Below are 115343 nucleotides of genomic sequence, written 5' to 3' on the forward strand. Positions count from 1 at the left end.
CCGCGGCGGCAAGATCCCAAGCCCTCCCAAGGAAGATTTCGATCGCCGGGGACGCCAGGGTGCGCCCAGACGGCGCCCTTCCAGGGGCGACGCGCCGGACTATGAGAACCTTGGGCCGGAAGACTCGTTGAAATCCGACCGCCCCAAACGCGGACCAAAGCGTGATTTCGATGGCCCTCGCGGTAATAAACGCCGGAAGTTCGGCGACGACGATGCCGCGCCACATCACCCGGCATACGAACCGCTGGACATGAAGGCACTGGCCCGGGACCTTGACGGCGACGATCGCAAACCTTCGCGTAAACCTCGTGGAGCCGATCACCCAGAGGGAGACGAGCGACGCAGAGCCAAACCTCGGTCAGCATCAAAGTCCTTTTCACCGAAAAAGAAGGCACCTAAGAAAAACAAGCCTTCACGGTCAGAGCGAAAGGCCGCAAAGGCCAAGAAGTAAACCGATTTCGGGTTGAACAAACCCGGATTGGACACTTGCTTCAAACGAAGCCAGTAAACAAGCAAAGTCCGGACAGATTTTGTCTGGAATTCAGGCCGCGAGCTCAAGAGCTTGCGGCCTTTTTCATTTCTTCGTGCTCATGACGGACCGACAGCGCAGGTTGCTCCCTGGGAGATGTCCGGACTGCCGGCGTTCTGCTGCTCAATGACCGTGCCGGTGTGTTCTCCTTCTGCCAGGAAGCTGTTTTCAAGAAATGAACGACCGGATGGCGAGTACGCTCGATTGTTTGCGATCACGGTGTCCTTGATCGGGCGTTCCAGGAACTTCGTTCGGAACGGGCTGCCAAGATAAAGATATTCGAAGTCGCCGATGAAGCGATTGCCGATTACGGCGTTGCCGTCGTCCTCGATGCGAATTCCCGTTTCAAGCCATTCAAAGCAATTGTCTTCATAGACGTTGTCCTTGGCGAAGTCCTCATAGAGATGCAGCTTGGTCGGGAAAGGCCAACGCGGTGAAAGTGCACGTTTGTCGACAAAGCCGGCAATCAGCTCCGGGTTGAAATGGTAACCCTGGAACTCATCGGACAGCCCCCATTCGCGCTCGCCCATCATCATCTCAAGAGAGACCGGGTTTTCGTAAGGGCTCTTGTCGCCGCAATCCCACATTACCAGGTCGCGAGACTGGCGCGATGCGACCCAGATGCCGATGTCCATATTGCGAAAGACATTGCCGCGGATGACATTGCCATCCGAACCCTGCAGTCGTGGACGGCTTTCCGGGTTGGTGGTGTGGAATTCCCAGCAGTTCTTGTAGTGAAAGATGCCGCCGAAGGCATTGCCGTCAAAGACGTTGTTTTCAATGAGGTTGAAAGCAGATCCGTCGACCGACAGTCCTTCCCGGCGTGTTGGGCCAACTCGCCTGATACCGAAGTTCGTGAACAGGCCATTGTTGCGGATCAGATTTCCTGAGACGGTATTTTTCCGAGATCCGTGTTCCAGATAGATCCCGACATGATGCCCGTCGGCGACGATCGAATTGCGAATGACCGCGCCCACGACGTAATGATCGACAAATATGCCGGTCATGTAGGAGCTGGTGATGGTGAGGTGTTCCAGCACCACCCCTTCCGAAGATCCGGCACGTGCAGCCTCCCGGGACGGCAGGTCGTCTTCGGGCGTCTGCCCCTCGATCAGAATTCCACCGGTGTCGTGAAGACGGCAATCCCTCACCGAAACGTTCTTCAGACCCGGGCGGATAACAATGCCGCGCCGGTGCATGCCGGTAATTGTGGCTCCCTGGCAGTCGAGTACCACGTCACTGGTGGCTATGGTGATGCTGCGCGTGTAACGACACCCTGACTCAAGCCGTATTGTGCCCTGCGTGATTTCCGGGAGCTCACAATTTCGCAGATCTTGCGGCGCTTCCGTCAGCGCACCGTATTCAGAAACGGCGACCGCATCGGTAACGACAGGCGAGAATGCAAAAGCAAGGAAAAGGGAGGCAATCCAAACCGAATGCATGCGCTTCCAGCGTTTAGTCATTGATGATGCAGGCAATGACCCAGTCGGAGCCGTCATGAATCAGCTGGTAATGACAGGTGAACTCGAAGATCGCCTCTCCGTCATCCGTCTCCTGACTCCAGTCGAGCGTCACCAATGCGGTCGTTCCGCTTACATGGCTTGAACTGACGTGGAAATCGGAATGGGTCACCCCTTCCTTTTCCAGAGCCCTCAAAAGCGCCTCGATGTTCTCAAGCAGCTCTTCATCATCATTGAAGACATGGCCCTTTTCGTGCTGCCAGATGATTGCCGGCAGCGCAAAACAATCACAGATCCTGTCTGCGTCGTAGTCGTTGAACCCGGCCTGATAGTCATCAAACAGCTGCGCGATCGCTTCTTCAGCGTCGCCGTTCAGGCTCGCAGCTCCATCGCTGGCCTGATCCTCGTCAGAATTCGTGATTTTGTCGTCATCCGCCATGACTGCCTCCCCAAGAGATCGGACGAACGGTCCGCCTGTTCATATTGAACCTTGGGCCTCCTGGGCTGGCGGATTACCGGCGTCTTCACCGTCGTCATACCCTATCATATTGAGTGGCCGGGCACGCCGTCCATTCAATTCACACCAGTGGACAAGTGCCTCTTCAGCGCCGTGGGTGACCCAGACCTGTTCCGCCCCGGTCTCGACGATCGTTCGGCAAAGATCGTACCAGTCCGCATGATCTGAAATGATCAACGGCAGTTCCGCGCCGCGCTGCCGGGCACGGGCGCGCACACGCATCCATCCGGACGCCATGGCCGCAACAGGGTCGCCAAAGCGCCGGGCCCATCGATCGCTGAGCTGCCCAGGCGGGCAGACAACAATCTCGCCCTGAAGCTCTTTTCCGCGCTTGCCAACGGGTTCCAGATCGCCCAGTTCGACGCCCTGGCTCTGGTAGTACGACGTCAGCTTTTCCTGCGCCCCGTGCAGAAAGATCGTCTTTTGATAACCGGCGGCCCGCAGTTCCGCGATCACACGCTGAGCTTTCCCAAGCGCATAAGCTCCGACCAGATGTGTCTGATCGGGAAAGAGTTCGAGCGACGACAGAAGTTTGGCAATTTCCTGACGAGCGGGGGGGTGCCTGAAAACCGGCAGGCCGAACGTCGCCTCGGTCACGAAAGTATCACAGGGCACCAACTCGAAGGGAACACAGGTCGGGTCTTCCTGACGCTTATAGTCTCCCGAAACCACGGTGCGTTGCCCGCCGGCGGCAAATAGAACCTGAGCCGAACCCAACACGTGCCCGGCAGGATGAAGCGAGACAGAGACACCTCCAACATCAAGTGGTTCGCCATAGTCAACTGACTGCGGACGGCTGCAGAAGTTTGGACCATATCGGATCGCCATGATGTCAAGCGTCTGCTGCGTTGCCAGAACCGCACCATGTCCAGCGCGTGCGTGATCGGCATGCCCATGCGTGATAATCGCTTTCTTCACCGGCCGCACGGGGTCGATATGGGCGTCGGCCAGCGAACAAAACAGTCCTGCAGGTGTGAGCGTCAGAAGCTCGGACATCAGATAACCGTCATCCTTCCCGCCAGCATGCCTCAAGGTTCTTGCCTTGGCTCTCGCCAGGTTACATTAATATATAGGGCAGAACACAATAAGAACATTGATAATCCGAAATGCTCGCCTTTTCAAAATTCGTGTCTTAAAACAATCTCATGGATGCAGTGCTTCTACCCAATCGATTTCAAAGCTGGTTCGCGTCGCGGGGCTGGTCTCCGAGAGCGCATCAGCTGCAACTGATCGATCATCTTGGACAAGGCCACTCCACGCTGCTGATCGCACCGACGGGTGCCGGCAAGACGCTCGCCGGCTTCCTGCCCAGTCTTGTGGAGCTTGAGGCAAGGGGCAAAAGAACGCCGGGTCGGGCAGGCAACGGCATCCATACGCTTTATATTTCCCCCTTGAAGGCTCTTGCCGTCGACATTGCGCGGAACCTGGAAGCACCGGTTTCAGAAATGGGTCTTGCGGTACGGCTCGAGACGCGGACCGGCGACACGCCGTCTCACAAACGGCAGCGCCAAAAGCTCAATCCGCCCGATATTCTGCTGACGACGCCGGAACAGATTGCCCTGCTTCTGTCGGACCCAGCATCCGCAAAGCTGTTCGCATCGTTGAAGACAGTCATTCTGGACGAACTCCACGCCATGGTAACGTCCAAGCGCGGAGACCTGCTCGCCCTTGGGCTTGCAAGGCTTCGACGACTTTCACCGGGTCTACGTACGGTCGGCCTGTCGGCGACGGTTGCCGAGCCGGATGACCTGCGCGCTTATCTGGTCGAGCAAACCGACACGGCAGCAAGGTCCCTGTCGCATCTCGTGGAAGTCAGCGGCGGTGCACAGCCTGATGTTTCGATCCTGAACTCAGAAGAACGCCTGCCGTGGTCAGGTCATTCCTCCCGCTATGCCATTGGCGACATGTACCAGCTGATCAAGGAGCATAACGTTTCGCTGCTCTTCGTGAACACACGCAGCCAGGCGGAAATGGTCTTTCAGGAGCTCTGGCGCATCAACGATGAAACGTTGCCAATTGCACTTCATCACGGCTCCCTGGATGTCGGCCAGCGGCGAAAGGTTGAGGCTGCAATGGTGGCAGGATCTCTCAGAGCTGTCGTCGCCACTTCCTCTCTCGACATGGGTATCGACTGGGGAGACATCGACCTTGTCATCAATATCGGCGCGCCAAAGGGAGCCAGTCGTCTGGCTCAAAGAATCGGTCGGGCAAATCACCGGATGGATGAACCTTCGAAAGCCATCTTAGTTCCGGCAAACCGATTTGAAGTCCTTGAGTGTCAGGCAGCTCTGGCGGCATCGAAACGTGGAGACCAGGACACTCCCCCCTTGCGCAAGGGGGCTCTAGACGTGCTTGCCCAGCACATTCTCGGCCTTGCCTGCTCCGACCCGCTCGATGCACTTGCCACTTTCGACGAAGTCAGGTCTTCCGAGACCTATCGGCACCTGGATTGGGAAACGTTCGAGAGGGTTCTGGATTTCGTCGCGACCGGCGGCTATGCGCTCAAGAGTTACGATCAATACGCCAAGTTGCGGAAAGGCAAGGACGGCCTCTGGCGCATTGCCCATCCCAAGATTGCCCAGCAATACCGGTTGAATGTCGGCACGATTGTCGAAGCCCCGATGCTGAAAGTGCGCCTGGTCCGGTCCAAGGCAGACGGTCGGCGTACACCTGTCGGACGCGGTGGCCGCCTGTTGGGGGAAATAGAGGAGTATTTCATCGAGCAGATGTCGCAGGGAGATACGTTTCTCTTTGGAGGCGAGGTGCTGCGGTTCGAAGGCATTCGCGAAAATGAAGCCTATGTTTCGCGCGCGAAGACCGACAATCCGATGATCCCGTCCTACATGGGTGGGAAATTTCCGCTTTCCACCTATCTTGCGGAAAGCGTGCGGACCATGCTTGCGACACCCTCCTCCTGGCCGGCCTTGCCGGATCAGGTGCGCGACTGGCTGGAAATCCAGAAAGACAAGTCGGTTCTGCCGGCAAAGGACGGCCTGCTGGTGGAAACCTTTCCGAGGGCCAACAAGCACTACATGGTCTGTTATCCATTCGAAGGCCGCCTGGCGCACCAGACGCTCGGCATGCTCCTGACCAAGCGGCTTGAGCGCATGGGGGCCAGGCCGATGGGGTTTGTCGCCAATGACTACGCTTTGTCGGTGTGGGGTCTGGGTGACCTTTCGCTGCTGTTTTCCTCCGGCCGCATTCCCTTGGATCAGGTTTTCGAAGAGGACATTCTGGGTGACGACCTCGACGCCTGGCTCGCCGAATCCAGCCTCATGAAACGTACGTTTCGTAATTGTGCAGTGATTGCCGGTCTGATCGAACGCCGCCATCCGGGGCAGGAGAAAACAGGCCGGCAGGTAACTGTATCCTCGGATCTGATCTACGATGTCTTACGTGCCCACGAACCTGACCATATCCTGCTCAAGGCGACCTGGAACGACGCTGCAGAAGGACTTTTGGATATCTCGCGCCTCGGGGAACTTCTTGCCCGAATTCGCGGACGAATCACTCATACTGCCCTTCCGCACGTCTCTCCCCTCGCTGTACCTATCCTTCTGGAAATAGGAAAAGAACCGGTCTACGGAGAAGCCATGGACACGCTATTGGAAGAGGCTGCCGAGGAGTTGGTTCTGGAGGCAATGGAATGACTGCCCTGACGTCCCATCTGCGCAAGTATTCAGCTGCGCCGGTGTGTCATGACATTCAGGTCAACGGTCAACTGGTCGGTCTGCACGACAGCGGTGTTCTGTGGTGGCCGGACGAGTCGACCTTGATCGTCGCTGACCTGCATCTTGAAAAAGGTTCCAGTTTTGCACGCCGCGGTATCATGTTGCCGCCTTACGATACCGGCGCAACGCTTGAAAAACTGGCTGGTGTGATGGATGCGTTCGATCCTGCCAGAGTAATCTGCCTGGGCGACAGTTTCCATGATGCGGATGGTTCCGACAGACTGCCTGCCCCCTACCGCGCCATGCTGACAACCTTGCAGCTCGGACGGGAATGGATCTGGGTGACAGGTAACCACGATCCGGTTGCGCCAGTGCGCCTGTGCGGTGAAACCGTTGACGAGACCACAATCGGTCCCCTCACCTTCCGCCACGAGCCGATCGAAAAGATCGGATCGGAGGAGACTGCCGGAGAAGTCTGCGGTCACCTGCATCCGGCAGCGCGTGTGCGTCGCTTCGGCCGGTCCATCCGCCGTGCCTGTTTCATTACTGACGGCACACGTCTGGTGCTCCCCGCGTTCGGTGCTCTTACCGGTGGTCTGAACGTCACGCACGACGCATACAGCCTTATTTTTCGACGCCGCCAGTATTCGGTCTTCATGCTCGGCAACGACCGTCTGTTTCCCTTTACAGCAAGCCGGTTGGTCGGAGATTGAGCCACACTGCTCGACAAGAGTTGCACAGGCGGGAGAAAACTCAATCTTCCGAAGCGGCGTTGGTTTTGCCTTGGAAAAAGGCAAGACGGCTTTTTGCTTGATCTGTCTTCGATTGTTTCCCGGCCAGTTGACGGAAGAAATCAGAGCTCCTCGTCAGTCTCTTCCCGCACCTTCACCCAGGCGATCACGAGTTCGTAGAAGACTGACAGGATGACGGGGCCGAGGAACAGGCCAAGCAGTCCGTAAGCGATGGTCCCACCGAAAACACCGATCAATATGACAAGCATCGGCACATCCAGGCCGCGGGACATCAGCAGCGGCCTCAGCACATTGTCGATCAGCATCACCGGTATCATCAGTGCCGTGAAAATGATCGCGGGAACGACCGCCCAGGAACTCCAAGCCCAGATGATTGCCGGAATGATAACAAGCGCCGGCCCGATCTGAATGATGCAGAGGATCAAGGTCACGAAAGTCAGCACGCCGGCAAACGGTACGGCGAACAGTACAAGCAGGATACCGGTCAACAGGCCCTGGATCACAGCAACACCAATCACGCCGCGAGACACGTTTCGAATGGTGGCTCCGGAAAGGTCAACAAACTCGGCGCCACGCGGAGCGATGATCCGATCGGCAAACCGCTTGGCTCCTGATGCAAGCGCGGGACCTGGAACGAACAGAAAACCGGCGACAATGATGGAAACCATGAAAAAGAGCACACTGCCGCTCAAGCTGGCGAGTGCGGACAGAACCTTTTCACCGGCGGGCACCAGCGTCGGACCGACCTTGACCACAAATTGTTCCAGACTGCGGCTGGCAAGATCCCACATTTCCACGATTTTGGAACCGACCACCGGAAGATTGGCCAGGTTTTCGGGCAACGTCGGCAACTTGAAACTGCCGCCAGCGATGGCGTGATACCAGGTTTGCAGAGTTTCCACGAGATTGACTACGAGGACAGCCACGGGACCAACAACAATCCCAAGGCATACCAGCGTGACAAGAGTGGCAGACAGGCCTTTACGTCCACCCAGCCTGTTCGCAAGCCAGCTGTAAACCGGATAAAGCGCAACGGTCAGAACAACTGCCCATAACAGAAACAGGAAAAACGGCGCGACCAATTGCAATGAAAAATAGGCAAACAGGCCGAGGACGCCCAACCGGATGGCAATGTCTATCACCTTGGCATCGACGGATGGCTCCGCTTTGACCAGCGTGTTCTTCGAAGTATCGGAGTTGGATTGGTCGGCCATGCTGCCCCTGCCTGAACGTTTTAAAATATACGTTACGCAGCATAGCGGCGGCATCACCGAGTTCCAGGCAAAAGTGTCGATTTTTCAATTGGCGGAATGTGCCAAATGATCGACAGTCGGCAAAATATGTTTTGCCGGCCCGACCTTTCAGCGAAGAAAGAAAGTCAGTCCTTTCGGAAGATAACCCCGGCAAGCCAACCGGTGAATATCGCCAAGGTTACCGCAAGCAGTCCGTAGACCAGCGAATAATGTTGGGCGAGTTCAAAGGTAATCTGCTCGAAGCCGATTTTCGCGACAGCGAGTGTCTGCTCGGTCTGCGATACCAGATTGCCCTGGTTGAACAAGAAACTTTTGACCTTGTAGTCACCGACGGGGATGTTGGCCGGAAGGGGAATGTTGGTGCGGAACATCGTATCGGTCAGGAACTGGATGGAGGTTTCCTGTTCGGAATAGAGGCCCATGTCCTGACGCAGGCGGATGAATGCCCTCCTGAAGTCGTCGCGATCCGACAACGGCACGTTGGAAACCCCTGACACTGCCAGATTGATGTGATTGAGCCCAATGCCGTACTCGTCCAGAATGTTTCTGTGTGCAATCTCACCGATATCCGTCGTGCTCGCAACAGCATAGAAAGACGGGACATTCTGAAATTTTTCCGCTGCGCGGTTCACCCAGACGCCAAGAAATCGGCCTTTGCGCCGGGTGGTAATGTCTTGCGGCGGACCTTCAACGATGATGGCAAGCTCAAAGCTGCCCGGCGCGTTGGGCTGCCTCTCGATATGACTGGCCTGCCCGAAAATGACGATTTCCGTGCCGGTGAAATTGGACTGTATGGAAACCATGTCCGACGACAGGGCCGTCACCAGATCCCGGTTTTTCTCCTGGCCCAGGACCGATCCGCCGACAAAGGACATTGCGACCGCGAGCAACAGCATGATCCGGATCATGCGCCCGCTCCCTTGCGAACCGCAATGGAGTACAGGTCGTCCGGTACCAACAACAGATCGACCGCGAAACGCATCCCGACCCCAAGCACCAGGAGAGCCAGCAACAGGCGCAGCTGATCACCGCGAAGGTTCTGTCCCATGCGGGCCCCGAATTGAGCCCCGATCACACCGCCGATCATGAGTGTCATGGCAAGAACGATGTCGACGGTCTTGGTTCCCATCGAGTGAAAGACGGTTGCGGCGGCCATTGTGAACAGGATCTGGAACAGGGATGTTCCAATCACGATGTTGGTCGGAACGCGCAGCAGATAGATCAGCGCCGGAACCATCATGAAGCCGCCACCGATACCTAAAACGGTTCCCAGGAAACCGATCGTTGCCCCAAGACCGACGACCGGAATAACGCTCACGTAAAGCTTTGACCTGCGGAACCGGACTTTCAGAGGCAGTCCGTGGATCCAGTTGTGCTGTCCCGGTCTGCGTGCCTTTGGCGCCGCTCCGGACTTTCTCCGCCGGATTGCCCGGACCGATTCAAACAGCATCAGCCCGCCGATGGCCCCGAGGAATGTCACGTAGGAAAGCGAAATGACCACATCGAGTTGACCGACCGCTTGCAGCACATCAAACAGCACCACGCCGATCAGCGACCCGAACACACCTCCAGCAAGAAGAATTGTCGCCAGTTTGAAATCAATCGCTTTCCGCCGCCAATAGGTCATGACCGCAGAAGCCGACGACGCGACGACCTGCGTCGTCACGGTCGCGACGGAAACCGCTGGCGGGATCCCGGAAAAGATCAGCAGCGGCGTCAGCAGAAAGCCGCCCCCGATCCCGAACAGACCGGAAAGAAATCCCACAGCGCCACCCATGCCGAATATCACGAAGATATTGACCGGTATTTCGGCTATGGGCAGATATAATTGCACAGGGTCACGCCGGTTTTCAGTGCAGCTGAACTGCTTTGGGATTGGTTTGTGAACTCGGAAGTTAGATCAAATTGGTTAAAGACCCGTGCCGACCACTATGTCAACCAGTCGACCATGCAGTTTCGTTCCACAAGGCCAGTCAAACCGGTAACTGGTGCTATATTTTTTATCGATTTGGCATTACCGAAGCCAGCTTGGTCTCAGAGGACGCGGCGATCGATCATCCCGCTTTGCGGCCGGATGCCCACAACGTTTCCAGAACCGGTTCGCTCGTTTTGCTACACGTGCTTTGAAAAAACGACAGCCCCCGTTTGACAGGGGCTGTGGGAAAATTCCAAGGGAATGTCCTTGGATCCGGGGGCAGACCGGACTTCAGATCGCCTGACTGTTCAATTCGTCGACCAACTTCCTGTCCACTTCACCGGTCTCCGTCAGACCGAGGCTGCGCTGGAAGGCACGGATCGCACTTCTGGTCCGCGGTCCCATCTGGCCGTCCGGTGTGCCTGTGTCGAAGCCCAGGTAATTCAGCTTGTCCTGAGCTTCCTTGATCATCGCCGTATTATCGACGGTTGTTACCGATGCCTTGGCAGCAGGTATGGACGCACTGTCAGCCCATGATGGTTCCAACGTAACCTTGTTAGCCGCTGCATCCGGTGTTGTGAGCGTAAAGCCCTCTACGGCCAGCCGCGCATTGGCCAGCGTCTCCTGATCCATCATGTTGGCAACATCGTCACGGCGCTTGGCGGCCTCCGGATCGCCTTGATCGGCTGCGATCGCAAACCACTTGTAGCTGGCGACAAGGTCCTTATCGACCCCTATCCCACCTGCATAGAGAATACCCAGGTTGAAAAGGCTGTCCTTCACACCGTAGTTCGCAGCCGCCTCAAACCATTTGGCCGCCTCTGCATAGTTCGGTTCGCCACCGCCGCCTTCTGCATAGAGGACGGCAAGGTTGTGCATGGCTTTCGCATTTCCGGCTTCCGCGGCCCTTGCGTACCACGCCTTGGCCTTCGGCAAGTCCTTCTCGATACCACGGCCTTTCTCATAAAGGCTTGCAAGGCGATATTGAGCCGGAGGCAGGCCCTTGTCTGCTGCTTTCTGATACCACGCAGCAGCTTTCGCCATATCGGACGGGACACCGTTGCCTTCCGTATATTTGACACCCACCAGGAACTCAGCAGCGGGATTGCCACTTGCTGCAGCACTGCGCAGCGCCATCGGTCCGACGCCTTCCGGCGGCAGGCTCGCAATCAAGGCAGAAGGTGCATCACTCGTTGATGCGGCAGCAGGCTTGGTAGGTGTGAAGCTCGACGGATTGTCGGCTGGTTTCTCACCAAAGCTGCTGGCGACACCGGTGGGCGGCGCAAAGGTCAATTCCGCATCCGACGTTGCCGCGCTGCTGGCTGACGCTGACTGAACCTTGTCAGGCATAGCGATTGGCGCGGAACGTGGCTCTGCAGTCGCCTTCGCAGCTACCTCGGGCCCAACCTTCGGAGCTGCTGCGATTGCTGCCGGTGCCGTATTCGCCTCGATTTCTTCCGCATTCCCAGGGGCAGACCCACTATCTGTCTCAATTGCCGGAGCAACCTCCGTGACGGAAGCAACCGCAACCGCAGTCTCGGCCGAGTTGTCAGATGCCGTAACCGGCTGGGCTTCTTCCTGCGGTGCGGCAGCAAGGTCCTGCCCGCCGTCAGATGACCCCGCCACGAACCGATATGCCTGGAGAGTTCCCATCACCAGAACGACAGCGGCCGCTGCAAACAGAATGGCGCGGCGGCGGCTTCCGGATGCCTGAGAAGCTTCCGGGGCCGGGCGGTCGCCCGGCAGCACCTTGGTGTCTTGCGCTTCGTAAGCCGCGTCTGCGACATCTTCATTGTGAAGCTCCAGATCGTCTTCGTTCTGGATTTCAGCTGTTTCTTTCGGTGCCGCTGGCGGATTGTCCTTCTTGGTATCCTGCTCCTTGGCCTTGTCGCGCTTCAGGACATTGCGCAGCCAACCGATGCGAGCTTTGCCACGCTCTTCGTCCGCATTTTCAGGTTCAACGTTGAGCTTTTGCTTTTTCTCCAATTTCGCTGCCTCGGCAGAAGCGGCTTGCGCAGCACGGCGTGCCGCCGCAATGAAATCGGCCTTGCGATCCCGCGCCCGGTTTTCCTGCCGGTCTGCTTCCGGATCGGGAAGCACGTTCGGCTTCTCGTCAGATTGAGACTGCGACGGCTTGGTGAAAACCGGTGCCGCCTCCTCGAGGTCGAAAGGAGAGAAGCTCGCTGCGGTTGCCGTCTGTGTCTTAAGCGGACCGTCGACACGTTCCAGATTGTCCAATCGCTCGGTCAGCGAACCAAGGACGGACTTGACGCCATCAAAAGTATTGCGAGTTCTCTCTTCACTGCCCTCAGCGGCGTCCAGAAGGCGTTTCAGATCCCCCTGCAAGGCATTGATGTCGTCTTCGTACTGATCGTTCTGAGGAGCCGGTACAGCAGCGACGGCTTCCTGCGCCGCCTTCGTGGCAATTCCGGCAACGTCAGCCCGGGTCTGCTGCAATCCATGCTCGATCCGTTCCAGGACCGGCGAGATCTGCTCGACATCAAGAAATTTCGCCGAGTTGCTTTCAATCTGTTCGGCAAGAGCGGCAACTTTGGCGCCCAGCTGCTCAAAGCGCTCGTCATCCGCCGTATCCCCGCCCTTGGAAACGATCTGAGCGAGGTCAGAGATCCGTTTCTCCAATGCGTCGGTTGACACAGGTGCGGCCACACTCGCCCGCATGGAGCCGATCTCTTCACGCAGCTTGTCCAGGTCGGAGGTGGTAACAGTGTCCTGAGGCTGGTCAAGACGCGCAGTCAGATCATTCAACCGCTCTTGCAGTTGAGCCAGAAACTTGTTGTCCGGTCCAGCTCCTGAACGCATGGCTGCAGCATCGAGCACCGGAACGGGCCGCGATGTTTTCTTTTCAATGGCATCAATTTTGCCGGAAATACCTTCAAGACGCTGTTCCAACGCCTCAAACGCCCCGGCATCCGCGGACGGCATGGGGGCTGCCAGTTCCATCCGGTCCAGACGGTCGACAATCTCGTTCAGCCGCCGATCAACCTGAGACAGATGCTCGAGATCGACCGGATTTGCCCGGTCGTCCGCCATCATGCCGACAATATCTTCCAGGCGTCCCTGCAAACGCGAAATCGTTTCCGGTTCCGGCATACGTTCTTCCATCGCGGACAGACGGCTGTCCAACCCGCGCTGCTCGCGTGCCAGAACTTCCAGATCGTCCAGACGGCTGGAGACGAATTTCATCCGGTCGTCGATACCTTCGACCAGGCCCTTGATGTCGATTTGCTCAACGAAGCCACGTACATCGCGCAATTCAGCCCTGAGCGGTTCGATCTCCGCATGCCCCTTGCGCTGAAGCAACTCTTCCATTCGCTCGGCGATGGTGACTACCCGGTCTTCAAGCACAATCATGTGCTCGGAGCGCGGCAAAGCGGCAAAAGCGTCCTCAATTTCGTTCAACCGGGCAGTGACGCCGTTCAGGATCCTAGGATCGACCGAAGCTCTGGAAAGTTCGTCCAACCGCTGCAGAATGTGGGCGTAACCATGCTCAAGCGTCTGAAGTGCCCCTTCGACATTCGTTCGCCCGACCATGTCCTTGAGGTCTGCAACTTCCCTGCGGACTTCCTTTGCCAGCTGGTCGTTTTTCTTGTCGGCTCTCAAACGCTCGACCATATCGGCCAACCGGCGCAACTCCGCATTCTGCCGGCTCACGGTCTCGTGCGTACCGCGGGAGATGCCCCCGAGAGCGTCCCGCAAGGAGCCGAGTTCCTCGCGAACCTGATTGAGAGCCTGTTCCTGAGGCGCCCTCAGTGCATCGATCCGTCTCCCGAGGTCTTTGTAGACATGCATGGACGCATCGCGGCGCGCACGCGCGTTTCTCGCGCTCACCGGCTGATTGTCAAATTCGTAACCCGTTCCAAATGCGTCTTCGCCGTCTTCTGCCGGGTAGCAGTCTTCAGCATCGGGATATCCCCTATCGGGTGCCGTGCCTTCCGTGGCATACCGGTCCGGCCTGCGCGGCGACCCGCTGGAGGAATTGCGGAAACTTTCTCTCGGCATGTCAGCATTCACCAGACCCTTCACCTGCTCGTCCAGGCGATCCAGTGCTCCCATGACGTCGTCCATTTTCGTTTCACGATGGAACCTGCCTGTGTCGCGAACGGGAGCGCGCCTCTGCGGCTCAGCACGAACGGGCCGTACAGGCTCCACCGTCCGGGACGGAACTGCATCGGAGCGTTCGGACAGCAACCGGTCCAGTTCATCGGCGACAGCGTCCAGATCTTCGTCATGCCGGTTTTCAGTTCGTGGATCGATCCCTCGTCCCAGAGCTGTGGCGGTGCGGGTCAACCGCTCTATCCGGCTGCGCGCCGGTTCCCGGTGCGGCGTTTCGTAGAACCCGTCGCTTTCGTGCGCGTCACGGCCGTGGCGTCCTGCCTCGTGTGTCTTCCAAGCCGGCATATCTTGACCCTGGATTTACGGCCCTCCAGGCCGCTGATTTTGCAGGCTGCCCCTCATTCTCCCCCAAAGACGGAACGAGGCGCAGCGTTTTAATAGACTTTGTCGACTTAGGGTAAACAGGGCGTTAACCGGTCTTGCTAATTGCGAAAATGAACCGTTTTCGAATGAAAACCAGGACTTTACCAGAGCATTTCGAGCGAATCAGCTGACCAGGCGTTAACGAATAACAGGAACCAATGCTTACGCCACTGGACCTTAACGCAAACGTAAGCTAAATAGAGGCCAAGAAACCGGCTAATTACTGTGCGCTCACATACGTCAATGGAAATTCGCTGAAGACAAATTCCTCGGCACCGGTTTCACAGAACCGCAAAATATCAACAATGAGCCGGACAACGGCTGGAAATCGAGTACCAACTGCCATGAGCGAAGCGCTTTCAATTCTGAACGAAGACGATCTTGTGGATGTGGTGTCCGCAAGTGACGACAGCACCAAGAAAACCCAGTTCACGATCGGCGACCTGGCCAAGGAATTCAGCTGCACGCTGAGGACATTGCGTTTTTACGAAGACAAAGGTCTTCTGAACCCCAAACGCGACGGCATGAACCGGATTTACAATCGCCGCGACCGGGCGCGCCTTAAACTTGTCCTGATGGGCAAACGAGTCGGCTTCTCGCTGTCCGAGATCCGCGACATGCTCGACCTTTACGACCTGCGCGACGGACAGGTCACTCAGTTGCGGGTAGCTTTGTCCAAATTCAATGAGCAGATTTCGGTTCTCGAAGATCAGCGCAAGGACATCGAGCAAGCGATAGAGGAGCTCTCCCGGACCGTGGAAATCGTTTCCGGCATGTTGAAGCACAAGGAAGCCGAAGAGCGCTGACAGCTCCAGAAAATCGAATTCATCAGCGAAACGCCGGGCCGAAGGTCCGGCGTTTTTCTTTACTCATCCCGCAGGAATTGCCTTCGCACAGCCTCGCAACCATTTTAGACAACCCAAGCGAAAATCCTCAAAACTTCGTCATCGAAACACGAATCCGGTGCTGCCAACTCCCAAAAACATTCACATATGCATGTTTTGGGCATATTTTTTTGCCATCCCTTCCCTTGGGACACCACTTGCCGGAGCCAATCAAGACGCGTATATAGAGCCCAAGGTGACGTTTACGGAAACGTAAGTTACAGACAAACAGGCAGATCTGGGAGGATTTCCATGCCGAGCTATTCCGCGCCCGTTGAAGACACTCTTTTTCTGCTGAAAGACGTATTTGGCTACGAACGCTATTCCAACCTGCCCGGCTTCTCAGACGCACCGATGGATCTCGTCGAGGCGATCCTGCGCGAAGGTGGCAAGTTTGCTGAAGAGGTTATTCAGCCTCTCAACCAGAGCGGTGATCAGGAAGGCTGTACGCGACACGATGACGGCACGGTAAGCGTCCCCAAAGGTTTTCAGGACGCCTACAAGGCCTTTTGTGAAAACGGCTGGGGAACACTATCCGCACATCCGGACTTTGGCGGTCAGGGCTTGCCGCACACGCTTGCCACCATTTTCAATGAATACGCTTCGTCCGCAAACATGGCTTTTTCCATGTACCCGGGACTGACGGCAGGCGCGGTCGCCGCCCTGACGCTTCACGGTACGGAAGATCAAAAACAACGGTACCTGCCAAACATGATCGCCGGCACGTGGACCGGCACCATGAACCTCACCGAGCCGCATTGCGGAACCGATCTCGGCCTGATCCGCACGAAGGCCGTGCCGCAGGCAGACGGAAGTTACAAAATCTCCGGTACGAAGATCTTCATCTCGGCCGGTGAGCACGACATGGTGGACAACATTATCCATCTGGTGCTTGCGCGCATCGAGGGTGCGCCGGAGGGAACCAAGGGAATTTCGCTCTTCGTCGTGCCTCGGAACGAGATTGGTGACGACGGTTCTGTCGGTGAACGCAACGGCGTTTCCTGTGGCTCCATCGAACACAAGATGGGCATTCACGGCAATGCGACTTGCGTCATGAACTATGACAACGCCAGCGGCTGGCTGGTCGGCGAGGAGAACAAGGGCCTCAGGGCCATGTTCACCATGATGAACGAAGCCCGCCTCGGCGTAGCCGTCCAGGGGCTCTCCCAGTCCGAGGTGGCTTACCAGAATGCGGTAACTTATGCGAAGGACCGTCTTCAGGGACGCTCTCTCACAGGGCCGAAAAACCCGGACAAGCCCGCCGACCCGATCATCGTTCACCCTGATGTCCGTCGCACACTCATGTCGATCCGGGCATTCAACGAAGCAGCGCGCGCGTTCATTATCTGGACCGCGTTGCATGGCGACGTTTCCCACCGGTCCAACGACGAAGGCGCCAAACAGTTTTCCGACGACATGATGGGTCTGATGACCCCGGTGCTGAAGGGTGTCCTGACGGACACTGGATTTGCCAATGCGGTGAATGCACAGCAGATGTATGGCGGACACGGCTACATTGCCGAATGGGGAATGGAGCAGTTTGTGCGCGATGCCCGCATCGCCATGATCTACGAAGGCGCCAACGGCATTCAGGCCCTGGATCTTGTCGGCCGAAAACTGCCTGCCAATGGTGGCCGCGCAGTCATGAGCTTCTTCAACGAGATCAACACCTTCCTCAAGGAAAACAAGGATAACGAAGACCTTGCCGGCTTCACCGGACCGCTGAAGAAGGGGGCAGACGACCTGCAGGCGGCGACCATGTGGTTCATGAACAACGCCATGAAAAACCCGGACAATGCAGGTGCCGGATCGGTCGACTACATGCACCTCTTCGGTCTCGTCGCGCTTGGTTACATGTGGGCGAAAATGGCCAAGACCATCAAGGAACAGTTAGCGCAGGGTGCGGGTGACAGATCAGATTGGCTGGAAAACAAACTCACCTTCGGCACATTCTTCATGGAGCGCACCATGCCGGAAACCGCTGCACATCTGGCCCGGATCTCCTCCGGCTCGGACACGATCATGTCCCTGGACGCAGACGCGTTCTGATCTCGCCCGGCCCGGCTTGTTCCGGGCCGGAAATCAACCCAAGCAAATATGAAACTCCCGGTGTAGGCTCGCTCCGGATTCGATTTGTCAGGGAGATTTTCAAGTTATGGCTGAATACGTTCTTCATTGCATGGCGCAGTCGGGGCACTCCTACAAGGTGGCCCTGATGCTGGAGCTGTGCGGAGCAGACTGGGAGCCGAGGTGGGTCGACTTTTTCAATGGTGAGACCCGCACCGAAGAATTCCGTACTAACTTGAACGAGATGGGAGAAGTTCCTGTTCTCGTGCAGGGCGATAAAATTCTGACGCAGTCGGCCGTGATCATGGACGATCTCTTTGGGACGTTCGGCAAGTTCGGCTGGAACAACGACGACGAACGCCGGGAAGTGCTGCGCTGGACGATCTTCGACAATCAGAAAGTCTCCGGTGTTATCGGCCCGCTCCGCTTCATGCGGACGCTGATCAAAACCGGTGAAAACGATGTCACCGCGTTTCTGGATGGCCGGGCGCAATCCGCACTATCGATCCTGGACAAGCATTTCTCCAAGAACGAGTTCGCCATCGGCTCGAAGCCGACCAGCGCCGACTTCTCATTGTGCAGCTATCTCTACTACGACGGCGAGCTCGGGATCGATTTCGCGCCGTACCCGAATGTCACAGCCTGGCTGGAACGGATCAAGTCCCTGCCCGGCTGGAAACACCCCTACGACCTGATGCCCGGCCATCCGATGCCGGATGCAAAATGACACTGATCTGATCTAGAGGAGGATCTGATGCCTGAAGCCTATATTTATGATCACGTGCGGACCCCGCGTGGCCGTGGCAAGAAGGACGGCGCGTTGCACGAAGTGCCTTCCGTCCGCCTTGCCGCGACAGCACTGGAAGCCATCCGCGACCGCAACAATCTCGACACCGCAAAAGTGGACGACGTTGTGCTGGGTTGCGTGGATCCGGTCGGGGAAGCCGGTGGCGATATCGCCCGAGCTGCTGTTTTCGCCGCTGATTACGATACCTCGGTTCCAGGCATGCAGATCAACCGCTTTTGTGCCTCCGGGCTGGATGCCGTCAACATGGCATCCGCCCAGGTCATGGCAGGTCAGCACAAGCTGGTCGTTGCCGGAGGCGTGGAAAGCATGAGCCGTGTCGGCATCGGCGCTTCGGGCGGCGCCTGGCCGATCGAGCCGCAAGTTGCCATCCCTTCCTATTTCATGCCGCAAGGCGTTTCGGCTGATCTGATCGCAACGAAATACGGCTTCAGCCGCGACGACTGTGATGCTTATGCGGTGGAAAGTCAGAAGCGTGCCGGAAAATCATGGGAAGAAGGCCGTTTTTCCAAATCCGTCGTTCCGGTGAAAGACATCAATGGCATCACGATTCTGGACCGCGACGAACACATGCGGCCCGAAACAGACATGCAGTCCCTCGCCTCGCTCAACCCCTCCTTTGAGCTGATGGGCAGCATGGGAGGCTTTGACGCGGTCGGCATTCAGGCGCATCCGGAGATCGAAGCCCTCAAGCACGTTCACCATGCAGGCAATTCTTCGGGCATTGTCGATGGTGCGGCGGCAGTCCTCATCGGCTCCAGCACCGCCGGCCGTTCCTCCGGCCTGAAAGCGCGTGCACGGATCAAGGCCTTCGCCAATATCGGTTCCGAGCCGGCCCTGATGCTGACCGGCCCCGTGGACGTGACCGAAAAGCTTTTGAAGAATGCCAAGATGGAGATGAAGGACATCGACCTCATCGAAATCAACGAAGCCTTTGCCTCGGTCGTTCTGCGCTATCAGCAGGCCTTTGACCTCGACCCGGCTACAGTCAATGTCAATGGCGGCGCTATTGCCATGGGCCATCCACTCGGAGCAACCGGCGCGATGATCCTTGGAACGGTGCTGGACGAACTGGAACGCCGCAACCTGAACACTGCCCTGGTGACCCTTTGCATCGGAGCAGGCATGGGAACCGCGACGATCATCGAACGGGTCTGAACCATGATCAACAACGTCGACAGGGAATTTGCCCAGATCACCGACTACTGGTCGCCCCGAGTGGTGGCAGACGTCAACGATCAGAGCGTCAAGCTCGCCAAGTTGAAAGGCGAATTCGTCTGGCACGACCATGAGAACGAAGATGAATTGTTCTTCGTCGTCAAGGGTAGCCTGACCATTCAATATCGCGACCGGGACGACGTCGTTCTGGGAGCAGGAGACATGCACGTGGTGCCGAAGGGCGTCGAGCATAACCCGATCGCGAAAGACGAATGCTGGGTGATGTTGTTTGAACCCGCTGAAACCAAACACACGGGCGACGTGGTCGTGGATGGCACGAAGTCGGCAGCGGAGCAGCGCGCCCACTTGCAGCCGAACAGCACACGTTCCACCGGCGCCTGACCCGAGGAGGATTTTCGAATGAGCTACAAGAATTTCACTATTGAAACCGACGACGACGGCATCGCTCTGATCACATGGGACATGCCGGAAAAGTCCATGAATGTGATCGACCTCACAGTCATGGATGAGCTTGACGCGATTATCGACCAGGTTGCAGGAGACGATGCCATCAAGGGCGCGGTCATAGCATCGGGCAAATCGGCTTTCTCCGGCGGCGCTGACCTGACCATGCTGGAAGGTCTCCTGAAGGACTTCCACATGAAGCGCGCTCAGGATCCGGAAGCAGCCGCCAGGGCGCTATTTGACGGTTCGCGCAAGCTGACGCTTGTCTACCGCAAACTGGAAACCTGCGGCAAACCGTTTGTGGCAGCTGTATCCGGCACTTGCATGGGCGGCGGAACCGAACTCGCTCTCGCCTGTCATGGCCGCGTTGTCGATGAAGGCCTGAAGATAGGCCTGCCGGAAGTGAAGGTCGGACTGTTTCCAGGGGCCGGAGGAACGCAGCGCGTGATGCGCATGACCGACGGTCAGCAAGGCATGCAGTTCCTGCTCCAGGGCCGCACCTTGCGGGCACCGCAGGCCAAACAGATGAAACTCGTTGATGAGGTAACCGGCACCAGAAAGCTGGTTACTGCTGCGAAGAAGATGCTGAATGCCGGTGTCGATCCGGTCAAGGACTGGGACAAGAAAGGCTACAAGCTGCCGAACGGCAAGATTTATTCACCCGCCGGCTTCCAGTTCTGGCCCGCTGCAAATGCAATCTATCGCCGCGAGACGTTCGACAATTATCCAGGCGCCCGCTATCTGCTGCATTCGGTCGTTGAAGGTCTGCAGCTGCCGATGGATCTCGCCCTTCAGGTGGAGAGCAGATACTTCGCAAAAGTGCTGCAGACACCGGAAGCTGCCAACATGATCCGCTCGCTGTTCGTTTCCATGCAGGAGCTGAACAAGCTGGCGCGTCGTCCGGTGGACCAGCGCCCGAACAAGATCAAGAAGGTCGGCATTCTGGGCGCAGGCTTCATGGGCGCCGGCATCGCCTATGTCACGGCACAGGCCGGCATAGATGTGGTTCTGATCGACCGCGATCAGGAAGCTGCCGACAAGGGCAAGGCGCACTCCGACGAACTGATCAGCAAGGCGATCAAGCGCGGACGGGCAACAGAGGAGCAGAAGGAAAAACTCCTCTCCAAAATCAACGCGACCGCCGACTATGAGGCTCTTGCCGATTGCGACCTGGTGATCGAAGCGGTGTTTGAAGATCGCGAGATCAAGAAAACCGTGACAGAGCAGGCCGAAGCGGTGATGAAGTCGCGCGCGATCTTTGCCTCCAACACTTCAACATTGCCGATCACTTCACTCGCACAAGCCTCCAAGCGGCCGAAGAACTTCATCGGCATTCACTTCTTCTCGCCTGTCGACAAGATGATGCTGGTGGAAGTGATCCTGGGCAAGCGCACGTCCGATCGGGCCCTGGCCATGGCGCTCGACTACATCAAGGCGATCAAGAAGACGCCGATTGTCGTCAACGACAGCCGCGGCTTCTATACCTCCCGCGTGGTGATGACTTATATCCGTGAAGGCCTGATGATGCTGGCAGACGGCGTTCCGGCTGCAATGATCGAAAACGCAGGCAAGATGGCGGGCATGCCCGTTGGTCCACTTTCCCTTGGGGATGAAGTGGCCCTCGACCTTGCCTGGAAGATCGTTTCCGCCACCCGCAAGGACCTTGGCGTGAAGTATGTCGAAGGGCCGCTCGACAACATTCTGGAAGAGATGGTGGTCAAGCAGGAACGCTTCGGCCGCAAGAACGGCAAGGGCTTTTACGACTACAAGGGCAAGGACAAGAGCCTCTGGCCCGGAATTCCGGATGTCACCGGCCAGCCGAAATCTGCTGACAGCTTCAACATCGAGGAACTGAAGCAGCGCCTTCTGGTCATGCAGGCGCTGGAGACGGCCCGCATCTTCGAGGAAAAGTGCCTAACGGATGTTCGCGAAGCCGATGTCGGTTCCATTCTGGGTTTCGGTTTCGCACCCTATAGCGGGGGGACGCTCAGCTATATCGATACGATGGGCACCCCGGCATTTGTTGAACTTTGCAAGAAGTTCACCCGCAAATGGGGTCCAAGGTTCAAGCCCAACAGGCTGTTGCGCGAGATGGCCAAGGAAAACGCAACCTTCTACGGCAAGTTCCCTCCAAAAGCCGAAAAGCCTGCAAAAGAAGCGGCTTAGGGAAAATACTTACACCGCCTCCCTTGGGAGGCGGTATTTTTATACTTTCGTATATTCAGCAGAATAGATGTTAGCAATTTGTGCTACAACTTGATCCACGCTGACTTGTCATGCAAATTTCCCTAAAGATAGGTGCACGGGCCGGCTGGAGAACTGGATGCCGCTTGAAGGCGAATGGGCGCGCGCGGATGTGTTCCGTGTTCTGCGTGATACTTGTTCAAATCTGGATTTGGACTGGCCGTATATCGCCCAATTGTACAACTTCGAACTCGCCAGCCTGGAAGACCCCGAGGGTATCGTTCCGATAACGGCATGGCATGGCGTGTTCGAACATGTGGCGAGCGAACTGGGCGACGATGCCGCCATGTTCGACCTGTTCAACAATATCGATATCGGCTGCTTTTCCATATTCGACTATCTGTTTGCCTGCGCCCCGACGCTGCGAGATGCCTGCCAGGCCTGGGTCAAATTCATCCCCATCCGGACCAATGCATACCGCATGATCTTCACGGAAACGGAAACCAGCGGCTATGTTGAGTGGCCGATCCTGGAAGGTCGAGGCGAATGGCGGCAAAACATGTTTGCGCGGGTCGGCTGGGCGACAAGACAACTTGAGCATGCCCTTGACATGCAGGTCCCGCCGGTGCTGATCGAACTGGCCGCCACGCCTCCCCAGAGCACATCTGCGTTTCAGAAGAAGTATCAGGGCCGGTTGAATTTCGGAGCGCCGCATAACCGTATTTCATTCCCACGCTCCCTGCTTTCGCGTCCCTTGCGGCGAAACGATGCGCATCTTTACGAGATCATCCTGAAAGCCGCGTCAGGCGAGATGGACAAGTTCGGCCAGATGGAGTCACCGCTGTCCCGAATTGCAAATGAGGTTGCATCCAATCTTTCGCACGGAGCTTGCACGCTCCCACAGATCTCCGCCAAGCTGGGCATGTCTCAAAGGGCTGTTCAACGCCTTCTGGAAAAGGAAGGAACAAGCTTTCGCAAGTTGAGTGAGGAGATCCGCCGTTCCGCCGCCGAGCGCTACCTGCGCAGCACCGACCTGCCGATGAAGGAAATCGCTTACCTGCTCGGCTTTTCCGAACTGAGCACCTTTTCCAGAGCCGTCAAGACCTGGTTTGGGGTCTCTCCCAGAAAAGTCCGCGAAGCGTCGCTCTCGCCCTGTGAGATGAAATCAGATCCGGACAGGCTGGCTGCAGGTGTTCGAATTACCTCCGTTCCAGCCGCGGTTGGTGCTTCGCCCGGATACACGAAGTCCAAGACGTCAGTCGGCGCCAAATAATCCGATCCACTCTACCGGGAACTCGTCTGGGAATTAGGGCGCGGTGACGGTCTCGGGCTTACCATCGCCGCGCCTAAGATCGAACATTCAGGTGCGCAGACACTCAATACTTCCAGTTCAGCATCTGCCTCGTGCCGGCGAGTTAACAGCGGCGTTCGCGAAAACGCAACATGCCCCAGCTGACATCGGACCCACCCCGCAATGTGATTTTTTCTTTGCCGGCAGCGCGGTTGCGCTGAATTGGAAGTCTATCTTTCACCACGGGTAGAGGTAGCGCCTGCTCGCTCGCAAGTGGGTTTGCGCTCGAGCCGGTTTGTGCTGACCTGAGCCCATTCATACACCACTCCCCCCGAGGTGTCTTTGGCTGGAAACGAGAGGGAATTAGCTTTTTGCGACATATCGTCCAACCGAAAGGCGTTTAACTGTCCGTTTTACCGATGGCACAAATCCGGTCACACATTGTAATTGGCGTGCAACGTGCCTAACTTCCCGCTAAGAGATACACGATCCAGACAATCAGGAGACAAAGATGTCGGACTCCGGCCTTAGCCGATTTTTGGGGGGCTCGCCCGCGCAAGTCTTGTTGCGGCTGGTGTTCCTTTCCTTTGTTGTCGGGATCGTGCTTTCCGCCCTGAACCTCGATCCGCTCGATCTGGTTCACATGACCATCAACTTCGTTGAGCGTCTATGGGACATGGGTTTTCATGCCATAGGACGTTTGGGTAATTACCTGGTGATCGGCGCAATCGTGGTTGTTCCAATCTGGCTCGTTTCGCGGCTGCTGGCGATGGGCAAATCCAGATAACCTGACACGCCGGCGCTCTACCACGCCGGTTCCCCCCCGCACCCAAAACAACCAAAACGCGAAATTAACACTTTCTTAATCAAGATTAAGAAGTATTAGGCATGCCCTTCCGAGCCGTTGCAGGCCAAGTATGTCGATCTTTTCAATTCTTCAAAATTCCAGCCGCCAACAGTTCAACTTGCGCAGCGGCACTGCTGCACAGGACAACTCGAAACATCTGGCGCAGGCGGAAAATCTGACCAAGGCGATCAGCTCTTCCGGGCAGAACACCGCTGAGGCGGAAGAAGCGGCCAAATCCCTTTTTGAAAGCTACAAGGAAGCTGCAGACCTCAGCAGCAGCTTGTCGCGATCCGTCAAGGACAACCAGGACGCCTTGCGCAAGCAGCGTGTCGAACGGATCCAGCAACGTATCAAGCAGCTGAAGGAGATGTTGAGGTTCGCGACGCCAGAGCAAGCCAAGCGCATGCTCAAGGAACTCAAGCAGATTTCGAAGGAATTCAAAACCGCTTCGCAGGACCTGAACAAGGCAGGCCAGGGACAGGGACCGGGGGCTCTTTCCTCAACGACGACCAGTTCAGCGAGTGCGGTCAGTTCTGTCATAGAAGCTGCAACCGGAACCGGCGCTATTGCCGAAACCCGAAGCGCAATGGCGGTTGACATCACAACGTTGCAAACGGAGGTGATCAACACCTCGGCGTCGCGCAACTCAGTTCCTCAATCTCCTACCGGAAACAACCCCGAAGACGAAGACAGGCAGACACCATCAGGAACCTCCCTTTCGAACCGATCATCCGATCAAGAGGAGAAGACCGACGCGGACCCGGCATTCGATGTGAAAACAGCTGTTCAGGCCTATACCGACAGGCTCAACGAAAGCGATAGTGCGCACCGGCAGAACCGAGCGGCGCGGATGCAAAAGGAACACGAAGAACTCGGCAAGATTGCCGCAGAAATCAAACTGCTTGCGGACTGGTTGGAAAGCCTGGCTGAGAAGGACGACGACGAGGCAGAAAAAGACCTCAAGGATGTGAGAGACGATCTGAAAGACGGCCTCGACGAGTTGAATGCCCCTGGCTTGAAGAGCGCTCTCGGCCCGGTAGCCGGTGGCGCCACAACTTCCGTATCAACGGTCTCAAGCGTCTCGATAAACCTCTCAACTTCCCAGATAGTCGTCTGATACGGCCTTTCGGTCATCCAACTGAATGGAGAGCTCCTCCGCCGTTCTCACACTGCGGGTGGCATCCCCGGCAACGGTTCTTGCCGTTCTGTGAAGCGTCACGTGCCGATCGGCAAGTTCATCGATGTCGGTCGAATAGCCTCCACCCAGAACCCCTGCCAGCGGCAGCCCCGCGTTTCTGATCGTTTCAATCACGACACGGTCTCTGCGTCGCAGCCCTTCGCGGGTCAAGGCGAGCCGCCCCAGGCGGTCTTCAGCAAATGGGTCGACGCCTGCATTGTAGAATACGATGTCCCAGGTCTCCCGGCTGAGCAGCTCCGGCAGGACCTGTGCCAGGCGTTCCAGATACGCTTCATCGCCGGTAAGATCCGGCAGGCCGATATCGAGATGCGAAGGGACCTTCCGAACCGGATAGTTCTTCGCCGAGTGCATGGAGAACGTGAACACGTCGCCATCCCCTTGAAAGATGTCCGCCGTTCCGTCTCCCTGATGCACATCAAGGTCGATGACCAGTGCCTTGCGGATTGCTCCGTCCGCCTGCATGACCCTGATCGCGACCGCGACATCGTTGAACACGCAGAAACCAGCCCCGTGACGCCATCTGGCGTGATGGCTGCCGCCAGCCGTGTTGCAGGCAATTCCGTGTTCCAATGCCAGATATCCGGTCAGAACCGTGCCACCTGTCGCGCAGCGTGCTCTCAAAGCGATGTCTTCGCGCATCGGAAAACCGATTTCCCGCGCGATCTTCTCCGGCACCTCGGCATTGAAAACCTGGTCCACATAAAGGGGATCATGCGCAAGCGCGACCCATTCGAAGGGCGCCGGTCTCGGGCGGAAAAAGGATCCGTTGTCAAGCAGGTTTTCCTTGCGGATAAGATCGGCAACTGCTCGAAACTTATCCATGGGAAAACGGTGATTGGCAGGAAGGTCGGCGCAATAAGCCGGGTGATGAACGATCGGAAGCATCATTGCGCGCAATATAACGCACTCCTCCCGTCGGGAAAGCCTGATCCCATGCTTTGCCCTTCCACAAGCAAGAAAACAATTGACGAACCCTGTGTGCTGGACAAAAAGGACTGCTGTTTCAAAGTGAGCCATTCATGTCCAGTTCTCTCGCGACCCCAAAGGCAGCAGGGCAAGCATTTTCGGTGACGCACCGCTCGGTGCTCGCCATTGCCGTGCCGATGACCCTTGGCTATCTGTCGACGCCGCTTCTCGGCGTTATCGACATGGCCGTGATCGGTCGGCTTGGCGATGCGGCGCTGCTCGGCGGGATCGCGATGGGTGGCATCATTTTTGACCTGGTTTTCACCGCGTTCAATTTCCTGCGCTCAGGAACGACCGGGCTGACAGCACAGGCCCTGGGTGCCCGCAACGAGGAAGAAATCAAGGCAACGCTCCTGCGCGCCCTTGTTGTTGCTTTAGTCGGCGGGATCGCCGTGATCGCAGTTCACGCGCCGGTGCGGGATGTCGGACTATGGTTTCTCGGGGGCAGTGCCGATGTTCAATCCGCAACCAGCCGCTATTTCGACATTCGGGTGCTTAGTGCGCCATTTCTATTGGCAAACTATGCGATTTTGGGCTGGTTCATCGGCCGCGGTCGCGCCGGGACCGGTCTGGCGCTGCAGCTTTTCCTCAACGGTCTGAACATCGGCTTGAGCATCTGGTTTGTCATTGGCCTGAACTGGAGCGTTGAAGGCGTCGCGCTGGCGACTGTCCTGAGTGAAATCATGGCAACAGCCCTCGGCCTGGTTCTGGTGTTGACGAGCGTAAAAAAAGGCTCGTGGCCGCCCGCATCGATCATATTCGATCGCCGCCTGCTGTTGCGCATGATGGCACTGAACCGCGACATCATGATCCGGTCCTTTGCCCTTCTTTACGCCTATGCATTCTTCATGGCGCGATCCGCCGATCAGGGCGATGCGGTACTTGCTGCAAACGCGGTGCTTGAAAAGTTCATTCTTGTATCCGGATACTTCCTGGACGGCCTGGCAACAGCGGCCGAACAGCTTGCTGGACGCGCCGTCGGTGCGAAATACCGGCCGGCCTTCGACCGGACGCTGAAATTGACCGCCCTCTGGAGTTTCGTGATGGCCGGCATACTGGCAGCGATCTATTCGGTTGCCGGACCCGCAATGATAGATTTCATGACCACCGCGCCAGAAGTCCGCGAGCTCGGCTACACTTATCTGATCTGGGCGATCATCGCCCCTCTGCTGGGAGTCCTTGCCTTCCAGATGGACGGTGTTTTCATTGGAGCCACGTGGTCGGGGACCATGCGCAACATGATGCTATTGTCCCTCGCCATGTTCATAGCCGCCTATTATGTGCTCTACCCACTCCTGGGAAATCACGGACTATGGATCGCGCTGGAACTCTTTCTGGGACTGCGCGGCATAAGTCTGCTCGCGGCGTGCCGGAAACGCGCGGACAGGACCTTTGCCGTTGCTTAGAAACGAACTGTGTCCGGCGATTTGATTGGACACACGGCGCGCGTTACCCCTTCCGGTGAAATCCGGGCGGGGCTAATGCTAAGGCGTCGACTGATACCTCGGCAACGCTAAGCTGCCTCGGATGCCCACGCTTCGACATTGACGTCCCGCGCCTCGCGCAAAGAGCCCAGGCCATGTTCGTCCAATTTCGCCGCCAGACCGGTCACGATCTCTTCAACGAGCGCCGGCCCCTTGAAAACCAGTGACGAATAGAGCTGAAGCAGGTCCGCGCCGGCCGTTATCTTGATCCAGGCGGTTTCGGCGCTGTCGATACCGCCGACACCGATAATCGGCAGGTCCGGCCCAGCAAGCTTTCGAGCGCGTGCCAGCATGATTGTCGACTTGCGGAACAACGGACGTCCCGACAATCCACCGGCTTCGGACGCAGGCCCCGCCCCGCTCAGGCCTTCCCGGTCAATTGTTGTATTGGAAACGATCAGACCCTCGACATTCTTGGCGAGGACTTCCTCGACAATGTCATTCAGATCTTCATCCGCGACATCCGGAGCAATCTTCAACAATACCGGCACATGACGGCCAAGCTTGCGGGTGCATTCGTCCCTGGCGGTGATAACTCCGGTGAGCAGTTCCGCCAGCGCGGATCGGGCCTGCAGGTCTCTCAACCCGGGTGTGTTCGGCGATGAGATATTGACCGTAAAGTAAGACGCCATGTCGGCAAATTCGTATATGCCTGCAACATAATCAGCCACCCGGTCTTCCGCATCCTTGTTGGCTCCGACGTTGATGCCAACGATACCGGTCAATCTGGCGCGTGCGTTCAAACGACGACGCAGGGCTTCGTGCCCCTCGTTGTTAAAACCGTACCGATTGATAACACCCTGATCACCGGGAAGGCGAAAGACACGCGGTTTGGGGTTCCCCGGCTGTGGTCTCGGCGTGACCGAGCCAACTTCGGTAAATCCAAATCCGAGATTGAGAAGAGCGTCCGGAACTTCTCCGTTCTTGTCGAACCCCGCGGCCATGCCGAGGGGATTTGGAAATGTCAGGTCCCAGAGCTTGACCGACAGGCGCGGGTCCACATCAGCCCCACCTCCGGGCAGCAGGCCGGACTTCAGCGCCAGAACCGTCATTCTGTGAGCGGTTTCCGCATCCAGTTTGTGAAGGCCCTTCAGGACTGCGTTTTCAAGCCAGCGCATCGTCATTGATCGAGCTCCGGAAAGAGGTGGTTTCCATCCCCGGATAGCGGCAGGTCCTTCACCCATAGGGCTGAGGCCGGATCAAGGTCGGCATACAAATGGGGAAACAACGCTCCACCACGGGATGGTTCCCACTTGAGCTGGTCACCAAGTGTGCCGTCGTCAAAGGCGGCGATCAGCAGCTCAGGAATATTGGCAAAGTGCTTTGAGGCTGTCTCGCGCACCTGTTCAGCGCTGGAAAAGTGAATGAACCCGTCGGCCAGATCGACCGGCGCTCCCTTGAACACACCTGCTTCAACTGCCTCCTGCCAGAGGGACCGTGGGACAATCTTAAAAATCAGGGTCATGTATGCACTCAGTTCCATTCACTCGTCTATCCCGATCCGCTGCTTACTTTTGGAGACAGCGCCGAGCTTGCGTGCTCACTACTACCCAACAGGGTCACATGGAACAAGTTGAGCAGCTCTTCTTTTGCCGAAGATTGACGATTTGGCAGGGAAAATCGGCACAGCTTTGAATTGAACTCTCGGAATTCCAAAAAACAGCTCGTATTATGTCGATGAGCCTGCAAAAACGAGTGACCCCGCAATGAAGCTCCGGCCGATTTTGGTGCCCGTAATTCTGCTGACTGCCTCCGGCAGTCTTGTTGCATGGCTATTGTTGAGCGATCCGCCTGTTTCTCCAGGTGAAAGCACGACGGAGACCACAAGCCAAAGCAATGTCGCAACGAAGGTTGAAGAAGAGCCTTCAAGCGCTGGAACAGAAAATACACCTCAAGAGACCGCATCAGCTGCCCCTTTGCCCGGCAACATCCGCAATGTTTCTCCAGACGGTGTTTCAGCACCCAGGGTCACAGGAAACCTCAAGCGCATCGAACCGTCAAAGCGATACCAGGAATTGAAGAACCCACCAGTCGAGCCCATCCCTGACGGCCCGCTTCACCTGAGACGGGTTCAGGTCCTGGACGGCGGGCATATCAGGTCAGACAAACTGACGGTAACGCTCGCCCATATCGTTCCGCTCGGTCGCGAAGAGACCTGCGTCTCCCGACTGGGCGGGACCTGGCCGTGCGGTGCGCGCGCGCAAACCTTCCTCAGAGGCCTGGTCCGCCAGTTCAAGGTGACCTGCAAGAAGATCGAGGAACTTGGTCCGCAACACATCCTGGCTTCGTGCTGGAGGGGCAAGTTCGACCTCAGTTCCCGACTGGTTCGATACGGCTGGGCAGAGCCGACGGCCGATGCCCCTTCGGAATTCGTCGAGCTGGCGCTTGCGGCCAAGGAAAAGAAAATCGGCAAGTGGCAATCCGAATGGCTTACCGAACTCCCCGCCTCCAATTGGGACAGCGATCCGAATGCGCCGCTGCCGGGTCTTGAAGAACTAGCGCCGGAGATCGTCGAATGGAGCGTACGGTCAGACCCCGAGCAGCCTTCTGAAAACAACTTCGACCCGGATGCAGGCCTCCTGCAGGGTACTCCGCTGCAATAATCCGGGACGCCCTTGTGAATTCAACCTTTTCACAGGGCACCATCCTGTCTACCGATGCCCTCTACTTTGCGCCACGCCTCTCATACCAAGGTATAGTAGGATTAATACGTATCACTTTACTCAACCTCTATTAGATATTTATTTACGCAGCAGGCTCAAATTCAAACAATATTCCCTCACCCGCCTCACGAGCCACCCAAAATGCGCGCAATTCATAATAAAAACACAGTAGAAGCTGACAATATCAACAAGTACCTGAAGTTCATGTCGGCCAGTGGAAGTAATACTGACATGGCTCAGAAAGCCTGGAAGTCTCTGCAACCTGCACTTCCTGGAATCCTGGACCGCTTTTACGACGACCTTCTTAACCAGGAGGAACTTCGTGAGAAGCTGGGACGCAACGGGGAAAATACTTCTCCTCTCAAGGGCGCCCAGACAAAGCATTGGGACTATATTTTCACTCATGAACCTGATCTTGAGTTCGTCGGACAGGCAGCGCGGATCGGACAGGCACATGTCCGTATCGGTTTGAAAGCCGAATGGTTGATGTCCGCATTCGGCCGCTTGTTGAACGAGGCCATTCCGGTCATCGTCAGGAAACACCGGTTCTCTCAATCCGCCATGATTGAAACACTTCAATCGGTCGTCACCCGTTTCTTCCTGGATATGATCCTCGCGCAACGAGCCTTTGAAGCCGAACAACGTCAACTAGAGGAAGTTGAAGAACGCGAGACGGTCGGTCTCATCAATCTGCGCACCACCGCCAATACCATTTGCGAGCTCAATGAGCTGGTCATGGCGATGGCATTGCTATCGCGCAATACGAAAGAGGCCAACGCCAACAGCCAATCAATTTCCACGGCTGCCGATGAGCTCGTGGCCTCGATTGGACAGATATCGGAAAACAGCGAAGGTGCTGCCGAGGAGGCGAACTCCACCAACGGAGCAGCCAAGGATGGGTTGGCAAAGATGGCGGCGGTTTCCGATGCTATCGGTGATATTGCTTCCACCTCGCAGCAGACATCCCGAAGCCTCACCGACTTGAGTGCGGCGGCCTCTCAAATCAGCGAGTTTCTGTCCGTCATTCAATCGATTGCCGATCAAACCAACCTTCTGGCGCTGAACGCCACGATCGAAGCAGCCCGGGCCGGCGAAGCAGGCAAGGGCTTTGCCGTCGTTGCCTCTGAAGTCAAGACATTGGCATCGCAGACCGGCAAGGCCACGGAAGACATCGCAAAGCGGATCGAGGCACTGACTGAAGGCATGCAGACCATCCAGTCCGCGATCCAGAGCTCTGAAAGTGCGATCAAGAACGGCGAGGAAGCCATCGGATCCGCCAACGAAATCATGCAATCCATCGACGGCATGGTCGGCACGGTTTCAGAGCGTGTCACCCAGATTACCGAGATCCTGCATCAGCAGAAGGAAGCCAGCCACGAAATTGCGCAGAACGTTTCCAGCGTCGCTGAATCCAACAGAAACACGGACCTTCAGCTAACCGACATGCAGAGGATCCTGCGCGAAAGCAACAACCATTTCGGTGAAAACGCGAAGTCGTTCTATGATGAAGATTCCGACAAATCGCTGGTAGAGATGGCTCGGATCGACCACGTTCTGTTCAAGAAGCGTGTCGTTGATACCGTAACCGGTCATGACGACTGGACGTCGTCCGCCATGCCCGATCACCACCACTGCCGTCTTGGCAAATGGTATGACGGCATCAAGAACGACAAGGTTCGGTCCCACCCTGCCTTCAAGAGCCTCGTTCAACCGCACAAGAGGGTTCATGACGCCGGACACCGGGCCTTGAGCGCTGCTGAAGACGGCAGGCTTTCGGATGCCTTTGAGGCGCTCGTGGAACTCGACAAGGCGAGTAACGTGGTTGTGGAAGGCCTCAAACAGCTATCTGCTGCCATGGATGGGGAGCTCAAGGACGCCGAGCCGCGCAGATCCCCCCGTCATTCTGCTGCCGGACCGGCAGAAGTGCATCTGAACGGCGGCAGACAGACCGTCGAGGTGGAAAACGTCTCTCGTAACGGCATCGGTGTAAAAGGGCTGGAAGGCAGCGAACCAGGCAAGACTGTCAGCGTGAACTTTCAAGGCAAGGAGCGTCTAGGCCGCACGGTCTGGTCAGACGGTGACACGACCGGAGTTCAGTTCTTCGGCGACAGCAAATAGACCAAATCTGAATGCCACAGAGTGAATGAAGACCGCGTCCAATCGGATGCGGTCTTTTTTGCGTGTTGAGGCGGTCGTCCGCTTGCAGTCGCCTCCAAAGTGAGCACGTGCCCTGACGGCCATAATTAGGCCTGAAACATGCCTCGTTACCCACCCAATGTGTTCACAAATCCAGCATTTTTTTCAACTTTGGTAACATCGCCATGAAATTCGCAACCATTTCATTCAGTTGGATTTCCGAGATTGGGGCTTACCATGATTTCAAACCGTTCAAAAAAATTCCTTTTCGTTTCAGCGGCATGTCTCGCACTGGCCACTGTTTCGGTGGTTGGGGTGATCTTCTGGCAAGTCGACGCGCGATCTACGGCAAGCAACTTTGCGACATCCAGCAGTGACAAGGGAAACGTTGACGTTGAGAGCACACACCGGACAATGACCGACCTCGCAGCGCAAAACGTTTCACCGGAGACATTACCGACACCTCTTTCATCTCAGGCGGTAACAAGAAACTCTGCTTCTGCCAATGGGGTCTCGGTCCTGGGGTCCGGCAACCTGGACGGATTGCCCTCCGAAGAAGTGAAGAGTAGCGGCGAGACCGTCAGAAACACAGACAAACTCAGAACGCGACCTGCGGACCTCGACCACAGCACGATCGCACAATTCGGTCCACCTAATTCAAAACCTTCTCCTGACGGCGCAAATGGAGCACCTGCTTTTTCCAATGAATTTGAAAGTTTTTTTGCGCAAGAGCCCACTTCATCGATCGTATCCCCCACAGAGAGACCGGAAAGAGCGACGGACAATCTGTATTCAAGCCAGATTGCAAGCCTTGTTGCGCCAACGTCTCAGATGCCGCGCGGGGAGCATTTCCCGGCAGCCGAGAGCAACTCACTCAAACGGGTTGCTGATGAACCGGTATCGACGCTTTCTGTCGACGTTGATACGGCCTCTTACGCGTACGTCAGATCTGAGATTCTCAACGGGAGGCGCCCCCAGAGAGACACGATCAGACCAGAAGAAATGATCAACTATTTCAACTATGCATATCCTGCTCCCGAAGATTCGGATATTCCCTTTACGACGAGCGTTTCGGTTGTTGAAACGCCTTGGAATCCGGATACACGACTCGTGCAGATCGGTCTTCAAGGTTTCACCGTACCGTTGGAAGACTTGCCTCCACAAAACCTGGTATTTCTGATCGACACATCCGGATCCATGTCCGATGAAAACAAGTTACCCCTGCTTCGCAAGGCATTCAGACTCTTGATTTCATCGCTGAGGGAAGAAGATACGGTCGCAATCGTCACATATGCCGGACAGGCAGGTGTTTTGCTGGAACCAACCTCCATTTCCGACAGCAAAAGTATCTACGGTGCTGTCAACTCACTCCATGCCGGTGGCAGAACAGCAGGACATGCGGGCTTGGAAGCCGCCTATGCGCTCGCGGACGCAATGCAGGAAAACGGAGGAAATGCGCGGATTATTCTGGCGACTGATGGAGATTTCAATGTCGGCCTTTCAAGCGTCGAAGCACTAACGCGCTATGTTGAGGTACAACGCAATAAAGGCATTTTTCTTTCGGTGTTGGGTTTCGGGCGCGGCAACTACAATGATGCGCTCATGCAAACACTTGCGCAAAACGGAAATGGCACGGCCGCCTATATCGACTCTCTTTCAGAGGCGCGCAAGGTTCTGGTTGAGCAGGTTGCAGGGTCCATCATGACCATCGCGCAAGACGTCAAAATGCAGGTTGAGTTCAACCCGGCCAATGTCGCGGAATACCGATTGATCGGATACGAAACCAGAATTCTGGATCGAGAAGATTTCAATGATGACAAGGTAGATGCGGGCGACATCGGTGCAGGTCACACTGTCACCGCAATCTATGAGGTAACTCCCGTGGGATCTCCCGCCATCAAACTGGACGACCTCAGATACGGACAAGACAAGGAAGTGCCGGAGCTGAAGGCTACAAACGCGTTTGCGGACGAGCTCGCATTCGTCAAACTGCGATACAAGCTGCCAGGAGATGTACAAAGTCATCTCGTTTCAACGCCCATAACAACCCGCTCTGCCGGCATCGCGCAAGGCGAGGCAATGTTCGCTGCAGCGGTTGCGGGTTTCAGCCAATTGCTCCAAGGCTCACAGCATCTTGAGAACTGGACCTTCAAGGATGCCGAAGAGCTGGCGAGGGCAAACATCGGCGACGACGACTTCGGCTATCGATCGGAGTTCCTTTCCCTGCTGGAACTCGCAGCTTTCGCCGAACATTGATTTGTCGGTCAGCAAGAAAGACCAGAGGCGGCATAGCTCATGCCGCCTCTGTTTTTCGGATTTCTATCAAACAGCCAGTTCGCCGGCCAGGGCCTTGCGGATCATCTCGCGCGTTTCCGAAATGCCGTACAGCGCGACGAAGGAACCGAAGCGCGGCCCTTTTTCCTGACCGAGCAACAACTGGTAGAGCGCGGAGAACCAGACAACGGATACGCCTGGACCGCCATCCGGACCTTTCTTTTTCGGGTCCTGGTACCGCTCGATCGCACGGGCAACATCAAGCACAGCGTCCTGAATGGCCGCACCATCCGCGTCCGCAGGCAGTTCAGCCAGCTTCGCATCGAGCTGCTCCAGGGCTGTCCGTTCAACATCATCCGGTGTCTTGAAGGACTTGGTCGGCTTGACGAAATCGTCGAAGTAACGGATCGCGTAACCAACCAATGCATCCAGTTCCGGATGGGTTTCAGCGGTCACGCCCGGTGCGTAGCGGGAAATGAAGGCCCACAGCACATCCTTGTTTTCCGCATTTGAAGCCGACACGAGGTTCAAAAGCATGGCAAACGGCACCGGCATGTCGATCTTCGGAATGTTTCCGGAGTGAATGTGCCAGACCGGGTTCTGCAGCTTCTGATCCACCGGCATCTGATCGTATTTCTGGACGAAGGTGTAGTATTCGTCCACCGCCTTCGGAATGACGTCGAAATAGAGCTTCTTGGCCGTCTTCGGCTTCTGGTAGTTGTAAAGCGCGAGGCTCTCCGGCGCGGCATAGGTCAGCCATTCGTCGATGGTCAGGCCATTGCCCTTCGATTTCGAGATTTTCTCGCCCTTCTCATCCAGGAAGAGCTCATAGACATAGTGCTCGGGAGCCTTGCCACCCAGAATGTTGCAGATCTTGTCGTAGATCGGCGCATTGGTCATGTGGTCCTTGCCGAACATCTCGAAGTCGACGTCGAGCGCAGCCCAGCGCATGCCGAAGTCGGGCTTCCACTGCAGCTTCACCTTGCCGCCGGTCACGGGCAGCGTGATATCCTCGCCTGTCTCGTCCGCGAAGGTGATTGTCCCGTCCTTCGCATTCACATCCTTCATCGGCACGTAAAGCACGCGTCCGGATGTCGGCGAGATCGGCAGGAACGGTGAATAGGTCGCCTGACGCTCTTCCCCGAGGGTCGGCAGCATCACGTCCATGATCTTCTGGTACTTCTCGGTTGCCCGGATCAGCACGTCATCGAATTTACCGGACTTGTAGTATTCGGTCGCACTGGCGAACTCGTATTCAAAGCCAAACGTGTCCAGGAACCGACGCAACATGGCGTTGTTGTGCGCGGCAAAGCTGTCGTAATCGCCGCCGAACGGGTTCGGTACGGCGCTCAGCGGCATTTGCAGGTAAGGCTCCAGTGCTGCACGATCCGGAACGTTTTCCGGGATCTTGCGCATGCCGTCCATATCGTCGGAGAAGCAGAGCAGCCGGGTCGGGATCTTGTCTTCCGTCAGGAGACGAAAGGCCGTCCGAACCATGGTCGTGCGCAACACTTCGCCGAACGTGCCAATGTGCGGCAGGCCGGACGGACCGTAGCCGGTTTCGAACAATACCGGTTTGCCCGGGTCCCGTTTTTCGATCCGTTTGACCAGTTTTCGCGCTTCTTCAAACGGCCACGCTTTCGATTTGGTGGCCGCCTCGACAAAGTCTTGCGAAAGGTCAAGCGGAGGCAGGGATTGATCGGTCATGTTCGAATATCGTTCTGTTGATTTGATTGGAAACGAAGCAGCATAGGCAGGTTTTCATGCCTTTTGGCCGTATGTTGCGGCGCGACACTAGAAAAGCGCGAGCCCACAGTCAATAAATTGTCGCAAGTCCGTGACTTGAAGCTTCAGCGCCAACCCTTTACACCGTTCGTTCAAATTGCCTTGAAACCGGCATAACTGGAGTTTGAATAGTGTCTATCAATGAGCCGATCAGCGTTCAGGAAGCGCTTATCTATGTCATGGTCATCGTGTCTGCATCCGACAATTCAATGACCGACAATGAACTGGCCACTATCGGCGACATGATCAAGATGCTGCCTGTTTTCCAGAACTATGACGGCAACAAGATCATTCCGGCGGCTCAGCGCTGTGGCGACATCCTTCAGGAAGACAACGGTCTTTCTCTGGTACTGGAGCTTGTCGGTGACGTGCTGCCGTCGAAGCTTTACGACACGGCCTACGCGCTTGCGGTCGAGGTGGCCGCTGCGGATCTGCACGTGGAACAGGAAGAGCTTCGTATTCTTCAGTTGCTGCGCGACCGTTTCAGCCTCGACAAGCTGACGGTTGCTGCCATCGAACGCGGTGCAATAGCACGCCACCGGACGGTTTGAACGAAATCACCGGTACCCGGCGAGGCATCGGCATGGTGACGAGATCAGGCGGAGCTCGATATGAGCTCCGCCTTTTTCGCATCAACGGAAGGTCATGCGGCTCATGACATCGTGGCCGTCGACCCATTTGTGCTTCACGACCGCTGCAACGTGAACGACCGCGACGAACAGCATCAGGTAAGCAAACAGCTCGTGCAGAAGCTCTGATACACCCTCGACGTTCAGCCCTCCCAGCATTTCCATGGTCGGGAAAATCTTGGGCATCGCCACTCCGAACCAGTGCACGCCATGCCCGCCAAAATCACTTTCCGCCCATCCGACGAGGATTACGAGAGCCGGCAGGAGATAGAGCGCAAAGTGTCCCAAATGCGCGCCGAGCTTTTCCCAGGCGGGAAACTCGTCAGGCAGCGCGGGAGGTGTGTTGAACAGCCTGATACCGATGCGCAGGATCAAGAGAAACAAGAGCGTCACGCCGATGGAAATGTGAAGCCCGAACAGCTGCTCCTCCAGAGCAGTATCTTCCGGAACGAGGTTGGCCATTGCAAAGCCGCTTGCCCACATGAACAAAAATCCCAAGGCCATAAGCCAGTGCACTACACGGGCCGAGAAAACGTAGCGATCCATTTGACTTCCAGTTGGTCGATTGAATTTGAGCGAGAACTGGAGATCCCGTCTTGAAATGGCCACCCGAAATACGCCAAGAAACCGCTTGCCACGTGAGCGGACGCTTCCAATTCGCGAGCGGTCACAGGTCGACCGCTGGCGAAGTTGCTGGTAACTTCGAAAGATGATGACGAGCGATCCTTCATCGGCCGGTCCTCATTGGCTTGCAGTGGTAAAAAACGTTGCTCTGACAGCACTCGTCGGCACCTGTATCGCGATGGTGCTGGAACCCGATCACACGGCCGGTCTGCCGGTCCTCGTAGCTTTCGGGCTGTGGTTCACTCATTTCTTTTTTGCCGCCGGGCTTTATCTCGCCTCGGTGAGGCTGGCCATGAAGGCCGGGCTTACCGAGTTGCGCGCGCTTATCGTGTCAGTGCCGCTCCTGCCAATCCTGTTTGCTCCCTTCTCGCTTTTTCTGGATTATGGATTCGGCAATCCCGACGAGGCAGCTCTGACCTTGTCCGGTTTCCCGATGCTTTACCTGGATGAAGTGGTCGCGATTGCTCCGCTGATGTTGCTGCTGGCAGTCATCGTGGCTTACCTGTTCCGAAAAGACCAAAGCCAACAGCTGGAACCGGCAATGAGCGAACAGGATGTTTCGCCGCAACCCGTTGAGCCATCTCCCCCGAAGTTGAGTGATCTGATCGAAGGTGTTTCGGCAGATCTTGGCGAAGACCTGATCAGAATGGCCGCCCAAGATCATTATGTTGAAATCGTCACGAACCAGGGCCGCGCCCTTGTCACCGAAAAATTTTCCGATTGCGTTGCAAAACTTGAACATTTCAATGGGATGCAGTGCCACCGTTCCCACTGGATCAGCCTTGCACACGTTCAGAATGTAGAGCGTTCGGGCAGTGCTTACAGCTGCCTGATGACCAACGGAGACCGGATACCCGTCAGCCGCAGACGATGGACGGACCTCAAGAAGCAACGCGCCGTCGACCGCATTTCCGCATCCCCTGCAAGCCTGACAACGAATGCGGCTCCAATTCGTTAAAATTGGAGTAACCTTTTTTCCGGTCCGTAAAGATCTGCAGCCCTATGACCATGCCGGGGAGCAGCGTCTCCGTGATTATCAAGCGTCACAATACGCCGGACCTGGCGCTGCGGGGTGTGGAGACCGGGAATGAGCAATTCCTCTTTCGGAAGTCACGTCAGTGTGCGTTACCCGCTGAGGCGGCATCGACAGCATGTCGCCATTCAGCAAAGGGCAGCACAACGCGCCCGGCGCGTTACCAGCGCCGCACAGCAGAAACCGGTTAACTGGGGTGCCCGAATGCTTTTGGCCCTCGGCGGCTGGATATTCGGAGTTGCAGCGGATTCTCTGGTACTGTTTGCGGAGGATCACTTTCATCTCGCCAAGGATCGTGATCCTGATCTTTTTGCCTGGGTTCTCGGAACAGGCTTTGCGGGACACGCGATATACGTGATCTTTGCAGCGCTTTTTGTTGCGCTGCTTACAGCCTTTGATCGCCAGAAATGGGTTCTCTGGCTTCTCATTGGGTTTGTCGGCGGCCTTGCGAGTATATGAAGCCCTGACGATACTGTCAGTTCAGGCTGCGGATGGCGTCCGGCAGATCGAGCGAAAAGGCCGGGATCATCACTTCGAAGAGTGTTCCGTCGGGTCGCTCCATGGAATAGGAGCCGGCCATGATGCCGTTGTCGGTTGAAAGCGGGCAGTGCGAAGAATATTCGTAAGTTTCGCCGGGCTCGATCACAGGCTGTTCGCCAACGACCCCCTCGCCGCTCACGATTTCCGAGCGGCCAAGACCATCGGTGATCTGCCAGTAACGCGATTTCAGCTGCACAGGCTCGGTAGTGCCGTTATGGATCTCCACCATATAGGCCCAAATGAACTCGCTTTCTTCCGGCTTCGATTCATCGTCCAGATAAAACGGTTCAACGGAGACTTCGATCCCATCGGTAGTGGCGCTATAACTGCCGGACACGGTTGTTCCTTTGCTTTCAGGCTGGAGCTTGCATGCTTCGATCCTGTTCTTTCAGGAGGCGCTTATAGGGCGAATGACGTAAGCGTGAAAGATACTTACTTGTGATTTCCGGAAGGATTTTGCATGAACACCGCTGAATTTACCAAAACCAAGTGCCCATCCCATGCTCGATGCCTGCCTTCGCCCCCTGATAGATCCACCTTTGAACCGGATGGGGCGGCAGCTGGCGAGCGCCGGAGTCAGCGCCAACAGCGTCACTCTTGTGGGTTTTGTACTCGGTCTGGGAGCTGCTGTCTCGATCGCTCTTGGTGAATTTCTGCTCGGATTTTTCCTGATTGCCTTGAACCGGTTCGCTGACGGGCTCGACGGAGCAGTCGCAAGAGCCGTTGGGAAAACGGATCTGGGCGGCTACCTGGACATCACGCTCGACTTCTTCTTTTACGGTGCCATCCCGCTCGCTTTCGCAATCCAGGCACCGGAAGCCAATGCTTTGCCCGCGGCGGCTCTCCTTTGCAGTTTCTACGCAAACGGCTCCGCCTTCCTGGCATTTGCAATCATGGCTGAAAGGCGTGGCCTTTCCACCGACAGGCAAGGAAAGAAATCGCTGTACTATCTAGGTGGGCTCGCTGAAGGCACCGAGACCATTACCTTGTTTCTGCTGATGGCCCTCTTCCCGCACTGGTTCCCGGTGCTGGCTTGGATATTCACGATAATCTGTCTCGTTTCGGCGGCTTCGCGAGTGCTCATCGGCGTAAAATCTCTTGACCGAGATGCCAGCTGAAGTTGTTGGTCCTAATAGTCAAAACGTAAACAGAATTGCCAAAATCGCTCGACAGAAGCCGAACGGGCAGATTTTTCCTTGCGAACGAAGCCGATGGAACGGGGCGCTTCCGGGCGCAAAGGCAATACACGGTAATTGCCCGAGTTTTCCGGCAGAGCCAACTCCGCGATGATTGAAACGCCGAGTCCTGCCTCAACCAGGGCCACAATCGAGTTCACCTGCAGGATCGTGTGAACCGTTTTCGGCATCTTACCTTCAGCCGCAAACCAACGCTCCACCATCGGGCCGCTGCCCCCCTTGGTCAGAACAAACGGGTACTCGGCCATCTCGGCAGCGCTCACGCCAGACCTTCTGGCCAGCGGGTGACCAGTCCCCATGATCGCAACAAGCTTGTCGGTAGTGACCGGAATGACGTCGAGCCCGTCTTCCTGCGGAACTGTCATGACCGCCATGTCGACAATTCCGTCTTCCAGCACCTGCTTCAACTCACCGTCGGGAAATTCCAGGATTTCCACCGAAATGCCGGGATAACGCCGCGCAAATGCTGCAAGCGTTCTGGGCAGGATCTGAAAAGACGCGGACGAACCGAACGATCCCAGACGGACGGTGCCCGAACGATTGTTTGCTGCTTCGTCCAAATTCTGAAGGACCTGCTTTTGTAACAGTCCGGCCCGTTCGGCGTAATCGGCAACAATTTGCCCTTCGTCAGTGAGGTTCAACGGCCTTGCTCCCCGCTGCAACAACGGCATCCCAAATCGTCTTTCCAGTTGGGAAATCCCTTTGCTGATGGCGGGTTGGCTTACGTTGAGCGACCGTGCGGCCTCGGAAACACTGCCCGTTTCCCGGATCAAATTGAGAGCCCGGGCGATTGTCATGGGAATGTCAGCTTCATTCATAAATCGACCAAATTTTATAACTTCAGGTTATTTCACTATGTAACACATGTCTGAGATTTATCGCACATCCTAATTCACTCTCCTTTCGGATGCGCTTCATGTCTCTAGAAACCTGGCTTGCCTTTGTCGCAGCTTCCCTCATCCTGACCGTGACCCCCGGCCCGAGCATTCTCCTGGGTGTGGTCCACTCGCTCAATTACGGCACACGCAAGACGCTCTTTACGGCTCTCGGTGACATTTCCGCCAACATGCTCCAGATGCTACTCGTCGCGGTGGGCCTCGGCATCGTGATTGCCAGTTCTGAACTTGCGTTCCAGGTGATCAAATGGGCGGGCGTCCTGACCCTGATCTACATGAGCCTGCGTCTCTGGCGCTCCGAACCCCGGCTGGAAGGCCTGCAAACTGACACCGCGAATGCCCATCCGATGCGGTTGTTCGCGTCCGGCTTTCTCGTTGCATTCGGCAACCCGAAGGCCTTGATCTTCTTCACTGCGTTTTTCCCGCAGTTTATCGATCCTTCAGCCGACCTCACGGGTCAGCTGATGGTCATGTGTCCGACGATGGCTGCGCTGGATTTCACTTTCGTCATGCTTTACGCGCTCGGTGCGAAGAGGCTGCTGGGCTTCCTGCGCAGCCATCCCAAGATCCTGAACAGGTTGAGTGGCGTGGCCCTGATGAGTGCTGCCGGTTTCATGGGAACGCTTGCCAGAGGCGGGTGACCGCTTTCGCGCTAAACGTTGCCTTCGCGCAGCTCCATCGCAAACCTGTCAATCCATTCCCGATTGGTCGCGTCGGAGAGTTTTGCCACAGGTGGTGCAATTCCTCGCGCCGCCTCGTGTTCAAATCCCAACGCGTCGAAGATGCGTATCAGCGCGGCTTCGGGGTCTGAAGAGAGTTCATCATAGGTTATTTGCAGGGGATCAATACGTTCCGCCGAGAACCATCGCGCCCATTCTGCTTCATATGCGTTCATTTGCCTGAAATGGCTGGCTATCAGCTCTGTGTCATAGACAGGGTCTTGCGGTTCGGAAAGTCGCTCCAGTTCCGTTCCATCCGCAGCCTTGTGCCAAAGACCGGATTGAGTGGCTTTCACGAAAGATACTGCCTGGGCGATCTTGTCCTTGCGCGTCAGGTGAATGAACAAGGTCTTGCCAAAAGCCGCTTCGATCCGGGCACGGTCAGTCGGCAACTCGGGATGCAGAACTTTCAGTTGCCTGGAAAAGAAGTCAAAGCTCTTCCTTTGCATCCTCAGGCCGAATACACCCGTCCCGTTGCTTCCCCGCTCTTTCGCAGCCTGAAAGATTGCCCGCAGTCTTTCCATGTCCCCGGAGAACTGCTCGGCCGTAAGGTCATAGGACTTCAGCCACTTGTCGAGTGAAGGCTCATGAAAATGAGAGTCCGGACTTCCCGCTTTTCCCGTTGCAGCAAGAAGTTTGCACAACAAGGTGCTGCCGCTTCGCGGCGAAGTGCAGATCACCAATGACTGAAAATTCGTCTCTTGTCCGGTCAATCTCACACCTTCCGTCCAGATGCCCAAGAAAACAGCCCGCCGGATTGCAGAAACCATCAGAGCGAAACTGGCATGGCACAGCATATTGGAGTTGCATAGCCTCAATCAGCGGGCTTGAAACATCAGAGAGTGCTGAGTGGCGCGGGGGCAACAGTTGTGCCCCGCCAAAGGCCTGGACACTGTTGCAGAGATGGATCATCAAACAAAAAACCCCGGCCACAAGGACCAGGGTCTGAGCTGCAATTTTTCTGATTGATCAGATTGCTCTGAGTGCTTTTTCGACATCTTCCAGAAGATCCAACGGATCTTCCAGGCCGACTGAGAGGCGCAGAATGCCATCGGAGATGCCGAGTTCTTCACGCGCTTCTTCACCAATCGACTGGTGAGTTGTGGTTGCCGGATGGGTAATCAGGCTTTTCGCGTCGCCGAGATTATTGGAAATCCGAATGATGTCCAACGCGTTGGTGAACCGGAAAGCGGCCTCCTTGCCACCCTCCATCTCAAAGGCAACCATTGTGGAACCACCGCTCATCTGGCGTTTGGCAACATCAGCCTGGGGATGATCATCCCGCCCCGGATACATCAAGCGGGAAATTTTTGACTGGCCAGCCAGGAAGTCGGCAATCTGGCCAGCGCTTTCGGTCTGGCGCGCGACACGCAGCGGCAGGGTTTCCAGGCCCTTCAGCAGCACCCAGGCACTGAACGGGCTCATGTGAGGGCCTGTGTGCTTGACGAAAGGCATGACCTCATCGGTGATCCACTCTTCATCGGACAACACGACACCGCCGAGACACCTGCCCTGCCCGTCAATGTGTTTTGTGGCCGAATAAACGACAACGTCGGCGCCAAGCTCTAGCGGCGACTGATAAAGCGGCGTTGCAAAAACGTTGTCGATGATCAGGCGTGCCCCGATGTTTTTGGAGATTTCGGCGACAGCCGCGATGTCGATAACCTCCAGCGTCGGGTTGGTCGGGCTTTCCAGGAACAAGGCCTTGGTGTTCGGCCGAACGGCGGCCTTCCACTGATCGATGTCGGTGCCATCGACAAGCGTGCTTTCAACACCGAAGCGCGGCAGCAGTGTCTCGCAGATGTAGCGACAGGACCCGAAAAGAGCCTTGGCGGCGATTACGTGATCGCCAGCCTTTACAGAGGCCATCAGCGCGAGGTTGACGGCAGCCATGCCGCTTGCGGTGCCTCGGGCAGCTTCCGCCCCCTCGAGCGCCTTGATGCGGTCCTCGAACATGGCAACGGTCGGGTTGGCGTAACGGGAATAGACGAACCCCGGGTCCTCGCCATTAAAACGAGCTTCGGCGGCTTCGGCACCGTTATAGACGAAGCCCTGAGTGAGATAGAGTGCCTCCGAGGTCTCACCAAAGGGCGACCGCGTTGTGCCGCCATGGACCAGCGTGGTTGCAGGGCGCCAGTTTTTGTTACCGGTCTTGGTGTTCTCAGTCATGTCTCGTTCGCTCCAAACGCAAAAAACCCCAGCCTCAAGACCGGGGTTCGCACCTCCGGCCTTTTTAGCAACTTGTTTAACGTGGCTGCAAGCCGGCCGGCCCAAATCACCACGAAGTGCGTTCCTCCTACGTGAAAACACCTCCAAGGTCAATTCATTTGGTGCTGGTCGTCCTTCACAAAAGAACTTTGGGAACGAGAATGCCTGTTGGCTGGAGCCCCTGCATCCGTTAAGGACTTTATCTGAACAATTTGCAGGTTAACTCGATGAACGTGGCAGCGGGTCAGGTCTTGAACGGAAGCGCAACTCTTTCAGCCAACGGCATCTTGCCGGAACGGATCATTCAGGCGATGTTCGCCGCCGGAGAGATTTCGGCAGCCGAGCCACCGGTTACCGGCCAGATTCAGCCGGCCAGCCTTGATTTGCGTCTTGGTCAGGTTGCCTATCGTGTTCGCGCCAGTTTTCTGCCCGGTCCTGACATCAAGGTTGCCGACCGGCTGGAGCAGCTGAAGTTGCACACGGTGGATCTGAAGGACGGTGCGGTTCTGGAAACCGGTTGTGTCTACATCGTTCCGTTGCAGGAGAGCCTTGCGCTCGCGTCGGATATCTCGGCAACGGCGAACCCCAAGAGTTCCACGGGCCGCCTCGATGTCTTCACACGTGTCATCACGGACAACGGCCTTGCCTTCGACACGGTTCCGGCAGGCTATACCGGACCGCTCTACGCGGAAATCTCTCCGCTGACCTTTCCCATTCTTGTGCGGACAGGTTCCCGGCTCAGCCAGATCCGTTTCCGCCGCGGGCAATCGCTGATCCCTGACAATGAGCTGGAACACGTTCACAAGACCCATACCTTGATGAGCGGCGGCAATGAGCGGATCGGAGGTGGCGTACAGCTGTCGATCGACCTGGAAGGTGGCGGCCCCGGCAGCCTGATCGGCTATCGCGCCAAGCAGCATTCCGGCCTGATCGATGTCGACCTGGTCGGCGCCCAGGACCCGCTTGATTTCTGGGAACCGATTTACCGGCGTCAGTCGGCGGAACTGATCCTGGATCCGGACGATTTCTACATCCTGGTCAGTCAGGAGGCAGTGCATGTTCCGCCCGACTATGCCGCCGAGATGGTTCCATTCGATCCGTTGGTCGGGGAATTCCGGGTGCATTATGCCGGCTTCTTCGATCCCGGCTTCGGTCATGTCGGCGCCGGCGGTGTCGGCTCGCGTGCCGTTCTGGAAGTCCGGTCCCACGACGTTCCGTTCATCGTGGAACACGGACAGACAATCGGCCGTCTCGTCTACGAGCATATGGCTGAACGGCCGGCGACGCTTTATGGCGAAGGGATCGGTTCCAACTATCAGGGCCAGGCTCTAAAGCTGTCCAAGCATTTCAGGGTTCCCTCCTGAAATCCGCATGGCCTTCAAGACAATCACGCGTGAATTCGAAGGATTTCTGGAGGACCGGAAGTCCCGCTTCCTTGCATTTCTCGTACCGGTAGATGCATTTGAAAGCCGGCTTGAAGAGCTGCGCAAGGAGCATCGGAAAGCCAATCACATCGTCACGGCGCACCGAAGATTGCTGGAGGACGGCCGGATTGAGGAAAGCGGCAAGGATGACGGCGAGCCCGCCGGAACGTCCGGCATGCCGACCTTACGCGTTCTGCAAGGCGCGGAACTGGTCAACTGTGCAGTTTTGATCGTGCGTTACTTCGGCGGCACCAAACTGGGCGGTGGAGGCCTTGCCCGAGCCTATTCGGGCTCCGCTCAGGATGCTATCAACAATGCCGAACTCGTCCCCTTCCAGAAGGTTCTGACCAAAAAAGTCAGCGCGGCATTTGCTTCGAGCTCGGATCTTGAGCGGCGGGTGGAAGGCTTGGGCCTGAAGGTCGTTTCCCGGGACTACAACGAGACCGGGGTCGACCTGATTGTTGAAGGGCCGGAAGAGGTGCTTTCAGAGCTTTGATCTGCGATCTCGACTGGTTTCGACCTCATCACTCAACGATCACCGCTGCACCTTCCCGGCGATCATCTCCAATACTCGAAAACTGGCCTGCACTGCCGAAAGATACGGCATGCACACCACCAAAGAACATGTTCTTTTCCGACCAGATGCGATGGTCGGGGAACAGGCTTTTCAACTGCGTGATCCCGCCGTCGTTTTCAGACGCCTCTACGTCCAGGTGCCCGTTCTCGATGTGGAGCCGAGACGCACGGACGGCTTCCTCAAGTTCGGCATTTGCGAGACACATGCGTGCGACGACCTGGAAGATTGCCGAACGGATCCTGTTGGACCCGCCTGATCCGAGTGCGATCAAACGTCCGTCCGGCGCATCGATCAAGGTCGGACACATCATGGACGCAAGCCTCGTATCCGTGGGCCAGTCTGTTGAACCATGCGGGTTTACGTCCTCTTCTCCGAGGATGTTGTTCAGCATGAAACCGTAGCCGTTGACGATTTCACCGTTCCCGGTGCCGTTCGATACAGTGACCGAACAGGCATTCCCCTGAGCATCGACCACAGAGATATGTGTAGTCCCCTTTTGGCGCATCGGACGTTCCAGGAGCTTGGCGAGGTCCCCGCGGGCTGACAGACGCGCCTGATCGGTCGCGTGAAGTGCCCTGGCCATACCGGGCATACCGCAGCTGTCCAGATGCGTGAGCGCGTATCGGATCAGCGTCCCGCACGCGGCCGGTGGTGGATTGAGGAAAACCGACGCCCCGCCGACAGGAACGATTAGCGGCTCCCGCGCCTCGACTTTGTAGCCTTCCAGGTCTTCCCGGGAAAGATGGCCGCCATCGCTCTGCTCTGCCAGCACCTGGTCGGCGATACTGGTTTGCAGCCAGTCCGCGCGGGCCAATTCGCAGTACAAATCGGCAATTCCGGAATTGTAGAAGATCGATCCGGCAGCAGGCAGTTCATCGGAAGGTGCGAACAGATTTCGCGCCGGCGTTGTTGCGGTCAAAATCGGCCGGACAACTGTCGACAGATAATGCTGATAGCTGGAGACGCGGTGCCCGTTTCTACCTGCATTGATTGCCGGAGCAAAAAGATCGGCCAGCGGCAGCGTCCCGCCACTTTCATGAAGCGCCGTCAAACCGGCGAAAAAGCCCGGTGCCGCAACAGTTGCGGGTCCGATATGGAAAACCTGAGTAGCCGATCCGAAGTCAGCTGTGATGCTCCGATATCCGCTGGAGCAATCACCACGTTTTTGCCGGGGCGTTTGCGGGAAAAAGTCGAGCAGTGTCGTGTTTCCGCTCTGCCCGTTGCGGATCATGGCAAAGCCGCCGCCACCGGGAGACGCCAGAACCGGCTCGCACACGCATGCCATGGCGAGCGCAGCAATCGCCGCATCAAAGGCGTTTCCGCCTTCGCGCAACATTTCAGCTCCCGCCTCCGCCGTGAGCCGATGCCCCGCTGCTATGGTGCCTTTTGGGTTCCTTGCCATATCTTCTGACAAATCATGCGTTTATCGAAAACGCAAGCGCAGTTGCCTCACGTCGAACGTTCGACGACTTTGCCCCGCAACTCCTTCAACTCGGCTCTGAGTGCTTTCACCTCTTCCAGGATCAGGCCCGTGTCATCATGGATCGCCTGCCGGTTGGCATCGGCTTCGGCGTCGTGCTCCTCCTGCATCGCCGAGACGATGATACCGATGAAAAGGTTCAGGACGGTAAAGGCTGTGCACAGGATAAAGGGAACGAAGAACAGCCAGGAAAGCGGATAGACCTCCATCACCGGCCGGACGATGCCCATGGACCAGCTTTCCAGCGTCATGATCTGGAAGAGCGTATAAAGCGAAGCCCCAAGGTCGCCGAACCAGTCCGGGAACGTTTCCCCGTAGAGTTTCGTCGCCATGACGGCAAAAACGTAAAACACCAAAGCCATCAACACGACGATCGACCCCATTCCCGGCAGCGCTGCGACAAGGCCGCCGATGACGCGACGCAGGGAAGGAACGACAGAAATGAGGCGCAGTACACGCAAGATGCGCAGCGAACGAAGCACCGTGAAGGCACCGCTGGCAGGCATCAGTGATATTCCGACAATCAGAAAATCGAAGACACTCCACGGATCCTTGAAGAAACTGAGGCCATGTCCATAGAGCCGCAGGATCAACTCAACAACGAAGATGCCGAGGATCACTCTATCGAAGAACAGCAGAATTCCACCGATCTGTTCCATCACTGCCGGACTGGTTTCGAGCCCCAGTGTCACAGCATTCAAAATGATTATGCTGATGATGCCGATTTCCCACCTGCGCGAGGTGACCAGCGCCTTGACCTGATTTCGCATTCAACTGACCTGGAGTTAAAATTATCTGACGCGCGTACTCACGCGCCGGCGCGAACATGGCGATTTATCCCTCAAAGCGCAAGGTCAAGTGCCGTGGGAAAACAGGAGTCCCCAGCTTGACAGGCATGGCAAGTCGGCGCAGAAAACATTCTTGGCCAAGCGGGTGTAGCTCAATGGTAGAGCAGAAGCTTCCCAAGCTTAAGACGGGGGTTCGATTCCCCTCACCCGCTCCAGTCTCAGCCAGTTCCGCTGCATGAAGAGCGGAAGATATTTCCCAAAAAACAAATGCTTGCATGTCATGGCAAGGCTCTTTGCGAGAGGCCATCAGTGCGCCTTGAACCAGGCAAGCGTGACCCTCGAAAAATGAAGTGGCGGAGACACTCTCCGCCACTCTAAAATCGGCTAAACTCAGCCTTTATTGAAAGAAATGTCGCTTCCTGCCCGAGAATGCCTGGAAGCAAAAATGATTTGGGGCTTAAAATTCGCACCCCGCTCTGCAACTCGGCAACGGCTGGTTCGAAACAAGACCCTCCGCGGTTCCGCAGACACTCAAACGGTCGGAAATCCGTCAATCACATTGCGATAAAAGGCGGCGATATCTTTCGAAGCTTCGAGATCCGGATGCAACTCGTCTGTCCAGCGACCGCGAACCATCTTGCGAATATCGACCACCACGACATTCGAACACTGCTGCTCGACCTCATCCAGCACGGCATAGAAGCGATCCACCAGATATGTCAGCACGCCGGCAATCAGTTCCCGGTCGGTCTCGAAATCGTAGTTTCGCTTCAAGAACGGCTTTCCAAACCAGGGGCCGGCTGCATCCGCGACCGGATAGTCGTAGCCGTGGACGAGAAGCTGAGTCTGCGGTGAGTTCGATCTTACGTATTCCGCGATCTCCAGATAGCCTTCCTTCAACCTTTCCATCGTCGCTTCCAGGCGATCCAGATCCAGCAGTTGCTCGGGCTGATTTTGCCCTGACAGGGCATGCTTCTCCTTGAGCAGCTTTGCCAGTGCTGAACCACCAAGAAACTCGCTGCCGCCGCCGGAAAAGATGAAATAGTCGAACCGGCCGGTATCGATGTAAATTCTGAATGGCTTTTCCTCAACGATCCGGTCGACGGTATGTCCCGGCCAGGCGGTGCTGACTGTCTGGTAGTACCCTTCCAGGATATCAAAGAAGGTCTTGTTGTATCCGAGGAAGCGGGAAACCTCGATCAGGATGTTGATCCAGGAATCACCCCCGGCACAGATCCGCACCGGCGACTTTCTGACCCTCAGGGCGTGTGTCTCTTCACCTTTTCCCGATGCCGCCCATTCCACGGCAATCTGTTCCTGGGTCAGGGGAACCCGATTGTCGTCAAAGATGTGATAGACGAGACACCTGTCCGGGTTTTTCTCGTATCTCGTGTTGTTCAGCACCGTTGCTTCCAAAAGATCCGCAAACATGACGACCACCAGACGATTGAGTTGCATGCGAGCGAGGAAGTGAAATTGCGGACCCGACCGGACGCTGCTCCGGAGTGAGGTCGATGGGGCTCACTTCCTCGAAAGAGGGTTCGGAAGACTGAATTTAAAAAACCGAGTGCATTTGAAACATCTTGGACAGATCCGGAACGGTTCTACCGCTCCACCTGAATTGATGTAAAACCTCAAACTTCAGGCTTGCGTCGCCCAATTCTTCTCTAATGAAGAGGCGTATATTTCAGATCTTTTAAATCTTTTTTCTCGGAATAGCTGAATTAATATCAGTTTGTCTTCCCTTTAATTTATGCACAGTGTGAAATCACATGACTTTGCCCCTCGCTCGCTCTTCGATACATGGGATTATATAAATTTCCGGGCTGGTAAGCTCGTGAGAAAAGCGTGAATTCCGCAGCGGAATTGAGCAAAAAATTGGGGCCCGGAAAACTCCGGACCCTGCCTCATTCAACATGTTCCGGCCAGTTACAACACGAGATGGCCACCCAGCCTTGCACGCTCTTCACCTGTCAGGCCCGGCAATTCGATCGTCTCGATGATCGAGAGATAATTGTCCGCCTCGGCATTCCTGACCTCATCTTCGGACCGGCTTGCAAAAGCCTCCGCAAGCCGTCTGGCAACCAAGGGAGCCGCTACGCTCGTGCCCTGGACCACGACATACGACCCGCTTCGCGTGCCCGCACCGATGATACCGGGATTGATGCTCGAGCGGTCGGCCGGAGCAGTACAATCGACCTTGCCAACCGAGCCTGCGGATCCGATTTTTCCGGCAGCGCTGAATGTCGAAGCGATCGGCTTTTCAACATCCCATTGCGCTTCAGCCGAAGGCATGCAGCCTGAAACAATCAGGGAAGTACCGCCAATCGCCATACCATTGATCGATCCGAACCGTCTTACATGACTGTCCGTCCCGTCGCTTTGCGCTTCACCTCCCCGATCATCAACGATCCGATAGTCGGGGTCGCTCAAGTAGCTCTGCCTATTGCCTTTTCGAAACGCTTCCAGATCAACATCGCGCTGTATCCAGAAATAGATCGGCAGATGATCCTGTGCAGCATCGGTGCCGCGTTTCAATGTGATCTTCCAGTCGCCTGAAGGAGCAGCGGGAAGGTCCGGCTCATCGGGCTCTGTCGGCGCCAGGGCGACAAGAACACGCCAACGGTTGCTTGAGCGGTAATTGTCGAGACTCAGTTGGCCAACAACAACCTTTCCAGCCTGGTTATCGAGCTGAATCACCTGGAAATTTCGAGGATCGCCATCCTGATAATCCGGGTCAGGCTTGAGTAGCATTTCGGCATTGGCGCTTTTGAAAGGGCCCTCAATCCCAACTGAATAATCACCTGGGTCCAAGCCCTCGGGAAACCAGATTTCAAGATAGTTGGAGGTGCGGTCGGTTGGCTGAACTCTCCACGTAAATTCAAACTCTCCCTTCTTGAAGTCATTCGAAGTGACTTCGCCATGAAGGCGGTCCTGGAAGGTGTTTCCCGATGGAAGGACAACCGCTGTCGGGCGCCCCAGTTTGCGGCGTTCACGCACGACCTCATCGATGGCAGCCTCCAGAACGGACGTTCCACTATGCGGCCCTGCGGAAAATCCGTAACTGCAGTTTATGGTGACGCGAATGTTGTTCACGCCGTACCCGGCACCAATACGTTCAGCCCGTTCAAGAATGTAGTGCACTGCGGACAGCATATACATGTCCTTGCCGAAGCTGGACGTATCCCAGGGGTAAGTATTGGGAAGTTGAACCGCGATGAGCCTGGTTTCTTCCGCGGGCACCTCCGATTTGTTCGGATCACAGCCGGCGGCGATATCCATGACATGCGCCCCATGCGTTGCAATCCGGTTGATCGCGGCCCCGGAACCGAACTGATCTGACGATGCACCAGCTGCTGCATAAAGAGCATCTTCGTCGTCGTGGTTCCGAATGAGCGCTTCAATCTCCTTTCGTGTGTATTCCTGCCCGAACAGAACGCTTGCATCATCCGATGCGGAATTTTTCGCGGCTGACTGCAGCCAGCAAAACTCCATTCGGGACCGCTCGCCGTCCGCACTTCGGAAATTTCTGTGCGCGAACGGAATTCCGTCATCGATCACCGCCAATACGTTGATCGTCTTTCCTGGCGGGCAGCCCCCGGAGACCTTGGGATCGGGCGACCACTCAGGTTCTGCAGGGCAAGTCCCTGCTCCTTCGTGCATTGCCGAGGGTTCGACGGGAAAGGCAAGGCGGAACCGGGATTTATCTATTCCTTCCGCAGGCAAGACTTCACGCAGACCGGCCCCCAAGCGCTCGAGCGTGATCCCTTTTCGTGACCGGTTTTCGACTACAATTGGCCAAAACCTGAGCGGGACGTTGTCGCTTCGTCCCCACATTGTGGGAAACCACATTCGACGTTCCGGCAAATTGCCCGCGCCCGTTACAGATTCTGCTGTCTTGGGCGAAGGGTGTTCGGCGAGAGCGGTCAAGAACTTGATGTCTTCCCTGCGATACGCGGAAAACGCATAGGGTTTGCCGATGCCAAAATTCCAGGCTTCGTAGGGGCCAAGATAACTCTTGAGCGCAGCAGTGACCAAGCCGCTGCTGTTGTCCGGGCTGAAGTCATTCATGACGTTTCATCCCTGCTTACAGGTCAAATTCGCCAACAGCTCTGTCCCAGAGCCATTTGAAATTCGCGCTTTCGGCAACCTGACAATTCTGAAGTTCACTTACACCGTGATCCTTCCAGTCAGGGTCCTTGTACATCGAAAGCATAAAGTCAGACTCGGCCTTGGCTTCATACTTCAGGCCGGTCATCACCTGCGAAACTCCGCACTTGTTCAAAATGATTTCGCCAACCATCTTTCCGAGCAAAGCGCCCGCCCAGCTGTCGACGGGATAATGAACACCGGCCACGGTGCGGCTGACCGCAATCCTTTCCGCCTGCTTCCTGAGCAACCTTTTGCGTTTATCCGGGTCCGGATAATGGGATTGTGATGCGTCAACAAGTCCCTCAAGCACACGGGTGACCGCAAAGGCTTCCGTTGCATGCGCACTCGGGAAACTTCCGTGGCCCGGTGTCGGAATCATTGGCAGAACGGTCGCCCCAATCCGGTCCGGTCGGCGGATCGCCAGATGATGTTTGACGATCATCGCGACATGGGCCGCCAAAACCTGGGTGACCGTGATCAGTTCCAATGTATTACTATTGCGAGCAGAATTGAGTCCGAGGATCATTGCAAAGTAAGGAGAGGGAAATCCAAGTTGTGAAAGGATTTCCGGTGTTCGTTCAGGTCGCTGGTCCATATAGGAACGAACATATTTAAGCTGTTCTTCGAACACAGCGGCATCAGGTCGCACAACTTCATAAAAAACTTGAGGCGCGCTGCCCGTACGCGACCTGTATGCCAAAGAAACAATCTCGTCCGAATCTGAGCTAATTTCCCATTGTAGTTCACTCAAAAAGTCGCTGAGATAAAGTGATGCCCTTACCCAATCGGCCCAAACGCCTAAATTCTGAACTGAAGAGAAGTCAAGCTCTCTGGAAGCGTGCGGGTTTGCGTTACCTGCAGCATGGCTTATCGCTTGTGCGCTGTTTTGAAGTCCCTGTACGGTAAGTGGATCAGTACCTGAACCTCCCCCTGCTCCTAGCAAGCTCCCTAGTCCGGAAGCATTCAAACCGCCAAGCCCTCCGAGGCCTCCTAATCCACCCAGTCCACCGAGACCTCCTAGTCCCCCCAGTCCACCTAAACCACCTAAACCACCTAAACCACCGAAATAAGCCACACTGCCCTCCTATAAATCAGGTTATTGAAAACCAACTGCACGTAAAGCACGAGCGACATTCTTTCCGCTCTGGTAGTCTGCGGCTGGATGTGCACTCATATATTCATTGACTGAAAAGTTCGGCTGCCTGCGTCGGAGCTCGTTGCCTACTTCCACTGCTTCGTCGGTCCGATCCAGAAAGTGTAATGCCGTTATCTTGGCGCGGAGCGTCGACAAATGGCGCTTGTTTTGCGCTAAGGAATTGTTGGCAAAACTGAGAGCTCTTTCATAATCTTCCGCGGCGAGATAAGCCGTCGCACTCAAGCAATCGAAAAAGTATTTAAAAGGATCGATCGGGGATAACTGCCGCGCCTTGTCGGCAGCATGTACGGCGGAATTCCCTGAGTCCTGGAATGCAAACAACGCGCTGCGCAACAACCACGACAATGATTCATTAGGGTTTTGACCCAAAGCTTTTTCATAGCGATCGGAAGCAGCATCAAGCCTCCTTAGCAAATTATTGTGCGCAAATCCGTCAATGGTCAGCGAAAACGCATTCTCCGGATCAATATCCAGTGCTCTTGCGGTATTCCCAACTGCACTTTTGGTATCTCTTGACGGGTCGGAGCTCCAGCCGTTTATGACACTCAAAACGTGCCACTTACCCCTCCAAGCGTACACCTCTGCAGCCTGTGGTGACCGAGTTATAGCCTCATCAAGCAACTCGCGCGATTTCGCGAAGTCACGCAAAGTTGCCTTGTGCATCAGGCTGACACCCGCCATCAGGAGCCGATGATCGGCTATTTCGCTGATCGGACGACCGCGGACGTAAGTTAACGTGTCGGAGGCGATCGCATTGCCGACCGACGTGACGATGTTGTTGAGACCGTACGCTGGATCGCTGACGAATTCCTGCAATGTGCCGCTGAATTGCCGCGTCCACAGAATGCGCCCCGTTTCCGCATCCAGAAAGTCGACATCTGTCACGACCTGATCGCCAATCTGGCGGATGCTGCCGCAGACGCAATAGTCGACACCAAGCTTTGATCTGACGACCTCGATATCTACGCGGCGACCCGCCAGCGTGCGGCTCGACAAATGCGAGATCACCGCCAGTAGATTTGTGCGCGACAGCGAACGGCAGATTTCCTCTGCGAACCAGTCACCAAGCACCGTGAGCTCGGGATTGCTCTCGATGCTGAGCAATGGCATCACGGTCACGGTTGGAACCGGCGGCCTCGGCAGGGAAGCGGACGGTGCCCGGAACAGCGCATGTATCTGTTCCGGGTTGTTCCTGATCGCCTCAACCCAGTCCAGAAACTGCGGCTCGAGAATATCAAGCCCTTCCAGGAACACGCCCTGACCGGGCTGCCCCGCGAAAGTGACATTGCTCAAATTGAGCGTTACTTCGGAGTTGTTGGTTGTGATCAGCTCGGCAAAGTAAGGGCCCAGGGCGGATTTGATGTCGGAGAGCGCGCGGCGCAGGCTTTGCCTACCCGTATCATAGCAGGAGGCGCCCCAAAGCGTTTCCTGAAGGAAGGTCCGGCTTCGGCAGCCATGCGGAGCCGTTGCCAGCAATGCGAAGATGGCACGGTGCTTCTTGCCCGTAATCTCGAACGCTCCCGGTTCAAGAGAACGCACGATGCAAGATCCGAAAAGATTTATCTCCAATGTCCTAGCGCGCATGCCCCATCGCCTCGACAAAAATGCGTAGCGTAATAAAACAGCACTTCAACCTGGCTTCCAAGAGGTTCACGCTTTTTTCACGCTCAAAGGACGCTGACTTCTCCTAAACTCAGCTCATCGGTAAACAAGTCGTGAGCACCGCTTTGTCTGAAAGAAATACTGCTGTTGAGGACGTCAGTGACGTTGTTGATTTCTTCCTGGCCTGGAACAACCACCGTGAAACCGTGCTGCAGATTTCCGATCTGGAACAACTGAACGATTCGCAGAAGAAGACGTTGTTCTGGCTTGTGAAAATGGTCGACAGGATGAGTTTGGAAGACCTTGCCAAGGAAGACACCGGGTGAATGGTGATTTTCCCGACTTCTTTCCTACAAGGGAATGAATGGAAGCAGAACGCAGTCTCGCATGCTTGCTGGAATTGCGGGTCTTGGCGATGGCATCTCTCGCCATCGCGAGAGAAATCGGGACCGCGCAAGTTCACGCCCGGTCCTCTATGGTTGCCAGAAACGACCAGCTAAGCGGGTTTTTCCACTTTCAGCAACCGGAGTGCGTTGGCGACCACGGCGAGCGAAACGCCGACATCGGCTGCAATGGCGCCCCACATCGTTGCCATGCCGAGTGCAGTCAGCCCGACAAACAAGGCTTTGGTGACCAGTGCCACGGTGATGTTCTGCCGGATGATGTTCATGGTGTGCCTTGAATGGCCAACCAGCCAGGGCAGCTTGCCGATGTCGTCGCTCATCAAGGCAATGTCTGCTGTCTCGATGGCGGCGTCCGACCCCACAGCTCCCATGGCAATCGCGAAATTCGCGCGGGCCATCGCCGGGGCATCGTTCACGCCGTCACCGACCATGGCCACGACCTCGTGCTCTCTTGCCAGCTCCTCGATGGCCTTCACCTTGTCTGCCGGCAGCAGCTCGGCCCTCACGTCGTCGATACCGACTTCACTGGCAACGGCGCGTGCCGTGCGCTCGTTGTCGCCTGTCAGCATGACAATTTTTTCAACGCCTTCAGCGTGCAGGCATGCGATGACCTCCCTGGCATCAGGCCGGATGCGGTCCCGAAGCTCCAGAAGACCTAGCAAGCCGTCATCATTGCCGACCGCAACCAACGTGCTGCCCGCCTCTTCAATCCGCTCCTTCAGGTCTGGCGGGATCTCGACACCTTTCTCTGCGGCGAAGCGGACAGAACCCAGCCAGACCGCATGGCCGTCCACGGTTCCCTCAACGCCCCTGCCGGGGACGGTCCTCGTCTCCTCGGCGGGGGCGACCTCCCCTGCTCGCGCGACAATGGCTCTTGCCAGTGGATGAGACGAACGCGACTCCAAAGCGGCTGCAACCGAAAGAAGCCCGGCTTCATCTGTTGCCAGCGGAAAGGTGCCGGCAACTTCCGGCTCGCCTTCGGTGATGGTGCCCGTCTTGTCCATGGCAAGAGCGTTGAGACGGCTCGGGATTTCGATGTAGGCACCGCCCTTGATAAGCACACCGCTACGGGCGGAAGCAGCAAGCGCGGCAACAATCGATACGGGCGTGGAGATAACCAGAGCGCAAGGGCAAGCAATTACCAGCAGAACCAGGGCATTATAGAACCAGGCAGACCACGCCGACCCGAACAAGAGCGGCGGCAAGACTGCGATTGCAACGGCAAGCCCCATGATGATGGGGGTATAGACACGCGCAAAGCCGGTTACCCACTGTTCCACCTGGGCCCGGCGTGAATGAGCTTCACCGACCATGCGGGTGATTTTGGCAAGAACAGTGTCGGTGGCGAGCTTTGTCGCCTGAACCGTCAGTGTACCCTCTCCATTGATCGTACCGGCAAAGACTTCATCACCAGCTTCCTTGGCGACCAATGCGCTTTCTCCGGTAATCGGAGCCTGATCGACCGCCCCGAAACCCGAGACCACCTCACCGTCAAGCGGAATACGGTCACCGCCGCGGATGACGAACCTGTCGCCGATGGCGACCTCTGCGGCCGGTACGTCCTTCTCCGAACCATTTGCAGATATGACCCGGGCAGTCGGCGGTGCCAGATCAAGCAGGGCGGCAACCGCATTTCGCGCGCGTCCCACGCTCCAGCTTTCCAGCGTCAGTGACAGAGCAAAGAAGAATGCGACCGTTGCGGCTTCGAAATACTCTCCCAATGCCAATGCGCCCATGACAGCGACCATCATCAGAAGGTTCATGTCCGGTGCAAGGCGACGCGCAGCCGACCAGGCTTTCGGAGCCACAAGCCAGGCTCCGAATACGACTGCGAGCAGAAAACTGCCAATCTCGATCGGCGGCATGGCACTGTCGCCATGGCCTGAAAAGAGACCGACCGCTCCGGACAATCCGGTTTCCACGATATGATAGCCAAACCCGATTGCCCAGAAACCCGCGGAAAGCGTGGTGAAACGCTTTTGCCGTGCCAGGTGCGCAGCATGATCCGCAACAGCGCTGTCAGCGTCCCATGTCTTCGCCGACATCCCCGTTCCGGCAACCGCCTTGATGATTGCCTCGTCGGACAAGGGAGGTGCGGTGTCCAAAATGGTCATGCGGGCATTGAGAACGTCAAAAGCAAGATGTTCTTCGCCTCCAAGTTTCGGCCCGAGCACCTTGTTCAGAATTGCCACCTCTTCAGCGCAATCCAGCCCGTTGACGCGAAAACTGCGACCGACGCCCACCTCGGGTGCCGGATTGGAAACGGCCGCATTGGACCCGCAACAACTGCTTTTTTTGCTGTTTTTTCCTTCAGAGGAACAGGTCTTGACCTGAACATCCTGCAACATTGGCTGGCTCCAGTTTCATGAGTCAGCCCTTACATAGGACCTCTAGTCACTATAGCTTCAAGCGGAAATTCAGAAAATTTTTCATCAATCGACAGGTAAGCCCCCTGCATGCCAAGACCAGCTGCGTTTAGTCGCCCAGCGGCTGCGGGCCGGTCCGCCCGTGATAGGCAGTCAGAGATGAGCGGATACGGCGCAGATTTTCAGTTGTCGCGTCTTTCGTTTCATAGGCAACGGACATGGCCAACGCATCCAGGATGGCCAGATAGGCATGGCGCGAAGCGGTGGGCTTAAAAATATCCGGGTCCTCCGGAAGATCGACCTCGATGGGAATGGATACGGTTTTCGCAAGACGCGTATATGGCTTTGAGATACCGATCGTCTTTGCACCATAGGCCAAGGCAACCTTTGCCGCGCCGACAATGGCGTCGGTTTCTCCGCTGGAGGAGAACAGCAAGAGCGTGTCCTGCGGCCCCAGCGTCGCCGACCGCATCTGAATGATGTAGCTGTCATTGACCGCAGTCGAGGCAATGCCCAGCCGGAAGAACCGATTTGCAGCCTCCTGGGCAAGCATAGACGACCCACCGCCAATCCCGGCGACCAGCAACTGCCGGCTGCCGATGATCGCCTCTTTCGCCTCTTCCAGCCGTTTAGGGTCCAATTGCTTCCGCATGACATTGGCCGTCGCGTAAATCGCGCCCAAGACATGATCGAGAGCGGTTTCCACCGTGGCGGGTTCTTCGCTGACATCGGCCTGAATGTATTGCAGACTGACCGCAAGATTCTGGGCGAGCCGCAGCTTGAACTCCTTGAAACCATCACAGCCGAGGGACCGGCAAAACCGGATGACAGTTGGCGTCGACACATCCGCCGCCCCGGCCAGCTCCGCGATTGTCATTGTGCTGATGCTATCGATATTGGCCTTCACGTAATCGGCGACCCTCTGCTCGCGCGCCGCAAGCTGACCATCAACCCGGTCCAGAGCGGAAATCAGATCCGCCACCGCGGCCTGCCCCCGGCTGGGGAGTTCAATTTCATCGCGATTGTCTTCGCTCATTTGCTGCTCCTGACCACTTGAGTCATTTTGTAATTTAAGTACAAAATCACCTAAGATCCAGACTTAAGTTACATTTTTCACCTCATTTACACGCTAAAAATTGTACTTCAGTTAGAAATTTTCCTTGATTTCATGTTTTTTCGCACTCATAGTGTACTTAAATTACATTCTTGGGGAGGATGGAATGCAAGCGTGGGCACGCATGGCTAGCGCGCGACTTAACACGGTTACCGAAGCAGTCGTCGCCTTATTGATGCTTCTTCTGGTACTTGATGTCTGGCTCGGCGTAATCGACAGGTACTACTTTCACTGGCAGTTGCCCTGGCCTGAAGTGATGGCCCGTTACCTGATGATCTGGGCTGCCATGCTGGCAATATCCTGCGGCATCGCACGCCGGGAACACATCGGCCTCACCGCATTCCTCAACCTGTGGCCACTGCCCTTCCAGCGCGTGGTGCTCATCGTGATGGATGTGCTGGCCCTGGCCCTCTTTCTTTACGTCCTGGGATACGGGCTTGGCTTCTCGGCCAGCGGCGCAAGCCGCCAGGCAATGATTTTCGGACTGAGCCTGGAACCGTTCTATGCCGCCATTCCCGTCTCGGCCGCACTCGCTTCTGTGCAACTCGTTCTGGTGCTCATTCGCGACCTTGGAACCCATCTGGAAAACCCTGCCGAGGAGGGCGCTCGATAATGTGGGCAGGTCTGGCTTTTGTGCTTCTCATTCTGCTCGGCATGCCGATCGGCTTCGCCATCGGGGCAGCAGGTGTCGTCGGGCTGATCGACATGGGCGGGACCCAGTTCCTGTCCATCGGTCCCAGCAAGATCTTCAACGGGCTTAATATATTCCCGTTTCTGGCCATGCCGTTCTTCATCCTTGCCGGTGAAATCATGAACGGGATCGGCATTACCAACCGGCTGGTGAAATTGGCGCAGGTTCTGGTTGGCCGTTTTCGCGGAGGACTGGCGCATACCAACATGCTGGCCTCGGTCTTCTTCGCCGGCCTGACGGGATCGGCAACGGCAGATGCCGCCGCATTCGGTCGCACGCTCGTGCCCGCCATGGTCAAGGAAGGCTACAAGCGCGACTATGCCTGCGCAGTGACCGCGGCAGGATCCATTATCGGCCCGACCATCCCGCCTTCCGGTCTCATGGTGGTCTATGGCTCGCTGATGGGCGTTTCCATCGCCGGGCTCTTCGCGGCAGGCATTCTTCCCGGGTTGGTGATCTGTCTGGTCTGCATGGCAGTGATTGTCATTGGCGGAAACCGTCAAAATCTGCCAAAAGCACTTCGTGGTGCCACGCTCGGCGAAGTCTGGTCCACCTTTGTCAGCTCACTGACCGCGCTTGCCATGCCCATCATCATCCTCGGCGGCATTCTGGGCGGGGTCGTCACTCCTACGGAAGCAGCATCCATCGCCGTCGCCTATGCGGTCTTCATCGGCGTCTTTGTCTATCGGACGCTCAAGTTCAAAGCCTTCTACCGGATGCTCGTACGCACCGCCCGGATCACCGGCGTGATCTTCGTCATCATTGCCTTTGCTGGAATTCTGGGTTGGTGGATGAGCTTCGAACGCATTCCGCAGCTGATTGCCGAAAGCGTCCTGAGCTTGAGCGACAACCGTTACGCCGTCATCGCCATCATCATCGGACTGCTTCTGCTGGTGGGCATGGTGATGGACATCACCGCGATCCTGATCATCCTCGCGCCCGTTCTGGTTCCCTTGACCGAACAGGTCGGCCTGGAACCCATTCACGCCGGCATCATCTTTGTTCTGGCCCTGAATATCTCGCTGATGACACCACCCGTCGGAGCCTGCCTGTTCGTGCTCTCTTCTGTCACGGGCGAGAAGCTGGAGCGCATCTCGATAAAGCTTATGCCGTTCCTGCTGGCCGAGATCGCCATCCTTTTCATTTTCGCGTTCTGGGAGGATGCGGCACTTCTGCTGCCGCGCGTCCTGGGATTTGCCAACTGACCTCAGATAAAACCAGAGAGGACTTAGCAAATGAAACTTCTGACAACCGGACTGGCACTTGCCGCAGCAATGACCGCTAGCACCGCCCTCGCCGCTGGTGGCGTCATCAAGTTCGGCCACGACAACAAGACCGATCCGTTCGAGAACCCGGCACATGCCTGTACCGCGGTGTTTTCCAACCTTGTCGAATCCGGCACCAATGGCAGCGTCAAGGTGGAAGTGTTCGGTTCGAATCAGCTGGGCTCTGCGGCGGAGCACGTTCAGCAGGTGCGCGACGGCTTGATCCAGGCAACCCTGACTTCAACCGGCGCTCTTGCAAGCTACTATCCACGCGTTGACGTCTTGAACCTGCCGTTCGCCTTTGCCGGTAACGAGGCAACCTACAAAGTGTTCGATGGCGATTTCGGCAAGGCACTTGCGGCCGATATCGAAGCGTCGCTGGGGGATGTGGTCGTTCTCGGTTTCCCGGATACTGGCGGCTTCTTTGCAGTTACGAACTCGCAAAAGCCGATTGCCAGCCTGGAAGACTTTGCCGGTATCCGCATTCGCACGATGACCCTGCCCTCGCACCAGAAGATCATCCAGGCGCTCGGAGCGGAAGCCTACCCACTTTCGTGGGGAGAAGTTTATTCGGGTCTGCAGACCGGCGTCATTGACGGGCAGATGAACCCGGTTCCGATCATCTCCTTCGCCAACTTCTCTGAAGTTCAGAAATACCTGACCCTCACGAACCACCTGTTCTCGCCCTACACATTCATGATCAACCGCGCCTTCTACGAAGGTTTGAGCGACGACGAGCGGGCAACCTTGCACGCAGCAGCTGAAAACTGCGTGACGGCAAGCCGCGGCCTTTCCCGGATTATCGAGTCCTCCGAACGCGGACTTGCCGGCCTCATGGACGCAATGGAAGTCACCGCCCTGGACGATACCCAGCGAGAAGCTATGGCAGCGGCCACGCAGCCGGCATTTGAAAGCCATGTGAACGAAAACCTCGATGAGAAAGCAGTCGAACTGCTGACATTGTTCAAGGCTGAAGTCGCCAAGGCAAACGCCGAAACTTATCTGGATTGACGCAAACGACCGGCGGGCAAAGACCCGCCGGTCACCTGACCAACGCTCAAGAACTGCGCCTCATTTCCAAAACAGGACCCATCAATGCGCGTTTTCTGTGCATCCATCGCAACCGAGACGAACACATTCTCTCCGCTTCGAACCGATCTGACCGACTTCAAGGAAAGCTTCTACGCAGCGCCCGGCAAGCACCCGGACACTCCGACACTGTGCACCGGCGTTTTTCCGGCTCTGCGCAAGCGGGCTTCTGATGGTCAGATCACCCTGATCGAAGGAACCGCCACCTGGGCGGAGCCCGGTGGGCTGGTCAACAAATCAACATGGCACCACCTGCGCGACGAGGTTCTTCAACAGCTTCAGGCAGCACTTCCGGTCGATGCGGTGATCCTCGGACTACACGGGGCGATGATCGCCGACGCTTGCGTCGACTGTGAGGGGGACCTGCTCGAAGCCGTGCGACAGCTTGCCGGCCCGGACGTGAAGGTCGGCGTGTCTTTCGACCCGCACAGCCACCTGAGTGAAAAACGCGTTCAGAACGCCGATGTCATCACGGTGTTCAAGGAATTTCCTCATACAGACTTTGCTGAAACCGGCGAAGCTTGCGTTGATCTCACCTTGCGTGCCGCTCGGGGAGAGATCACACCGAAACTCTCGGTTTTTGATGTGAGAATGATAGAAGTTCTGCCGACGAGCCGACCGCCAATGCGGGGTTTTGTCGACAGGATGAAAGACCTTGAGCGCACCGGTGCAGCTCTGTCCGTTTCCGCAATCCACGGCTTCATGGCGGGAGACTCGCCCGACCTCGGTGCCAAGATCATCGTGATAACCGATGATGCAAAACCTGCGGGAGACCAGTTGGCAAAGACCCTGGGACTGGAGCTGTTTTCGTTCCGCGGCACGACACGTCCGGACTTCCTGACGCCAGGTGCCGCTCTGGCCAAAGCGGTCAGCCATCCGAAGGGCCCCGTCGTGATTGCTGATGTTTGGGACAATCCGGGAGGCGGCGTCGCCGGGGATTCAACAATTCTCTTAAGAAGAGCCCTTTCGCTGGGATTGAGTGACATCGCATTCGGCACTATCTGGGACCCGATGGCAGTGCGTCTTTGTCATGCCGCCGGCGAGGGAGCGCACCTGAAACTTCGGTTTGGTGGAAAAACCTCTGCTGTCGCAGGTGATCCTGTCGATGGCGAAGTCCTTGTTCTCAAGACGCAAAGGAATGCGACCCAAAGTTTCGGCGCATCCATTGTGCCGCTCGGCGACTGCGCCGTCATCCGGATCGAAAGCATCGACGTAGTCCTGAACTCCAACAGGGCGCAAACATTTTCACCGGATCTGTTCACCAATCTGGATATCGACATTGCCACGAAGAAGATCCTGGCGGTGAAATCCACGAACCACTTTCACGGCGCGTTTGAACCTGTTGCAGCAGAAATCCTCTACTGCGCAGTCGAAGGTCCCTATCCGAATGACCCGCGCCGAAACGGGTATACAAGACTTGAACGCCCGATCTGGCCCATCGTTGACCAGCCTCACGGAAGCGAAGCCGCGTAACCTACGCTCCCTAGACAGCACTGCCCAATGCCAAGATGGCATAGCTCCAGCATTCCGGGCTGACAAGCAGCCCCGGAACACGATAATCTGTCACCGCAATTGATTTGGCTGCGTCCGACATGACAGGACGTCGCCGCCACCTCAGGAACACTGCGTGACAACAGGCCGAAAACTCACAAGCGGATTAATCCGCCTCCTGCTCTGCGCCTTCGTGGCAACTCTAACTTTGCATTTGCCTGCGGCAGCTCAACAGCCTGGCGTGCACGTACCCAATTTCTGGGACCCGAAAGCCGTTCACGACCGGCCGACTTCGATACCCGACAAGATCCAGTTTCTGGCAACCGACAGTTATCCGCCCTTTGTTTTCCGCGACCCTCAGGGACGTCTGACGGGGTTCAATGTCGACCTTGCCCGGGCTCTATGCCAGGAGCTGGGCAGCTCGTGTGCGCTTCGGATCAAGGATTTCGATGTTCTCCTTCCTGCTCTGGAGGAAGATGAAGGCGATGCGGTCATTTCAGGTCTTTCGAGAGGACTGCCGAACACGCGCCGTCTGAATTTTACAGAAGATTATCTGAAACTGCCGGCAAGGTTCGTCGTTCGTGAGGCAGATCTCGAAGCATTCGATGAACAGGACCTGGATGGCAAGACAATTGCAGTTGAAACCGGGTCGCGGTTTGAGGCCTTTGCAAACCGTTTCTGGCCCGAGGCGAATGTTGAGGCATTCGAAACAGCCGCGGAGGCACGCGAAGCCGTCAAGGGCGGCACCGTGGATACCCATTTTGGAGACGGCTTGAGCCTGTCCTTCTGGTTGCCGAGTGAGGCTGCCGCCAACTGCTGCGCTTTCGCGGGAGGGCCGTGGCTGGAAGCCGGCTATTTCGATCAGGGCATGGCGATCGCCACCCGTTCGAATGACCCGGAGCGAGCGGCCGCCCTCAATTACGCGCTCCGTCAGCTCTACCAGAAAGGCATCTACCAGGAGCTCTATCTGAGATATTTCCCGCTCAGCTTTTATTGACGCCCATCAGCCGGCGTGCCACTTGCTGTCGCGTCCGGCTTTCCTCTCCTTGTTGTTCATAAACGGAATCGCGAGACTGAAGGGAAAGGAATGCGATTTCGGCGTCAGAGACGGTCCCAGTCCGATTTCCATGTTTTCATGTCCCTGTTCGGGCGCCTCGACATAGGTGCCAAACAGCCGGTCCCAGACAGACAGATAGAATCCATAGTTGGAATCGGTTTCCCGGCGCACGATCGAGTGGTGAATCCGGTGCATATCGGGCGTCACAATCAGCAGCCTGAGCAACCAATCGAGTTTGGAGGGAATACGCACATTGGCGTGACCGAACACTGCGGAAGCGTTCAGCACGATTTCAAAGATCAGCACGGCTTCCATCGGTCCGCCAAGGAGAACGATCACCAGGCCCTTCCAGACAAAGGAAAGCAGGATTTCGATCGGATGAAACCTCAGTGCCGTGGTGGCATCCATTTCGCTATCTGCATGGTGAACCCGATGGATGCGCCAGAAAACCGGCACCTTGTGCGACACAAGGTGTTGAAACCAGACTGCCAGATCGAGCATCAGGAAGGTGATCAGGCCTGCAATCCATCCGGACCACCCAAGCGCTCCGAACAAGCCCCAGCCGCGCTCTTGTGCAAACAACGCGAGACCAACGCCTCCGATCGGAAAAATCAGTCGAACCAGCAAGGCATCCAGCAAAATGAAACCCCAGTTGGTCGGCCAGCGTTTCAGTCGACCCGTCTTGAGATCGCGTCTCGGCAGCCTAACTTCCAAAAGCGCCATGATCAGAAAGATGCCGGCGAAACATGCCATGCGGACCTGGTTGATGTCTAACTGTTCAAACATGCACTCTCGCGTTCATTCCGTATCGAAGCTGCTTGCCAAGGCCGACGGGGCTCTGTAGGGCATTGACAATCATACTCCTGTTTACCTCATTTTCCGCTGCGACAGATCACATCATGATGAGCACCTTTTTGTGGACCAGACCCGATTCCGAAACCTCGGCAACCCTGTTGATGGCCCATGGGGCCGGTGCCCCGATGGACTCGGCATTCATGAACAAAATGGCCGACGCTCTTGCAGCTGAAGGGATCGCCGTAGCGCGCTTTGAATTCGCCTATATGGCCGGGCGCAGGACAGGCGGCCCCAAGAAGCCACCTCCTCGCGCCGACAAGTTGATTGGCGAGTTCCAGACAGCGCTTCAGACGCTGTTGAGCGAAACCGAAGGACCGATCCTCCTGGGTGGCAAATCCATGGGAGGACGGGTTGCTGCCATGCTTGGTGGTGGCGGGTCCCTGCCCGGGCGTGTCGGTGGCATCTGCTGCTACGGTTACCCCTTTCATCCGACCGGCAAGCCGGATGCGGAGTGGCGTCTGGCACCTCTTGAGGAAGCCAGACGGCCTATCCAGATCCTGCAGGGTGACCGGGACCCTTTCGGCTCCAAAGCGGAACTGGACGAGATCACACTCCCCGGCCATGTCTCGCTGGCCTATCTGGAGGACGGCAACCACGATTTCGGACCTCGCGGCAAGTCACCCGCCACCCTTGACGGCAACATTCAGGAAGCGGCCAGGCTGACTGCGGTCTTTGTGAATTCGCTTTAGTCCTATTCGGCCGGAGTGATGCCACGTCCGGGCTCAGGTTGCATCCCGGTTTCTTTTTTCCTGCGCACCAGAACGAGGCCGGCAATATCGTTGCCGATCATGACCAGCGCAGGAACAAGGATCAACACAAGTGCAGTTGCAGTTGCGAGGCCGAACACGATGGTGATGGCCATCGGCAGCAGAAACTGCGCCTGCAAACTAGTCTCGAACATCAGCGGCATCAGACCTCCGATAGTCGTCATCGACGTCAGCAAGACTGCCCGAAGGCGATCGCAACTGGAACCGATTGCAGCTGAGTCCAGATCCTCGCCCAATGCCCTGCGCTCTTCCAGTCGGGCGACGAGGATGATCGAGTTGTTGACCAGAATTCCGGAGAGGCCTAATAGGCCGATCAGGCTCAATATGGTCAGGTTGAAGCCCATCAGATAATGACCGGCGATCGCCCCCACGATACCGAACGGGATGATCGACATCACGATGATCGGACGCGAATAGCTGGCAAAGATGGCAGCCAGGATGATGTAAATCCCGGCAACGGCCATCATCACTCCGGTCAACAGGTCCGAGAACGCGGTTGACTGCTCTTCAGCCCGGCCGGCGAAGGAATAGTCCAGCCCGTATTTCTGCGCGAGCGACGGCAGGAATTCCTTGTTGAGCTCCGCGATGATCTCGTTGTTGGACGTCACCGTGCTGTCAACATCGGCAACCACGGTCACCACCGTCTTGCCATCGCGTCTCAGGATCACGGAAAAACCCTGCGCGTCCTTGAGGTTCACCACCTCCGTCAGCGGCACGAATTCGCCCGCCGGTGTGCGCAGCGACAACTGCCTGAGAGCAGCCGTGCCGTCCTTGTCGAAGATCTGCTGCACCCGAACGGCGACCTCCTCATCACCTTCGGCGAACCGACGCGCGATATTGCCTTCAAAGGCATTTCGGATCTGGCGGGCAGCACTTTCAACGGTGAACCCAAGCGCCCGTCCGCGCGGCGTCAGTTCGACAAGCAGTTCCGGTTTTCCGTATGGCAGATCATCCTCAACACCGCTGGTACCAGGAAAACCGGACAGTTCCTGCTGCAACTCATCCGCAGCCGCTTTCAACTCATTCAGCGAGGCACCGGTCAGCCGGATATCGAGATCGCGCCCCGGAGGACCACCTCTGCGCTCGGCAACCGCGATGCGGGAAATGCCGGGAATTGCCGGTAGCGCATTTCGCCAGGCCCGGACGATTTCGGGTGTCCGGATGGTGCGGTCCTCGGACAGGGTGAGCTGTACTGTGATGTTGGCGACATTGTCACCGCGATTCCTGCCAGATTCACCGAGAGTTGCGTAGGTCGCGACAACCAGTTTCTGGTCCGTACCTTCCGTCAGGCTTTCCTCGGCCTGCCTCAGGGCGTTCTCTATCCGCATGATACCGTCAATTGCCTCGTCTTCCGGTATTCCGGCATGGAAGAAAATTGACGCTGTCAGGTTTTCCGCTTCCGGAGACGGGAAAAAGGTAAAGCCAACCCGGCCACCACGAACAAGTCCGACGGCAAGGACCATCGCAGCAATCGCGATTGCAAGTGTCACGTACCGCCAGTGGACGGCAACCGAAACAAGGGCCCTGAACGGATAATCGCGCATCCAATTGAAACCGGCATCAAATCCCCGGCGGAACCAGCTCGGCCGGTCCTCCGTATGAGTGCGCCTCTTGGCCTGACGCAACACCCGCAGCAGACTCTCAACGATAAGGGCCATGCAGAAACAGGCGAAGATGACGACCATCTGGAAAACAAAGGGGCCCGTCGTGTCCCGAAGGCTACGAAGCGGATCGTCGATAAAGTCGAGATATGGAGGAACTGCCATGTCCGGCTGAGAAACCAGGCCGCTCAGGAAGAATGCAGGTGCTCCGGCCAGAACAACGACGCGCCACCAGCTCCAGCCGGGCCGGCTGCCAAGCGCATGCGACAGGTGCCCTGGCAGAACCAGGAAACATTCGATCAGCGATGCGATGACAACGGCAACCACGACGACCGGCAACGTGCCCATGATCTGTCCCAGCACATCGCTCACGAGCAGGATCGGCAGAAAGGCCGCAATCGTCGTCAGACTTGCGGCAAAGATCGGCGCCAGCATCGTGTTGGCGCCGTTGATCGCCGCTTCGTCCGGACCGTCACCCATGCTTTGCCGCGTTGCCGTGTGTTCGCCAACGACAATGGCATCGTCCACGATCACGCCAAGCATCATGATGAGTGCGAACATCGAGATCATGTTGATGCTCTCGCCCATGAGCCACATGATGCCGAGTGTCGCCATCATCGCGACAGGAATTCCGGCGGCCACCCAGAGCGCAATTCTCGCGTTCAAAAAGACAAAGAGAATAGCAACAACCAGCACCAGACCGGACAAGCCGTTTTTGACCAGAAGATTGATGCGTCCTTTCACGGCATCTGCGCGAACATCGTATTTCAGCAGCTCCAGCGTCTTCGGCAGCTGTGGGGTTATCTCGGCAAGATAGTCATCGACAACCTTCGCAGCCTTGAGGGTATCGGTTTTCTCCGTCCGCAAAATCTGAAGCTCAATCGCACGCGTTCCCTTTGAGAAGCCCTGGCTATCGCCCGAATTGAAATCGCGGACGACGGTGCCGATGTCATCGACGACCGTCTTTTCACCCGAGGCAAACGACTTGACCTCGACCCGGCCGACGGATTCCGGTGAGCGTTGTTCTGAAAGCGCCCTGATCTGACGCTCGACCGCGCCGTCGAGGTTGCCAGCCGGAAGATCGATGGTGTTACCAGCAATCTGGCTGGCGACATCAGAAATCGTCAAATCGAGACGGCGCAGTTCGCGCTCCGGAATTTCAACGAGATATTCCGGCGACCTGTAACCGTAGAGATCAACCTTATCGATGCCGCGCGCGAGCAGGTCGTCGCGTATGTTCCTGGCGAAGACCTTGAGTGCCTGCTCGGAGAATGGTCCCCGCAAGGCAATCGTCGCGACGCCATCGGTAAAGGCAGGAGCAGAAATAACGGGAGTTTCGGAATCGACAGGCAGCGTCGTGACGTTGGAAATTGCCTGTTCCACATCGGAAAGCGCCACCTGCATGTTGGTGCCTTCCTTGAATTCCATGTGAACCGACGCGCTTCCCTCGCGCCCGTAGGAAGTGATTTCGTCCAGACCATCGATGAAGCGTAGCTCCGGCTCGATCACCTCCAGAATGTTGGACTTGACATCTTCCGCGCTTGCGCCCGGCCAATCGATCACAACGGAAATGATGTCAATTTTGACGGTCGGAAAGAACTGCGTGTTGAGTTTGGCCAGCCCATATGCACCAAACAGCACCATGACGGCCATGATCAGATTGGCTGCGTTGTGATGCCGGACGATAACCTCCAGCAGACTGCGGGATCTTCCTAACGTTGCCATAACGCTCTCCGTTACTGGTTTGCGTTATCGGTGCCGGCAACGTCCCGCCGCTCACCATCACGTTCCTCGGGATTCGCCAAATTGACGTCCCGGACAAGAAGTCCTTCTCCGGCCTCCGGAATACGGGTAACCAGCAGCGTTTCGCCGGTTTCCAGGTCCCCATCCACCAGAATGTAGCCATCGTCGATCGCCAGTGAAGTGACTTCACGCGGCTCCAGCCGGCTGTCACTGACGACGTACACCGTCCGCTCGCCGTAATAGGCGGTTTCCGGTATCCGGAAACTGCCCCGATAGGTTTGATCGGGGATGGATATTTCGACAAAGGCACCCGGCCGCAATGGAACCTGGGCGTCGGACGTATCGATGGCAGCGATCAGATCGACACCGCCGCGCGTACTGGCCACGTCTGCTCCGATCCGGCTGACTGTCGCCGGGTAGGAAACCGGAGAATTACCGAGAAACCAGATAACTTCGACAGGCCGTCCGACCACGGTGCCGCTCTCGGCCAGCAACCGCCCATACTGGTTGTCGGAAAGCGTGAAACGAACTTCGAACTCATCGCTGCTGTAGAGAGAAACCACAGCGTCATTGACACTGACAAGACGACCCAGTTCTGCCGATTCAGTGCGGACGATAGCGTCAAACGGTGCCCGCAGAATTGTGTTTTCCAGTTGACGCTGTGCATTTTCCAATCGCCACTCAAGGCGCTTGATTGCCGCATTCTGCTGCACGACCTTGGCTTCTTCCAGGGCAAGAGTGTTTTGAGTCTGTTCAAGTGACTGCTGACGCTGCGAGACGAGCAGCTTGCGGTCGTCCAGCGTTCTTTCCGTCACCGCCCCTTTGCCCAGGAGATCCTCTGCGCGCACGAGATCGCGTTGGGCAAATTCCAGCTGTTCCCTGACCCGGATGACATTCGCTTTTTCCAGCTCAACCCTGCCCTCGCTTTCAACAAGTGCAGCCTGTGCCTCGGCAAGATTGGCCTCAGCCTCGGTCACAGCGCCTTCGTAGTCAAAGCGATCGATTGCAACGAGCACTTCACCCTGCAGCACCTTGCCACCGGCCTTCAGATTGGGGTGGACTTCAACAACCTCCCCGGCAACCAGGGCCCGTAATTCAACCTCCCGGCCTGCGGTGGTTTCTCCGAATACATCAATCTCGGGGGCAAAGTCGCCTTGCGATACGGTCACCGTCTCAACGGCGTAACTTTGTTCCTGTACTGCCTGTTTGGGCACTTCCGGCTTTGTGGCGATCAAAGCATTCATGCCCATCACCGCGGCAACAAGAACAGCGAAGGCAAGAAGCGTCTGCAAAAGCGCTTTCAAAACCAGCTTCGTCTTCCGGAAACCGTTCTGCTGTCCTCCTTCTTCAGGGGGGAGAACTTCGGAGATCTGCTTCGATCCGGTTTCTGATTGTAGAGACTGCAACATATTCAGCTCACCAAGCGCCAATCTTGTCTGTTTCCCGGGTAACTGGCAACAAGGAAGAGCAGACACGCCCTCATCCTGCCAAGTCAACGTCCGAGATAGGCATCGGGCACGCAAAAGGCACGCTGAAAAGTGTAACAAAATATTTCTGAAGGGCCTAAACCGGCCCTTCAGACTGGCCTGAAATCAGGAATCGAACTCGTATTTGGTGCTGCAGAATTCGCAAGTGACGACAATCTTGCCGTTCACTGTCATCTGCTCCACTTCCTCGGCGCTGAAACCCGACAACACTCCCTCGATCTTCTCGCGCGAGCACCGGCATTGATCAGACAAAGGCTGTGGTTCGTACAGGCGGACACCACGCTCGTGGAACAGGCGGAAAAGCAACATTTCAACGCTGACTTCCGGATCCGTCAGTTCAACATCCTTGACCGTTTCCACCAGCGCCTTGGCTTCTACCCAGGCGTCGTCCTCTTCAACTTCGTGCCGTTGAGTGCCCTCAGGCGCATCTCCCGGATCTATGTCGGCCTGGCGCATGCGTTCGGGAGACTCGGGCAGGAACTGAACCATGATCCCGCCCGCGGTCCAGGTCTTGGTATGCGCTTCTCCCTCCTGGCGGGTATAGAGCTCGCCGACCGCAAGCCGAACCTCGGTCGGAAGCTGCTCGGATCGCTCGAAATATCTACGAGCGACCTCTTCCAGCGACACGCCGTCCAGCTCCACCAGTCCCTGATAGCGCTGCATGTGTTTGCCCTGGTCGATCGTCATCGCCAGATGACCCTGTCCCAGCAGGGCTTCGGGCGTTGCCTTTCCGGCTTCAATCAGTGCCTGAACCCGGTCCTCATCGTAGCTTGCACAGGCACGCACGGCGTCGGGTGAGGCGAAATCCACAACGAGCATGGACACCGGTCCCTGGGTCTGCGTCTGTAGCGTGAACCGACCGTCAAACTTCAGCGACGTTCCCAGAAGGCTGGTCAGAACAATCGCCTCCGCCAACAGACGCGAGACAGGCTCCGGGTATGCGTGCCGGTCGAGAATCTGCTCGAGGACGGGACCCAGCGCGACAGCCCGGCCGCGTACATCGAGCCCTTCCACGGCAAAGGGCCGGACAGCGTCCAGCCCTGCGGGCGTAATGCCCAGTTCATCAAGATTTAGTGCCACGTTGGCTTTGCCTTAAGCTGCGCCGAAACACCAGGCCAGAATGCCCTTCTGGGCATGGAGACGGTTTTCGGCTTCGTCAAACACAACAGAATTGGGACCGTCCATGACCTCCGAAGTGACTTCCTCACCCCGGTGGGCCGGCAGGCAGTGCATGAACAGAGCGTCGCTGTTCGCCTCTGCCATCAGCCGTTGGTTAACCTGATAGGCGCTGAGGAGATTATGACGCGTCTCGGCATCATCGTCTCCCATGGACACCCAGCAATCGGTGACCACACAGTCGGTCCCCTTGACCGCCTCATATGGGTCCGTTGTGACGATAATGGAACCACCCTTGGCGCGCGCGGCATCAATAAGATCTTGCGGCGGCGTCAATTCACTCGGTGTTGCAATGCGCAGTTCGAAATCAAAGCGGGGTGCTGCGTGCACCCAGGAAGCCAGCACATTGTTGCTGTCACCGGTCCAGGCAACACTCTTACCCTTGATTGATCCGCGATGCTCTTCAAATGTCATCAAATCCGCCATGATCTGGCAGGGATGCGAGATCTTGGTGAGACCGTTGATCACCGGAACGGTGGCATTTGCGGCAAGTTCACCGAGCTGCTCATGATCCAGAATACGGATCATGATTGCATCGACGAAACGCGACAGGACCCGCGCAGTGTCGGCGATGGTTTCCCCCCGTCCGAGCTGCATTTCAGCGCCCGTCAGCATCAGGGTTTCGCCGCCAAGCTCGCGCATGCCGACGTCAAAGGAGATGCGGGTTCGGGTGGAAGGTTGCTCGAAGATCATTGCCAGCACCTTGCCTGCCAACGGGCCTTCGCCGCGGCGCACACCGTCGCGAGTTGCCTTGATCTTCTTGCCTACGTCCAGGATTTCGCGAAGCTCTTCGCTCTCAAGCTCCGTCAGATCCAGAAAATTTCTGTAGCTTCCGTCGGCGGTCATTCAGCCGCTCCTTCCACCAAATCTGCTTCAACTGCCTGGGCTGCCTGCTCAAGGCGCTCCAAGGCAATTGCGATTTCATCCTCGGTCATTGTCAGCGGCGGCATGATGCGCACGACGTTGTCACCTGCCGGAACCGCCAGCAAACCGGCTTCCCGGGCAGCCGCCACATAGTCTCCGGCGGGAACAACACAGCGCAGCCCCAGCATCAGGCCGCTGCCGCGGACCTGATCCAGAACCTTCGGATGAGCATCGACCAGTCCTGCCAGCTTCTGTTTGAAGCTGAGACCCTTTGCCTGCACGTCTTCCAGAAATCCGTCGGCAAGAACGACGTCGAGAACCGCGTTGCCGACGGCCATGGCAAGTGGATTGCCGCCGAATGTGGTGCCGTGCGTTCCGGGCGACAGGGCCGCTGCGGTTTCCGCGGTTGCCAGGCAGGCTCCCATCGGGAACCCGCCACCAATCCCCTTGGCAATCGCCATCAGGTCTGGTTCGACACCGGCCCACTGATAAGCAAACAGCTTGCCAGTGCGACCAACGCCGGTCTGGATTTCGTCATAAATCAGCAGGATGCCGTTGTCGTCACAGATCTTGCGCAGCGAACGCAGGAACTCAGGCTGGATCTCCCGAATTCCGCCCTCTCCCTGAATAGGCTCAATCGCAAGTGCCGCCGTCTGCGGACCGATCATCGCCTTCAGTGCGTCCAGGTCACCTGCAGGCACCTGGTCAAATCCGGGCGCCTTGGGTCCGAAACCTTCCAGGTACTTCTCCTGGCCGCCTGCCGCAATGGTCGCGATGGTCCGACCATGAAAGGCACCTTCAAAGGTTATGATCTGGTAGCGTTCGGGCTGCCCGTTGTCATAATGGTAACGGCGCGCGCATTTGATGGCAGCTTCCATCGCTTCGGCACCGGAGTTCACAAACAGGACCTTGTCGGCAAAAGTCGCATCGGCCAAACGATGCGCCAGTCTTTCGCCTTCCGGCATCTGGTGCAAATTGGAGACATGCCAGAGCTTTGCTGCCTGATCCTGCAAAGCCTTCACCAGATGGGGATGGCTATGTCCAAGCGAATTGACGGCGATGCCGGAACCGCAATCGAGGAATCGTCGGCCGTCTTTCGTAACAAGCCAGACACCTTCCCCATGATCGAATGACAGGTTCGATCTTGCGTAGTTTCCGAATAGCGCAGTCGCGGACATAACCTCTTTTAACTCCTTAAGAACGCTCTTCCCCACGCCAGGGCGGGCCTTGCACGACATCACACTCCAGAAGTGTGGAAGAGCCAAAACGCAACGTGCCGCCCCGATGAGGCGGCACGTCGCGGCTTCCTTATACACCTTCCGCACCGTTCCCTGTCAATGGGAATGGCAATTCGGCCGCACAAACGTGGATTTTGTAAAATTCTCCATAACCCTGCCATAATTGGGGAAAAGTCCCTTCATCCCCAACTGGTTTGGGCCCGAAGCTTGCCTCATAAATTAACGTTATTGTAACCTCTTAGCAATCAAACACGAGATCTCGTGCGGCAAATCACTTAGAGGCACAAGATATGCCACCACTAGGCATGCGGACGTATGCTTAACACGAGGTTAATGGCCGTCAATCGGTCAAAATAAAGGGTGCGGCAATGAGTTGGACGAACGAACGGGTTGAGCTTCTCAAGAAGCTTTGGGGCGAAGGTCTGAGTGCAAGTCAGATTGCAGGCGAACTGGGCGGCGTCACTCGTAATGCGGTTATCGGAAAAGTACACCGTCTCGGTCTGTCCGGCCGCGCGAAGTCTTCCACCGCCAGCGCCAAACCACGCCGGCCACGCACTGCGGCCCCAGCCGGAAACTCCGCACCGAAAAGAACAACGCCACAACCGCAAACACATGGCGCAACAGCCCTCAAGGCTGACATCGCTCCGGCTCCGGTCATCCAGGCCAAGCCGCAGGTTGAGCCGATTGCCGAGCTGGTTGTTCCCATTTCCCAGCGTGCATCCATTCTCACGCTCACCGAGCGAACCTGCAAATGGCCGATTGGCGACCCGGCAACCGATGACTTCTATTTCTGCGGTCGTCAGTCCGATGCAGGCGTGCCTTACTGCGCGCATCACTGCAAGATTGCCTATCAGCCGGTGGCTGATCGCCGCGCCCGCAAGGTCGTTGCCCAGGCCTCGTAAGGCAAAACCGCAAGCGAAATTCAGGAAACCCGCCAATCGGCGGGTTTCTTTTTGTCAACTGCATTCCTCATCGAAAAGCCCCTTGCCAAGCCAAGGCAATTCGTGAAAGGGCTGGGTCACCTATCGCTGCCTGAAATCAAGGATTTCAACGCGATAGCTCATGCTCTTTGTTTCAAGGTTTTCATGAAACGCTATAACGGACCTGCTTGATATCGTTATAGACGGTTGCGCGGCTGACATTGAGAACACGCGCAACGTAAGACGCAGCATGTTTTTCCCGCAATCCGTCTGTGCGGACGATTTCCCCCAGCAACTCCAGGCGATCTTCACGCGCCAGCGCGTCGGCAGTCTTGTTCCTGTCACGACACCAGTCGACGATGAACCTGTTCATCTTCTCGTGCCAATCGTTCTTGAACAGATCATGCGGTTCTTCTGAACTCACCGGTGCGCCGATCAGCGCGGTAATCGCATTCTGTGCAGCCATGATGTCGGAAAGATCATAGTTGAAACATGCCAACGCAAAGGGCTTGCCGTCATCGTCTCGCAGAACCGCGCTGATTGAGCGAATGACGCGTCCGTCCCAGTTGACCCGCTCGTGGGGCCCGATCACGTCCCGGTCGTCGTTTTCGCGAAAATCCAGTTCCGATAGATAAGACGGATCGCCAATCTCGCGCTTTGAGTAGGGATTGCAGATATAGACAACAGTCTCTGTTGCCAGCGAATGGATTACGATCTCAACATTCGAGCCCAAGAGTTTGGACAATGCGTCCGCAATCGGTATTGCGGTGCGGGCCACCAGTGCGTCCTGGGTCATTCACTGCCTCTGACAATCAAACTATCTTGCACTCTCTCTTATCCCAGGCTTCTGCCCGAGGGCAATCTCAGTCGATCGGATGACCGATAACGCTGAGGCAATCCCCGCGCCGGACAAGTCCCTGCCCAGCCACGCAAAACTGTATGCCGCCGGTTCGTGCAAGTACCGGGACGGGTGGCGTCTCCACCCTGTCCGTCAGGTGCAACCTGCCAAGGACGTCACCTTCCTTGACGTGTGCACCAAGACCTGCAGTCGGTTCGAAAACGCCCGTATCATCTGCATAGGTGTAGTGATGAAACCCGTCGACATGCACCGTTAGCGAAGAACGTGACCTGTCTTCGGCCTCTGTCTCGGCAAGTAACCCCATATGCTGCATGACGCCCTTGATGCCTCGCCGGGTAACAGCCAGCGTCTCAGCTGTGACCAAACCTGCTCCACCAAGCTCGGTTGCAAGGATCTTCTTTCCCTGACGTTCGACTTCGGTATCGATCATGGTTTCAACCTGCGGCTCGCGCAGGACAATTGTCATCGGAGCGTTGAAAGCCGACGCAATCCGGCGAATAGCCTGTGTCGCGGTATCGGTTTGCTGAACCGGGACAATTGTTGATGGCACGAAGTTCAGCGATCGTCCGCCGGAATGCAGGTCGAGCACCACATCGGCACGCGAAATCAGCTCCCGGCTGACAAAGTCCGCTATCCGCTCGGTGGCAGTTCCCGTCGGATTTCCGGGAAAGGCCCGGTTCATGTTGCCATTGTCTATCGGCGACAGGCGCGAGCCGTTTTGTACGGCAGGCATGTTCAATGCAGGTACGATGATAACGCGCCCACTGATGTCTTCGGCCTTCAGGTCACCATGGGCAAGGCTTGAAAGAATGATCGGCGCTTCATACTCGTCACCATGTGCGCCACCCAACAGCACCAGGGTCGGGCCACTGCCGTTTTTCAGGCAGTAAATGGGGACACGTTGATTGGACCAGGCACTCAGATCGAGAGACACCGGAACATCAATGTAGCCCTTTTGAAAGCCATCTTGATCGAGGTCGAGAGAGGTGGTCAGCATGGAACATCCGATTGATGAAGTCTGCCTGGTATTTGCGGGAAGACGCACTCCGCCTTCCCGTGCTCAATGACTGCTCAGGCAGTCTTCAGAACGTCTTCAACGACCAGATTGAGGCGGCGCAACCCTTCCTTCAGATGCGCCTCCGGAAGGGCGGAACTGAAACGGAAGTGATTTTCGACGTGGAAACGACTGCCAGGAATGACAAGCACATCCTGCTCGCGCACCAGCCGCATCGCCAGTGTTTCTGAATCGATCGGAAGGTTGAAACGCACGAATGACATGGCAGAGGCATGCGGCGGCGCGACCGTGAAAACGTTGTGATGGACAGCAAGTGCTTCGGTAAGCGTCTCGAACCCGGTCCGGATAAGTCGGCGAGCGCGCTCAACCAGCGCGGTTCTTGCCGGTTCCCCCAAGGCTGCTTCGGCAAGTTTCATGGACATGACGCTGGTTGCCACCGATGCATACTCGTGGCGTCGCCAGCAAGCGGTGATCGCGTCCTGCGGCCCGACAAGCCAGCCGAGCCTCAATCCAGGCAACCCGTAGGCCTTGCTGGTTGAGTTCAGAACCATCACCTTGTCGTAGCTTCCCCAGAAGCTGGCAGTCGCTTCGTCAGTGTTACGCTCAGTGCCGATATAAACCTCATCAGCGACGATCCAGGCCCCAACCTTGGCGGCAGCGGCGATGATGCCTTCGCGCTCCCTTGCGCTCAGCACGCGCCCTGTCGGATTGTTCGGGTTGATGACATGGACCACCTTCGTCGTCTCGTCCACCGCTGCCATGACAGCGGCCGGATCTATCGCCCAGCCATTGTCAGGATCCATGTCGACATAACGTACTTCCACACCGCGGTTGCGCACATCACCGGTCAGCTGTTCATAAATCGGCCTGAACGCCACCATGCTGTCGCCAGGCTCAAGCAATGTGTTTGCAATAAGCGTGTTTGCTTCTGTCGCCCCGACCGTCACAAGGATGTTGTCCGGAGTGGATCCGGGGTACATCGCCGAAATCTTCTCGCGCAGTAACGTGGTACCGTTGACTTGCGGATAGTCGAGCATGGTGTTCCACAAGACATCGGGATCCAGACCGGCCAGTTCGACCAGCTCCTTCAGCGTCATGGGATGCACACCGCTTTCGGAGTAGTTGTATTTTACGCCATGCTCCAGCTCGGACAGAAACTGTTCAACGTCAAACGGGTGAAACATTGGTTTTCCTCTCTCGTTCCTACGCAAGGCGTCGTTCAATCGCCGAATAGGACAGTGTCAGGATCATCGCCAGCGCGAGGTAGATCACTCCCGCTGCAATGAAGGATTCAAAGGGGGCAAAGTGCAGCGATGACAGTTTGCGGGCGATACCGGTTAGATCCATGATCGATATGGTACTCGCCAGAGCGGTGCCCTTGAGCATCAAGATCGTCTCGTTGCTGTAAGCCGGCAGCGCAACGCGCAGCGCCTGCGGGCCAAGGATCAGGCGTGCGATCTGCGGCCAGGAAAAGCCGTAGGCTTCGGCCGCCTCGATCTGCCCGCGCTCGACGCCGAGGATACCTCCGCGCATGATTTCAGATGTGAACGCCGCTGAATTCAGTCCGAGCGCCAGAACTGCACAGAACCAGGCCTCCCGCAACAGCGGCCATGCAAAGCTCGAGCGAACAACCTCAAACTGCCCCAGGCCGTAGTAGATCGCGAACAGCTGTACCAGGAGCGGAGTACCCCGAAAAAACAGCACGTAGAAGTCGGCTGCCTGAGCAACACCCGGCACGCGGCGCATCCGTGCCCAGCAAAGCAAAGCTCCGAAAACAAGCCCTATTGCAAGGCTGCAGATCAGAATGCTCAAGGTAACCGGCAACCCTGCCAGAAACTTGGGAATGAAGGATAGCAGAAGTTCCCAGTTCATCAGCTTGCCTCCTTCAGTGCAAACCGGGCTTCAACCCGCTTGAACAGCCGTTCGGAGACAAAGGACACACAGAGATAGATCAGGGCGGCTACCGCATAGAAAGTAAAGGGACGATGGGTCGCTCCCGCGGCAACACCCGCCTGCCGCATCAGCTCGGCAACCGCCGTGAGCGAGACGAGCGCCGTATCCTTCAGCATCACCAGCCAGATGTTCCCCATGGCGGGCAGCGCAACGCGCAGCAGTTGCGGCAATTCGATCAGGGTAAAACGCTTCACCGGCCCAAAGCCGTAGGCATCGGCCGCTTCCAACTGTCCCTTGGGAATGCTGTTGGCCGCTCCTCTGAAAGCCTCGGCCGCATAGGCGGTTGCGATCACTGCGAGGGCGAACACACCGAGCGCAAAACCGCTCAGATTGATCCTTTGCGTATACCCAAGGCTGGCGGCAACGGACTGGATGATCGTGCCGGTGCCGAAGAAGAAGAGATAAAGAACCAGAAGTTCCGGAACGCCGCGAAAAACCGTGACATAGCTCACCGCAATGTAACGAGAGATGGTCCCGCGACGCCGGAAAAGCATAAGCAACAGCCCGAAAAAGAGCCCGGCTGCAAACGCAAGAACGGCAAGGGCCAGTGTGGTGGCCAGGCCGGAGAGGAGTTCGTCCCCCCATCCCGATTTGCCGAATGAAAGCAATTCAAGCATTGCCTGTCGCCCTTGCCCATCTTTCCTGAAGAGGCCGTCACCTTGCCGTGACCTGCCTCTTCACCCTTTGAGAACCGATACGCCGTTGGATATTACGGCGTAACGTCGTAGCCGAACCACTTGTCCGAAACCTTGGCGATCGTGCCATCGGCCAGAAGCTCTGCGATCGCCGTGTCGATCTTGGCTTTCAGTTCCTCATTCCCCTTGCCAATTCCCAGACCGATACCATCACCGAGCTGCGGATATTCGGCATAGGTCAGCAACGGGCCGAACATTGTCAGATTGGCGTCCTTATCCGCCCCGCTGAACTCATCCCATGCAGAAACTTCCATGATGGCTGCATCGATGCGACCCGTCTTCAGATCAGCGATGATCTGGTCAGCCTGCTGGTAGGTTTTGACATCGGCAGACGGGAAATGCTCACTGACGACACGCTCAAAGATCGTGGAGCCCTGCACGCCAACGGCCTTGCCTTCAAGCGAAGCCTGAAGCTGAGCCTTGTCCGTGAGTTCGCCAAATCCGTCACCGATCGAACCGAAAGAGGCTGGTGCCTGGGCGTATGCAGTCGAAAAATCGATGCTCTTCTTGCGCTCTTCCGTGATGGAAATTGCGGACATGATCAGGTCGTACTGGCCTGCAACAAGCGCCGGCAGGAGACCGTCATAGGCCTGATTGGTCCATTTGCATTCCATCTCGATTTTCGCGCAGATCGCGTTGCCTACATCAAGGTCAAAGCCAAGCATTTCGCCAGACGAGTTCACCGACTCCCAAGGCGGATAGTCCGCACTTGTCGCGATGCGCAGCGTCTCGGCCTTGGCAGGCAGGACGGTAAAAGCAGCCACGGCTGCGGCAACAACCAGTTTCTTCATTTCATTCCTCCTCATACTCACATTACCGACGCCAAAAACTGAGCGGCCCGTTCCGTTTTTGGGGCGCCAAATACCTCTTCCGGCGTTCCGCTTTCAGCCACCCGCCCTTTGTCGAGAAAGATCACCCGGTCAGATACATTGCGGGCAAATCCCATTTCGTGTGTCACCATGAGCATCGTGTTGCCCGCGGCAGCCAATTCTTCGATGACCTTCAGCACTTCTCCGACCAGCTCCGGATCAAGAGCCGAGGTCGGTTCGTCAAAGAGAAGAGCCTGCGGCTCCATCGCCAAAGCTCGAGCAATCGCTGCGCGCTGCTGCTGACCGCCGGACAACTGATGAGGATAGAAGTTCATTCGCTCGGCGAGACCGACGCGGGCCAACAGTTCTTCTGCCCGCTCGTTGGCTTCGGCTCGCGATTTTCCAAGCACGTGGACCGGAGCGATTGCCACGTTGTCGCGAACGCTGATATGCCGCCACAGATTGAAACTCTGGAACACCATTGGCAAAGAAGTTCGGAGCGCGCGGACCTCCCGCGTTACTTTCAGCCCATGTGCGTTGCAGGCAAAGGCGACTGGCTTACCATCCAGCTTGATCTCGCCTCCGTCCGGGACTTCCAGCAGATTGAGGCAGCGCAGGAACGTGCTTTTTCCCGATCCCGAAGATCCGATGATCGTGATCACCTGCCCCTGCTCGGCTGTCAGCGAGACGTCATGGAGAACGCGCAGCGACCCAAACGATTTGCTCAGGTTCTGAACCGACAAGCGAGGTGTTGCAGCTGACATGTGATACCTAACTGAACCGTGTTGAAAGGCAGGCATTTGACCTGAAGCGAATTATCTCAGCGAGCGTCCGCTTCGACCGACTTCAATCCGGACCAGACAGACTTGGCGATGGCCGCATCCTGAACGGCCACACCTGTGAGATCGGCAATCGTGATGGCCTCGTCCGCACGAGCCAGCTTGTTCTCAAGCAGAACCTGCCCGAGCGTGATCAGCCGATCGGACGAAATGTCACCGGATGCAATCGCGTTGGCGGTCTCACCGTGTTCTATACATTGAGCGAGGGAATCGACGATCACATGCGACGCTCTTGCAAAGAGCGCTGTGTCGAGTTCCTGCTTCCCGGGAGAGTCTGCGCCAACCGCCACGATGTGAATGCCGGGCCGAACAAACTCGGACTTGACGATTGCTTCGCGCGACGCAGTTGCCGTGACGATGACATCCGCATCGGCGCACAGCGCTTCCACACTTTCTGCCATCGTGACCGCAATACCATCAAGCTCCGCAGCAAGCTCCTGAACCAGCGTTGCTGCCTTTTCTTCGGAGCGCCCCCAGACAGCAACCCGGGTGAAGCCGAGAAGTTTGCAATAGAGCTGTGCTTGCAGGCGGGCCTGGATGCCGGTCCCGATCACACCGAGCGCCTTGGCACCTTGCCGCGCGCCCATGCGGCCTGCAATGACGCCCGCAAGTGCCGTGCGCAAATCGGTCAATGCACCTTCATCCTGCAGGATTGCCAAGGGAGTTCCGGTTCGCGCGGAAATGACGGCCATGAAACCGTTGCTGGAAGACAGTCCCTGTTCCGGATTGTCGTAGAATCCGGTGGCCAGCTTGACGGTAAAAACATCGTCTTCACCCACGTGTGCGCATTTGATGTGGCACTCGCCATTTGCCTTTGGAAACGCCAGATGGGTAACCGGCGCGACCTGAGCCTCGTCCCGAGCGAAAGACCTGAAGCCTTCTTCAATCTCCGCAAGTACAGCGCGCTCGTCGATCTGCGCCAATATTTCCTGCTTATTCACCAGCCGCATCTGCATCTCTCTGTCAGAACGTCACCCAATTCGAGACCCATTTTGCCGGGTCGCTTCAGCGTTATGGACAAATTGTCTAATTTAGAATATTTTGTCAACACTCATTCTGAAACGCTCATTTCGAGGCAGCCGAGAGACAGAAAAATGATGGTTGAGCTGGACGAGATTCATGCTGCGCAACAACGGATAGCGGGCCATGTGCGGCCCACTCCCCTGCGCAAATCTCATGCCCTGTCGACGGAGCTGAACGCGTCGATTTGGCTGAAGATGGAAACGATGCATGACACCGGCGCCTTCAAGTTGCGCGGTGCGGCCAACAAGCTCCTGTCTCTTGATGAATCTCAGAAATCACGCGGTGTCATCACCGTATCGAGCGGCAATCACGGCCGTGCCGTCGCCTATATGGCGAGGCAATTGAACATTCGTGCCGTCGTCTGTGTTACCGAGATCATTCCACCTGAAAAAATCAGTGGCCTGCACGACTTCGACGCGGACGTGATCGTTCATGGACAGACACAGGACGACGCGGACGCGGAAGCGCGGCGTATCGCGGAACGCGACGGCCTGCTCTTTGTGTCGCCCTTCGACGATCCTCATGTCATCGCCGGTCAAGGTACGATCGGACTTGAGCTGCTGGCCGACCGACCGGATCTTGATATCGTCTTCGTTCAGTTGAGCGGCGGAGGGCTCATGGCCGGGACTGCCAAGGCACTGAAGAGCCTCAAGCCCGATATTACGATCATAGGCGTTTCGCTTGAGCACGGAGCCGCCATGATCGAAAGCATCAAGGCGGGGCACATCGTTGAAGTCGACGAAAAACCCTCTATCGCCGATGCCCTTCCCGGCCCGATCCCGGCAGACAATCAATACACCTTCGAAATGTGCAGGGAACTGGTGGACGACTTTGTTCAAGTGCCGGAGAGCGACATTCTCGAAGCGATGAAGTTCGTTCTCACAAGGGAAAAATGTCTGGTGGAAGGCGGTGCAGCATCGGGGGTTGCCGCCATGAGGCGGTATGGCTCGCAGCTTGAAGGGAAAAAAGCCGCAACTCTTCTCACCGGGAACAACATCTCTCTTGATCGAGCGTTGTCGGCGTTCGGGCTCAAGGATGTGCAGCAAACAGAAACGTTCTGGATAAGCTGACCGGAGCGGTCATGTCGCCGGACAACCAGTTCGGGCAGGTGGCTACTCCACCCTCCCGATGTTCTCAGCTGTAATCAGCTTGCGATTGAAAACTGATCGTTGAATGCGTAGCCGGCGCCCCGCACCGTGCGGATCGGATCCTTGGCTTTGCCCTTGTTGAGCGCCTTGCGGAGCCGGCCGACATGCACGTCGACGGTACGTTCATCGACATAGACATCGTGGCCCCATACGCCATCAAGAAGCTGCTCTCTGGAAAACACCCGTCCCGGAGACGTCATCAGGAATTCCAGAAGGCGGAACTCGGTCGGCCCCAGATGTATTTCCTTGGCACTCCGGCGGACGCGATGGGTTTCCCGGTCAAGCTCGATATCGCCGGATCGCAGCATTGTGGAAACAACTTCCGGGCTTGCCCGGCGAAGGATCGCACGGACACGCGCCATCAGTTCCGGGACTGAAAACGGCTTGACGACGTAGTCATCGGCTCCTGTTGAAAGACCGCGAATGCGCTCTGCTTCTTCTCCACGGGCGGTCAGCATGATGACCGGCAGCCGCTCCGTATCTTCCCGGGCACGCAGCCGGCGGCACAGTTCAATGCCGGACAAACCAGGCAACATCCAGTCCAGAAGAAGGAGGTCGGGCTGGCTTTCCCGCAACCGGATTTCAGCCTCATCTCCGCGAACGCAAGACTCGACCGAGTACCCTTCCGCTTCCAGATTGTATCTCAGAAGAAGGCTGAGTGGTTCTTCGTCCTCAACGATAAGCACCTTCGGCATACGTTCTCGCTCCAGTTTCGGCAGCAGCCGCTGCCGTGCCGGTCACCAAATTCCAACCGGGTTCAAGCTATCAGACGGCGTCGGTCGTCTCGTCCTGTTTCGCGCGGTCTTCCGGCAAACGATCACCTGTCACCATGTAGAAGACGTTTTCAGCAATATTGGTCGCGTGATCACCGATACGCTCGATGTTCTTTGCGCAAAAGAGAAGATGGACACACTGAGTGATGACGCGAGGGTCTTCCATCATGTAGGTCAGCAGTTCGCGGAAGAGCGACGTGTAGATCGCATCAATTTCGGCATCGGCTTCCTGAACGCGCTTCGCGGCTTCCGCATCCTTGCGGGTATAGGCATCCAGCACCTGCTTCAGCTGCGCCAGGGCCAGTTCGGTCATGTGCTCCACGCCGATAGCCAGTTTCTTGGACTGAAGATTGCTGTCGATGGCGATCGTCCGCTTGGCGACGTTCTTGGCAAGGTCACCGACGCGCTCGAGATCGTTGGCAATCCGTGTCGCAGCGGTGATTTCGCGCAGGTCCTGCCCCATCGGCTGACGGCGGACAATCATTTCGATCAGCTTTGCTTCAATGTCCTGGTGCAAGGCGTCCAGGCGCTGGTCCTGCTGGACGGTCACCCGCGCCAGTTCGATGTCCTGCGATACCAACGCGGAAACGGCATCGGCAAATGCCTTTTCAGCCAGGCCACCCATTTCGGCGACCTTGCCGGCCATTGCGGTCAACTCGTCGTCGTAGGCCGAGACTGTGTGTTCAGACATCCTGTGTCCCTTTCAGAATTCGGGCAGTCACTTAGCCGAAACGGCCAGTGATATAATCCTGCGTTCGTTTGTCTTTCGGATTTGTGAAGATGTCTTCGGTCGGACCTTCTTCAACCAGAATGCCGAGATGGAAAAATGCCGTGCGCTGTGATACGCGGGCAGCCTGCTGCATAGAGTGCGTCACGATCACGATCGTATAGTTCTCCCGCAGCTCGTCAATCAGCTCTTCCACCTTTGCCGTCGCAATCGGATCAAGAGCCGAACAGGGCTCGTCCATCAGGATCACCTCAGGGCTGACCGCAATGGCTCTGGCGATGCACAGCCGCTGCTGCTGACCGCCGGACATGCCGGTACCCGGCTCATCCAGGCGGTTCTTCACTTCCTCCCAAAGACCGGCTTTCTGCAGGCTTGAGGAAACAATCTCGTCCAGATGCGCCTTGTTGCGGGCCAGCCCGTGAATGCGCGGACCGTAGGCGATGTTGTCATAAATCGACTTGGGGAACGGGTTCGGCTTCTGGAACACCATGCCCACCTTGGCGCGCAATTGCACAGGATCGACCTTGGGATCGTAGATGTCCTCGCCATCGATCCTGATCGAGCCCTCGACGCGGCAGATATCAATCGTGTCGTTCATGCGGTTCAAGGTCCGCAGGAAGGTCGACTTGCCGCAACCGGACGGTCCGATGAATGCGGTGACAGACCGCGGCTGAATTTCAATGTCCACGTCTTTGATGGCGTGCGTGTCACCGTAATAAACCTGCACGTTCTTCGCGGAAATCTTGCTTTCGGTCATTTCTACCGACTGTTCAATGTTCGACATCTCGTTCATCGGATCATTCCTTACCAGCGGCGCTCAAACCTGCGGCGCAGGATGATCGCGAGAATGTTCATTGTGAGGAGGAACACGAGAAGGACGATAATTCCACCCCATGCCTTTTCATAAAATGCGTAGTCCGCGCGTGCCGCCCAGGTATAGATCTGCGCCGGCATTGCGGAGTTCGGTTCGGTGAACCCTGCAATGAAACCGTCCGGATATCCGCGCGCGACAAAGCCGACCATCCCGATCAGAAGCAGCGGAGCCGTTTCACCGAGCGCCTGGGCAAGTCCTATGATGGTACCCGTCAAGATACCCGGCATCGCCAGCGGGAGCACATGGTGGAAGGTTGCCTGCATCTTCGAGGCACCGATCCCCAGCGCAGCATCACGGATGCTCGGTGGTACAGCTTTCAGTGAGGCTCGCGTTGAAATGATGATCGTCGGCAGCGTCATCAGCGTCAGCACCAGACCGCCAACAAGCGGAGCCGACTGTGGCAGATGCATGAACTGAATGAAGACGGCCAGACCCAGAATGCCGAACACGATGGACGGTACGGCCGCAAGGTTTGAGATATTCACCTCGATCAGGTCGGTGAACCTGTTCTGAGGCGCAAATTCCTCAAGATAGATCGAAGCAGCCACACCGATCGGCAGGGACAGGAACAGGACCACCAGCATCATGAAGAACGACCCGACGACGGATGCACCGATGCCCGCACCACCAGGATTGTCCACGCCGGAGTCGGCACCGGTAATGAAGTTCCAGTTGAACACCGTCTTGATGACTTTGGCCTCCACCAGGGCGTCAACGATGTCCAGATCCGACTTCTGCAGGAAGCGGCTGTCGGTTAGCGTGTCGCGGGTCACCCGGCCATTCATGTATCCATCAACTCGCGACGCGGCCGCCAGTTCGAACCCGGTCTCCTTGCCAAGGCTGTCCGGATTGGCCCGGAAGTGTTCGCGAATGGTGCCTCCGGTCTTGCCGACGATGCGCTGGATCGCAGCTGCGTCGAACGGTGCGGAAACGCCGCTTTCGGTCATCTGGCCATGCAGCGCATCGATGAAGAACTTTTCGTAGGCTTTCGTCTTGAACAGTTCTTTTTCAGCTGCATCGAACTGTTCCTGCGTGAGCGTGAACTCGACTTCGACCACTGTTCTCGTGAAGGCCGGAATGCCCTGTGAGATGATCGATGTCGCCAAAACGACCAGAAAGAACAATCCGATTGCAATCGCGGCGATGCCGTATGCCTTGAACCGCTTTTCGGCTGCGTTCCGCTTACGGGTCAGATCGTCAATGTGATACAGGGATCTGGATTTTGCCGCTGCCTTGGCTGTCTCGGCAGCTGCTTCGGGAGTAAGTGTCGTATCGGTCATCAGTCATACTGCTCCCGGTATTTGCGCACGATGTAGAGCGCAACGATATTGAGGCCAAGAGTTACCACGAAGAGCGTCATGCCGAGCGCGAACGCCACCAGCGCAACAGGCGACGCGAAATCGGCATCTCCGGTTAGCTGGCTGACGATCTTGGCCGTCACGGTGGTCATGGCCTCAAAAGGATTGAGACTTAACCGGGCCGCGGCGCCTGCGCCGAGGACCACAATCATGGTTTCGCCGATGGCGCGCGAAGCTGCCAGCAAAATGGCACCGACGATCCCCGGCAGAGCGGCTGGCAGGATAACCTGCTTGACGGTTTCGGACTTGGTGGCACCGAGGCCGTAGGATCCATCACGCATCGCCTGCGGAACCGCGTTGATGATGTCGTCCGACAACGAGCTGACGAATGGGATGAGCATGACACCCATGACCAGACCAGCTGTCATGACTGCTGTTCCTGCCTTCATGATGCCAAGGCCATTGTCGCCAAAGACCGACAGCAGCAAGGGGCCAACCGTCAACAATGCGAAGAGACCGTAAACGATGGTCGGAATACCGGCCAAAACTTCAAGCAGCGGCTTGGCGATGGCGCGCACACGCGGGCTGGCGTATTCTGACAGGTAGATCGCTGCGAAAAGGCCGATCGGGACAGCGACTGCAAGCGCCACGAACGAGATGTAAAACGTTCCCCAAAGCAACGGAATGATACCCAGTTCCGAATCGCCTCCGCGTCCGGAGAAGCTCGGTGACCAGGTGAGACCGAAGAAGAAGTCAGCTGCCGGGTAAAGGCGGAAGAATTCCACCGTGTTGAACACCAAGGACAGCACGATGCCGATGGTGGTCAGGATCGCGATGGAGGCTGCACCGATCAGAATGGCCCTGATGCCCTTTTCAACCGTATTGCGCGCCCGGAAATCCACCCGGGTTTCTCTCAGACCCCAGAGCGCTCCCGCTATCGCCATGACGATGACCGCAATTGTCATGTAGAGATTGCCGGTCGCAGCCAGAACCCGGTACCGTTGTGCCGCCCGCAAGACCGGCTGGGTGATCTCCGAGGTTACGATCTGACCAGCCTCTTTCAGGCGGGCGGTTACATCGGTAAAATCGGCACGGGCGTTGCGCGCGAAGTCGTCCGTGATGACGCCGCTGGCGACGGCATTGTCGAGCCCTCTGGCAGCGCGCCGAACCTCAGCCAGAACCAACCCTCGAGAAGACCCTTCGCTGATTGCGCTGTCCGGGATCATTCCGGATATTTCATTGTTTACGTAAAAAGGCTGCGCGAGCAGCCAGACAATGAGAAGAAGGAAAGCGGGCACCGCGGCTTTCATGGCCACGTTTGCCCCGTAATAGGACGGAAGAGAATGCAGAACATGCCGCTCTCCTCCAGCGCTGGACAAGGCCCGCGCCCTCCCCAGAACGTATCCTGCCACGGCAATGGCAAGTACGGTCAAGATGAGCCAGAACAGAGACATTTGCACTCCCGGGGGTCTTTGTAAAAAAGCACCAAAAAGGAAAAAGGGGCGGCGGAATATGCCGCCCCGTATCGAGCAGGAACTCGATTACTTCATGGTTTCTTCGTTCGAAACGGAAGCCTGGGTAGCTGCCAGCTCCGGATCTGAAACCAGGCCGTACTGAGCCAGCGGGCCCTGCGGACCGGCGATTTCGTCAGCGATGAAGAACTGAGCGTATTCCTTCAGACCCGGGATGACGCCGATGTGAGCCTTCTTGACGTAGAAGAACAACGGGCGGGAAACCGGATACTCGCCGGAAGCGATCGTCTCGGTGGACGGAGCGATGCCGCCCATCGTGGCGACTTTCAGCTTGTCGGTGTTGTTCTCGTAGAACGCCAGACCGAAGATGCCGATGCCGTTCGAATTGGAGTCGATACGAGCCAGGGTTTCAGTGTAGTCGCCGTCAATGTCAACGGACTTGCCGTCGGCACGAACGTTGATGCAAGCTTTCTCGGCGGCTTTCTTCTTGGCCTTGTCGCTGTCGCCTTCGGCAGCTTCCAGGAACTTTTCGAAAGCGCCGGTTGCTTCACAGCCAGCCAGAAGAACCTTGTCTTCGAAGACTTCGCGGGTGCCGTGCTTGGTGCCCGGGATGAAAGCAGCGATTTCAACGTCCGGCAGGTCGGAGTTGAACTCGGCCCAGTTGTTGTACGGGTTGTCGACGAGTTCACCGTCCTTCAGAACCTTGGAACCGAGGGCATTGAAGATGTCAGCAGGCTGGAAAGCATTGAAAGCCGGGCCGCTCTTCTGAGAAGCGAAAACGATTCCGTCGTAGCCGATACGAACCTCGATGATGTCTTTGACACCAGCTTCCGCACAGGCCTTGATTTCCTTTTCGCGGATCTTGCGGGAAGCGTTTGCAACGTCGATGGTGTTTTCGCCAACACCTTCACAGAAGCGCTTCAGACCAGCCGAAGAACCACCGGACTCAACAACCGGTGTCGGGAAATCCGTGTTTTCGCCGAATGCTTCGGCAACGATGGAAGCGTATGGCAGAACCGTTGAAGAACCGGCGATCTGTACCTGGTCGCGAGCCTGAGCAGCGCCAACGAATGCAGTGGAAGCAACAGCCAGAGCAGTTGCGCTAACGAGGGTCGTAAATTTCACTTGACCACTCCCTTTGAATGTCAAGGTTTGTAGATGATCACCACGCTGTAAGTTGCGTGAGCGATGCGGGGAACCTAGGCCCGATGGATGAGAGTTCTATGACAGTTATTTTTCAGTTTTGTGACAATTTAAGTGATTGATATATATGGATAAATTTATAATCATGTAATTTTCCCGTCATATATGGTGACGAATCCGGTCACATTGCGCTCCCCGGCCTGACCGATCGCTGAAACAGACCTGCAGGCGATTGCCATCTGTACCGGTGCGGCAATTGCCCGCCTGGTCTCCATATCCTGCAAATGGAAGCGCCGGGAGATGCTCTACTTCAGATGGCCGCTAGCGTGGTTTGTCAGTCGCCAAGCTCCCCGGGAGCGGGCAGAACAAAAAGATTATGACGGTCAATACTTCAATGCAGTCAGGTTGCGCGCATCTTCCGCCTGTTGCCGCCGCTCTTCATGGGCGAGCGGTATCAGGCCTTTTTCTGAGAGATAGCCTTCATCTCCCCACGCCTCTTCGCTGGTGAAGGCTTCGATATAAGCTTCCAGACCGGGAATCACGCCGACATGCTGCTTCTTGAGGTAAATGTAGAGCGGTCGGGAAACAGGGTATTCGCCTGACGCAATCTTTTCGAACGAGGGCTGCATGCCGTTCACCCCAACGCTCTGGATCTTGTCCAGATTCTGCATCAGGAATGAATACCCGAATATGCCGACAGTGGCCGGACTGGCCTCAAGAGCCCCCACGATCAGATCGTCGTTTTCACCAGCTTCAACAAAGCTGCCATCGTGCCGGATGCGAGTGCACTGGTCACCGGAAAGTTCCGGAAAGGCCTTGCATCCGGTTTCCATGACAAGTTCCTCAAAGGCATCGCGCGTGCCCGATGTCGGGGGCGGTCCCAACACCTCGATCTTTTCCTCAGGCAACGCCGGGTCAATGTCTGACCAGGACAGGTTCGTGTTTGCCAGAATGCCTCTTTCAGAAGGCAGCTCTTCGGCGAGAGCCTGGAAAATCTGATCAACCGTCAGCTCGAGCTTCGGCCCATGTCTGGAGTTGGCAAGAACGATGCCGTCATAACCAATTTCCAACTCGACCGGTGTCACACCATTGGCTTTGCAGGTTTCCAACTCTGCAGGCTTCATTCGACGAGAGGCATTGGTTATGTCGGGCGTATCTTCTCCAACACCCTTGCAGAACAGCGAGAAGCCGGTACCGGAACCTGTCGATTCAACGATGGGATATTTCGTTCCTGCCTCTCCCATCCTTTCCGCAACCGCAGATGCGAACGGAAAGACAGTGGATGATCCGACGATCAGAAGCCGGTCGCGCGCATCGGCGGCATTCGGGACAACGTGAAGGACAAGCCCGCAAAAAATTCCTGCTGCCAATTTCCCAGCCACTTGAAATCCCCCAAATGCAAATTCCGATCCGAGCAACCAACCGGCGAACACATGGTCCTACCCAATGTGTGAAGTGCTAACACCCTCCAGTTTCAGGAATGCGACAAACTCAATTTCTTCTCGGACTTAGATTTTTTCTAAAATATCTTCGGTGTTTTCGAGCACCGGCAGCGTCACCCTGAAAGATGCGCCGTGTCCAGCTTCACTGTCGATCTCCAGACGGCCGCGGTGCCGCGTCAGTATGTGCTTTACAATCGCCAAACCCAGACCGGTTCCCTTCATCGCCCGGCTCGACTCCGCGTCTACCCTGTAAAATCTCTCCGTCAGGCGTGGCAGATGCTCTTTCGGAATGCCGTTGCCGTAATCCCGGACTTCAAGCATCCAGGATCGTCCTTCCGGAAGATCGTCACAAGCGTTCAAGGTCACGTCGACGAATTTGCCTTCGCTGCCATACTTCAAAGCGTTCTCGATGAGGTTTTCGGTCACTTGGATAAGTTCATCGCGATCACCGTTCAGGCGGACCGGCTCCTCCGGCATCTGCATCCGGATTTCAACACTCATTTCTGCCGCCAGAGGAGACAGGGCATCTGCTGTGTGACGAACGATCTCGGACAGATCAACAACGTTAGCCGGTCGAACATGTGCTTTCAGTTCGATCCGCGACAGAGAGAGAATGTCATCAATCAACCGCCGCATGCGTCCTGCCTGATCCAGCATGATTGACAGGAACCTGTCCTGAGCTTCCGGATCATTGCGGGCTGGGCCCTGGATCGTCTCGATAAAACCGGTCAGTGATGCCAGAGGTGTTCGCAGTTCGTGGCTCGCATTTGCAACAAAGTCCGTGCGCATGCGTTCAAGGCGCCGATTTTCAGTCAAATCCTGAATGACGACCAGTATGAAGTCCGGACGGTGCGTTCCCGTTTCCTGCCCGCTGCTTCCCGGCATATAGATCGGCGCAATATGCGCCTCGTACCAGGTTTCCGTGGGCACTTTTTCGATCCAGCTGATCCGTTCCGTTCTGGCTGTTGCACAAACCCGGTCGAATGCTTCCAGAAGAGACGGTGCCCGAAGTGAAAAGGACAGAGGATCGCCAGGCTTCACCCCTTCATAGGCCGCTTGTGCGGAGGTGTTTACATACCTGGTGATGCCCCGACCATCCGCGACGAAACACGGTGTTGGCAGCGCATCAACCGTCACTTTCATTCCGGTGCCCGGCCACATCCGCCGCCTTTCCCGCTGGGTGCCGAGTTGGACCCGGCGCGCAGCCGCCCGGCGCGGAACAAAGGCAGCCGAGCCTGCCAGAAGGGCCACACCCAGCGCCGCTGCCCAGATGGGCACCTGGTAAAACAGGATCGCAACGACCGCAATGAAGACAGCTGCGATCAGAATCCAACGCGCTTCGCCCAGCCGTGTGAGAGGCGATGCAGCAGTTTGAGCCTCTGAAGGCTCCTCGAGTGGCGATGGCGTTGCGGTCATGGGTGAGTTCTGTGTGCGGTTTCGGATGGCAGGTGCCGTCATCTGGAAATACTATTTCGACGTCTTAGTTTACACGCAAGGCCGAACAAGGTGATGGGATTGGTGAAGCTCTTAGCACGGCAAGCATGTCATCCAAACGACAGGCCGCTCATTTTGTTGCACTTCTTACGTGTCGTCCCGCTATCGCCAGGTTGCCGTACGTGCCGCCCGTTGCAGATTCTTGATAATGCGCGGCCACCTGTCCGGCTGCCGCATGATCTTTCGATAGTCCGCCCCGTGTTCCCCATGCCTGAGAAACTCGTTATGGACGATTTCCAGGCGGGTTGCTTCTCCGGCCTGACGAAAATTGACCATGACACGGCTTGCTGCGGAGGGATCGGCAATTTCCTCTCCTTCCTGCGAAACCTGCCAGGCCAGCCGGATATACAGTGGAGCCTCGATGGATAGTACGGTCCCCCAGTTCCGCCTGCGGCCATCGCCATCGATCTCGTAGCAACTGCCACCGACACAGGGTTCAATTCCGGCTTCCACCTTGCCTTCACCCGGATTGGCGAAAGGGGACGACCACCAAAGTTCCGGACGATCGACAAAAAGCGAGAATGCCCGTTCCCGGGGCAAATCCAGCAAAACTTCAAACCGGCATTCCTGTTCCTGCACCATTTACGACCTGCCAAAAATAAATTCATGCCAATCCCTTTGACAGTGTTTCATAGAAGCACCCGGATTGGCAAAATCGCGCTTGCGTATCCGATTCTGGCGTCAGATCGATGACGAAAATTCAGAACCTTCAAAACGAGCGTAGCGAACCTTCGGTTTGAAGCGTGAAGACCCGTTGCCTTTCTCTGCAAACTGAACGAGTTTCAGCACACACGATTTCTCACTACAAATTCGATTGGCCATAGGAAATGAAGCACAACCGCGACTTTGACCCTGACTACGGCAATCCGGTTGAACTCACCCCCGGAATACGGCGGCTTACCGCCAACAACCCCGGACCGTTCACTTTCCACGGTACCAATACCTATCTGCTTGGCGAACGGCACGTGGCCGTCGTCGATCCGGGTCCGGCAGCAGCGGACCATATCGATGCCATCCTCCGGGCTTGCGAAGGTGCCACGATCGAATCCATTCTGGTTAGCCACACGCATATGGATCATTCACCGGGAGCCCGGCTTCTCCAGGAGAAAACCGGTTCACCAATTGTCGGCTGCGGTCCACATAGAGCAGCGCGTCCTTTGCTTGAGGACGAAATCAATCCGCTGGATTCAAGCGGCGACAAGACGTACCGGCCGGACCGGCAACTTCATGATGGCGAAGTCATAAGCGTCGCCGGATTGGAAATTGAAGCAGTGGAAACGCCCGGTCATACCGCAAACCATCTTTGTTTTGCGCTTTGGGGGGAAGGCATATTACTTTCTGCTGATCACGTCATGGGCTGGTCTACCTCCATCGTGGCACCGCCCGATGGCAGCATGCAAGACTACATGGCCTCCATCGACAAGCTCCTCGACAGATCCGAAACGATCTATCTTCCCGGACATGGCGCGGAAATCAGGCAGGCGGTCGCCTATGTGCGGGACCTGAAGCAACACCGTCTAGATCGGGAAGCATCGATACTCGGACAGCTGGCCTCCGGAGCACGTACCATCCCGGACATCGTTGCTGCGCTTTATGCCGATGTCAGTCCGGCACTCCATCCCGCAGCAGGTCTTTCTGTATTCGCACATCTTGAAGATTTGGCCCGGAGAGGGATCGTTGCCGCCTCGCCAGACCTGTCACTGACAGCCGTTTATCAACTGGCCAGGGAAGTACTCTAACCTTCAAGGTCGGTCAGCTCCAGATCATCGACGACCGTCCCCTCTTCTTCAAAATAAGGCTTGAAGCCCGGTAGCGGGATTGTGCTTCTCGGATCCTCAACGGGCTCAAGCTGCAGGTCTTCTTCGTCCAGGGCACCTTCCTCAACTGACAGCCGCGCGAGGTCGCCGTAGGTCTCAAGCAATACCTGATCGATTTCGGCAAAGACAATACGGATGTGATCAGCATTGTCTGACAGGTCCTTCAAAGGTGTCCTTGAGCGCGACCGGACGTCCAGGAGCGCGCCGACCGCATCTGGTCGAATACGCAATGTGACATCGTGCTTGAGCCCCAGGACACGGGTTACTCCCGCAGCCTGTAACCTTGTGGGAGCGTCCAGCAGATCTGGTGGCAGTTCATCGACAACCGTCCATCCCAGCTCTTCCAGGGCCCTGGCCCCAGCCGCATGCAATTGTGCCGGCGCTATCCGATATCTGCGCGAAACAATGTCCGGATTATCGGGCTCACGATCAGAAATCCGGCTTTGGTCCTTTGCGGAAATCTGCTGAAGGTTGGGCCACAGATGAAGTTCCAGGATACGGTTCATCCAGGCCAGCACCGGTTGCTCGACCTCCAGAGACTGAACGACCACCGCTGGAGGATCCTGCCGGTCGGTGGAAAGATCATTGTTTCCCGAATGGAGGGCCAGCATGCCCAAAACGAGAGATGGAGCAACGAGCGCGGCCGCGCCCAAAAAAATTCCGCTCAATGCGGCCGGCAGACCACTTCCGCCATAGCTCCAGATACGATGGAGCCCGACGATAGCCAGCATGACAGCCATAAGGGCTATGAGTGCCGCACCAATCAGCGACAGTACGAACACGTCTGCGTCGATCACTCCGAATCGCTTCGCAAGAAAAGCGATGACCGCAAGCGCAAGCGCAACGGAGCCGACCGTGCGGCTCGCCGGCGCCGAAGCAGATCTGTAGGCTGCATATCGCTTCATGTTCTCTCAACTTGCAATGCGTTGGCGCCGTCCCGTTCTCTTCGGCGTCATCCTGAATTATTTCTTTGTTTATAAGCGAATTATCAAAAATGAACTTCACTTCCGCAATAGGCTCATCATAAATTTCACTTACTCGGATGTTACCGGCTGTGCGCAATTTGGAGCGTGGCGCACGCCGGGTTTGTTCGGGAGGGCCACGGCACGTCTAAACGGGAAAGAGATCCGGTCTTCCTTTGATGAAAATGGATAAAAAGGCAGAATCAGAAAATCGGACCTCTCACAAGTTGCGCGACCACCTGATCGGACCCGGTCTCAGCAATGTTTGCCTGTGCTACGTCCTGATCCTGTCGGCATTGCTCTCCCCCGTAGCTTTGCTGTTCTCGTTCCTTTTCGCCGAGCCCGATGAAACTCGGGTCTTTGCCCACTATTATTACATCCGCACAACAGTAGCTGTTCTGGTAATCGGAGTTTGCGTTGGCACATTGATGATCGTTCTTGGCGCCGGCATCTCGTCGACGATCATTCTGGCCGGCCTTCTCTTGTTGGCGTTAACACTGATACTGACAGCCATGCGCTGCATCCGGGGTCTTTTCAGCGCCATGCGCGGCAAAGCGCCGCAGAACTACAAAAGCTATTTGGTCTGATTTCTCACCACGTTGCGGACGTAAGGGAAGGTCCGACCGGAAACAGGTAAACAAATTCTTACCTATCTACTTCAAATTCCAGCCGAATTCGTTACATCCTGTTATGGAATTTGACTGGCTGTTTGAGCGATAGAGGCGCATGCTGTTTCCATTAAAAGCAGTAAATGTAAGCAACACCAGCTTGCTGCCCTGCGATTGCCTTAATTGGACACGACATGCACGCACGCTCGCCCAAAAACAAACTGAAGTCCAGTCAGCGGGCACTGGATATTAACAACGGACCTGAAGAAATGTCTGAGCAAATTTCCCGCCCGGCTTCCAAAATTCCGGCCGGGGCAAGACTTGAGAACCAGTACAAGCCAGTCGGCATCGCAGCGCTCAATGCTGCGGTCCTTTGCAAGAATGCCGGCGCTGCGACGAAAAAGCAGAAATAAGCTGCTGGGCTTCGTTGCAGGGACTTGTTCTTTGGACGGTTCGACAGCCGGCGTTACGTCGGCGTCGCAGTAAAACAAGCTGAGAACCCTGCACAGTTGCCGTGACCTGGTCTCTTGGGCAAACTGCCGCTGAGTCGGGCACCCATACCAACAACCGTAGGTATGAAGTGTCCTTGCGGAGATTGCCCAGATGATCATTGCTTATTGCCCCTCAGTCAAAGGCCTGGAACGGATTGAACTGTCTCCCGGCGACGCTCTGCCATCAACGTCGATCTGGATCGACCTGCTTTCGCCGACGCAGGAAGAGCAGAAGACCGCAGAGAAACTGATGGGAGCAGAGATCCCGACACGGGACGAAATTGCCTCCATCGAAACCTCCGAACGGCTTTACCTGGAACCGGGTGCCGTTATCATGACCGCGCAGTTGCCGATGGCTACGCCGGTAATTGACCCTGCCCTTTCCTCCGTAACATTCGCCCTCAATGCCAAGCGGCTGGTGACAGTGCGATATGGAGAACCCAAATCGCTGACCGTCTTTTCAAAGAAGGTGCAGTCCGACCCGACCATTCCTCACGTCGGCCCCGCAATCCTTCTGGCAATGATGGATATTATCGTCGACAAGTGTGCCGATGAGATGGAAAACGCCTCCCGGCAGTATGACGAATTGGCACTTCAAGTCTTCGGTGACGGTCTGAATACGCGCAAGACCGCCAGCTATCAGGTCGCGATCAAACGTCTAGGCCAGATCGGGCTGCAGGTCGCCAAGATGCATGACGTATGTGCAAGCCTGTCAAGAATGCTGCTTTACATGAACTCGCACGCCAAGCGTCTGAACCTCAGCGATCAGCAATCCTTGGACTGCAGAACATTCGGCAGGGACATCCGCTCCATCAAGGAGCACGGCGACGGGCTCGACAACAAGCTGAATTTTCTACTGGATGCCACGGTTGGACTTGTCACGCTGGAACAGAACCAGATCGCGAAACTCTTCACAGTACTCGGCCTGATCTTTTTGCCCCCTACACTGATCGCATCGATCTACGGCATGAACTTTGTCAACATGCCTGAACTCCACTGGGAACAGGGTTTCATGTTCTCCCTTGGGCTCATGCTGGTTTCGGTGATCGCCACCTTCGTATTTTTCAGATGGAAACGGCTGCTGTGATGCAGCCATTCTCGCTTGTCACCGGACTAGGGGTAGAGCCGCTCGCTTGACCACGGCTGATCCGGAGCCGTGCGAGTAAACAGAATACGGTCGTGGAGGCGGAAGGGCCTATCGTGCCAGAATTCGATCGATGTCGGCACCAAACGCATACCCGACCAGTATTCCGGCCTTGGAATGTCACCGATGCCGAATTTCGCGGTGTATTTGGCAACTTCTTTTTCGAGCGCAAATCGGCTCTCGAGCGGTCGGGACTGTTTGGACGCCCAGGCACCAATTCGGCTTCCGCGCGGCCTGGATTGATAGTATTCGTCCGCCTCGTCCGCGGATACTTCGACAACCGGTCCACGGACCCTTACCTGACGGCGCAGAGACTTCCAGTGAAAGCACATTGCGGCCTTGCCGGCGGACAGCAGTTCCCTGCCCTTCGTGCTTTCAAAATTTGTGTAAAACACGAAGCCGCGCTCATCGACGCCTTTCAGCAAGACCATACGCACATTCGGCAATCCGGTTTCGTCAACCGTAGCCAGAGACAAGGCATTCGGATCATTCGGTTCAGAGGCCTTGGCATCCTCAAGCCATTCACAGAAAAGATCAAATGGCTTCTTGACCTCCGTAAAGTCACCTTTTGTTAACTCTTCAGAAGGATGCTTGAGGTCTGTCATTAGATTACCCGTCGAAGAAATCGACTGCCCGCAACACGGCAAGTCTCTGCCTATGTGGGAGGCCGTCTAGAAGATGTATCGTATGCGTTCATATACTCCTGGATACGGCAAGGTCCAACACTTTGTGGCCATTGCCCTTGCGCTCGGCGTTTCGCTCGGGGGCTGCAGCCAGGTCAGTGTTCCCATGGGCAGCAACAATGTTGATACACCCACCATCTTGACCGGGTCCATTTCGTCTTCAACCGACATCGCCTATTCCGACATCAATGCGGGCGACCGCAACAGCATTGCCGAGAACCTTGATGCGATCGGAGCGGATCTGGTTGCAAATAACGACGTGCGGGACTTGTCCCTCCACTGGCTCAATTCCTCAAGCGGTAATTCCGGTACGCTAACCAATATTGATACTGCTCCCCTGGCCGAGACCGGATGCGTATCCTTCCTGACCACGGCAAACACCATCGCCGGGATCAAGCTCTATTCCGGAACGGCCTGCCGCGACATCACGCAAAAATTCACGGTGACCACTCTCAGTGTAGCCGACGCTTGATCGTCCTGCTAAAACCGTTACACACAGTGTGTTTTCTTACTGGTGGCGGATGTCTGGATTTTTCGGGCTTTCATCCCGATATAGAGAACAAGTCCGGTCAAGCTTTGCCTCTGACAATCGCGCGCTTCGGAGCAGGTCATGTATCCGGAGCGTTTATGCGTGAGGCAGCGGGCCGGAAAATCTTAGAAACCTGGTGATACGAATGCGTGATCCCTATAGCGTTCTCGGGGTGGCAAAATCTGCCAGCGAGAGCGAAATTAAAAAGGCCTTTCGGAAACTGGCCAAGAAATACCACCCGGATCAGAACAAGGACGATCCGGGAGCGCAGCAGCGTTTTGCCGAAGTCAACCAAGCCTACGAGATCGTCGGCGACAAGGACAAGCGCGCGCAGTTCGACCGCGGTGAAATCGACGCAGAAGGCAAGCAACGTTTTCACTCGCAGGGCTTTGACGGTTTTTCCGGCTTTGAGGATTTCGGTGCAGCGGGCGGCGGCGCGCGCGGCTTCAAATCCTCGGGCGGAGCCGGCGGCTTTGACGATATCCTGAATGACATTTTCGGCAGCTTCGGCGGCCGCGGCGGGCGCTCAAGACCGGGTGCCGGTGGCCCTGGAGCGGGAGCCGGTTTTGCCGGCGGCGGCCCGCGCGCAAAGGCGCCCCCTAAGATCAAAGGCAAGAATGCCGAGATCGTCGCGCGGGTTACTCTGGAAGACATCGTCAATTCCGGAAAGACACAAGTGACGCTGCCAAACCGCAAGACGGTGAACGTCACCCTGCCCAAGGGTGTGGAAGACGGCGAAAAGATCCGCCTCAAAGGCCAGGGCTATCCGGGCGAAAACGGAGGGCCTGCAGGCGATGCCATGGTTGAAGTGCGGATCAGGCCGCACAAGCTTTTCGAGATAAAGGGCTCGGATCTTCATCTGGACTTGCCGCTGACGCTTTATGAAGCTGTCCTGGGAGCCAAAGTCAGAACGCCGACGCTCTCCGGAGCAGTCAACCTGACAATCCCGGAAAACGCTTCAAGCGGCAAGACGATGCGGCTCAAGGGCAAAGGGCTGCCAACCAAGAACGGCGGGCATGGCGATCTTCTGGTCAAGCTTCAGATCATCATGCCGCCCCACAGCGACGATGAGCTGGAAACCCTGATGAAAGCCTGGAAGGAAATCACCCCCTACCGGGCACGCGGGCCGGAGTTCGACTGACTTCAATCCTGTCCCAAGGAATGAAAAGTGCCGCCGAAGCTGCGGCACTTTTTGTTTGTGACGCGAAGCGAGTTACAGACAGACAATTGCAGCGCCCCCGATGACGGCAAGCGCTGCGCCGATGACCGAGTGAGTGTTAGGTCTTTTGCCTTCCACCAGCCAAAGGATCGGCAAAACAAAAAGAGGCGACAGAGATCCCAGAATGGTGGCAATCGCCGCTTCCATGTTGGCAAACGCATACAGCAGGAGCGACGAGGCGATCACATAACCGATGACACCCGGGACAATCGTTCTGAACAACAGGTAGGACGAAACATTGCGCTGAAACGGTTGCTGCTTCCGAACCTTGACGGAAGACTGCAGGGCTCCGATCAGCAAAACGAGCACAGCTGCCCCCGAAAGACGAATTGCCGCGACGGCCACCGGCTCCGCGCCATCGGCAAGGGCGGGTTTCAAAGCAACAAATCCCAGCCCTTGAAACCCGGCAGCCATCCCTCCCAACAACAGGACAGGAGCAAGTTGTCGTCCCTGGAGTTCGGGCTGTTTTCCTTCCTCACCGCCATAATGGATAGCAATAAGCAGCCCCCCAATCACAAGAGCCCCTCCGAGCAGGTCGCCGGGCCCCAGCACCTCTCCCAACCAGACATAGGCGAGAAGGGCCACAATGGGGGCCTTGAGACACAAGAGCAGTTCAGTGACACGCGGCCCGCCCCGGCGCAGGCACTCGATCATCGCCAGATTTCCCAAGACGACACCAATTGTCGAGCTGATCACAAAGGACGGCCAAAAACCCCAATCAATGCTTTGCCAGAGACCGAGCACGAACGACAGCACGGTTACAAGCAGAGAACAGGCAACCAGCTGGATGCGGGTAAATGCAAATGCTCCAAGCGCCCTCGCCGGCATCTGCGCCAACACGATTCCGGTTGCCCAACTGGCCGATGCCGTCAACGCCGCCAGAAACGGAAAAACAACAAGCATTCGAAACTCCAAAACGCTATCTTTTTCATAGCATTAGTTTGCTACTAAAAAGATAGCAAGAAGTTTCGATGTCATCTCCTCCCCTTCAACCGGGTCAGCCAGTCCGCGGTTCCAAGTCAGGAAGACCGATCATGGCGTTGTTTGACCTGCTCCGTCGCCCCCGGTCGCTCGGCAATCTTTGGCAATTGACAGATAATCCGCTTACGTCTCGAGAGCTGCAAAGCAGCTGCGAAAGCGTTTCGTCTACAGTTCTCAACCGGCGGCTCAAGGAACTGCGTGCAGGCCTGCTCATCGACCACGACAGTCACGGCTATGAGCTTACGGAAATGGGACGGGAGTTGTTCGGCTTGCTTGAGCCATTCGGACAATGGTCAATCCACTGGGTAGACCATCTGAGCAAATACCGTTCCGAACAAGGCTAACTTCCAGCATCGGCAATCTGTTCGCAAGACCCGATGGATAAAGTGAAGAAAAGAGCTGCCGGTTCCTCTTTTCCGGCAGCTCTGCCGTGCTCATCGTTGCAACTCTGCCAGAAGTTCGGCCAGCAGTTCCATGCCTTTGCCCCAACCTTTGTCGAGACCGCTGACGGCCCCGGCGAAACATTCGATTTCCGCTGTGCTTGCTTCATGAGGCGTCCAGACGAGGCGGACATCGGTATGATTGCCGTTCTGGGTAAACGTGACCGTTGTCAGTAGAACCCTTGGCCAGTCAGGCATCATCGGATTTGCAGCAATTTCCCATGCGTCGTCCGAAACGGAATGCAACCAGACAAGTTTTTCCGGTTCAACGACTTCCGTGTATTCCACTCTTTGGTAATGTGACCCGCCACCGAACTTCATTTCGTTCAGCCATAAACCGCCCGGACGAACGTCCAGCTTGTGAATGATGGTTTCCACGCCCGGACCATACCAACGGGCCAACAGGTCCGGCTCGGTCCAGGTGCGCCAGACAAGTTCTCTTGGGGCTTCAAAACGTCTGTCTAAAATGAATTCAGGTAAAGACACGGCATTACTCCCATTTGTCCGCGTTTTTCAAATCTTCGAGAAGTGCATCAAGCTGATCAAAGCTGGAGGCCCAGAACTCCTTGAATTCTTCAAGCCATGCGATTGCGTCTTTCATCGGTTCCGCATGCAGCTTTGCAGGCCGGCGTTGCCGGTCCGCACCGCGCGTGATCAGCCCCGCCCGTTCAAGCACTTTCAAATGTTTCGAAACTGCCGGCTGGCTCATTTCGAACGGCGCCGCGATTTCGTTCACCGAAGCCTCGCCTGCGGCGAGCCGCGTCAGGATGGCCCTGCGGGTCGGGTCAGCCAACGCGGCAAACACCGCATCCAGATTGGTGACACCACTTGTATAACCAACTTGTTCCATAACCATTTAGTTATTCTAATTTTACATTCGAGTCAACAAACTGCCTTGAAATTTACATGCCTTGTTATATATCTAGTTATGTAAATGGAGTGTCACATGGTGGAAGACGTTGTTCGCAATCTTGGATACGGTACCCTGGGAAGCAGGCTCAAACGCATTGGCGAAAAGCTGCAGGCCCAAACGCAGGAGGTGGCGTTAGAGCTGACCGGAACGGATTTGCCGACACCGCATTATCCGGTACTTGCCGCCCTTGACAGGACCGGCCCCATGAGCATCGGCGACCTGGCCAAGGCACTTGGACAGACCCAGCCGGGCGTCACCCGGATGATCAACAAAATGAAATCTGCCGGTCTCGTCGAAGCGAAGCAGGATGACAACGACAAGCGCATCAGCAACATCGCTCTTACCGGGAAAGGCGAAGCCAAGGTTGTTTATTTCAAGCAAGCGCTATGGCCGACAATCCTACTGGCCGTAAAAGATGCCTGCTCCGATCTCGACGGCTCGTTTTTGAATCAGCTGACCCAGCTGGAAGACGCCCTGACATCTGCTCCTCTGATGACCCGTCTGCCCGAGCAACCCGTGCCCGATTGGGATCACCTTACCGGAACCAGGGAGACGAACTCATGATCAAGAGGATCTGGCACGGCTGGACCACGTCTGAAAACGCCGACACCTATTTTGAGGTTTTAACGACATCGGTCATTCCTGGGATCGAAGCCAAGCAAATCCCCGGATATCTCGGAATTGAAGTGCTCAGGCGCGATTTGGAAGACGAAGTGGAATTCATGACCATCATGAGCTTCCAGTCCCTGGAAAACATCATTGCCTTTCAGGGGCCGGACTATGAACGCTGCTATGTACCGGACGAAGCACAAAAGGTCCTGAAACGCTGGAACCAGACTGCCGCTCATTTTGAACAGAGAACGACACGAAAGGCCGAGTGAGAAGCTCATGTCCCAATCCTTCAACCGCATTGTCTGGTCGGCCCTGACATCACGTCAGCAGGGATTTGCCCGAAGCAACTCCCTGGCGGTCCGCTTCGATCCCCAAATCTCTCCCTTTGCTGCTTCGAAAAACAACTCGCAGGATGCGCTTCAGGCATTGGCTGACCTGATCGGACCAGGCGATGACTATGTTTATCTGCTTCAGAAGGAAGCGATTTCGCTGCCGTCGAACCTGGAAGCGGAATTCTCCGCGCTAGGCGTTCTGATGACGGAGCAGACAGCCTCCACTCCCAAGCCTGACGGTCCCGATATTCGGCCGCTCGTGACCTCCGACATACCGGAAATGGTGGCTTTGGCCGAACTCACAAAGCCCGGGCCTTTCAAACACCGGACACCGGAACTTGGTGCCTTTTGGGGGATCAAGATTGACGATCGACTGGCGGCCATGGCCGGTACGCGTCTCAACCTGGACGGTTTCACGGAAGTCAGTGGGATTTGCACGCACCCGGACTTTCAGGGACGTGGGCTGGCAACCTCGCTCTCGCGGCACGTGGCATCGGAGATAAGAGCGCGCGGCGACACGCCATTTCTGCATGCCTTTGCCGACAATCATGGCGCCATAGCGCTTTACCGAAAGCTGGGATTTGAAATCTGGAGTGAAGTCAATGTTGCCAAAGTCCGGCATCGCCCTTAGTGCTAAACTGATCCGCGATTGTCAGAAGAATTCCGGAACGCCCTGAGCCGTTGTCGCAGATACTTTGCCGCCGATCTGTAATGACTTGGTCCGGCTGCTTCCGCCCAGCGTCCTGTGGTCCAATGACTTTTGGCTCCCTTCATTGGCCCGTTATAGAGCTGCTCGTCTGCAAGGCTCTCCATCAGAGCCGTCAGCTCTTTGTGATTGCTCAACAGATCAGTGCAGGCTGACGCCCATGACAAATCCACCTGATGCTGCCGCAAATCAGCATTGTAGCGCTTGGTTTCGTTCCATTTGTAACCACGGGCGGGAAAAAAGACCTCTCGTCCCGCCTGTCCGTCACGATACCAACCCAGAAAGAGTTCAATCCAATGGGCGCGATGGGCAACGATGTCCTTCGGCGAGATGCCCTCTTCATCTTTTTCAAGCCAAAGCTCTTCCGGCAGCTCGTCCAGAAGGCCTTGCAGCTTGCCGAATTCTTTTGTCGAAGCGGTCAGTAGTTCCTGTTTGGACGTCGCAGGCAAGTCGTTCTCCATTCCTGTGAAGGCACAGTGAGGCCTTCGACAATGAACTACCTTGATCGAGCGCAAGAAAGCGTCAGATCAGACGCCCGGTCCAGATCGTGCCGTTGGATCCGTTCTGCGGATCCACACGCACCTGTTGGAACCCTCGCGCCGTCCAGAATTTCAGCCCTGCATGATTGGCACCGCTGACGCCGGCATGAACCGCGCGGACACCCTGTTCCTTCGCTGCTTCGATCCAGCTGTCCAGAAGCAAAGACCCGACGCCCCTGCCTTGAGCCCGTTCAAACAGGTTCATGTGGATGTGAGCGGGGTAATCACCCACGATGTCGTCAGGGATCGGTCTCGGGTGATGTATGGTCTTTGCGCGCAATTCATCGGGAGACAGCTCTGCGTTATCGAAACCTGGATCCGGATAACGTTTTCTCAAAGCCGGCCACCACTCGGCTTCGAGGCGGCGTTCAAAAACACGTGTGTCGGCCGCGCCGGCTGCGTAGCCGACGACGCCTTCGCTGTCCTCTGCGACAAAACTGATCAGGCCGGGAAGCGCCACATATGGAGCGGCATAAATCTGACCGATCAGCTCGGGATGATTGTAAAGCGAGGTTGCATCCTTCCCTCCGTCACCTGTCTTGAGGCAGATTTCATAAAGGGTTTCCAGGTCGCCCACCTGCCCAATTCGTATCGTGAAGCCGTCACTCATTCCTCACCTTTTCCAATCACCAATCGGCAGCTTGAGACCTGACCTTACGTCAGCTCAAAATCACTACAACCCATTGTTCAAAAATGCAAATTTGCAACACTTACCAGAGATAAACACGCTCGACAGACCACAGCGATTGCCGAACCTCAGATTGCAACATATGAACGGCGCACTAATGAAATTTGATAGGGGGCTATCATGCGCGTTTTCTTGAGCGCTCTGATTCTGATCGCTGTTTCAACCATTGCACAGGCAGACACGATCCGCCGCACAATTCCCGCAAACAAAACCTCCACTGTGGGTGCTCACGCAACCTATGGACCGTTTTGCAAAGCTGGTGCCATTCCAAAGATGAAGGTTACCAAGGAGCCGGAACACGGAACGGTCAGCTTCAGGCAGGTATCCTACAAGCTTAGCGAGGGCGCCGGTCGTTGCGCAGGTCAACAAGTGAAAGGAACCGCGGTCATCTATAAGCCGAAGCGCGGCTACCGGGGCAAGGATGTCTTCAAGGTTGGCTTTACTATGGATATGTACACTGCCGGCTCCGGCAAGATCCGCAATGTGGTCGACAAATATCTCATCGAAGTGAAGTAGGCAGATGGCGGCACGCCTCCATCTGTCTTACCTGTCCTTCCAGCCGTACAACCAGTAGGCCCCTTGCAGATAAACTCGGCGGAATGCCGGGAACGGGAATTTTCTGAACGGTTGCTGCAATGGTTTGGGCAAGTCCTGCGGTCTGATTGCTCCGGTAATCAGGCCGGCGATTTTTTCTCCTGAAATCGAAGCCATTGCGATACCGCTGCCGTGCCATCCCATCGCGGCGAAGACACCTTCCATGCCGGGCACTTCACCGACAAATGGTGTCAAGGCACGCGCCAGACAGACGTGGCCATACCAATTGAATTCTGTTTCGACACCCGCCCAGGCCGGAAACATCGACTGAAAGTCGGCTCGGGCTCGCTTTCGCATCGCCGCCAGCGCAGGCGCATTTTCAAAGATGCCACCACGTGTTCCGAACAGGAAGCGCCGATCCGGCATCAATCGGAAATAGTGCAGCAAGATGCGGGTATCTGCAGCCATCGTATTCGACGTCCATCCCTGGGCGGCCAACTCGTCGTCGCTCAAGGGTCTTGTCACCTGGATCGATGACATCACCGGCAATGTACGTCCGTGCAGCCACTTGGGTGCATCTTCACGCGCATATCCGTTTCCGGCCAACACCACTTTTTTTGCGCGGACAAAGCCGTGCTTGGTTTCCAGACACCAGCGATCTCCGTCCCGGCTCAGATCGGTGACCGCAGACTTGCCGAAAATCTTGCCGCCTGCGTTCCTGACCTGCCCGGCCAGTGCCTGGACGTATTTCATGGGATTGAGAGCGAAGCCATAGGGCATATGGAGGCCGCCGAAGAAACCAGGGCCGCCATAGCCTTCTGCATCAAGGTCTGCTTTTGTCAGCACCCTCGCGTTGATACCGAAATGTTCCTTTAGAAATTCTGCATCCGATTTCAGAGACGAAAAATCCTTCTGGCGATGGGCCAGAGAAATCTCACCTTGCGAGTGCCGATCGGCGTCGATGCCCCAGCTTTCAAGGCGCTGTGCAACAAGATTGATGCCGGCAACCTGATAAGCCATGAACTTGCGTGCTTCCTCAAGTCCGTACTTGCGGATCAGCTGTCGTTCATCGAGCTTCGTTCCACCCAGACAGCAAAATCCGCCATTCCGTCCCGATGCACCATAACCGACATGTTCTGCTTCGAGTACACACACCGACACGCCCGCCTGGGTGAGTTTCATGGCAGCGCTCAGCCCGGCGAAACCGCCTCCGATGACCGCAACATCAAACAACGCGTTGCCGATCAGCTGCTTGTCCTGCCGAGGCTGGGAGATACTGGCTTCCCAGTAGCTGTCTATGGTTTTTCTCACGTCGGTACGAAGTTGCAACATCTTAAATTCCAAGCCTGTCGCGCAGGGAGAACCAGGTCATTGCCAGCACAAGCAATGGGAAGCGAAGCTTGTCTCCACCTGGAAATGCCGGAATGTTCAGCTTTTCAAACGCGTCGAACCGCTGGCCGGAATCGGCTTGACCGCCATTGCGACCTGACGCCCGCCAACCAATTCTGTTGGCCTCCAGCAAAACGACATTCATCCCGCTGCGAGCCAAATTGAGAGCAGCCCACAGCCCTGTGTAACCTTCGCCGACAATGCAGACATCGCGAGCCAGGGTTACCTGAAGCGCGGGAAAAGAGGTTCGCCGATTGGCGATCGCAGGGCAAAAGGAAGGCGCGTGCTGACCGGGCGTTTCCTTCGCCGTCAGAAGATCAAGGACTGTCAGCATGTCGTGTCGCCGGTTCCTCTCGATATCGCTTTCGTTTGCAGCCTGGAAAGTGGCGCCACCTTCCCTTGAACAGCCGTAGGATTCAAGGTGAAATCAGGTAGGTTCGGCCAAATTTCGCTTGATTTTGCAGTCTCTTGAGGTTCCCCTAGCGGCAATCCTGTGCCTAAGGCACTGACCAGATGACTTACAAGAAGGGCGAAACTGTGTTTGGACCTGTTGAACATCCGTGGCTGGACCCGCTTTGGTGCCGGATCCTGCTGGTAGCTTTTTGTGCCGGCTGGACGGGTGTAGAGTATCTTACCGGCAGTACAACCTGGGTCTTTATCGCCGGTGCGATCTGCCTTTATGCTGCCTGGGCTTACCTTGTCACGTACAAGGGACCGGACGATCCAAGCCGGAAGACGCGCCCGCGCATGGATGACAACGAGGGATAGGCAGCCAATGCAGCAGGACACCAGCAGCCGGTCGGTACAGTTTCTTGATCCGCTCTGCTATGGCTTCTTGCAGGTCATCCAACTGGTGGTTTTTCTTTCAATTTTCGTCACCACAAATGCCCTGGCAACCGACAAAGCCGTTTCGAGCGCCCCTGCGTCCATACAGGATGTTCTGAACAAACGTTGCGTCGTTTGCCATGGCTGCTATGACGCGCCCTGCCAACTGAAACTGTCCTCTGCTGATGGCTGGCAGCGCGGTGCGACCAAGGCAAAGGTCTACGATTCCTCCCGGCTACAGGATGCACCGATGACACGCCTTGGCATTGATGCCAAGACTGTTCCGGAATGGCGGAAGAAAGGGTTCTTCTCAGTTACGCAAAGCAACGGTGCGCCGTCAGTACTTGAACAGATGCTGGTATTGGGACGCAAGAATACGTTGGATCTGGGGGCACCCCTGCCAGACACGATCGACATAGGCACCTCCCGAAAGAACAGCTGTCCTGCCTCTTCAGAAATGAGCGGTTACATATCCGATCATCCCTTCGGAGGCATGCCTTTCGCAACCGCTCCCCTGCCCAGTGAAGATTATGAACGCCTGCTCGCCTGGGCGGCAGACGGTGCTGCGGCCGACAGCACCAAGGCGGAAAGGCCGGAGGCGGTCAGAAAACAGATCCGGGAAATCGAAACCTTCTTCAATCAGGAAGATCCAAAGGCCAAGCTGACCGCGCGCTACATCTTTGAGCACCTGTTTCTTGCGCATCTTCATCTTGAAGACGACAGCCCGGACCGCTTCTACCGCATCATCCGCTCCCGGACCCCTTCCGGCGTGCCGCCGGATGAGATCCCGTCGCGTCGCCCGTTTGATGATCCAGGTGGCAATTTCCATTACCGGATTATCCCGATAGACGGCACCATCCTGCACAAGGAACATATCGTCTACGAGATCGGGCCAGAGCGATTGAAGAGATATCAGGATCTCTTTCAAAAACCGGACTGGGCTGTAGCTGTTCTCCCTGCCTATTCAAATTCGGCAGGAGGCAATCCGCTTTCGACATTCAAGGCCATTCCCGCACGCAGCCGTTACCAGTTTCTGCTGGATGACGCGCTGTACTTCGTTCGCTCGTTCATCCGCGGCCCGGTCTGTTACGGCCAGGTTGCCGTTAACGTCATTCAGGACAGGTTCTGGGTGTCCTTTCTTGCGCCGGGGTCTGACCTGTCCGTGATTGATCCGACATTCCTGGAACAGGCAATTCCAATGCTGGAGCTCCCCGTTGCGGAGTCCGACGGCAAGCTCCAGGATCGCCTGAACAGCTTTCTGCTGGCAGGACCGGTCAAATACCAGGCGTTCAGACGCGACCGCTATGCCGTTCGCGCCGAGCAAAAGGGCGGGCTGGGCTATGACGACATATGGGACGGTGACGGGGCGAACTTAGATGCGCGCCTGACCATCTACCGCAACTTCTCCTCGGCATCAGTTGTTACAGGCTATGAGGGCGCAATTCCGGAAACCGCATGGGTGATCGACTTTCCGTTGTTTGAGCGGATCTATTACGATCTCGTTGCAGGGTTTGATGTTTTTGGCAATGTCGAACACCAGCTGACGACACGGATTTACATGGACAGCCTGCGCCGGGAAGGCGAGCGGATGTTCCTGAACTTCATGCCACCGAAAATGCGTCGTCCGATGCACGAGAGCTGGTACCGCGGTCCTCTCGTCAATCTGGTAGATATCTGGAAGGAAACACCGCTTGATGCCACTTCTCCTACCGGAGTGACATTCGAGACAGGTCAGCCGAAAGCAGAGTTTCTTGGCAGGTTGCTGGAAATCGAGCCCATGCTCTGGCCTGTCAGCGACCCCATAAATCGCTGTGAAGGTGACGTATGTGCGCCGACGAGTACGATTGCGGGGCAGCTTCGCCCGCTTACCGTCAAGCCAGCTCCCTTCGCCAAATACCTTCCGGATATCTCCGTGCTCGTTGTGGAAACTGAAACGTCGCAAGAAGTGTTCACGCTGGCGCACGACAAGGCGCACAGCAATGTCGCGTTCATTTTCAACGAGGACCTGCGCCGGGAACCGGACAAGGACACACTCACAATCGTTCCAGGCCAGTTCGGCAGCTATCCGAACTTCGTGTTCAGGGTGAGCTCGCAAGACCTGCCAGCCTTTGTCGAGGCGGTCCGGGAGATCGACAGCCAGGACGCCTATGTGGATGTCATAGACCGTTTCGGCGTTCGAAGGACCCACCCGAACTTCTGGTCGACTTTTGACCTCGTGCAAGCTCACATGAACGCGCAAAATGCAGTTCAGGCCAGTCTTCTCGACTTGAACCGCTATGTCGATCCCAAGCCGTCCGATCCGATCGAGCGGCTGTTTGAATACACGTTCTCGTTCGACTGAAGATGGCATCGGGCGCCTTCAAGCCGCCCCTAATTCCCCGATCATCCAGTCGCAAAAGATCTGTGCGTCAGGATTTAGCGCCTGACGCGGCCTGTCGGTCACAAGATAGTAGCTGTGCCTGCTCTTCAGCTTGCGTTCGCAAGAGCGAACCAATCTGCCACTCTCAAGATAGGGATCTGCGAGGGTCTGCAGCACAAGGGCATGACCGTGACCCAGTGCCGCCAATTCCAATGCAGACAGGGTCTGATCGACTTGCAATCCGTTTCGAGGCGGGACCGCATGACCGAAACTGCGGAAGAAATTTTCCCAGGTGTCAACAACACCCATGATGTCCAGACGGCTTGCATTGCTGAGCAAATCGAGATCGTTTCCGCCCGACGGCAATGCCCGGTCCGGATGACAGACGGGAATGATCGGGTCATTGAGCAGAAACTCCACCGCTCCGTCGGTCCAACTTCCGTCTCCGAACCGAACGTCGATGTCGAAGAGTTCCGGGCTTAACGTTTCTGCCCAGGACGCCGAGATCATCTGCAATTCGATGCCCGGATGCGCCTCTTGAAAGGACCTGATCCTGGGGATCATCCAGAGTTGGCCGAAACTGTTCAGGCACCGGAACCGTACAGGCCTGCGATCCCGTTCGCCAAAGACGGAGACCGTTGCGATGGACAGATCGGAGAATGCCTTTTCGACGGTCGGCAGATAGGTTTGCCCGAGACGCGTGAGCACCAGTTCCCGGTGTGCCCGTTCGAAGAGCGGATAGCCCAGATGTTGCTCCAGCTGACGGACCTGATAGCTGACTGCTGCTGGCGTGATCAGCAATTCCTCGGCAGCCCGCGTGAAGTTACCTAGACGTGCAGCAGCTTCGAAAGACCGCAGCCATGGCAATGAAGGAAGATTGTACGCCATTCGATCACTCAGCTTCGCGATAGCCATTTGATAGAGGTCGGAAAGCCAATCCAACCTTGCCTATCAATACTTTCCTTCAAAATTTTTCAAGGTAAGGCCAAATAATTTTTCGCTTCAGGAATTCCGGCGCCTCGCAGAAAGTAAGTTCAGAGTGAACACCTCGGGAATCGCCGTGAATGAATGAAGTTGACTACGTCATCGTCGGTGCAGGCTCCGCCGGCTGCATACTGGCCGAACGGCTGAGCAAAGATCAGAACACAACCGTCCTGCTGCTGGAGGCAGGAGGTTCGGATGCTTCTCCCTGGGTGTCGCTGCCGCTCGGATACGGCAAACTCAACTCTGATCCCAAACGGACCTGGCGGTTCCGGACCGAACCGGATGAAGGGCTGGGCGGACGCAGCGCCTTCTGGCCACGCGGCAGACTGCTTGGCGGGTCCGGCTCGATCAACGCCATGGTCTATTGCCGAGGATTGCCCGGCGACTTCGAAGACTGGGAAACTTCCGGTGCTGCAGGCTGGGGCTGGCAGAATGTAAAGGCAACTTTCGAGCGTCTCGAAACCAAGGTGACCCCACATGGCGAACGTGATGGCCGCGGAGCCATCCAGGTTCAGAACGTGACCGACCGTGTGCACAAATTGAACCGCCATTTCTTCAGTGCGATCAGGGAAGTCGGTCTTCCCTGGACAGAGGATTTCAATGGAGATTATCCGGAAGGCGGCGGCGTCTACCAGATCAATACAAGCAATGGAATTCGGTGCTCTTCTGCCCGCGCGTTCCTGCGCCCCGCCCTGAAACGCAATAACCTGATCGTGCGGAAACACGCCTCCGTCAGACGCCTTCTTTTGAAGGACAGGAAAACAGAAGGTGTCGAGCTGGCCAGCGGCGAGAGAGTTATCGCCCGGCAGGAAGTGATCCTGTCGGCGGGCGCGATCGGCTCCCCGCAACTGCTTCAGGTTTCGGGCATCGGCCCCGGGGCACTGCTGCACGAACTTGGAATTGAGGTGGTCCACGCGAACGACAATGTCGGTGGAAATCTGCAGGACCACCTGGCGGCCAATTTCACCTTCGTCGCGAAAGAGCCCACTCTGAACGCGGTGTTGCGTCCACTCTGGGGACAAGCTCTGGCGGCCTTTCAATATGCCGTCACACGCAAAGGACCTTTGTCGCTATCAGTAAATCAGTGTGGGGGCTTTGTTCGCTCCACCCCCGGCTTGAACCGCCCGGATCAGCAACTCTACTTCAACCCGATCAGTTATCGCCTGACACCTGACAACGGCAGATCAAGACTGGCGCTCGATCCTTTCAACGGCTTCATCATATGCGCCCAGCCAGCCCGGCCGACCAGCCGTGGCCGGGTGGACATTAGGAGCAGTGACACAAGTATCGCGCCCCGCATTCAGCCGAACTCCCTTTCCACGGAGGAAGACCGGCAATCCGTGATTGCGGGTGGTCGGCTTTGCCAGAAACTCATGGCCAGTGAAGCGCTGAGCAGTCTGGTCGAGGCGTCGGTCTCCCCTCACCTTGCCAGTCTGGACGACGAAGGCATTCTGTCCGACTTTCGCGAGCGTGCATCGACCGTCTTCCACCCCGTTTCCACCTGCCGCATGGGTGATGACAGGATGACCGCCGTGGTCGACAGCCGCCTGAAAGTTCATGGTATCGAAAAGCTGCGGGTCATTGATGCCTCCGCCTTTCCGAATATCACATCAGGCAATACCAATGCCCCAACCATGATGCTGGCCCTCAAAGGAGCAGACCTCATTCTTGAAGACCGGAAAAGAGCATAAGATGACAGCCCAGGAAATAGCACAAGACTACCTGAAAACCGGCAGGCTGGGTGCCCTGCCTGACGGTCATTTCATTGATGGAAAAGTGTTGCCGGCCTCCAGCTGCAAGATGGAAAGCCTGGACCCGGGCCGCGCCGAGGCCTTTGCCGAGTTTTCGCTCGGTGACGACACTGAAATGGACCGGGCGATCGAGGCGGCGGAGCGCGCGGCAGGGCATTGGCGGCAGGTCTCTCCGGGAGAGCGGTGCAGAATTCTCAACAACGTTGCCAAAGTCTTCCGGGACAATGCGAACCGCCTGTCCGTCATTGAGGTGATCGACAGCGGCAAGACGCTGGCCGAGGCGCAGGGCGACGTCCAGTCATCCGCCCGGCTGTTTGAGTATTATGCCGGCGCAGCCGACAAACTGGATGGACGCTCGGTCAACCTCGGCACTGACTACACTGCCTTTACCGTGCGCGAACCGGTCGGGGTCACGGGACACATCATTCCATGGAATTACCCGACATCGACCTTTGCACGCGGCATCGCACCGGCACTTGCAGCGGGATGCTCGGTGGTTGCCAAACCTGCTGAGACGACGCCCTTCACGGCGCTTGTAATGGCCGAGCTGCTGTGCGAAGCAGGTGTGCCGGAGGGGCTGGTAAATGTCGTCACAGGACTGGGGTCCGATGTCGGAGCCAAGATGGCACGCGATCCGCGCATCAAGCAACTGACTTTCACCGGCTCGGTCACCACAGGTGTCAACGTCGCACAGATGGCGGCGCCCAATGTTACACGCCTGACACTGGAACTTGGCGGCAAATCTCCTCTGATTGCGTTTGAAGATGCTGATCCGGAAAAAGTCGCCGACGGTGCCTATTGGGCCATTTTCTCCAACTCCGGCCAGATCTGCTCGGCGGGCTCGCGGCTGATCCTGCACAAGTCGATCAGGGACGAGGTCCTCGACATACTGAAAACACGTGCCGCAGCGATCAAGGTCGGTCACGGCCTGACGGCTCCCGATATGGGAGCGATCAACTCCGAACTGCATCTGTCGCGTATCAAGGCCCATGTGGATGCCGCCAAGGCTCGCGGTGCAAACCTGCTCACCGGAGGTGATGTTACAACGGACCCCGATACCGGCAAGGGATGGTTCTTCCAGCCGACCATCCTTGCGGACCTGACCCCGGATGATCCCGCCGTTCAGGAGGAAATTTTCGGCCCGGTTCTCTCCGTCCAGAACTTCGAGACAGAAGACGAAGCGATTGCTTTGGCCAACGGCACCGAGTTCGGCCTGATCGCCAGCATCTATACACGCGATGTCGGCCGATCCATGCGTGTTGCTGCGGCGATGGACTGTGGCCAGGTTTCGATCAATGATTACTGGGCAGGTGGCCTGGA

The 115343-nt window shown here is 56.6% G+C and carries 104 protein-coding genes, 1 tRNA gene and 1 riboswitch (2 of these 106 cut by a window edge); of the genes, 48 read left to right on the forward strand and 57 right to left on the reverse strand.

All coding sequences use genetic code 11. The features are described from left to right. A protein-coding gene (locus ABLQ08_RS04470) for a DEAD/DEAH box helicase (RefSeq protein ID WP_352939915.1) crosses the window boundary here: on the forward strand, positions 1–451 show its final stretch. It extends 1619 nt beyond the left edge of the window; only the last 451 of its 2070 coding nucleotides appear in the window; its start codon lies off the left edge, out of view; it ends in the stop codon at positions 449–451. Positions 452–588: 137 nt separating this feature from the next. On the opposite strand, the gene ABLQ08_RS04475 is transcribed toward ABLQ08_RS04470, so the two are convergent. The 3 genes from ABLQ08_RS04475 to ABLQ08_RS04485 are packed head-to-tail and all read right to left on the reverse strand — an operon-like array spanning position 589 to position 3502. Further along, the gene (locus ABLQ08_RS04475; protein WP_352939916.1) at positions 589–1992 is read right to left on the reverse strand and encodes a right-handed parallel beta-helix repeat-containing protein; all 1404 of its coding nucleotides are present in this window, start codon (positions 1990–1992) and stop codon (positions 589–591) included. Next, positions 1985–2428 (reverse strand): YybH family protein, encoded by a 444-nt coding sequence (locus ABLQ08_RS04480; protein ID WP_352939917.1) that lies wholly within the window; start codon positions 2426–2428, stop codon positions 1985–1987. Before ABLQ08_RS04480 ends, ABLQ08_RS04475 begins: the two co-directional genes overlap by 8 nt. A gap of 39 nt (positions 2429–2467) precedes the next feature. Continuing rightward, positions 2468–3502, reverse strand: a complete 1035-nt coding sequence (locus ABLQ08_RS04485; protein ID WP_352939918.1) for a ligase-associated DNA damage response exonuclease — start codon at positions 3500–3502, stop codon at positions 2468–2470. Between the two features lie 149 nt (positions 3503–3651). Here ABLQ08_RS04485 and ABLQ08_RS04490 point away from each other — a divergent pair, with 149 nt between their 5' ends. Both ABLQ08_RS04490 and pdeM read left to right on the forward strand, forming a co-directional pair. Continuing rightward, the gene (locus ABLQ08_RS04490; protein ID WP_352939919.1) at positions 3652–6156 is read left to right on the forward strand and encodes a ligase-associated DNA damage response DEXH box helicase; all 2505 of its coding nucleotides are present in this window, start codon (positions 3652–3654) and stop codon (positions 6154–6156) included. Further along, entirely contained in the window at positions 6153–6890 is a 738-nt protein-coding gene (gene pdeM, locus ABLQ08_RS04495; protein ID WP_352939920.1) for a ligase-associated DNA damage response endonuclease PdeM, read from the forward strand. The genes ABLQ08_RS04490 and pdeM overlap by 4 nt, the downstream gene beginning before the upstream one ends. A gap of 140 nt (positions 6891–7030) precedes the next feature. On the opposite strand, the gene ABLQ08_RS04500 is transcribed toward pdeM, so the two are convergent. The 4 genes from ABLQ08_RS04500 to ABLQ08_RS04515 all read right to left on the reverse strand — a co-directional run bounded on the left by ABLQ08_RS04500 (position 7031) and on the right by ABLQ08_RS04515 (position 14516). Next, positions 7031–8143: an AI-2E family transporter gene (locus ABLQ08_RS04500; protein WP_352939921.1), complete on the reverse strand. Its 1113-nt coding sequence runs from the start codon at positions 8141–8143 to the stop codon at positions 7031–7033. Between the two features lie 164 nt (positions 8144–8307). After that, the gene (locus ABLQ08_RS04505; protein WP_352939922.1) at positions 8308–9090 is read right to left on the reverse strand and encodes a TIGR02186 family protein; all 783 of its coding nucleotides are present in this window, start codon (positions 9088–9090) and stop codon (positions 8308–8310) included. Continuing rightward, positions 9087–10016: a sulfite exporter TauE/SafE family protein gene (locus ABLQ08_RS04510; protein WP_352939923.1), complete on the reverse strand. Its 930-nt coding sequence runs from the start codon at positions 10014–10016 to the stop codon at positions 9087–9089. The genes ABLQ08_RS04505 and ABLQ08_RS04510 overlap by 4 nt, the downstream gene beginning before the upstream one ends. 372 nt (positions 10017–10388) lie before the next feature. Continuing rightward, the gene (locus tag ABLQ08_RS04515; protein ID WP_352939924.1) at positions 10389–14516 is read right to left on the reverse strand and encodes a peptidoglycan-binding protein; all 4128 of its coding nucleotides are present in this window, start codon (positions 14514–14516) and stop codon (positions 10389–10391) included. A gap of 422 nt (positions 14517–14938) precedes the next feature. Here ABLQ08_RS04515 and ABLQ08_RS04520 point away from each other — a divergent pair, with 422 nt between their 5' ends. From ABLQ08_RS04520 to ABLQ08_RS04560, 9 genes are all read left to right on the forward strand, one after another. Continuing rightward, positions 14939–15400, forward strand: a complete 462-nt coding sequence (locus ABLQ08_RS04520; RefSeq protein ID WP_352939925.1) for a MerR family transcriptional regulator — start codon at positions 14939–14941, stop codon at positions 15398–15400. Positions 15401–15730: 330 nt separating this feature from the next. Further along, a complete protein-coding gene (locus tag ABLQ08_RS04525; protein ID WP_352939926.1) occupies positions 15731–17527 on the forward strand; it encodes an acyl-CoA dehydrogenase C-terminal domain-containing protein in 1797 nt (598 codons plus the stop codon). 106 nt (positions 17528–17633) lie between these two features. Then, complete coding sequence (locus tag ABLQ08_RS04530) at positions 17634–18272, forward strand: glutathione S-transferase family protein (protein WP_352939927.1); 639 nt, start codon at positions 17634–17636, stop codon at positions 18270–18272. A 27-nt stretch (positions 18273–18299) separates the two neighbouring features. After that, positions 18300–19508: an acetyl-CoA C-acetyltransferase gene (locus tag ABLQ08_RS04535; RefSeq protein ID WP_352939928.1), complete on the forward strand. Its 1209-nt coding sequence runs from the start codon at positions 18300–18302 to the stop codon at positions 19506–19508. Between the two features lie 3 nt (positions 19509–19511). Next, the gene (locus ABLQ08_RS04540) at positions 19512–19910 is read left to right on the forward strand and encodes a cupin domain-containing protein (RefSeq protein WP_352939929.1); all 399 of its coding nucleotides are present in this window, start codon (positions 19512–19514) and stop codon (positions 19908–19910) included. A gap of 18 nt (positions 19911–19928) precedes the next feature. Continuing rightward, the gene (locus tag ABLQ08_RS04545) at positions 19929–22139 is read left to right on the forward strand and encodes an FAD-dependent oxidoreductase (RefSeq protein WP_352939930.1); all 2211 of its coding nucleotides are present in this window, start codon (positions 19929–19931) and stop codon (positions 22137–22139) included. A 157-nt stretch (positions 22140–22296) separates the two neighbouring features. After that, complete coding sequence (locus ABLQ08_RS04550) at positions 22297–23430, forward strand: AraC family transcriptional regulator ligand-binding domain-containing protein (protein ID WP_352939931.1); 1134 nt, start codon at positions 22297–22299, stop codon at positions 23428–23430. A 529-nt stretch (positions 23431–23959) separates the two neighbouring features. Continuing rightward, positions 23960–24235, forward strand: a complete 276-nt coding sequence (locus ABLQ08_RS04555; RefSeq protein WP_352939932.1) for a DUF6460 domain-containing protein — start codon at positions 23960–23962, stop codon at positions 24233–24235. A gap of 130 nt (positions 24236–24365) precedes the next feature. Then, positions 24366–25412: a hypothetical protein gene (locus ABLQ08_RS04560; protein WP_352939933.1), complete on the forward strand. Its 1047-nt coding sequence runs from the start codon at positions 24366–24368 to the stop codon at positions 25410–25412. Here the strand turns inward: ABLQ08_RS04560 and ABLQ08_RS04565 are convergent. After that, positions 25389–26381 (reverse strand): histone deacetylase family protein, encoded by a 993-nt coding sequence (locus ABLQ08_RS04565; RefSeq protein ID WP_352940514.1) that lies wholly within the window; start codon positions 26379–26381, stop codon positions 25389–25391. The two genes, ABLQ08_RS04560 and ABLQ08_RS04565, sit on opposite strands and share 24 nt — an antisense overlap. Positions 26382–26512: 131 nt before the next feature. Between ABLQ08_RS04565 and ABLQ08_RS04570 the strand changes: the two genes are divergently transcribed. Beyond that, on the forward strand, positions 26513–27865 hold the full coding sequence (locus ABLQ08_RS04570) for an MATE family efflux transporter (RefSeq protein WP_352939934.1): 1353 nt from the start codon (positions 26513–26515) through the stop codon (positions 27863–27865). 107 nt (positions 27866–27972) lie between these two features. Here ABLQ08_RS04570 and ABLQ08_RS04575 read toward each other — a convergent pair whose 3' ends face one another. Further along, a complete protein-coding gene (locus ABLQ08_RS04575; RefSeq protein ID WP_417714897.1) occupies positions 27973–29061 on the reverse strand; it encodes a quinone-dependent dihydroorotate dehydrogenase in 1089 nt (362 codons plus the stop codon). A gap of 2 nt (positions 29062–29063) precedes the next feature. Next, positions 29064–29426, reverse strand: a complete 363-nt coding sequence (locus tag ABLQ08_RS04580) for a DUF952 domain-containing protein (RefSeq protein ID WP_352939936.1) — start codon at positions 29424–29426, stop codon at positions 29064–29066. 223 nt (positions 29427–29649) lie between these two features. Between ABLQ08_RS04580 and ABLQ08_RS04585 the strand changes: the two genes are divergently transcribed. The 3 genes from ABLQ08_RS04585 (at position 29650) to ABLQ08_RS04595 (ending at position 34998) form a co-directional block, all read left to right on the forward strand. Beyond that, positions 29650–30546, forward strand: coding sequence for a thermonuclease family protein (locus ABLQ08_RS04585; protein WP_352939937.1), 897 nt, complete (start codon positions 29650–29652; stop codon positions 30544–30546). 201 nt (positions 30547–30747) lie between these two features. After that, positions 30748–32724, forward strand: a complete 1977-nt coding sequence (locus ABLQ08_RS04590; RefSeq protein ID WP_352939938.1) for a methyl-accepting chemotaxis protein — start codon at positions 30748–30750, stop codon at positions 32722–32724. A gap of 432 nt (positions 32725–33156) precedes the next feature. After that, positions 33157–34998 carry a vWA domain-containing protein gene (locus ABLQ08_RS04595; RefSeq protein ID WP_352939939.1) on the forward strand — a complete coding sequence of 614 codons (1842 nt, stop codon included), beginning with the start codon at positions 33157–33159 and terminating at the stop codon, positions 34996–34998. Between the two features lie 66 nt (positions 34999–35064). Here ABLQ08_RS04595 and ABLQ08_RS04600 read toward each other — a convergent pair whose 3' ends face one another. Further along, on the reverse strand, positions 35065–36723 hold the full coding sequence (locus ABLQ08_RS04600) for a lysine--tRNA ligase (RefSeq protein WP_352939940.1): 1659 nt from the start codon (positions 36721–36723) through the stop codon (positions 35065–35067). 215 nt (positions 36724–36938) lie between these two features. Between ABLQ08_RS04600 and ABLQ08_RS04605 the strand changes: the two genes are divergently transcribed. Next, positions 36939–37352: a tellurite resistance TerB family protein gene (locus ABLQ08_RS04605; RefSeq protein ID WP_352940515.1), complete on the forward strand. Its 414-nt coding sequence runs from the start codon at positions 36939–36941 to the stop codon at positions 37350–37352. 81 nt (positions 37353–37433) lie between these two features. Here the strand turns inward: ABLQ08_RS04605 and ABLQ08_RS04610 are convergent, their stop codons facing one another. Next, the gene (locus ABLQ08_RS04610; RefSeq protein WP_352939941.1) at positions 37434–37976 is read right to left on the reverse strand and encodes a cytochrome b; all 543 of its coding nucleotides are present in this window, start codon (positions 37974–37976) and stop codon (positions 37434–37436) included. A gap of 163 nt (positions 37977–38139) precedes the next feature. On the opposite strand from ABLQ08_RS04610, the gene ABLQ08_RS04615 reads away from it, so the two are divergent. Next, positions 38140–39012 carry a LytTR family DNA-binding domain-containing protein gene (locus ABLQ08_RS04615; protein WP_352939942.1) on the forward strand — a complete coding sequence of 291 codons (873 nt, stop codon included), beginning with the start codon at positions 38140–38142 and terminating at the stop codon, positions 39010–39012. Positions 39013–39141: 129 nt separating this feature from the next. Beyond that, positions 39142–39546 carry a hypothetical protein gene (locus tag ABLQ08_RS04620; protein ID WP_352939943.1) on the forward strand — a complete coding sequence of 135 codons (405 nt, stop codon included), beginning with the start codon at positions 39142–39144 and terminating at the stop codon, positions 39544–39546. A gap of 16 nt (positions 39547–39562) precedes the next feature. On the opposite strand, the gene apaG is transcribed toward ABLQ08_RS04620, so the two are convergent. Further along, the gene (gene apaG / locus ABLQ08_RS04625) at positions 39563–39964 is read right to left on the reverse strand and encodes a Co2+/Mg2+ efflux protein ApaG (protein ID WP_352939944.1); all 402 of its coding nucleotides are present in this window, start codon (positions 39962–39964) and stop codon (positions 39563–39565) included. 163 nt (positions 39965–40127) lie between these two features. Here apaG and ABLQ08_RS04630 point away from each other — a divergent pair, with 163 nt between their 5' ends. After that, positions 40128–40745 carry a CDP-alcohol phosphatidyltransferase family protein gene (locus ABLQ08_RS04630; RefSeq protein WP_352939945.1) on the forward strand — a complete coding sequence of 206 codons (618 nt, stop codon included), beginning with the start codon at positions 40128–40130 and terminating at the stop codon, positions 40743–40745. An 11-nt stretch (positions 40746–40756) separates the two neighbouring features. Here the strand turns inward: ABLQ08_RS04630 and ABLQ08_RS04635 are convergent, their stop codons facing one another. Next, positions 40757–41641 (reverse strand): LysR family transcriptional regulator, encoded by an 885-nt coding sequence (locus tag ABLQ08_RS04635; protein WP_352939946.1) that lies wholly within the window; start codon positions 41639–41641, stop codon positions 40757–40759. 98 nt (positions 41642–41739) lie between these two features. Between ABLQ08_RS04635 and ABLQ08_RS04640 the strand changes: the two genes are divergently transcribed. Next, positions 41740–42360, forward strand: coding sequence for a LysE family translocator (locus tag ABLQ08_RS04640; protein ID WP_352939947.1), 621 nt, complete (start codon positions 41740–41742; stop codon positions 42358–42360). 11 nt (positions 42361–42371) lie between these two features. On the opposite strand, the gene ABLQ08_RS04645 is transcribed toward ABLQ08_RS04640, so the two are convergent. Then, positions 42372–43151 carry a Stf0 family sulfotransferase gene (locus ABLQ08_RS04645; RefSeq protein WP_352939948.1) on the reverse strand — a complete coding sequence of 260 codons (780 nt, stop codon included), beginning with the start codon at positions 43149–43151 and terminating at the stop codon, positions 42372–42374. A gap of 256 nt (positions 43152–43407) precedes the next feature. Beyond that, on the reverse strand, positions 43408–44607 hold the full coding sequence (locus ABLQ08_RS04650) for an O-succinylhomoserine sulfhydrylase (RefSeq protein WP_352939949.1): 1200 nt from the start codon (positions 44605–44607) through the stop codon (positions 43408–43410). 43 nt (positions 44608–44650) lie between these two features. Further along, a riboswitch (SAM riboswitch) is annotated at positions 44651–44730 on the reverse strand. 143 nt (positions 44731–44873) lie between these two features. Here ABLQ08_RS04650 and ABLQ08_RS04655 point away from each other — a divergent pair. Both ABLQ08_RS04655 and ABLQ08_RS04660 read left to right on the forward strand, forming a co-directional pair. Beyond that, complete coding sequence (locus ABLQ08_RS04655) at positions 44874–46010, forward strand: 2'-deoxycytidine 5'-triphosphate deaminase (RefSeq protein WP_352939950.1); 1137 nt, start codon at positions 44874–44876, stop codon at positions 46008–46010. A 7-nt stretch (positions 46011–46017) separates the two neighbouring features. Next, positions 46018–46566, forward strand: a complete 549-nt coding sequence (locus ABLQ08_RS04660) for an IMPACT family protein (protein WP_352939951.1) — start codon at positions 46018–46020, stop codon at positions 46564–46566. Between the two features lie 28 nt (positions 46567–46594). On the opposite strand, the gene ABLQ08_RS04665 is transcribed toward ABLQ08_RS04660, so the two are convergent. Then, on the reverse strand, positions 46595–47983 hold the full coding sequence (locus tag ABLQ08_RS04665; protein WP_352939952.1) for a gamma-glutamyltransferase: 1389 nt from the start codon (positions 47981–47983) through the stop codon (positions 46595–46597). Between the two features lie 113 nt (positions 47984–48096). Further along, positions 48097–48897 carry an ion transporter gene (locus ABLQ08_RS04670; protein WP_352939953.1) on the reverse strand — a complete coding sequence of 267 codons (801 nt, stop codon included), beginning with the start codon at positions 48895–48897 and terminating at the stop codon, positions 48097–48099. Between the two features lie 159 nt (positions 48898–49056). On the opposite strand from ABLQ08_RS04670, the gene ABLQ08_RS04675 reads away from it, so the two are divergent. Further along, a tRNA-Gly gene (locus ABLQ08_RS04675) sits at positions 49057–49130 on the forward strand. 316 nt (positions 49131–49446) lie between these two features. On the opposite strand, the gene ABLQ08_RS04680 is transcribed toward ABLQ08_RS04675, so the two are convergent. The 4 genes from ABLQ08_RS04680 to ABLQ08_RS04695 all read right to left on the reverse strand — a co-directional run bounded on the left by ABLQ08_RS04680 (position 49447) and on the right by ABLQ08_RS04695 (position 55762). Further along, positions 49447–50346: a hypothetical protein gene (locus tag ABLQ08_RS04680; RefSeq protein WP_352939954.1), complete on the reverse strand. Its 900-nt coding sequence runs from the start codon at positions 50344–50346 to the stop codon at positions 49447–49449. A 498-nt stretch (positions 50347–50844) separates the two neighbouring features. Beyond that, positions 50845–52986 (reverse strand): hypothetical protein, encoded by a 2142-nt coding sequence (locus ABLQ08_RS04685; RefSeq protein WP_352939955.1) that lies wholly within the window; start codon positions 52984–52986, stop codon positions 50845–50847. Between the two features lie 16 nt (positions 52987–53002). After that, positions 53003–54142 (reverse strand): phosphatase PAP2 family protein, encoded by a 1140-nt coding sequence (locus ABLQ08_RS04690; protein WP_352939956.1) that lies wholly within the window; start codon positions 54140–54142, stop codon positions 53003–53005. Between the two features lie 21 nt (positions 54143–54163). Further along, entirely contained in the window at positions 54164–55762 is a 1599-nt protein-coding gene (locus ABLQ08_RS04695; RefSeq protein WP_352939957.1) for a hypothetical protein, read from the reverse strand. 188 nt (positions 55763–55950) lie between these two features. Here ABLQ08_RS04695 and ABLQ08_RS04700 point away from each other — a divergent pair, with 188 nt between their 5' ends. Next, positions 55951–56151 carry a hypothetical protein gene (locus ABLQ08_RS04700; protein WP_352939958.1) on the forward strand — a complete coding sequence of 67 codons (201 nt, stop codon included), beginning with the start codon at positions 55951–55953 and terminating at the stop codon, positions 56149–56151. 170 nt (positions 56152–56321) lie between these two features. On the opposite strand, the gene ABLQ08_RS04705 is transcribed toward ABLQ08_RS04700, so the two are convergent. After that, on the reverse strand, positions 56322–58577 hold the full coding sequence (locus tag ABLQ08_RS04705) for a heavy metal translocating P-type ATPase (protein ID WP_352939959.1): 2256 nt from the start codon (positions 58575–58577) through the stop codon (positions 56322–56324). 127 nt (positions 58578–58704) lie between these two features. Next, positions 58705–59631 carry a MurR/RpiR family transcriptional regulator gene (locus ABLQ08_RS04710; RefSeq protein WP_352939960.1) on the reverse strand — a complete coding sequence of 309 codons (927 nt, stop codon included), beginning with the start codon at positions 59629–59631 and terminating at the stop codon, positions 58705–58707. Between the two features lie 184 nt (positions 59632–59815). On the opposite strand from ABLQ08_RS04710, the gene ABLQ08_RS04715 reads away from it, so the two are divergent. The 5 genes from ABLQ08_RS04715 to ABLQ08_RS04735 all read left to right on the forward strand — a co-directional run bounded on the left by ABLQ08_RS04715 (position 59816) and on the right by ABLQ08_RS04735 (position 65242). Beyond that, positions 59816–60322: a TRAP transporter small permease gene (locus ABLQ08_RS04715; protein ID WP_352939961.1), complete on the forward strand. Its 507-nt coding sequence runs from the start codon at positions 59816–59818 to the stop codon at positions 60320–60322. After that, the gene (locus tag ABLQ08_RS04720; RefSeq protein WP_352939962.1) at positions 60322–61605 is read left to right on the forward strand and encodes a TRAP transporter large permease; all 1284 of its coding nucleotides are present in this window, start codon (positions 60322–60324) and stop codon (positions 61603–61605) included. The genes ABLQ08_RS04715 and ABLQ08_RS04720 overlap by 1 nt, the downstream gene beginning before the upstream one ends. 30 nt (positions 61606–61635) lie before the next feature. After that, positions 61636–62676: a DctP family TRAP transporter solute-binding subunit gene (locus tag ABLQ08_RS04725; RefSeq protein WP_352939963.1), complete on the forward strand. Its 1041-nt coding sequence runs from the start codon at positions 61636–61638 to the stop codon at positions 62674–62676. Positions 62677–62760: 84 nt separating this feature from the next. Then, positions 62761–64227 carry a M81 family metallopeptidase gene (locus ABLQ08_RS04730; protein WP_352939964.1) on the forward strand — a complete coding sequence of 489 codons (1467 nt, stop codon included), beginning with the start codon at positions 62761–62763 and terminating at the stop codon, positions 64225–64227. A gap of 154 nt (positions 64228–64381) precedes the next feature. Continuing rightward, a complete protein-coding gene (locus tag ABLQ08_RS04735) occupies positions 64382–65242 on the forward strand; it encodes a transporter substrate-binding domain-containing protein (RefSeq protein WP_352939965.1) in 861 nt (286 codons plus the stop codon). Positions 65243–65248: 6 nt separating this feature from the next. Here ABLQ08_RS04735 and ABLQ08_RS04740 read toward each other — a convergent pair whose 3' ends face one another. After that, a complete protein-coding gene (locus ABLQ08_RS04740) occupies positions 65249–66088 on the reverse strand; it encodes a sterol desaturase family protein (RefSeq protein WP_352939966.1) in 840 nt (279 codons plus the stop codon). A gap of 113 nt (positions 66089–66201) precedes the next feature. Here ABLQ08_RS04740 and ABLQ08_RS04745 point away from each other — a divergent pair, with 113 nt between their 5' ends. Then, on the forward strand, positions 66202–66846 hold the full coding sequence (locus ABLQ08_RS04745; protein ID WP_417714889.1) for an alpha/beta family hydrolase: 645 nt from the start codon (positions 66202–66204) through the stop codon (positions 66844–66846). Positions 66847–66848: 2 nt separating this feature from the next. Here ABLQ08_RS04745 and ABLQ08_RS04750 read toward each other — a convergent pair whose 3' ends face one another. From ABLQ08_RS04750 to ABLQ08_RS04770, 5 genes are all read right to left on the reverse strand, one after another. Beyond that, positions 66849–70250: an efflux RND transporter permease subunit gene (locus ABLQ08_RS04750; RefSeq protein ID WP_352939967.1), complete on the reverse strand. Its 3402-nt coding sequence runs from the start codon at positions 70248–70250 to the stop codon at positions 66849–66851. An 11-nt stretch (positions 70251–70261) separates the two neighbouring features. Then, the gene (locus ABLQ08_RS04755; RefSeq protein WP_352939968.1) at positions 70262–71677 is read right to left on the reverse strand and encodes an efflux RND transporter periplasmic adaptor subunit; all 1416 of its coding nucleotides are present in this window, start codon (positions 71675–71677) and stop codon (positions 70262–70264) included. Positions 71678–71860: 183 nt separating this feature from the next. Beyond that, the gene (locus ABLQ08_RS04760) at positions 71861–72835 is read right to left on the reverse strand and encodes an Hsp33 family molecular chaperone (RefSeq protein ID WP_352939969.1); all 975 of its coding nucleotides are present in this window, start codon (positions 72833–72835) and stop codon (positions 71861–71863) included. A 12-nt stretch (positions 72836–72847) separates the two neighbouring features. Further along, a complete protein-coding gene (gene argF / locus ABLQ08_RS04765) occupies positions 72848–73777 on the reverse strand; it encodes an ornithine carbamoyltransferase (RefSeq protein ID WP_352939970.1) in 930 nt (309 codons plus the stop codon). Then, complete coding sequence (locus tag ABLQ08_RS04770; protein ID WP_352939971.1) at positions 73774–74973, reverse strand: aspartate aminotransferase family protein; 1200 nt, start codon at positions 74971–74973, stop codon at positions 73774–73776. The genes argF and ABLQ08_RS04770 overlap by 4 nt, the downstream gene beginning before the upstream one ends. 428 nt (positions 74974–75401) lie before the next feature. Here ABLQ08_RS04770 and ABLQ08_RS04775 point away from each other — a divergent pair, with 428 nt between their 5' ends. Continuing rightward, positions 75402–75935, forward strand: coding sequence for a GcrA family cell cycle regulator (locus tag ABLQ08_RS04775; protein ID WP_352939972.1), 534 nt, complete (start codon positions 75402–75404; stop codon positions 75933–75935). A 181-nt stretch (positions 75936–76116) separates the two neighbouring features. Here the strand turns inward: ABLQ08_RS04775 and ABLQ08_RS04780 are convergent, their stop codons facing one another. The 8 genes from ABLQ08_RS04780 to ABLQ08_RS04815 all read right to left on the reverse strand — a co-directional run bounded on the left by ABLQ08_RS04780 (position 76117) and on the right by ABLQ08_RS04815 (position 83073). After that, on the reverse strand, positions 76117–76749 hold the full coding sequence (locus tag ABLQ08_RS04780) for a helix-turn-helix transcriptional regulator (RefSeq protein WP_352939973.1): 633 nt from the start codon (positions 76747–76749) through the stop codon (positions 76117–76119). 67 nt (positions 76750–76816) lie between these two features. Continuing rightward, positions 76817–77809 carry a succinylglutamate desuccinylase/aspartoacylase domain-containing protein gene (locus ABLQ08_RS04785; RefSeq protein ID WP_352939974.1) on the reverse strand — a complete coding sequence of 331 codons (993 nt, stop codon included), beginning with the start codon at positions 77807–77809 and terminating at the stop codon, positions 76817–76819. 74 nt (positions 77810–77883) lie between these two features. Further along, on the reverse strand, positions 77884–79011 hold the full coding sequence (locus ABLQ08_RS04790; RefSeq protein WP_352939975.1) for an aminotransferase class I/II-fold pyridoxal phosphate-dependent enzyme: 1128 nt from the start codon (positions 79009–79011) through the stop codon (positions 77884–77886). A gap of 19 nt (positions 79012–79030) precedes the next feature. Continuing rightward, on the reverse strand, positions 79031–79699 hold the full coding sequence (locus tag ABLQ08_RS04795; protein WP_352939976.1) for an ABC transporter permease: 669 nt from the start codon (positions 79697–79699) through the stop codon (positions 79031–79033). Beyond that, a complete protein-coding gene (locus ABLQ08_RS04800) occupies positions 79699–80397 on the reverse strand; it encodes an ABC transporter permease (RefSeq protein ID WP_352939977.1) in 699 nt (232 codons plus the stop codon). The genes ABLQ08_RS04795 and ABLQ08_RS04800 overlap by 1 nt, the downstream gene beginning before the upstream one ends. Positions 80398–80489: 92 nt before the next feature. Beyond that, entirely contained in the window at positions 80490–81266 is a 777-nt protein-coding gene (locus ABLQ08_RS04805) for a transporter substrate-binding domain-containing protein (protein WP_352939978.1), read from the reverse strand. Between the two features lie 17 nt (positions 81267–81283). Further along, positions 81284–82048: an amino acid ABC transporter ATP-binding protein gene (locus ABLQ08_RS04810; RefSeq protein WP_352939979.1), complete on the reverse strand. Its 765-nt coding sequence runs from the start codon at positions 82046–82048 to the stop codon at positions 81284–81286. Positions 82049–82104: 56 nt separating this feature from the next. Then, positions 82105–83073 carry an ornithine cyclodeaminase family protein gene (locus ABLQ08_RS04815; RefSeq protein WP_352939980.1) on the reverse strand — a complete coding sequence of 323 codons (969 nt, stop codon included), beginning with the start codon at positions 83071–83073 and terminating at the stop codon, positions 82105–82107. A gap of 144 nt (positions 83074–83217) precedes the next feature. On the opposite strand from ABLQ08_RS04815, the gene ABLQ08_RS04820 reads away from it, so the two are divergent. After that, complete coding sequence (locus ABLQ08_RS04820) at positions 83218–84216, forward strand: threonine ammonia-lyase (protein ID WP_352939981.1); 999 nt, start codon at positions 83218–83220, stop codon at positions 84214–84216. 74 nt (positions 84217–84290) lie between these two features. Here the strand turns inward: ABLQ08_RS04820 and phoB are convergent, their stop codons facing one another. The 9 genes from phoB to ABLQ08_RS04865 form a co-directional block, all read right to left on the reverse strand. Next, a complete protein-coding gene (gene phoB, locus ABLQ08_RS04825) occupies positions 84291–84989 on the reverse strand; it encodes a phosphate regulon transcriptional regulator PhoB (protein ID WP_352939982.1) in 699 nt (232 codons plus the stop codon). Positions 84990–85059: 70 nt separating this feature from the next. Beyond that, positions 85060–85758, reverse strand: a complete 699-nt coding sequence (gene phoU, locus ABLQ08_RS04830; protein ID WP_352939983.1) for a phosphate signaling complex protein PhoU — start codon at positions 85756–85758, stop codon at positions 85060–85062. Between the two features lie 31 nt (positions 85759–85789). Then, positions 85790–86587 (reverse strand): phosphate ABC transporter ATP-binding protein PstB, encoded by a 798-nt coding sequence (gene pstB, locus ABLQ08_RS04835; protein ID WP_352939984.1) that lies wholly within the window; start codon positions 86585–86587, stop codon positions 85790–85792. An 11-nt stretch (positions 86588–86598) separates the two neighbouring features. After that, on the reverse strand, positions 86599–87948 hold the full coding sequence (gene pstA, locus ABLQ08_RS04840) for a phosphate ABC transporter permease PstA (protein WP_352939985.1): 1350 nt from the start codon (positions 87946–87948) through the stop codon (positions 86599–86601). Then, entirely contained in the window at positions 87948–89420 is a 1473-nt protein-coding gene (gene pstC / locus ABLQ08_RS04845) for a phosphate ABC transporter permease subunit PstC (RefSeq protein WP_352939986.1), read from the reverse strand. The genes pstA and pstC overlap by 1 nt, the downstream gene beginning before the upstream one ends. An 87-nt stretch (positions 89421–89507) precedes the next feature. Continuing rightward, positions 89508–90563, reverse strand: a complete 1056-nt coding sequence (locus tag ABLQ08_RS04850; protein ID WP_352939987.1) for a substrate-binding domain-containing protein — start codon at positions 90561–90563, stop codon at positions 89508–89510. 401 nt (positions 90564–90964) lie between these two features. After that, entirely contained in the window at positions 90965–91963 is a 999-nt protein-coding gene (locus ABLQ08_RS04855; protein WP_352939988.1) for a substrate-binding domain-containing protein, read from the reverse strand. 126 nt (positions 91964–92089) lie between these two features. After that, complete coding sequence (locus ABLQ08_RS04860; protein WP_352939989.1) at positions 92090–93439, reverse strand: ATP-binding protein; 1350 nt, start codon at positions 93437–93439, stop codon at positions 92090–92092. Between the two features lie 180 nt (positions 93440–93619). Beyond that, a complete protein-coding gene (locus ABLQ08_RS04865; RefSeq protein WP_352939990.1) occupies positions 93620–94099 on the reverse strand; it encodes an SRPBCC family protein in 480 nt (159 codons plus the stop codon). 245 nt (positions 94100–94344) lie between these two features. Between ABLQ08_RS04865 and ABLQ08_RS04870 the strand changes: the two genes are divergently transcribed. Next, positions 94345–95256, forward strand: a complete 912-nt coding sequence (locus ABLQ08_RS04870) for an MBL fold metallo-hydrolase (RefSeq protein WP_352939991.1) — start codon at positions 94345–94347, stop codon at positions 95254–95256. Here ABLQ08_RS04870 and ABLQ08_RS04875 read toward each other — a convergent pair. Next, on the reverse strand, positions 95253–96239 hold the full coding sequence (locus ABLQ08_RS04875) for an RNase adapter RapZ (RefSeq protein ID WP_352939992.1): 987 nt from the start codon (positions 96237–96239) through the stop codon (positions 95253–95255). The genes ABLQ08_RS04870 and ABLQ08_RS04875 overlap by 4 nt on opposite strands. A gap of 236 nt (positions 96240–96475) precedes the next feature. On the opposite strand from ABLQ08_RS04875, the gene ABLQ08_RS04880 reads away from it, so the two are divergent. The 3 genes from ABLQ08_RS04880 (at position 96476) to ABLQ08_RS04890 (ending at position 98482) form a co-directional block, all read left to right on the forward strand. Then, positions 96476–96883 carry a hypothetical protein gene (locus ABLQ08_RS04880; protein ID WP_352939993.1) on the forward strand — a complete coding sequence of 136 codons (408 nt, stop codon included), beginning with the start codon at positions 96476–96478 and terminating at the stop codon, positions 96881–96883. A 290-nt stretch (positions 96884–97173) separates the two neighbouring features. Beyond that, a complete protein-coding gene (locus ABLQ08_RS04885) occupies positions 97174–97317 on the forward strand; it encodes a hypothetical protein (RefSeq protein ID WP_352939994.1) in 144 nt (47 codons plus the stop codon). A gap of 190 nt (positions 97318–97507) precedes the next feature. Then, entirely contained in the window at positions 97508–98482 is a 975-nt protein-coding gene (locus ABLQ08_RS04890) for a magnesium transporter CorA family protein (protein ID WP_352939995.1), read from the forward strand. Positions 98483–98508: 26 nt separating this feature from the next. On the opposite strand, the gene pdxH is transcribed toward ABLQ08_RS04890, so the two are convergent. Next, entirely contained in the window at positions 98509–99144 is a 636-nt protein-coding gene (pdxH, locus tag ABLQ08_RS04895) for a pyridoxamine 5'-phosphate oxidase (RefSeq protein ID WP_352939996.1), read from the reverse strand. Positions 99145–99226: 82 nt separating this feature from the next. Between pdxH and ABLQ08_RS04900 the strand changes: the two genes are divergently transcribed. Continuing rightward, positions 99227–99694, forward strand: a complete 468-nt coding sequence (locus ABLQ08_RS04900) for an RT0821/Lpp0805 family surface protein (protein WP_352939997.1) — start codon at positions 99227–99229, stop codon at positions 99692–99694. A gap of 202 nt (positions 99695–99896) precedes the next feature. Beyond that, a complete protein-coding gene (locus ABLQ08_RS04905; protein WP_352939998.1) occupies positions 99897–100892 on the forward strand; it encodes a J domain-containing protein in 996 nt (331 codons plus the stop codon). 72 nt (positions 100893–100964) lie between these two features. On the opposite strand, the gene ABLQ08_RS04910 is transcribed toward ABLQ08_RS04905, so the two are convergent. Continuing rightward, the gene (locus ABLQ08_RS04910; RefSeq protein WP_352939999.1) at positions 100965–101873 is read right to left on the reverse strand and encodes a DMT family transporter; all 909 of its coding nucleotides are present in this window, start codon (positions 101871–101873) and stop codon (positions 100965–100967) included. Positions 101874–102004: 131 nt separating this feature from the next. On the opposite strand from ABLQ08_RS04910, the gene ABLQ08_RS04915 reads away from it, so the two are divergent. Next, entirely contained in the window at positions 102005–102295 is a 291-nt protein-coding gene (locus tag ABLQ08_RS04915) for a winged helix-turn-helix transcriptional regulator (RefSeq protein WP_352940000.1), read from the forward strand. 90 nt (positions 102296–102385) lie between these two features. Here ABLQ08_RS04915 and ABLQ08_RS04920 read toward each other — a convergent pair whose 3' ends face one another. Continuing rightward, complete coding sequence (locus ABLQ08_RS04920) at positions 102386–102877, reverse strand: SRPBCC family protein (RefSeq protein WP_352940001.1); 492 nt, start codon at positions 102875–102877, stop codon at positions 102386–102388. A gap of 4 nt (positions 102878–102881) precedes the next feature. Then, complete coding sequence (locus ABLQ08_RS04925) at positions 102882–103241, reverse strand: ArsR/SmtB family transcription factor (protein ID WP_352940517.1); 360 nt, start codon at positions 103239–103241, stop codon at positions 102882–102884. A 96-nt stretch (positions 103242–103337) separates the two neighbouring features. On the opposite strand from ABLQ08_RS04925, the gene ABLQ08_RS04930 reads away from it, so the two are divergent. From ABLQ08_RS04930 to ABLQ08_RS04940, 3 genes are read left to right on the forward strand one after another with little or no spacing between them, the layout of a single operon-like run. Then, positions 103338–103868 (forward strand): MarR family winged helix-turn-helix transcriptional regulator, encoded by a 531-nt coding sequence (locus ABLQ08_RS04930; RefSeq protein ID WP_352940002.1) that lies wholly within the window; start codon positions 103338–103340, stop codon positions 103866–103868. Continuing rightward, positions 103865–104185 carry an antibiotic biosynthesis monooxygenase gene (locus ABLQ08_RS04935; protein WP_352940003.1) on the forward strand — a complete coding sequence of 107 codons (321 nt, stop codon included), beginning with the start codon at positions 103865–103867 and terminating at the stop codon, positions 104183–104185. The genes ABLQ08_RS04930 and ABLQ08_RS04935 overlap by 4 nt, the downstream gene beginning before the upstream one ends. Positions 104186–104192: 7 nt before the next feature. Then, complete coding sequence (locus ABLQ08_RS04940) at positions 104193–104879, forward strand: GNAT family N-acetyltransferase (protein ID WP_352940004.1); 687 nt, start codon at positions 104193–104195, stop codon at positions 104877–104879. Between the two features lie 2 nt (positions 104880–104881). On the opposite strand, the gene ABLQ08_RS04945 is transcribed toward ABLQ08_RS04940, so the two are convergent. After that, complete coding sequence (locus ABLQ08_RS04945; RefSeq protein WP_352940005.1) at positions 104882–105403, reverse strand: ClbS/DfsB family four-helix bundle protein; 522 nt, start codon at positions 105401–105403, stop codon at positions 104882–104884. A 73-nt stretch (positions 105404–105476) separates the two neighbouring features. Further along, the gene (locus tag ABLQ08_RS04950) at positions 105477–106103 is read right to left on the reverse strand and encodes a GNAT family N-acetyltransferase (RefSeq protein WP_352940006.1); all 627 of its coding nucleotides are present in this window, start codon (positions 106101–106103) and stop codon (positions 105477–105479) included. A 198-nt stretch (positions 106104–106301) separates the two neighbouring features. Between ABLQ08_RS04950 and ABLQ08_RS04955 the strand changes: the two genes are divergently transcribed. Next, the gene (locus ABLQ08_RS04955) at positions 106302–106697 is read left to right on the forward strand and encodes a hypothetical protein (RefSeq protein WP_352940007.1); all 396 of its coding nucleotides are present in this window, start codon (positions 106302–106304) and stop codon (positions 106695–106697) included. 27 nt (positions 106698–106724) lie between these two features. Here the strand turns inward: ABLQ08_RS04955 and ABLQ08_RS04960 are convergent, their stop codons facing one another. After that, on the reverse strand, positions 106725–108047 hold the full coding sequence (locus ABLQ08_RS04960; RefSeq protein ID WP_352940008.1) for an NAD(P)/FAD-dependent oxidoreductase: 1323 nt from the start codon (positions 108045–108047) through the stop codon (positions 106725–106727). Between the two features lies 1 nt (position 108048). After that, positions 108049–108438 (reverse strand): FAD-binding oxidoreductase, encoded by a 390-nt coding sequence (locus ABLQ08_RS04965; protein WP_352940009.1) that lies wholly within the window; start codon positions 108436–108438, stop codon positions 108049–108051. A gap of 179 nt (positions 108439–108617) precedes the next feature. Between ABLQ08_RS04965 and ABLQ08_RS04970 the strand changes: the two genes are divergently transcribed. Together ABLQ08_RS04970 and ABLQ08_RS04975 are read left to right on the forward strand one after the other, a co-directional pair. Beyond that, positions 108618–108872: a hypothetical protein gene (locus tag ABLQ08_RS04970; protein ID WP_352940010.1), complete on the forward strand. Its 255-nt coding sequence runs from the start codon at positions 108618–108620 to the stop codon at positions 108870–108872. Between the two features lie 7 nt (positions 108873–108879). Next, entirely contained in the window at positions 108880–111270 is a 2391-nt protein-coding gene (locus ABLQ08_RS04975; RefSeq protein ID WP_352940011.1) for a fatty acid cis/trans isomerase, read from the forward strand. An 18-nt stretch (positions 111271–111288) separates the two neighbouring features. Here the strand turns inward: ABLQ08_RS04975 and ABLQ08_RS04980 are convergent, their stop codons facing one another. Next, on the reverse strand, positions 111289–112176 hold the full coding sequence (locus ABLQ08_RS04980; protein ID WP_352940012.1) for a LysR substrate-binding domain-containing protein: 888 nt from the start codon (positions 112174–112176) through the stop codon (positions 111289–111291). 176 nt (positions 112177–112352) lie between these two features. Between ABLQ08_RS04980 and ABLQ08_RS04985 the strand changes: the two genes are divergently transcribed. Both ABLQ08_RS04985 and ABLQ08_RS04990 read left to right on the forward strand, forming a co-directional pair. Then, complete coding sequence (locus tag ABLQ08_RS04985; protein ID WP_352940013.1) at positions 112353–113963, forward strand: GMC family oxidoreductase; 1611 nt, start codon at positions 112353–112355, stop codon at positions 113961–113963. A 1-nt stretch (position 113964) separates the two neighbouring features. Next, positions 113965–115343 carry the 5' portion of an aldehyde dehydrogenase family protein gene (locus ABLQ08_RS04990; protein ID WP_352940014.1) on the forward strand. It continues 109 nt past the right edge of the window, so only the first 1379 of its 1488 coding nucleotides appear in the window; its start codon is at positions 113965–113967; its stop codon lies off the right edge, out of view.

Origin of the sequence: Roseibium sp. SCP14, assembly GCF_040329475.1 — a bacterium.
Lineage (GTDB): Bacteria > Pseudomonadota > Alphaproteobacteria > Rhizobiales > Stappiaceae > Roseibium.

Bases quoted from the DNA above. Each gene is read 5' to 3' on its own strand.
- ABLQ08_RS04900 (WP_352939997.1), top strand. From the start codon at position 99,227: ATGCGTTCATATACTCCTGGATACGGCAAGGTCCAACACTTTGTGGCC.
- ABLQ08_RS04885 (WP_352939994.1), top strand. From the start codon at position 97,174: ATGTCTGAGCAAATTTCCCGCCCGGCTTCCAAAATTCCGGCCGGGGCA.
- pstB (WP_352939984.1), bottom strand. From the start codon at position 86,587: ATGAACGAGATGTCGAACATTGAACAGTCGGTAGAAATGACCGAAAGC.
- ABLQ08_RS04620 (WP_352939943.1), top strand. From the start codon at position 39,142: ATGAGCAATTCCTCTTTCGGAAGTCACGTCAGTGTGCGTTACCCGCTG.
- ABLQ08_RS04685 (WP_352939955.1), bottom strand. From the start codon at position 52,986: ATGAATGACTTCAGCCCGGACAACAGCAGCGGCTTGGTCACTGCTGCG.
- ABLQ08_RS04950 (WP_352940006.1), bottom strand. From the start codon at position 106,103: ATGAGTGACGGCTTCACGATACGAATTGGGCAGGTGGGCGACCTGGAA.
- ABLQ08_RS04730 (WP_352939964.1), top strand. From the start codon at position 62,761: ATGCGCGTTTTCTGTGCATCCATCGCAACCGAGACGAACACATTCTCT.
- ABLQ08_RS04985 (WP_352940013.1), top strand. From the start codon at position 112,353: ATGAATGAAGTTGACTACGTCATCGTCGGTGCAGGCTCCGCCGGCTGC.
- ABLQ08_RS04970 (WP_352940010.1), top strand. From the start codon at position 108,618: ATGACTTACAAGAAGGGCGAAACTGTGTTTGGACCTGTTGAACATCCG.
- ABLQ08_RS04910 (WP_352939999.1), bottom strand. From the start codon at position 101,873: ATGCTTGTTGTTTTTCCGTTTCTGGCGGCGTTGACGGCATCGGCCAGT.
- ABLQ08_RS04515 (WP_352939924.1), bottom strand. From the start codon at position 14,516: ATGCCGGCTTGGAAGACACACGAGGCAGGACGCCACGGCCGTGACGCG.
- ABLQ08_RS04795 (WP_352939976.1), bottom strand. From the start codon at position 79,699: ATGAACTGGGAACTTCTGCTATCCTTCATTCCCAAGTTTCTGGCAGGG.
- ABLQ08_RS04535 (WP_352939928.1), top strand. From the start codon at position 18,300: ATGCCTGAAGCCTATATTTATGATCACGTGCGGACCCCGCGTGGCCGT.
- pdeM (WP_352939920.1), top strand. From the start codon at position 6,153: ATGACTGCCCTGACGTCCCATCTGCGCAAGTATTCAGCTGCGCCGGTG.
- ABLQ08_RS04710 (WP_352939960.1), bottom strand. From the start codon at position 59,631: ATGAGCGAAGACAATCGCGATGAAATTGAACTCCCCAGCCGGGGGCAG.
- ABLQ08_RS04630 (WP_352939945.1), top strand. From the start codon at position 40,128: ATGCTCGATGCCTGCCTTCGCCCCCTGATAGATCCACCTTTGAACCGG.
- ABLQ08_RS04740 (WP_352939966.1), bottom strand. From the start codon at position 66,088: ATGTTTGAACAGTTAGACATCAACCAGGTCCGCATGGCATGTTTCGCC.
- ABLQ08_RS04505 (WP_352939922.1), bottom strand. From the start codon at position 9,090: ATGATCCGGATCATGCTGTTGCTCGCGGTCGCAATGTCCTTTGTCGGC.
- pdxH (WP_352939996.1), bottom strand. From the start codon at position 99,144: ATGACAGACCTCAAGCATCCTTCTGAAGAGTTAACAAAAGGTGACTTT.
- argF (WP_352939970.1), bottom strand. From the start codon at position 73,777: ATGACCGCCGACGGAAGCTACAGAAATTTTCTGGATCTGACGGAGCTT.
- ABLQ08_RS04770 (WP_352939971.1), bottom strand. From the start codon at position 74,973: ATGTCCGCGACTGCGCTATTCGGAAACTACGCAAGATCGAACCTGTCA.
- ABLQ08_RS04940 (WP_352940004.1), top strand. From the start codon at position 104,193: ATGTCCCAATCCTTCAACCGCATTGTCTGGTCGGCCCTGACATCACGT.
- ABLQ08_RS04525 (WP_352939926.1), top strand. From the start codon at position 15,731: ATGCCGAGCTATTCCGCGCCCGTTGAAGACACTCTTTTTCTGCTGAAA.
- ABLQ08_RS04965 (WP_352940009.1), bottom strand. From the start codon at position 108,438: ATGCTGACAGTCCTTGATCTTCTGACGGCGAAGGAAACGCCCGGTCAG.
- ABLQ08_RS04545 (WP_352939930.1), top strand. From the start codon at position 19,929: ATGAGCTACAAGAATTTCACTATTGAAACCGACGACGACGGCATCGCT.
- ABLQ08_RS04805 (WP_352939978.1), bottom strand. From the start codon at position 81,266: ATGAAGAAACTGGTTGTTGCCGCAGCCGTGGCTGCTTTTACCGTCCTG.
- ABLQ08_RS04595 (WP_352939939.1), top strand. From the start codon at position 33,157: ATGACCGACCTCGCAGCGCAAAACGTTTCACCGGAGACATTACCGACA.
- ABLQ08_RS04955 (WP_352940007.1), top strand. From the start codon at position 106,302: ATGCGCGTTTTCTTGAGCGCTCTGATTCTGATCGCTGTTTCAACCATT.
- pstC (WP_352939986.1), bottom strand. From the start codon at position 89,420: ATGTCTCTGTTCTGGCTCATCTTGACCGTACTTGCCATTGCCGTGGCA.
- ABLQ08_RS04820 (WP_352939981.1), top strand. From the start codon at position 83,218: ATGATGGTTGAGCTGGACGAGATTCATGCTGCGCAACAACGGATAGCG.
- ABLQ08_RS04720 (WP_352939962.1), top strand. From the start codon at position 60,322: ATGTGGGCAGGTCTGGCTTTTGTGCTTCTCATTCTGCTCGGCATGCCG.
- ABLQ08_RS04490 (WP_352939919.1), top strand. From the start codon at position 3,652: ATGGATGCAGTGCTTCTACCCAATCGATTTCAAAGCTGGTTCGCGTCG.
- phoU (WP_352939983.1), bottom strand. From the start codon at position 85,758: ATGTCTGAACACACAGTCTCGGCCTACGACGACGAGTTGACCGCAATG.
- ABLQ08_RS04500 (WP_352939921.1), bottom strand. From the start codon at position 8,143: ATGGCCGACCAATCCAACTCCGATACTTCGAAGAACACGCTGGTCAAA.
- ABLQ08_RS04785 (WP_352939974.1), bottom strand. From the start codon at position 77,809: ATGCTGACCACCTCTCTCGACCTCGATCAAGATGGCTTTCAAAAGGGC.
- ABLQ08_RS04745 (WP_417714889.1), top strand. From the start codon at position 66,202: ATGATGAGCACCTTTTTGTGGACCAGACCCGATTCCGAAACCTCGGCA.
- ABLQ08_RS04875 (WP_352939992.1), bottom strand. From the start codon at position 96,239: ATGAAGCGATATGCAGCCTACAGATCTGCTTCGGCGCCGGCGAGCCGC.
- ABLQ08_RS04705 (WP_352939959.1), bottom strand. From the start codon at position 58,577: ATGTTGCAGGATGTTCAGGTCAAGACCTGTTCCTCTGAAGGAAAAAAC.
- ABLQ08_RS04975 (WP_352940011.1), top strand. From the start codon at position 108,880: ATGCAGCAGGACACCAGCAGCCGGTCGGTACAGTTTCTTGATCCGCTC.
- ABLQ08_RS04905 (WP_352939998.1), top strand. From the start codon at position 99,897: ATGCGTGATCCCTATAGCGTTCTCGGGGTGGCAAAATCTGCCAGCGAG.
- ABLQ08_RS04815 (WP_352939980.1), bottom strand. From the start codon at position 83,073: ATGCGGCTGGTGAATAAGCAGGAAATATTGGCGCAGATCGACGAGCGC.
- ABLQ08_RS04725 (WP_352939963.1), top strand. From the start codon at position 61,636: ATGAAACTTCTGACAACCGGACTGGCACTTGCCGCAGCAATGACCGCT.
- ABLQ08_RS04670 (WP_352939953.1), bottom strand. From the start codon at position 48,897: ATGCGAAATCAGGTCAAGGCGCTGGTCACCTCGCGCAGGTGGGAAATC.
- ABLQ08_RS04680 (WP_352939954.1), bottom strand. From the start codon at position 50,346: ATGTTTGCGGATCTTTTGGAAGCAACGGTGCTGAACAACACGAGATAC.
- ABLQ08_RS04565 (WP_352940514.1), bottom strand. From the start codon at position 26,381: ATGATGCTTCCGATCGTTCATCACCCGGCTTATTGCGCCGACCTTCCT.
- ABLQ08_RS04550 (WP_352939931.1), top strand. From the start codon at position 22,297: ATGCCGCTTGAAGGCGAATGGGCGCGCGCGGATGTGTTCCGTGTTCTG.
- ABLQ08_RS04640 (WP_352939947.1), top strand. From the start codon at position 41,740: ATGTCTCTAGAAACCTGGCTTGCCTTTGTCGCAGCTTCCCTCATCCTG.
- ABLQ08_RS04600 (WP_352939940.1), bottom strand. From the start codon at position 36,723: ATGACCGATCAATCCCTGCCTCCGCTTGACCTTTCGCAAGACTTTGTC.
- ABLQ08_RS04570 (WP_352939934.1), top strand. From the start codon at position 26,513: ATGTCCAGTTCTCTCGCGACCCCAAAGGCAGCAGGGCAAGCATTTTCG.
- ABLQ08_RS04715 (WP_352939961.1), top strand. From the start codon at position 59,816: ATGCAAGCGTGGGCACGCATGGCTAGCGCGCGACTTAACACGGTTACC.
- ABLQ08_RS04635 (WP_352939946.1), bottom strand. From the start codon at position 41,641: ATGAATGAAGCTGACATTCCCATGACAATCGCCCGGGCTCTCAATTTG.
- ABLQ08_RS04530 (WP_352939927.1), top strand. From the start codon at position 17,634: ATGGCTGAATACGTTCTTCATTGCATGGCGCAGTCGGGGCACTCCTAC.
- ABLQ08_RS04665 (WP_352939952.1), bottom strand. From the start codon at position 47,983: ATGTTGCGCGAAGGCGGAAACGCCTTTGATGCGGCGATTGCTGCGCTC.
- ABLQ08_RS04800 (WP_352939977.1), bottom strand. From the start codon at position 80,397: ATGCTTGAATTGCTTTCATTCGGCAAATCGGGATGGGGGGACGAACTC.
- ABLQ08_RS04935 (WP_352940003.1), top strand. From the start codon at position 103,865: ATGATCAAGAGGATCTGGCACGGCTGGACCACGTCTGAAAACGCCGAC.
- ABLQ08_RS04610 (WP_352939941.1), bottom strand. From the start codon at position 37,976: ATGGATCGCTACGTTTTCTCGGCCCGTGTAGTGCACTGGCTTATGGCC.
- ABLQ08_RS04790 (WP_352939975.1), bottom strand. From the start codon at position 79,011: ATGTTTCACCCGTTTGACGTTGAACAGTTTCTGTCCGAGCTGGAGCAT.
- ABLQ08_RS04540 (WP_352939929.1), top strand. From the start codon at position 19,512: ATGATCAACAACGTCGACAGGGAATTTGCCCAGATCACCGACTACTGG.
- ABLQ08_RS04915 (WP_352940000.1), top strand. From the start codon at position 102,005: ATGGCGTTGTTTGACCTGCTCCGTCGCCCCCGGTCGCTCGGCAATCTT.
- ABLQ08_RS04780 (WP_352939973.1), bottom strand. From the start codon at position 76,749: ATGACCCAGGACGCACTGGTGGCCCGCACCGCAATACCGATTGCGGAC.
- ABLQ08_RS04755 (WP_352939968.1), bottom strand. From the start codon at position 71,677: ATGTTGCAGTCTCTACAATCAGAAACCGGATCGAAGCAGATCTCCGAA.
- ABLQ08_RS04575 (WP_417714897.1), bottom strand. From the start codon at position 29,061: ATGCGCTGGCTTGAAAACGCAGTCCTGAAGGGCCTTCACAAACTGGAT.
- ABLQ08_RS04750 (WP_352939967.1), bottom strand. From the start codon at position 70,250: ATGGCAACGTTAGGAAGATCCCGCAGTCTGCTGGAGGTTATCGTCCGG.
- ABLQ08_RS04870 (WP_352939991.1), top strand. From the start codon at position 94,345: ATGAAGCACAACCGCGACTTTGACCCTGACTACGGCAATCCGGTTGAA.
- pstA (WP_352939985.1), bottom strand. From the start codon at position 87,948: ATGACCGATACGACACTTACTCCCGAAGCAGCTGCCGAGACAGCCAAG.
- ABLQ08_RS04615 (WP_352939942.1), top strand. From the start codon at position 38,140: ATGATGACGAGCGATCCTTCATCGGCCGGTCCTCATTGGCTTGCAGTG.
- ABLQ08_RS04660 (WP_352939951.1), top strand. From the start codon at position 46,018: ATGGCCTTCAAGACAATCACGCGTGAATTCGAAGGATTTCTGGAGGAC.
- ABLQ08_RS04485 (WP_352939918.1), bottom strand. From the start codon at position 3,502: ATGTCCGAGCTTCTGACGCTCACACCTGCAGGACTGTTTTGTTCGCTG.
- ABLQ08_RS04880 (WP_352939993.1), top strand. From the start codon at position 96,476: ATGAAAATGGATAAAAAGGCAGAATCAGAAAATCGGACCTCTCACAAG.
- ABLQ08_RS04475 (WP_352939916.1), bottom strand. From the start codon at position 1,992: ATGACTAAACGCTGGAAGCGCATGCATTCGGTTTGGATTGCCTCCCTT.
- ABLQ08_RS04580 (WP_352939936.1), bottom strand. From the start codon at position 29,426: ATGGAACTGAGTGCATACATGACCCTGATTTTTAAGATTGTCCCACGG.
- phoB (WP_352939982.1), bottom strand. From the start codon at position 84,989: ATGCCGAAGGTGCTTATCGTTGAGGACGAAGAACCACTCAGCCTTCTT.
- ABLQ08_RS04865 (WP_352939990.1), bottom strand. From the start codon at position 94,099: ATGGTGCAGGAACAGGAATGCCGGTTTGAAGTTTTGCTGGATTTGCCC.
- ABLQ08_RS04925 (WP_352940517.1), bottom strand. From the start codon at position 103,241: ATGGAACAAGTTGGTTATACAAGTGGTGTCACCAATCTGGATGCGGTG.
- ABLQ08_RS04585 (WP_352939937.1), top strand. From the start codon at position 29,650: ATGAAGCTCCGGCCGATTTTGGTGCCCGTAATTCTGCTGACTGCCTCC.
- ABLQ08_RS04480 (WP_352939917.1), bottom strand. From the start codon at position 2,428: ATGGCGGATGACGACAAAATCACGAATTCTGACGAGGATCAGGCCAGC.
- ABLQ08_RS04980 (WP_352940012.1), bottom strand. From the start codon at position 112,176: ATGGCGTACAATCTTCCTTCATTGCCATGGCTGCGGTCTTTCGAAGCT.
- ABLQ08_RS04775 (WP_352939972.1), top strand. From the start codon at position 75,402: ATGAGTTGGACGAACGAACGGGTTGAGCTTCTCAAGAAGCTTTGGGGC.
- ABLQ08_RS04860 (WP_352939989.1), bottom strand. From the start codon at position 93,439: ATGACCGCAACGCCATCGCCACTCGAGGAGCCTTCAGAGGCTCAAACT.
- ABLQ08_RS04650 (WP_352939949.1), bottom strand. From the start codon at position 44,607: ATGACTGAGAACACCAAGACCGGTAACAAAAACTGGCGCCCTGCAACC.
- ABLQ08_RS04590 (WP_352939938.1), top strand. From the start codon at position 30,748: ATGCGCGCAATTCATAATAAAAACACAGTAGAAGCTGACAATATCAAC.
- ABLQ08_RS04930 (WP_352940002.1), top strand. From the start codon at position 103,338: ATGGTGGAAGACGTTGTTCGCAATCTTGGATACGGTACCCTGGGAAGC.
- ABLQ08_RS04560 (WP_352939933.1), top strand. From the start codon at position 24,366: ATGTCGATCTTTTCAATTCTTCAAAATTCCAGCCGCCAACAGTTCAAC.
- ABLQ08_RS04520 (WP_352939925.1), top strand. From the start codon at position 14,939: ATGAGCGAAGCGCTTTCAATTCTGAACGAAGACGATCTTGTGGATGTG.
- ABLQ08_RS04655 (WP_352939950.1), top strand. From the start codon at position 44,874: ATGAACGTGGCAGCGGGTCAGGTCTTGAACGGAAGCGCAACTCTTTCA.
- ABLQ08_RS04960 (WP_352940008.1), bottom strand. From the start codon at position 108,047: ATGTTGCAACTTCGTACCGACGTGAGAAAAACCATAGACAGCTACTGG.
- ABLQ08_RS04555 (WP_352939932.1), top strand. From the start codon at position 23,960: ATGTCGGACTCCGGCCTTAGCCGATTTTTGGGGGGCTCGCCCGCGCAA.
- ABLQ08_RS04890 (WP_352939995.1), top strand. From the start codon at position 97,508: ATGATCATTGCTTATTGCCCCTCAGTCAAAGGCCTGGAACGGATTGAA.
- ABLQ08_RS04810 (WP_352939979.1), bottom strand. From the start codon at position 82,048: ATGTCAGCTGCAACACCTCGCTTGTCGGTTCAGAACCTGAGCAAATCG.